Source organism: Vibrio penaeicida (assembly GCF_019977755.1).
GTDB lineage: Bacteria > Pseudomonadota > Gammaproteobacteria > Enterobacterales > Vibrionaceae > Vibrio > Vibrio penaeicida.
In genome coordinates, this window is the sequence record NZ_AP025145.1 from 576716 (window position 1) to 692058 (window position 115343).

General features: G+C 42.8%; 93 protein-coding genes (2 of these 93 running past the window's edge). 55 read left to right on the forward strand and 38 right to left on the reverse strand.

Going from position 1 to position 115343, the window contains the following annotated elements; translation table 11 throughout:
- A protein-coding gene (locus tag LDO37_RS20960; RefSeq protein ID WP_126606628.1) for a hypothetical protein crosses the window boundary here: on the reverse strand, positions 1–660 show its 5' portion. 30 nt of this gene lie to the left of the window's left edge; the window shows 660 of its 690 coding nt (coding positions 1–660); its start codon is at positions 658–660; its stop codon lies beyond the left edge, outside the window.
- 87 nt (positions 661–747) lie between these two features.
- Positions 748–3459, reverse strand: coding sequence for an HTH-type transcriptional regulator MalT (gene malT, locus LDO37_RS20965; RefSeq protein WP_126606629.1), 2712 nt, complete (start codon positions 3457–3459; stop codon positions 748–750).
- A gap of 723 nt (positions 3460–4182) precedes the next feature.
- Between malT and LDO37_RS20970 the strand changes: the two genes are divergently transcribed.
- From LDO37_RS20970 to glgB, 3 genes are all read left to right on the forward strand, one after another.
- Positions 4183–6660: a glycogen/starch/alpha-glucan phosphorylase gene (locus LDO37_RS20970; protein ID WP_126606630.1), complete on the forward strand. Its 2478-nt coding sequence runs from the start codon at positions 4183–4185 to the stop codon at positions 6658–6660.
- A gap of 141 nt (positions 6661–6801) precedes the next feature.
- Complete coding sequence (gene malQ / locus LDO37_RS20975) at positions 6802–8991, forward strand: 4-alpha-glucanotransferase (protein ID WP_126606631.1); 2190 nt, start codon at positions 6802–6804, stop codon at positions 8989–8991.
- Positions 8992–9179: 188 nt separating this feature from the next.
- Positions 9180–11354 carry a 1,4-alpha-glucan branching protein GlgB gene (glgB, locus tag LDO37_RS20980; protein ID WP_126606632.1) on the forward strand — a complete coding sequence of 725 codons (2175 nt, stop codon included), beginning with the start codon at positions 9180–9182 and terminating at the stop codon, positions 11352–11354.
- Between the two features lie 140 nt (positions 11355–11494).
- Here the strand turns inward: glgB and LDO37_RS20985 are convergent, their stop codons facing one another.
- Positions 11495–13333 carry a methyl-accepting chemotaxis protein gene (locus tag LDO37_RS20985; protein ID WP_224055802.1) on the reverse strand — a complete coding sequence of 613 codons (1839 nt, stop codon included), beginning with the start codon at positions 13331–13333 and terminating at the stop codon, positions 11495–11497.
- A gap of 801 nt (positions 13334–14134) precedes the next feature.
- Between LDO37_RS20985 and LDO37_RS20990 the strand changes: the two genes are divergently transcribed.
- Together LDO37_RS20990 and LDO37_RS20995 are read left to right on the forward strand one after the other, a co-directional pair.
- On the forward strand, positions 14135–15034 hold the full coding sequence (locus tag LDO37_RS20990) for an ABC transporter ATP-binding protein (protein ID WP_126607798.1): 900 nt from the start codon (positions 14135–14137) through the stop codon (positions 15032–15034).
- Complete coding sequence (locus LDO37_RS20995) at positions 15027–16034, forward strand: ABC transporter permease (protein WP_126607797.1); 1008 nt, start codon at positions 15027–15029, stop codon at positions 16032–16034. Before LDO37_RS20990 ends, LDO37_RS20995 begins: the two co-directional genes overlap by 8 nt.
- Positions 16035–16136: 102 nt before the next feature.
- On the opposite strand, the gene LDO37_RS21000 is transcribed toward LDO37_RS20995, so the two are convergent.
- Together LDO37_RS21000 and LDO37_RS21005 are read right to left on the reverse strand one after the other, a co-directional pair.
- Complete coding sequence (locus LDO37_RS21000) at positions 16137–17168, reverse strand: acyltransferase (RefSeq protein WP_126607796.1); 1032 nt, start codon at positions 17166–17168, stop codon at positions 16137–16139.
- A gap of 142 nt (positions 17169–17310) precedes the next feature.
- Entirely contained in the window at positions 17311–18258 is a 948-nt protein-coding gene (locus tag LDO37_RS21005; RefSeq protein ID WP_126607795.1) for an AEC family transporter, read from the reverse strand.
- A gap of 239 nt (positions 18259–18497) precedes the next feature.
- Here LDO37_RS21005 and LDO37_RS21010 point away from each other — a divergent pair, with 239 nt between their 5' ends.
- The 3 genes from LDO37_RS21010 (at position 18498) to ppnP (ending at position 20422) form a co-directional block, all read left to right on the forward strand.
- The gene (locus tag LDO37_RS21010; RefSeq protein ID WP_126607794.1) at positions 18498–19085 is read left to right on the forward strand and encodes a TetR/AcrR family transcriptional regulator; all 588 of its coding nucleotides are present in this window, start codon (positions 18498–18500) and stop codon (positions 19083–19085) included.
- A 141-nt stretch (positions 19086–19226) separates the two neighbouring features.
- Positions 19227–20075 carry an alpha/beta hydrolase gene (locus LDO37_RS21015; protein WP_126607793.1) on the forward strand — a complete coding sequence of 283 codons (849 nt, stop codon included), beginning with the start codon at positions 19227–19229 and terminating at the stop codon, positions 20073–20075.
- 65 nt (positions 20076–20140) lie between these two features.
- Positions 20141–20422, forward strand: coding sequence for a pyrimidine/purine nucleoside phosphorylase (gene ppnP / locus LDO37_RS21020; protein ID WP_126607792.1), 282 nt, complete (start codon positions 20141–20143; stop codon positions 20420–20422).
- A gap of 579 nt (positions 20423–21001) precedes the next feature.
- On the opposite strand, the gene LDO37_RS21025 is transcribed toward ppnP, so the two are convergent.
- From LDO37_RS21025 to LDO37_RS21045, 5 genes are all read right to left on the reverse strand, one after another.
- Positions 21002–21664, reverse strand: coding sequence for a YoaK family protein (locus LDO37_RS21025; protein WP_126607791.1), 663 nt, complete (start codon positions 21662–21664; stop codon positions 21002–21004).
- Positions 21665–21802: 138 nt separating this feature from the next.
- Entirely contained in the window at positions 21803–22672 is an 870-nt protein-coding gene (locus LDO37_RS21030; RefSeq protein ID WP_126607790.1) for a DMT family transporter, read from the reverse strand.
- 116 nt (positions 22673–22788) lie between these two features.
- The gene (locus LDO37_RS21035; protein ID WP_126607789.1) at positions 22789–23298 is read right to left on the reverse strand and encodes a YgjV family protein; all 510 of its coding nucleotides are present in this window, start codon (positions 23296–23298) and stop codon (positions 22789–22791) included.
- A gap of 640 nt (positions 23299–23938) precedes the next feature.
- Entirely contained in the window at positions 23939–25501 is a 1563-nt protein-coding gene (locus tag LDO37_RS21040; protein WP_101110047.1) for a diguanylate cyclase, read from the reverse strand.
- A gap of 158 nt (positions 25502–25659) precedes the next feature.
- Complete coding sequence (locus LDO37_RS21045) at positions 25660–26268, reverse strand: alpha-ketoglutarate-dependent dioxygenase AlkB family protein (protein WP_126608604.1); 609 nt, start codon at positions 26266–26268, stop codon at positions 25660–25662.
- Between the two features lie 66 nt (positions 26269–26334).
- Between LDO37_RS21045 and LDO37_RS21050 the strand changes: the two genes are divergently transcribed.
- A complete protein-coding gene (locus tag LDO37_RS21050) occupies positions 26335–26685 on the forward strand; it encodes a hypothetical protein (protein ID WP_126608605.1) in 351 nt (116 codons plus the stop codon).
- A gap of 121 nt (positions 26686–26806) precedes the next feature.
- A complete protein-coding gene (locus tag LDO37_RS21055) occupies positions 26807–26953 on the forward strand; it encodes a hypothetical protein (RefSeq protein ID WP_185829861.1) in 147 nt (48 codons plus the stop codon).
- 93 nt (positions 26954–27046) lie between these two features.
- Here the strand turns inward: LDO37_RS21055 and LDO37_RS21060 are convergent, their stop codons facing one another.
- The gene (locus LDO37_RS21060; protein WP_126608606.1) at positions 27047–27664 is read right to left on the reverse strand and encodes a glutaredoxin domain-containing protein; all 618 of its coding nucleotides are present in this window, start codon (positions 27662–27664) and stop codon (positions 27047–27049) included.
- Between the two features lie 576 nt (positions 27665–28240).
- On the opposite strand from LDO37_RS21060, the gene LDO37_RS21065 reads away from it, so the two are divergent.
- The 4 genes from LDO37_RS21065 (at position 28241) to LDO37_RS21080 (ending at position 32681) form a co-directional block, all read left to right on the forward strand.
- On the forward strand, positions 28241–29986 hold the full coding sequence (locus LDO37_RS21065) for a methyl-accepting chemotaxis protein (protein WP_126606599.1): 1746 nt from the start codon (positions 28241–28243) through the stop codon (positions 29984–29986).
- A gap of 636 nt (positions 29987–30622) precedes the next feature.
- On the forward strand, positions 30623–31126 hold the full coding sequence (locus LDO37_RS21070; protein ID WP_126606600.1) for a GNAT family N-acetyltransferase: 504 nt from the start codon (positions 30623–30625) through the stop codon (positions 31124–31126).
- Positions 31127–31332: 206 nt separating this feature from the next.
- Entirely contained in the window at positions 31333–32313 is a 981-nt protein-coding gene (gene trhO / locus LDO37_RS21075; protein ID WP_126608989.1) for an oxygen-dependent tRNA uridine(34) hydroxylase TrhO, read from the forward strand.
- A 149-nt stretch (positions 32314–32462) separates the two neighbouring features.
- Positions 32463–32681 (forward strand): hypothetical protein, encoded by a 219-nt coding sequence (locus LDO37_RS21080; protein WP_104402440.1) that lies wholly within the window; start codon positions 32463–32465, stop codon positions 32679–32681.
- Between the two features lie 94 nt (positions 32682–32775).
- On the opposite strand, the gene LDO37_RS21085 is transcribed toward LDO37_RS21080, so the two are convergent.
- The 3 genes from LDO37_RS21085 to LDO37_RS21095 all read right to left on the reverse strand — a co-directional run bounded on the left by LDO37_RS21085 (position 32776) and on the right by LDO37_RS21095 (position 34860).
- Positions 32776–33789, reverse strand: coding sequence for an AbrB family transcriptional regulator (locus tag LDO37_RS21085; RefSeq protein WP_185829890.1), 1014 nt, complete (start codon positions 33787–33789; stop codon positions 32776–32778).
- A gap of 54 nt (positions 33790–33843) precedes the next feature.
- Positions 33844–34194 carry a DUF3147 family protein gene (locus LDO37_RS21090; RefSeq protein WP_101110038.1) on the reverse strand — a complete coding sequence of 117 codons (351 nt, stop codon included), beginning with the start codon at positions 34192–34194 and terminating at the stop codon, positions 33844–33846.
- Positions 34195–34389: 195 nt separating this feature from the next.
- On the reverse strand, positions 34390–34860 hold the full coding sequence (locus LDO37_RS21095) for a GyrI-like domain-containing protein (RefSeq protein ID WP_126608987.1): 471 nt from the start codon (positions 34858–34860) through the stop codon (positions 34390–34392).
- A 467-nt stretch (positions 34861–35327) separates the two neighbouring features.
- On the opposite strand from LDO37_RS21095, the gene LDO37_RS21105 reads away from it, so the two are divergent.
- From LDO37_RS21105 to LDO37_RS21125, 5 genes are all read left to right on the forward strand, one after another.
- Positions 35328–36032 carry an aspartate/glutamate racemase family protein gene (locus LDO37_RS21105; RefSeq protein ID WP_126608986.1) on the forward strand — a complete coding sequence of 235 codons (705 nt, stop codon included), beginning with the start codon at positions 35328–35330 and terminating at the stop codon, positions 36030–36032.
- The gene (locus LDO37_RS21110) at positions 36032–36400 is read left to right on the forward strand and encodes a VOC family protein (RefSeq protein WP_126608985.1); all 369 of its coding nucleotides are present in this window, start codon (positions 36032–36034) and stop codon (positions 36398–36400) included. The genes LDO37_RS21105 and LDO37_RS21110 overlap by 1 nt, the downstream gene beginning before the upstream one ends.
- 9 nt (positions 36401–36409) lie before the next feature.
- A complete protein-coding gene (locus LDO37_RS21115) occupies positions 36410–37069 on the forward strand; it encodes a glutathione S-transferase family protein (RefSeq protein WP_221768566.1) in 660 nt (219 codons plus the stop codon).
- A gap of 235 nt (positions 37070–37304) precedes the next feature.
- Positions 37305–37634, forward strand: a complete 330-nt coding sequence (locus tag LDO37_RS21120) for an antibiotic biosynthesis monooxygenase family protein (RefSeq protein ID WP_126608984.1) — start codon at positions 37305–37307, stop codon at positions 37632–37634.
- A complete protein-coding gene (locus LDO37_RS21125; protein WP_126608983.1) occupies positions 37631–38095 on the forward strand; it encodes a GNAT family N-acetyltransferase in 465 nt (154 codons plus the stop codon). The genes LDO37_RS21120 and LDO37_RS21125 overlap by 4 nt, the downstream gene beginning before the upstream one ends.
- 68 nt (positions 38096–38163) lie before the next feature.
- Here the strand turns inward: LDO37_RS21125 and LDO37_RS21130 are convergent, their stop codons facing one another.
- Positions 38164–39294 carry an acyl-CoA desaturase gene (locus LDO37_RS21130; protein ID WP_126608982.1) on the reverse strand — a complete coding sequence of 377 codons (1131 nt, stop codon included), beginning with the start codon at positions 39292–39294 and terminating at the stop codon, positions 38164–38166.
- Between the two features lie 278 nt (positions 39295–39572).
- On the opposite strand from LDO37_RS21130, the gene LDO37_RS21135 reads away from it, so the two are divergent.
- Both LDO37_RS21135 and LDO37_RS21140 read left to right on the forward strand, forming a co-directional pair.
- Positions 39573–40913, forward strand: a complete 1341-nt coding sequence (locus tag LDO37_RS21135; RefSeq protein WP_126608981.1) for an alpha-amylase family protein — start codon at positions 39573–39575, stop codon at positions 40911–40913.
- A 293-nt stretch (positions 40914–41206) separates the two neighbouring features.
- On the forward strand, positions 41207–43519 hold the full coding sequence (locus LDO37_RS21140; protein ID WP_126609963.1) for a methyl-accepting chemotaxis protein: 2313 nt from the start codon (positions 41207–41209) through the stop codon (positions 43517–43519).
- A 275-nt stretch (positions 43520–43794) separates the two neighbouring features.
- Here the strand turns inward: LDO37_RS21140 and LDO37_RS21145 are convergent, their stop codons facing one another.
- Together LDO37_RS21145 and LDO37_RS21150 are read right to left on the reverse strand one after the other, a co-directional pair.
- On the reverse strand, positions 43795–44880 hold the full coding sequence (locus LDO37_RS21145) for a GGDEF domain-containing protein (RefSeq protein ID WP_126609964.1): 1086 nt from the start codon (positions 44878–44880) through the stop codon (positions 43795–43797).
- Between the two features lie 2 nt (positions 44881–44882).
- Positions 44883–45374 carry a molybdopterin-dependent oxidoreductase gene (locus LDO37_RS21150; protein ID WP_126609965.1) on the reverse strand — a complete coding sequence of 164 codons (492 nt, stop codon included), beginning with the start codon at positions 45372–45374 and terminating at the stop codon, positions 44883–44885.
- 563 nt (positions 45375–45937) lie between these two features.
- Between LDO37_RS21150 and LDO37_RS21155 the strand changes: the two genes are divergently transcribed.
- From LDO37_RS21155 to LDO37_RS21170, 4 genes are all read left to right on the forward strand, one after another.
- Entirely contained in the window at positions 45938–48097 is a 2160-nt protein-coding gene (locus LDO37_RS21155) for a transporter substrate-binding domain-containing diguanylate cyclase (protein ID WP_126607268.1), read from the forward strand.
- Positions 48094–49332 (forward strand): cytosine permease, encoded by a 1239-nt coding sequence (gene codB / locus LDO37_RS21160; protein ID WP_126607267.1) that lies wholly within the window; start codon positions 48094–48096, stop codon positions 49330–49332. Before LDO37_RS21155 ends, codB begins: the two co-directional genes overlap by 4 nt.
- Positions 49333–49373: 41 nt before the next feature.
- The gene (locus tag LDO37_RS21165; protein WP_126607266.1) at positions 49374–50714 is read left to right on the forward strand and encodes a sigma-54-dependent transcriptional regulator; all 1341 of its coding nucleotides are present in this window, start codon (positions 49374–49376) and stop codon (positions 50712–50714) included.
- Positions 50715–51399: 685 nt separating this feature from the next.
- Positions 51400–54531 carry a galactose-binding domain-containing protein gene (locus LDO37_RS21170; RefSeq protein WP_126607052.1) on the forward strand — a complete coding sequence of 1044 codons (3132 nt, stop codon included), beginning with the start codon at positions 51400–51402 and terminating at the stop codon, positions 54529–54531.
- A gap of 834 nt (positions 54532–55365) precedes the next feature.
- On the opposite strand, the gene LDO37_RS21175 is transcribed toward LDO37_RS21170, so the two are convergent.
- A complete protein-coding gene (locus LDO37_RS21175; RefSeq protein ID WP_185829747.1) occupies positions 55366–58197 on the reverse strand; it encodes a galactose-binding domain-containing protein in 2832 nt (943 codons plus the stop codon).
- An 851-nt stretch (positions 58198–59048) separates the two neighbouring features.
- On the opposite strand from LDO37_RS21175, the gene LDO37_RS21180 reads away from it, so the two are divergent.
- Both LDO37_RS21180 and LDO37_RS21185 read left to right on the forward strand, forming a co-directional pair.
- Entirely contained in the window at positions 59049–60065 is a 1017-nt protein-coding gene (locus LDO37_RS21180; RefSeq protein ID WP_126607911.1) for a TAXI family TRAP transporter solute-binding subunit, read from the forward strand.
- 91 nt (positions 60066–60156) lie between these two features.
- Positions 60157–62274 (forward strand): TRAP transporter permease, encoded by a 2118-nt coding sequence (locus LDO37_RS21185; RefSeq protein ID WP_126607912.1) that lies wholly within the window; start codon positions 60157–60159, stop codon positions 62272–62274.
- 53 nt (positions 62275–62327) lie between these two features.
- On the opposite strand, the gene LDO37_RS21190 is transcribed toward LDO37_RS21185, so the two are convergent.
- Entirely contained in the window at positions 62328–64496 is a 2169-nt protein-coding gene (locus tag LDO37_RS21190) for an ATP-binding protein (protein ID WP_126607913.1), read from the reverse strand.
- Between the two features lie 206 nt (positions 64497–64702).
- Here LDO37_RS21190 and lhgO point away from each other — a divergent pair, with 206 nt between their 5' ends.
- Entirely contained in the window at positions 64703–65905 is a 1203-nt protein-coding gene (lhgO, locus tag LDO37_RS21195; RefSeq protein ID WP_126607914.1) for an L-2-hydroxyglutarate oxidase, read from the forward strand.
- A 117-nt stretch (positions 65906–66022) separates the two neighbouring features.
- Here lhgO and LDO37_RS21200 read toward each other — a convergent pair whose 3' ends face one another.
- A complete protein-coding gene (locus tag LDO37_RS21200) occupies positions 66023–67894 on the reverse strand; it encodes a methyl-accepting chemotaxis protein (protein ID WP_126607915.1) in 1872 nt (623 codons plus the stop codon).
- Positions 67895–68413: 519 nt separating this feature from the next.
- A complete protein-coding gene (yjeH, locus tag LDO37_RS21205) occupies positions 68414–69670 on the reverse strand; it encodes an L-methionine/branched-chain amino acid transporter (RefSeq protein ID WP_126609084.1) in 1257 nt (418 codons plus the stop codon).
- Between the two features lie 194 nt (positions 69671–69864).
- Between yjeH and LDO37_RS21210 the strand changes: the two genes are divergently transcribed.
- On the forward strand, positions 69865–70302 hold the full coding sequence (locus tag LDO37_RS21210; protein ID WP_126609085.1) for an Lrp/AsnC family transcriptional regulator: 438 nt from the start codon (positions 69865–69867) through the stop codon (positions 70300–70302).
- A gap of 34 nt (positions 70303–70336) precedes the next feature.
- Here LDO37_RS21210 and LDO37_RS21215 read toward each other — a convergent pair whose 3' ends face one another.
- Complete coding sequence (locus LDO37_RS21215; RefSeq protein WP_126609086.1) at positions 70337–71758, reverse strand: aminotransferase-like domain-containing protein; 1422 nt, start codon at positions 71756–71758, stop codon at positions 70337–70339.
- Positions 71759–71854: 96 nt separating this feature from the next.
- Here LDO37_RS21215 and LDO37_RS21220 point away from each other — a divergent pair, with 96 nt between their 5' ends.
- The 3 genes from LDO37_RS21220 (at position 71855) to LDO37_RS21230 (ending at position 74498) form a co-directional block, all read left to right on the forward strand.
- Positions 71855–72814, forward strand: a complete 960-nt coding sequence (locus LDO37_RS21220) for a DMT family transporter (protein ID WP_126609087.1) — start codon at positions 71855–71857, stop codon at positions 72812–72814.
- 41 nt (positions 72815–72855) lie between these two features.
- Positions 72856–73470, forward strand: a complete 615-nt coding sequence (locus LDO37_RS21225; RefSeq protein ID WP_126609088.1) for a LysE family translocator — start codon at positions 72856–72858, stop codon at positions 73468–73470.
- Between the two features lie 488 nt (positions 73471–73958).
- Entirely contained in the window at positions 73959–74498 is a 540-nt protein-coding gene (locus LDO37_RS21230) for a GNAT family N-acetyltransferase (protein ID WP_180958293.1), read from the forward strand.
- A 72-nt stretch (positions 74499–74570) separates the two neighbouring features.
- On the opposite strand, the gene LDO37_RS21235 is transcribed toward LDO37_RS21230, so the two are convergent.
- From LDO37_RS21235 to xdhA, 5 genes are read right to left on the reverse strand one after another with little or no spacing between them, the layout of a single operon-like run.
- Positions 74571–75101 carry a GNAT family N-acetyltransferase gene (locus tag LDO37_RS21235; protein WP_126608018.1) on the reverse strand — a complete coding sequence of 177 codons (531 nt, stop codon included), beginning with the start codon at positions 75099–75101 and terminating at the stop codon, positions 74571–74573.
- Positions 75102–75114: 13 nt separating this feature from the next.
- Positions 75115–76431 (reverse strand): guanine deaminase, encoded by a 1317-nt coding sequence (guaD, locus tag LDO37_RS21240; protein ID WP_126608019.1) that lies wholly within the window; start codon positions 76429–76431, stop codon positions 75115–75117.
- 30 nt (positions 76432–76461) lie between these two features.
- Complete coding sequence (gene xdhC / locus LDO37_RS21245) at positions 76462–77313, reverse strand: xanthine dehydrogenase accessory protein XdhC (RefSeq protein WP_126608020.1); 852 nt, start codon at positions 77311–77313, stop codon at positions 76462–76464.
- Positions 77314–77341: 28 nt separating this feature from the next.
- Positions 77342–79741 carry a xanthine dehydrogenase molybdopterin binding subunit gene (gene xdhB / locus LDO37_RS21250; RefSeq protein WP_126608021.1) on the reverse strand — a complete coding sequence of 800 codons (2400 nt, stop codon included), beginning with the start codon at positions 79739–79741 and terminating at the stop codon, positions 77342–77344.
- Complete coding sequence (xdhA, locus tag LDO37_RS21255; protein ID WP_126608022.1) at positions 79734–81182, reverse strand: xanthine dehydrogenase small subunit; 1449 nt, start codon at positions 81180–81182, stop codon at positions 79734–79736. The genes xdhB and xdhA overlap by 8 nt, the downstream gene beginning before the upstream one ends.
- Positions 81183–81800: 618 nt before the next feature.
- Between xdhA and LDO37_RS21260 the strand changes: the two genes are divergently transcribed.
- Both LDO37_RS21260 and LDO37_RS21265 read left to right on the forward strand, forming a co-directional pair.
- Entirely contained in the window at positions 81801–82421 is a 621-nt protein-coding gene (locus tag LDO37_RS21260) for a heme-binding beta-barrel domain-containing protein (protein ID WP_126609715.1), read from the forward strand.
- Positions 82422–83311: 890 nt separating this feature from the next.
- Entirely contained in the window at positions 83312–84499 is a 1188-nt protein-coding gene (locus tag LDO37_RS21265) for a M12 family metallopeptidase (protein ID WP_185829932.1), read from the forward strand.
- A gap of 125 nt (positions 84500–84624) precedes the next feature.
- Here the strand turns inward: LDO37_RS21265 and LDO37_RS21270 are convergent, their stop codons facing one another.
- Together LDO37_RS21270 and LDO37_RS21275 are read right to left on the reverse strand one after the other, a co-directional pair.
- Positions 84625–85008, reverse strand: a complete 384-nt coding sequence (locus tag LDO37_RS21270; protein ID WP_101110007.1) for a hypothetical protein — start codon at positions 85006–85008, stop codon at positions 84625–84627.
- Positions 85009–85221: 213 nt separating this feature from the next.
- Positions 85222–86250: a nuclear transport factor 2 family protein gene (locus tag LDO37_RS21275; RefSeq protein ID WP_126609816.1), complete on the reverse strand. Its 1029-nt coding sequence runs from the start codon at positions 86248–86250 to the stop codon at positions 85222–85224.
- Between the two features lie 86 nt (positions 86251–86336).
- Between LDO37_RS21275 and LDO37_RS21280 the strand changes: the two genes are divergently transcribed.
- The 10 genes from LDO37_RS21280 (at position 86337) to pip (ending at position 93688) form a co-directional block, all read left to right on the forward strand.
- Positions 86337–87233, forward strand: coding sequence for a LysR family transcriptional regulator (locus tag LDO37_RS21280; RefSeq protein ID WP_101110005.1), 897 nt, complete (start codon positions 86337–86339; stop codon positions 87231–87233).
- Positions 87234–87370: 137 nt separating this feature from the next.
- Positions 87371–87928 (forward strand): hypothetical protein, encoded by a 558-nt coding sequence (locus tag LDO37_RS21285; protein WP_126609815.1) that lies wholly within the window; start codon positions 87371–87373, stop codon positions 87926–87928.
- A 112-nt stretch (positions 87929–88040) separates the two neighbouring features.
- Entirely contained in the window at positions 88041–88307 is a 267-nt protein-coding gene (locus LDO37_RS21290) for a TfoX/Sxy family DNA transformation protein (RefSeq protein WP_126609814.1), read from the forward strand.
- Between the two features lie 124 nt (positions 88308–88431).
- Entirely contained in the window at positions 88432–89139 is a 708-nt protein-coding gene (locus tag LDO37_RS21295) for a penicillin-insensitive murein endopeptidase (RefSeq protein WP_224055866.1), read from the forward strand.
- A 110-nt stretch (positions 89140–89249) separates the two neighbouring features.
- A complete protein-coding gene (locus LDO37_RS21300) occupies positions 89250–89732 on the forward strand; it encodes a hypothetical protein (RefSeq protein WP_224056079.1) in 483 nt (160 codons plus the stop codon).
- Positions 89672–90880 (forward strand): IS4-like element ISVsa5 family transposase, encoded by a 1209-nt coding sequence (locus LDO37_RS21305; RefSeq protein WP_006250222.1) that lies wholly within the window; start codon positions 89672–89674, stop codon positions 90878–90880. Before LDO37_RS21300 ends, LDO37_RS21305 begins: the two co-directional genes overlap by 61 nt.
- Positions 90855–91517 carry a hypothetical protein gene (locus LDO37_RS21310; RefSeq protein WP_148112112.1) on the forward strand — a complete coding sequence of 221 codons (663 nt, stop codon included), beginning with the start codon at positions 90855–90857 and terminating at the stop codon, positions 91515–91517. Before LDO37_RS21305 ends, LDO37_RS21310 begins: the two co-directional genes overlap by 26 nt.
- A gap of 61 nt (positions 91518–91578) precedes the next feature.
- A complete protein-coding gene (locus LDO37_RS21315; RefSeq protein ID WP_224056080.1) occupies positions 91579–91881 on the forward strand; it encodes a hypothetical protein in 303 nt (100 codons plus the stop codon).
- A 73-nt stretch (positions 91882–91954) separates the two neighbouring features.
- Positions 91955–92248, forward strand: a complete 294-nt coding sequence (locus tag LDO37_RS21320; RefSeq protein ID WP_126606592.1) for a hypothetical protein — start codon at positions 91955–91957, stop codon at positions 92246–92248.
- A gap of 489 nt (positions 92249–92737) precedes the next feature.
- Positions 92738–93688 (forward strand): prolyl aminopeptidase, encoded by a 951-nt coding sequence (gene pip, locus LDO37_RS21325; RefSeq protein WP_126606593.1) that lies wholly within the window; start codon positions 92738–92740, stop codon positions 93686–93688.
- A gap of 47 nt (positions 93689–93735) precedes the next feature.
- On the opposite strand, the gene LDO37_RS21330 is transcribed toward pip, so the two are convergent.
- The 3 genes from LDO37_RS21330 to LDO37_RS21340 all read right to left on the reverse strand — a co-directional run bounded on the left by LDO37_RS21330 (position 93736) and on the right by LDO37_RS21340 (position 96235).
- Complete coding sequence (locus tag LDO37_RS21330) at positions 93736–94191, reverse strand: ABA4-like family protein (protein WP_126606594.1); 456 nt, start codon at positions 94189–94191, stop codon at positions 93736–93738.
- Positions 94188–94664, reverse strand: a complete 477-nt coding sequence (locus LDO37_RS21335; RefSeq protein WP_126606595.1) for a hypothetical protein — start codon at positions 94662–94664, stop codon at positions 94188–94190. Before LDO37_RS21335 ends, LDO37_RS21330 begins: the two co-directional genes overlap by 4 nt.
- A 188-nt stretch (positions 94665–94852) precedes the next feature.
- On the reverse strand, positions 94853–96235 hold the full coding sequence (locus tag LDO37_RS21340) for an aminotransferase-like domain-containing protein (RefSeq protein WP_126606597.1): 1383 nt from the start codon (positions 96233–96235) through the stop codon (positions 94853–94855).
- A 95-nt stretch (positions 96236–96330) separates the two neighbouring features.
- Between LDO37_RS21340 and LDO37_RS21345 the strand changes: the two genes are divergently transcribed.
- A complete protein-coding gene (locus LDO37_RS21345) occupies positions 96331–97221 on the forward strand; it encodes an EamA family transporter (protein WP_126606596.1) in 891 nt (296 codons plus the stop codon).
- A 103-nt stretch (positions 97222–97324) separates the two neighbouring features.
- Here the strand turns inward: LDO37_RS21345 and LDO37_RS21350 are convergent, their stop codons facing one another.
- Positions 97325–98194 carry a patatin-like phospholipase family protein gene (locus LDO37_RS21350; protein ID WP_224055868.1) on the reverse strand — a complete coding sequence of 290 codons (870 nt, stop codon included), beginning with the start codon at positions 98192–98194 and terminating at the stop codon, positions 97325–97327.
- Between the two features lie 365 nt (positions 98195–98559).
- On the opposite strand from LDO37_RS21350, the gene LDO37_RS21355 reads away from it, so the two are divergent.
- Positions 98560–98697 (forward strand): hypothetical protein, encoded by a 138-nt coding sequence (locus LDO37_RS21355; protein ID WP_167404731.1) that lies wholly within the window; start codon positions 98560–98562, stop codon positions 98695–98697.
- A gap of 89 nt (positions 98698–98786) precedes the next feature.
- On the opposite strand, the gene LDO37_RS21360 is transcribed toward LDO37_RS21355, so the two are convergent.
- Positions 98787–100673, reverse strand: coding sequence for a lysozyme inhibitor LprI family protein (locus LDO37_RS21360; RefSeq protein WP_224055869.1), 1887 nt, complete (start codon positions 100671–100673; stop codon positions 98787–98789).
- Between the two features lie 450 nt (positions 100674–101123).
- Between LDO37_RS21360 and LDO37_RS21365 the strand changes: the two genes are divergently transcribed.
- From LDO37_RS21365 to LDO37_RS21380, 4 genes are all read left to right on the forward strand, one after another.
- On the forward strand, positions 101124–101618 hold the full coding sequence (locus LDO37_RS21365) for a hypothetical protein (protein WP_126608770.1): 495 nt from the start codon (positions 101124–101126) through the stop codon (positions 101616–101618).
- Positions 101619–102010: 392 nt separating this feature from the next.
- On the forward strand, positions 102011–103219 hold the full coding sequence (locus LDO37_RS21370; protein ID WP_224055870.1) for an NACHT domain-containing protein: 1209 nt from the start codon (positions 102011–102013) through the stop codon (positions 103217–103219).
- A 24-nt stretch (positions 103220–103243) separates the two neighbouring features.
- A protein-coding gene (locus tag LDO37_RS21375) for an IS3 family transposase (RefSeq protein WP_224056044.1) occupies positions 103244–104397 on the forward strand; the annotation gives its coding sequence in 2 pieces (ribosomal slippage) (positions 103244–103490 and positions 103490–104397; 1155 coding nt in all).
- A 77-nt stretch (positions 104398–104474) separates the two neighbouring features.
- Positions 104475–107540, forward strand: coding sequence for a hypothetical protein (locus tag LDO37_RS21380; RefSeq protein ID WP_126609101.1), 3066 nt, complete (start codon positions 104475–104477; stop codon positions 107538–107540).
- Between the two features lie 175 nt (positions 107541–107715).
- Here the strand turns inward: LDO37_RS21380 and LDO37_RS21385 are convergent, their stop codons facing one another.
- Entirely contained in the window at positions 107716–108411 is a 696-nt protein-coding gene (locus tag LDO37_RS21385) for a VC0807 family protein (protein ID WP_101109991.1), read from the reverse strand.
- Positions 108412–108723: 312 nt separating this feature from the next.
- Between LDO37_RS21385 and LDO37_RS21390 the strand changes: the two genes are divergently transcribed.
- Together LDO37_RS21390 and LDO37_RS21395 are read left to right on the forward strand one after the other, a co-directional pair.
- Positions 108724–109068 carry a hypothetical protein gene (locus LDO37_RS21390; RefSeq protein WP_126609102.1) on the forward strand — a complete coding sequence of 115 codons (345 nt, stop codon included), beginning with the start codon at positions 108724–108726 and terminating at the stop codon, positions 109066–109068.
- A gap of 353 nt (positions 109069–109421) precedes the next feature.
- Entirely contained in the window at positions 109422–110306 is an 885-nt protein-coding gene (locus LDO37_RS21395; protein WP_224055872.1) for an ecotin family protein, read from the forward strand.
- On the opposite strand, the gene LDO37_RS21400 is transcribed toward LDO37_RS21395, so the two are convergent.
- Both LDO37_RS21400 and aceB read right to left on the reverse strand, forming a co-directional pair.
- Positions 110307–111041 (reverse strand): GntR family transcriptional regulator, encoded by a 735-nt coding sequence (locus tag LDO37_RS21400; protein WP_126610278.1) that lies wholly within the window; start codon positions 111039–111041, stop codon positions 110307–110309.
- Positions 111042–111223: 182 nt separating this feature from the next.
- Positions 111224–112837: a malate synthase A gene (gene aceB, locus LDO37_RS21405; RefSeq protein ID WP_399482016.1), complete on the reverse strand. Its 1614-nt coding sequence runs from the start codon at positions 112835–112837 to the stop codon at positions 111224–111226.
- Positions 112838–113025: 188 nt separating this feature from the next.
- Between aceB and LDO37_RS21410 the strand changes: the two genes are divergently transcribed.
- Positions 113026–113637, forward strand: coding sequence for a TetR/AcrR family transcriptional regulator (locus tag LDO37_RS21410; protein WP_126608342.1), 612 nt, complete (start codon positions 113026–113028; stop codon positions 113635–113637).
- A gap of 26 nt (positions 113638–113663) precedes the next feature.
- On the opposite strand, the gene uraH is transcribed toward LDO37_RS21410, so the two are convergent.
- Positions 113664–114017 carry a hydroxyisourate hydrolase gene (gene uraH, locus LDO37_RS21415; protein WP_126608341.1) on the reverse strand — a complete coding sequence of 118 codons (354 nt, stop codon included), beginning with the start codon at positions 114015–114017 and terminating at the stop codon, positions 113664–113666.
- A gap of 266 nt (positions 114018–114283) precedes the next feature.
- Between uraH and puuE the strand changes: the two genes are divergently transcribed.
- Complete coding sequence (puuE, locus tag LDO37_RS21420; RefSeq protein ID WP_126608340.1) at positions 114284–115207, forward strand: allantoinase PuuE; 924 nt, start codon at positions 114284–114286, stop codon at positions 115205–115207.
- Between the two features lie 11 nt (positions 115208–115218).
- Positions 115219–115343: the beginning of a 2-oxo-4-hydroxy-4-carboxy-5-ureidoimidazoline decarboxylase gene (uraD, locus tag LDO37_RS21425; protein WP_126608339.1), read on the forward strand. The gene runs 391 nt beyond the window's last position; the window shows 125 of its 516 coding nt (coding positions 1–125); the start codon lies at positions 115219–115221; its stop codon lies off the right edge, out of view.

Here is a 115343-nt window from a genome sequence, read left to right on the forward strand (position 1 = left end):
GTTGTAAATAGCTTCTTTCGCGTCTCCTTTCTTCATTATACCTGTGCTCGACAATATGTGGTTTGCCGGCCAAGTTAGCACCTCTTGTACTGAGGCTCGCAATAAAGAGGTCTTGTTAATTTGTACTCTATCCCATATTGGTAAGCTCATCGCGTAAGATGCACCATTTAGAATTGCGTAGAGCCGCTGGCTTAAGGGCTGATGGGGCTGAGACATAACCAGTATATCCGGCAGTAATAGGGTGCGACTGATAGGGTCACAGAATAGAACTTTCCTAGGCTGGTCAGATCCAAGTATTGAAGCTTGAAAGACTTCTCCTTTTAGAAAAGGATGCGTTGATGAAGACAACGCATCGTCGAAGTTAAGATCGGAGCGCGTTTGAATGACGGTTGGGGTCGCTAGAAAATACGCATCTGAATACGCCAACCACCATTCCGAAAGAGCATAATGGTAGCTTGGTGATGATACTATTACCTGACCTACCATGCCGATCTCAGAAAGGGACAGTTGCAGCTGCGTGGTTAACTCTACAGGGTTGATGACTATCAACATCCCGTCACCTCTTTTTATAACAAACATTCTATGTATGTTGGTTATGCCGAAATGTCGGGTTTTGGTATCCCAGTACCATAGGCGATCAGAGTGCCATTCGATTAACATCAGACCTCCATGTCTGTTGTGTTAGCGACCATTCAAGCTATATATACCCAAGTATCGAGTACACCTATTGTCTTCTCGCCGTACGCTCTAGACGTAACCCATTAGGTGAAGAAGATTTTCGGCAGTTTCTACTGCTTCCTTTCTATTTGCAATAGCCAATTTTTGATACAAGTTTCGAATGTGTGTCTTGATGGTAGTACCTGCAACATCCAGCTCATGAGAAATTTGCTCGTTACTTAACCCTGCATATATTAACCCAAGAACCTGCCATTCCCTTTGGGTTAACGGGCTGGTTTTGACCAATTCGGGGACATCAGGGTGATTGACTAATTTCTCGATCAGTTGTTCATCAAAGTGAACTGAGCGATTACGATGTTTATTGCTTATCTCTTTAAGCAACTGCTGAATGCTATGCTTTTCAATATCCCCCACGCTGGTCTTAGCCAACAAGTTTGTTAGTGGGCTAAGCAGTCGCTCTCCATCAACTAAGTAATAACCTATAAAGCCTGTTTGTAAGGTCAATTTCATTGCTTTTTCGAGCGCATCTTCTGCGTTTTCTTGCTCATCCATTAAGATATGAATGTTGGCTTCCAATACGAGATTTCTATTTTGATCGGTGACCAAACAAGCACTTATGGCTTCATCTTGCAAAAATGCCATGGTTTCTTTAGCTTGTTCAACCATATTTAAACTGAGGTAAGCTCGGCAAATATTGCGCCATTGGAGCTGGCTGAAGTGATTTCGTGCGGCAGTAGGGCGTTGAACTGCACCTAACCAATGTTCAATTTCTGACGACATCCCCTTAGCTTGCCAATACAGCAACAGTGAAAGTGATGCGTTGGCACTCCAATCTATGTGATAGTCCGAATGTTGGATTAGGTGCTGAATTTGTTCAACATAGCGTGCCGCTTTATCCAATTCTCCGCGACCGATGGCAATTCGAGCCAACATAGAGTAGCCAAATAAATGGTTACTTTGATCGTGCTTTCCAAGAACATCCAGACCACGGAATGCACAATCTTCTGCTTCGTCTAACTTGTTCCATCCCCAAAGGACTTGAGCGCGAATTCGAAGCAGAAATTCATGGAGAGGAAGTTGGTTTAAATGCTGTTCTTGTACTAGGCGGAATGCTTTGTCTTGAACCTCATATGCTGATTGTACAAGCCCTTGTGCAATCAAAATCTCGCTTTGTTGCAATAGTGCCCACAATGCTTGAGGGACAATTTGGTATTGGCGCGCCAACTTTTCTGTTTGCTGCATCAAAGGCAGAGCACGATCCAAATGACCCAGAACATGGTTGACTTCTCCCATGACAGACGTCGCAACAATTCGGCTACGGTAAGTGGTGGGGTTGAGTTGGCTAAGCGCAAGTTCCGCTAATTTTTGTGCACGTTCAGGTTCATTTTGATTAATAGCAACCTGTGCCAATAAAGCGTTTACTTGCCCTTGGTCATTATTCGTTAGCTCTATTTCTTTGAGAGCGAGTTGCTTACCCGCCTCATCCAGCAATGCTCCTACTCTGTCGTATTGGTGCTGACTTTGAGCTATCCACGCTCGTAACAGTGCTAAGCTTGGCTGGCTGAATCGCTGGTCGAGAGGCAAAAACTCCAAAGCACGCTCCAATAATGCGAGCTCCCCTTTGTTGAACATTGACCACCCGTGCTCATTTAAAATATGAATCACGAGATCGCCGTCTTTCGATTTTAAGGCGTGATTAAGAGCTTGATCGGAATTCTGGTGATGCAGCCAAGCCTTTGCAGCTGCTTGATGAAGAGAGGTGTCTTGATTCGGTAAGTGAGTTTGCCTTTCATGCGCTAGGAATTCACCGAATAAATTGTGGAAGCGATACCAGTTTTGTTCACCTTCTAATGGATAGATGAACAAACCAAACCGGTTAAGGTTTTCTATCATACTCAACGAGTCTTCTCTGCCTGTTACTTGGACCGCGAGTGCGTCGTTAAACATATCGAATACCGAACATTGCATTAAAAAATGCCGTGTTTCTGAATCTAACAAGTCGAACACTTCTTCAACCAGATAATCCCAAAGATGACTATGATTGAAATCCGATATGGTTGCCGCGGATTGGCTTAGCGTTCTTTTTTGATGCTGTGCTTGTAAAGCAAAAAGTTGAAGGGCAGAAGGCCAACCTTCTACGTATTGGCAAAGCATGTCTGCGGTAGAATCATCAATACCGTCGGTGACTCTTAAATTAAAGAATCGGGTCGTTTCGTCTTTATCAAATGCCAGCGACTCGTTATCGACTTCAATCATTAAATCACGAACGCGCAAGTTGGCAGCGCCTAAAGGGGGAAGAGCACGGCTAGTGACAACTAAGGTGATGTTTTCCGGCAAATGTTTTAGGAAAAATCGTAACCCGTCGTGAATCTCTTCATTGACGATGCAGTGATAATCATCCAGCACCAAATAGCAGGTGTCGGTGGTTTGGCTTATTTCAGAAAAGAGTTCACTGAATAAAGATTTGAGCGAAGAAAACTGTCTTTTTTCAGCCAGAGCGAGAGACTTCTTACAGGCGTTGCCCGTCGCGTTATTGAGTGCTCGCAAAAAGTAGTTAACAAACCGGAAAGTTTCGTTATCCGTATCGTCAATACTGAACCACCCAACATTAGACTGCTCAGTCAGCCATTGTGCTGCCATGGTTGTCTTCCCATAGCCAGCAGGTGAGCGAAACAATATCAGTTTACAGAAGGGTGCTTGTTTGAGCAGCTCTAGCACTCTTGGTCTGAGAATAGCGTTGTGTAGGCGTTTAGGACGAGTAAGCTTAGAAGGGATCCACATGGTTATACTTCTAGTTATTGGTGAATTCTAGCTTGGATACTACGAGGAGCCGTTCTCACCTACATTGATCGATCTCTTAAATCCGGGTTTGTGGCGAATAACGGGGCGTCTACGCCCTAAAAATGTGATTCAAGTCCCATTGATTCATGGGTCAGAATAGAAAATAGGTTAAGAAAGCACGAATTTGGAGTGCGTATAAACAATTTGTCTTGCCCATTTGTAGTGCAGTAGTGAGCGTGATTAGGCTTAAAACCCGAATATCGTCATTGTATTTCCGGCCCGATTACTTGTGTTGCAAAAAAACATGAATTTGATCACCTTAGGCGTTTATGCTGTGCGTCATTTGAGTGATAGCTCACCACGTTGATGCATTTCTCAACCCTACGCCCTCTTTCCTCCTCCTTCTCATCCCCTAATCAGGATGATGTTTTCATCCCTAATTAAGCGGAACATAGCCATGCTACCCAAGCGGTTTTTGTTAGATGGCTGCACTTGTTTCGTTAGGTGCAGCTCAAAACGATGTTTGCTGTGAGTATTAACACCAGAATCGATACTACTGGCTTGTTTCTCAAAGCTTATTCACCGCTTGGTTATCGTCCCAAGTATGCTTTTTGTGCTGAGTTTTCGTCCGTTAATGGCTTGCCTAATAAGAGTCAACTGCGTTTGGTAGTCTATCGCATAAGGTTGTTTGGGGTTATGGAGAACCAACAATGAGAATTCCAAATGAAGCCTAATAAGCAATCAAATATAGAAAAACAAAAGAATTTTAATAAAGAAGAGTTCAAACAGTCCGTAAAAAAACATTTGGCAGCAACTTATGCAACAACCGTTGAAAACGCGTCTGAAAGAGCTTGGTACTTAGCAACAGGTCGTGCGTTGGCAGAGCTTACAACTTTCGACTTGCTTGAAACTGAAAACGATCCAAATATCAAAAACGCTCGGAGCGTCAACTACCTATCCCTTGAATTCCTTATTGGTCGATTAACGGGCAACAACCTAATTAGTATGGGGTTGTATGAAGCTGTCGATGAAGCTGTAAAAGAGTTAGGTCAGAACCTAACAGACATCCTCGAAGAAGAACGGGACCCAGCCTTAGGAAATGGTGGCTTGGGGCGTTTGGCTGCTTGCTTTATGGATTCTTGTGCCGCCCAACAGTACCCAACTGTTGGCTATGGTCTTCACTACGAATATGGATTATTTCGCCAATCATTTGAAGAATGCCACCAAAAAGAAGCGCCAGATGCGTGGGCAGGTGTTGAGGGATATCCGTGGGAAATTGCGAGACCAGAATTTGCTCAACAAGCGGGATTTTACGGGTTTGTCGAGACGTACCTCAATGATGCAGGTGTAGAAAAACGCCGCTGGAAACCGGGCATGTTTGTTCAAGGGATGCCGTGGGACATGCCAATTGTGGGTTATCAAAGTCGAACCGTTTACCCACTGAGACTGTGGGAATGCCGCGCCATTGCGCCATTTAGCTTGGCAAGCTTTAACAACGGTGACTATTTTGAAGCACAGCATGCTCTTATTGATGCCGGTAACGTAACAAAAGTACTGTACCCGAACGACAATCACGAAAAAGGAAAAACGCTGCGTCTGATGCAACAATACTTCCACGTACGTTGTTCCATGGCGGACATTTTACGTCGCCATACAGAAAATGGTCACGCGCTAGAGAAGCTCCCAGAATACGAAACCATTCAGTTAAACGACACGCACCCAACAGTCGCTATCCCAGAGCTGATGCGTATTCTAATCGATGAGCACAATTACGAATGGGATGCAGCGTGGCAGATATGTTCCAGTACCTTTGCGTACACCAACCATACCTTGCTACCGGAAGCGTTGGAAACATGGAGCGAAGCTTTGCTTCAGCGTTTACTTCCACGCCATATGGAAATCATTTACCAAATTAACCACTTATTCCTTCTTGAAGTGAAAGAGAAATGGCCCGGTGATGTCGACAAGATGCGTAAGCTTTCCATCATTGAAGAAGGGACTCACCGAATGGTGCGAATGGCGAATTTGTGCGTTGTTGGTGCCTATGCTGTCAACGGGGTAGCAGCGCTTCACTCTTCCCTAGTTAAGAAAGATCTGTTCCCGGAATTTCATGAAATGTTCCCTACGCGATTACAGAACGTAACCAATGGGGTAACACCAAGGCGTTGGTTGAAGTTTTGTAACCCTGAGCTTTCGAACCTTATCACCAGTAAAATAGGTGAGGATTGGATCGCCGACTTAGATGAACTAAGAAAAATTGAGTCGTTTGCGACAGATACCGAGTTCCAAGCTGATTTCATGCGTGTGAAACAAGAGAACAAGCAGCGCTTGGCGAACTGGGTCAAAGACAACATGGATATTGAGTTAGACACCAATGCCATATTCGATGTCCAGATCAAACGTCTGCATGAATATAAGCGTCAGCATCTAAACTTGCTGCACATTCTTTCTCTGTATCACAGGCTACTCAACGAGCCTTCGTTTGACATGGTGCCTCGTGTCGTTTTCTTTGCCGCCAAAGCCGCTCCTGGTTACCACTTGGCTAAGGAGATTATTTATGCCATCAACAAAGTGGCAGAGAAAATCAACAGTGATAATCGCGTTAATCACAAACTTAAAGTGGTGTTCATGCCTGATTATCGCGTCAGCATGGCGGAAATCATCATCCCGGCAGCGGATGTATCTGAGCAAATATCTACGGCAGGTAAAGAAGCATCCGGTACAGGTAACATGAAACTCGCGCTCAACGGTGCTCTGACTATTGGAACAATGGACGGTGCAAATGTCGAGATTCGAGAAGAAGTTGGAGACGACAACATTTACATTTTCGGTTTAGAAGTGGATGAAGTTACGGCTCTGCGTGAAAAAGGCTATAACCCGTATGATTATTACCATGCTGATCACCTTCTAAAAGCATCGCTTGATCTCCTTCTTGGCGAAGAATTTACGCCAGGGGAACCCGGTCGTTTGGCGGCTACTTACCACAGTCTGTTGGATGGGGGAGACCCATATCTGGTTCTCGCTGATTTCGCGTCCTACGTAAAAGCACATGAAGATATGGACGTTCAATATCGAGACCAACAAGGTTGGGCGAGAAAAGCGATTATCAATACCGCTTTGGTTGGGAAATTTAGCTCGGATAGAAGTATCCGTGACTACGTGAACAACATTTGGAAACTGAAAGCGGTTAAGCGTCAGTAATAGGTAAAACGCCCTTAGGTAAAGCTTAAGGGCTCAGTTGGCTAGTTCTGATAAGCAGAAGTGGGTGAATTTGGCTAAAGCATTCCCCCTTTTGCGTCAGAGATACAGGAAGGTAGGAAACGTCGACCTCCGGAGAGCGATATGAAAGAAGCAAATAAGACCACACCAGAAGCAATAAAACGCGTTGCTTCTATGGCAAATATTTCGGAACACTACATTAATGCTATGGGAGAAGAAACAGATGTCTCCGCGGCAACTGTCGAGTATTTACTGTCGTCCTTGGGCTACGACGTTTCGAATGATAAAGCACTGTTAAAATCGGCCGAGAAAAAGCACAAGAAGCCTGTTTTACAATCTATGTTGGTACTGACGGATGACGAAGATGTGCATGTAGACTTGCACCTTGGGGCGAGTGCGCGCGAGAGCGAATTCAGTTGGCGTTTAGAGACAGAAGAAGGTGATGTACTTGAAGGTTACCTGCAATCTCAGATAGTGAGTGATCGCCGCAAAGCAGGTGGACCTCTTACTTTTTCTTTGCCTAATAATCTTCCTTGGGGATACCACAAACTCACATTGACGCGTAAGCGCCGAAAAGCTCCTTATGAAATGACGTTAGTCATCGCCCCTAAAAGTTGCTACAAACAAGAACCCCTGCAGTGTGATGAGAAAATGTGGGGACCGAGCATTCAGCTATACACCTTACGCACATCTCATAACTGGGGCATGGGTGACTTTGGAGACTTAAAGCAACTTGTTGGAGAAGTCGCAGAAAGGGGAGGGGATTTCATTGGGCTCAATCCAATCCATTCCTTGTTTCCTGCGAACCCAGAAGGTGCAAGCCCTTATAGCCCATCGTCTCGACGTTGGTTAAACATACTGTATATCGATGTAAGTTCCGTCCCTGAATTTGCACTGAGTAAGGAAGCACAAGCCCGAGTGGGCAGTTCTGAGTTTCAACAGCGCTTGCATCAAGCACGAGAATCCCATTGGGTGAACTACAGTGAAGTGTCTGCTCTGAAAATGAGTGTGCTACCGACACTCTACCAAGAATTTAAGCGCCGGCATTTGGATAACAATACCGATAGAGCGTCAGAGTTCATGCGGTTCGTTGATAATGGCGGACAAAGCTTATTGCAACAAGCAACATTCGATGCACTGCATGCCCACTTACGCGAGCAATATGATGACATTTGGGGCTGGCCGGTATTCCCTGAAAAGTACCAAAAATATCATAGCCCATCAGTGCGCAAGTTTATTGTTGATGAGGAAGATTCCATCCAGCTACATCTGTATTTGCAGTGGATTGCGGACAGTCAGATCCAAGAAGCTCAGCTATTGGCCGAAGAAAAAGGCATGCAAATAGGGTTGTACAGAGACCTAGCGGTTGGGGTTTCCGATGCGGGTTCAGAAACGTGGGCGGATACTGGAGAGCTGTGTCAGGATGTGAGCATTGGCGCGCCGCCAGATATTCTAGGGCCACTTGGTCAAAATTGGGGGCTACCTCCGCTCAACCCGCAGGAGCTTCAAGCAAGGTCGTACAAGCCATTTATCGATTTGATTCGAGCAAATATGAATCACTGCGGAGCGTTGCGAATTGATCATGTTTTAGGGTTACTTCGCCTTTGGTGGGTACCAAAGGGTCAGAATGCGTCTGAAGGTGCTTATATTTACTATCCAGTAAAAGAGCTTCTTGCATTGCTGGCACTTGAAAGCCACCGCTACAAGTGCTCAGTCATTGGTGAAGACTTAGGTACGGTGCCGGATGAAATTGTCGAGTTACTTTCCGATGCGGGCATTCATTCTTATAAAGTGTTCTTTTTTGAAGTGGCTGAAGATGGTGGCTATTACTCTCCGGAGCATTATTCACAACAGTCTATGTCGGCACTTTGTACTCACGATATGCCGACCTTGAAAGGCTTTTGGCATTGTGATGATTTAAAGCTTGGACAGGAACTCGGGCTATACCCGGATGAAGCACAGTTAAATAAACTGTTTGACGATAGGCTAAGAAGCAAGCAAGAGATTCTTAACAGTGTCGCTTGGCACGGATATCTGCCAGAAGGCATCGGCCGGGATGCAGCAACCGTTCCAATGGATAGGCACTTAAGTGAAGCTCTTCAGTTGCATTTAGCCGCCGGTAACAGTGCGTTATTTAGCGTGCAATTAGAAGATTGGCTTGAGATGGATAACCCAGTCAATATTCCAGGTACCGTTGATGAGTATCCTAACTGGCGGCGTAAGCTTTCAGTTAATTTGGATAATATTTTTTCTAACGACAACATTCACAGTCTAGCCGAGCAATTAACGGCACTTAGGAAAAATCGAGCTTAATCCTTTTTATGCAAGTGATTTCATTTTTAAGTTGAGATGATAGACTGAATTGAAGATAGAAGTGTCTATATAAAACCTGCACTGGTTAAAAATGAACTGGTGCAGGGTTTGTACTCTGCTTATGCAGATCAAACATCAAATATTTCAAAAATATTATTTAGCTAACAACGTTCTTAGGGGACAAGGCATTGAATAAAAAAAGACAACCTAAACGCGCCTATGCCCAACTTTCTCAAGCTGCATTTTCCGATCCATTTTCTTTTCTAGGTCCATACAGTCAAGAAAGTGGTATCGCGTTAAGAATCTGGATTCCGGGTGCAGACAATGTTCAGTTGGTATTAGACGACAATACTCGCCTTGATCTCGAAAGAGAGGAAGCGAGCGGCTTTATTCTAAAAGGTGATCTAGATTTAACACACATTCATTATCGCTTGGCTGTCGATTGGTCGGGTACAGAGCAGATAGTTGATGACCCTTATCAATATCATGGGCTCTACGCCGAATACGATGATTTGCATACCCCCAAGCAAATGTACCAACAGATGGGAGCGCAATTCGTTACCATGAACCGTGGTAGTGAAAAAGTGAGTGGTACTCGGTTTTTAGTTTATGCCCCACATGCTTCAGCAGTCAGTATTATCGGTGCTTTTAACCATTGGGATGGGCGTAGAAACCCATTACAAAAGTTGGATTATGGAATTTGGGGGTTGTTTGTTCCCGATCTACCGGAAGGCACTCAATACAAATTTGAAATGAAAGGACCAGATGGGGAAGGTTTACCTCATAAAGCGGATCCATGGGGATTTCACTCAGAACAACACCCGTCGTTTGCTTCACTGACGTACAATCACCAGCGATACGAATGGGCAGACAGCGCATGGCAAGAGCGTCCAATCACAGAAAAACGTAAAGAAGCCCTTTCTTTTTATGAGCTCCATGCGGGTTCGTGGAAGCGCAATGAAAACGGTGATTTCCTCAATTACCGAGAATTAGCCGAGCAACTGATTCCTTACCTCAAAGACTTGGGATATACCCATGTCGAATTGATGCCCGTTTCAGAACACCCATTTTACGGTTCTTGGGGTTATCAACCTGTTGGTTTGTTTGCACCGACGAGTCGCTTTGGATCGCCAGATGATTTTAAGTACTTTGTTGATCAGTGCCATCAGGCGGAAATTGGTGTGATACTTGATTGGGTCCCTGCGCACTTCCCGTCGGATGACCATGGGTTGGCAAACTTTGACGGTACACCACTTTTCCACGACCCCGATCCACGCCGTGGCTGGCATCAGGATTGGAATTCATTTATCTATGATATGGGACAAGAGCACGTCCGCCGATTCTTGGTCTCGAATGCTCTTTATTGGTTTGAACAGTTCCACATCGATGGAATCCGAGTGGATGCCGTCGCTTCAATGATCTACTTAGATTACTCTCGCAGCCATGATCAATGGGTTCCTAACATCGATGGAGGAAACGAGAACTACGAAGCTATCGCGACGCTTAAATGGATGAATGAAGAGGTCTACCGACACTTCCCGAACGCGATGACCATCGCCGAAGAGTCAACGGCATTCCCTGGTGTATCTGCGCCAACCTTTATGGGAGGGCTTGGTTTTGGGTTTAAATGGAATATGGGTTGGATGCACGATAGCCTCTCTTACATAAAAGAAGATCCCGTCCATCGAAAATACCATCACGACACCATCACCTTCCCACTTGTGTACGCGCACAGTGAGAACTATGTGTTGTCGCTTTCTCATGATGAAGTGGTTTATGGCAAAGGTTCAATCCATAACAAGATGCCCGGTGATGAATGGCAGCAAACCGCTAACCTGCGAGCTTACATGGGGTACATGTATGCTCAACCGGGTAAGAAGTTGAACTTTATGGGCGCAGAGTTTGGTCAGACCGCGGAGTGGAATCACGATGATCAATTGCAGTGGTTCTTACTTGATTTTGAGCGGCACCAAGGTGTTCGAGATCTCACACGTGATTTAAATTTCCTGTATCGCAATGAAAAAGCATTACACGATCAAGACAGTCACCCGAATGGGTTTGAATGGCGCTTGCAAGATGCGAAAGAGGCGAGCGTATTAGCTCACGAGCGTATTGCTGAGAATGGTGATCGTATACTCATAATCAGTAATTTTACACCTGTGCCTCATGAACGTTTCCGATTAGGTGTGCCAAATTGCGGAACGTACACGTTGCTTTTGAATACGGATGATGTTGGTTACAGCGGCAGTGGCTTTAAAGTTTATGAGTCGGCAGAAACTGAACGTGTTGTTAGTGAAGGCTTAGATGACTCTTTATTGTTGAGCATTCCACCGTTATCGACGGTGTTTTATAAGCTTCAATAATTATACGTCCTAAAAACTAACATCGTAACCATAATCGAAATCAAAAAAAGAGCGAGCCGTGTAAACGGCCTCGCTCTTGTTTTTATACGAACACGGCTACTTTGTAGAGACTTCGATTATGGAGAACTGCTCGATTTCCATTACACTCGGAACTGACCGAGTAACTTACTCACTTGGTTACCGACTTGGTTCAAGCTTTCAGCAGACTCAGTAGTCTCAATAGATTGAGACATTGTTTTGTCTGAGATATCGGACATGGTATTCACGTTGATGGCAACTTCATCCGCTGCAGTTGCCTGTTGACCCGCTGCACTTGAAATCAATCCAATCGAGTCGTTGATTTGAGCAATAAATCCATCAATTGACGTTAACGCTTCTTCGGCTGACTGCACTTGTGCTGCGGTTTCTTCAGCGTTAGAACGACTCTTCGTCATTGCTTGGCTAGCGCTTTCTGAGCGTTGCTGCAAGCTAACGATGATATTTTGAATTTCTTCTGTTGATTCCTGAGTTCTCGATGCCAATGAACGAACTTCATCAGCTACGACCGCAAACCCACGCCCTTGTTCACCGGCACGTGCTGCCTCAATCGCCGCGTTCAATGCCAACAAGTTAGTTTGTTCTGCGATGCTTCGAATAACATCCAGTACCGTACCAATTTGTTCACTGTCAGAGCGAACTTGCTCTACCGTGTCACTGGCATCAGATATTTGCTGAGACAAGCTCTGCATGGCGGTTGCTGCGTTTACAACAACTTGAGTACCTTGTGTTGCCGCATCGGCTGTCGATTGAGACAATTCAGCAGCTTGAAGTGCACTGTTGCTGACTTCTTGTGCACTAGCAGACATTTGCGTCATTGCCGACGCCGCAAGTTGCGCCTGAGATTGCTGTTCGCGGACTTCTTGTTGAGTGCCGCTGGCTTTGACTGTTAATTCCTGTGCTGACGATAGCATGCTAGAAGACGCAGTATTTAATTGACCCACTGTCTTCTGAAGTTTCTCTGCGAAGGTATTGTAATTTGTCGCCAGCTTAGCAAGTTCATCGGTACCAGCAACTGGGATGCGAATGGTCAGGTCACCCTCTCCTTGGGCAATATCACTTAACACATCATTAGTAGACTGGATCTTACTCGTGATGGCTTTTGTGGCAAAGAAGGAAACGACGATACCAACGATAATCGCAACAGCCACAATCATAAACAGGAATGATGTAGAGGTTTCGGTATTGGCTTTCGCCTCATTGGCCGCTTCACGCATTGAACCACTGATTGATGCACGTAACTCCGCAATCGCTGTAGCGATTTTAGGCCCGACGGTATCCAGTGTTTTGATACCTTCATTACGGTCATAAATCATGGTGACAACACTGTTTGCAGCTGTGTTGTATTGGTCAAGCAGCTGTTTTGCTTCAGAGGTAAGTTGACGCCTTTCAGGGTTTTCTAACGTACCCAACAAGGTGTTAATTTCTTTCTCTGATGCATCAAACTCTTTGTTAAAGCGCTCAACCTGAGCGGGTTGATTCTCTACCAAAAATTTCGATACGTAAAGACGTGAAAGCAAAAGTGCACGTATCGCTCTACCGGCATGGTACGCAGCAACAACATCTCCATCGCGCTTTGCGGTATCCATAACTTTGGTAAGTTTACGCTCAATTTGAGGTCCATTTGCGTTTAACGTTCCATTTACTAATTCGTTCCGGCTATTCATGTTTGTCACAACCGTTCCAGTAAAGGTTGTCATGTATGTTGCCTTCATTGCCTCAATTTCTTTCAACATTTTCACTCGAGCAGGATTTTGAATTTCCTTATAAGAGCGTGTCATGTCTTCAGTCCAAAGAGCCGCTTGTTGATTGAATTTTTCAACAAACTCAGGTTTCCCTGTTTTTATAAAGTTCTTAACGGTTAAGCGCAGTCCGTACACACTATCAGTAACTTCTGCTGCTAGCTCAGTATCCGGTGCTAAATCAAAAGATATCTTATTCATATCTTGTGATAATCCATTTAGCAAATTCGAGCTCACTACTGCAACAGCGATTAAGATAGCGATCAGAACGGCTGGCGATATTGATAATTTTTTTGAAATGGAAATATTGTCCAAACCCATTGTCTTTTCTCCATAAAAGATAAAGCCGCATTTTTTATTTTTCTATTAACTAAAGTAGCAAAGAATGAAAGACTAAACAGAAAATAGATTAAATAAATATTTGATTATGGAATAAGTGTCTACATATCATTGGGTTATGATATTGCCTTTGTTCATTAATTCTCATTAGTTTGAAAAAAATCTCAAATAAGCTACACGTGGTTTAATTTCAAATAAAAGTACTTGCTTTGATAATATGAAAAAATATGAACAGAATTAAAGATTTTTTATTGAGAGTGTTTGTTAGAAATAGTATGCATAAAAGAGTCAATTAATATGAGTTTAGATGAATTTTCAATCATTTATTGATGATAATTATCATTAAGATTGATTCTAATGCACTTCTTTACTTTAAAGTTCATATATGGCTTATTTATAAAATTGTTATTAGTGATAGCGTGATGATTTAAATAACACAAGATAAAAAATAGATCTCATATTCAAATGATTCGAACTTGCTAAGGCTATTCTATAATCTTTTGTCGACCTTCAATTTAACCTCCAAGTATCTGAAATTGGTCGGTCATTTCGCTGCTCCTTTTCCTTGAACTATAACAAAAGATAGCGCTTTGAATCCTGCATCTTAGAGTGACTTGAGTATAATGGTGTGACTGGATAGAAGGATAAGAGCTGATAAAAGATATGGAATTTCAATTAGAAGCAGTATCACTGCATAAACGCTTTAAATCAGTTGTCGCTGTGGATGATGTGAGTTTTGGGGTAAAGGAAGGAACGTGCTTAGGGTTACTTGGACCAAATGGAGCCGGAAAAACCACAACGTTGGAGATGCTTGAAGGGATCATGGAACCGACAAGTGGGTGTATCCTATATAAAGGTCAACCCATAACAAAAGAAGTTTATCATCGGCTAGGAATACAGTTTCAAAATACTGCTCTGCAAGATTACCTTACTGCGAAAGAAACGCTCAAGATGTTCCAATCTTTTTATAGCCATTCTATGCCTTATGATGAATTGGTAACGCTGTGTCAGCTCGGTGATTTTTTAAATCAAGATCACCGAAAACTGTCAGGAGGTCAAAAACAGCGCCTATTGCTGGCGTTAGCGCTGATAAACGATCCCGAGTTAATTTTTCTCGATGAGCCTACAACAGGGTTAGATCCTCACAGTCGTCGACTTTTCTGGGATTTGGTTAATACCATCAAGGCAAATGGAAAAACCGTTTTATTGACGACACATTACATGGATGAAGCGGAATATTTGTGTGATGAAATAGCGATAATGAATAAAGGAAATATTATTGCTCAAAATACACCTACCCATTTGTTAGACGAACATTTTTCTGGGGCGTTAATTAGTTTGCCAGAATCTCAAACTAGCAATGCTCACCTCAATGGCGAAGTTGTGCATTACTCTGAGGGACGTTGTTTTATTCAATCTGAAAATGTTGAAAATACACTGACTAACTTAATGACTTCCAATATTTCCTTGGAAGGTCTGCAAGTTAAATCCGCAAATCTCGATGATCTATTTTTGAAGTTGACCGGGCATGCTTTGATAGAAGAGGAAAGTCAAAATGTATAGTCGATTCTTGGCTGTTTTAGTTGCGAGAAATTATGAATTCATGCGAGACAGAAGTGCATTGGGTTGGAATCTGGTGTTTCCAATCTTGATGGTGATTGGATTTGCGTTCGTTTTTTCTGATGACAATAAAGTCCTTTATAAGGTTGGTGTGATGAACACAAAACAAGAGGCGAGCCAACCGTTTCAGGATTTACGTCATCTTGAGTTTGTTGAGTATGCTGATATGAGCACAGCAGAGCTTAAGTTACAGCAACATAAGATTGATATTTTAGTCGACTTTAAAGCGAAATCTTATTGGGTCAATCAATCGTCTGCGAGCGGCTATATTGTTGAAAAGCTATTTCTAGGGCAGCAGCCTGACTTTGTAAAATTCACCATTGATGGAAAAGCGATACGTTATTTGGATTGGGTTGTGCCTGGAATCCTCGGTGTAAACATGATGTTTTCCTGCTTATTTGGTGTTGGTTATGTCATTGTACGCTATCGTAAAAACTCGGTATTAAAAAGGCTGAATGCCACACCGCTTAGAGCGATCGAGTTTCTATCAGCTCAAGTGTTGTCTCGTTTAGTGATTGTCATGATCATTAGTTCTGGGATCTTTGTCGCCTGCAACGTTGTGTTTGATTTTTATATGCTAGGCAATTATTTCACATTATTGCTAGTGGCGTTTCTAGGGACTTCTTCCATTATTTCTTTGGCGTTGTTGATCGCTTGCCGATCCGAGTCGGAAGAGTTTATCGGCGGTATGCTTAATCTGATTTCCTGGCCGATGATGATGTTATCTGGTGTTTGGTTTTCGCTGGAAGGTAGCCCAGAGTTTATTCAGCAACTGACTAAAGTATTTCCGCTAACTCATATGTTGGAGTCTGCACGAGCCGTAATGTTGGATGGCGCTGGGTTATCCGATATCTGGGGGCATTTAGTGACTCTTGCTTTAATGACCGTTGTTTTCTTACTGGCAGGTTCTTATTTCTTTAAGTGGCAAGGCGAAGCTCGATAGCGTTTTTGCGTGTTCGAAAAATAAATCTTTGCTCCGAGCAAACCGCTATTCGTTAAAAGAGCGCCGATACATTGTATGGCGCTCTTTTTATCATGAATAAAACTATCGAAATAGAAGGCGCTTCAGTGGGGTTTTCGACACTCCCCAAACAAACAGAACGCTTGAAATTATTGTCCCAGATAGCACAGCAATATCTCTTGAATATCCTTCTAGCCCATTAAATCTCACAACGTTGTCGACCAATATCTGCAAAGGCAAATGCGCCACATAGATACCTAAAACCAAGCCAGATAAATTGAAGCCCCAAGGCTTGTTTCCCCAGTTTGGTTTCGCTAATAGAAGAAATAGAATACCCGACGCCCAAATTGGTGTCGCGGCCAAAAAGTCATGGCTGTTAAAGGCAGTTCCATATTGCGCTAGGATTTCGGCTTCACCTAAATGCAAACTGAGCCCTATTAACGCCATAATGGTTGCATTCAACGTAGGAACTGAGAGCTTTAATCGACGTATTTCAAATCCTATTAGCACCATTAATGTGCTGAAGAAAGGACCGTTTCGAGTAAAGATAGGGGCTTCCCAATCGGTTAGAACGTTGTAGCTTCCCGCTAGTACTCCGTAGACATAAAGGCTCCCAGCGACAATGACCAAACCTTTAGACAGCTTAAAATGTACGCCTAGAGCAATAATAGCGACGGCACACAGTAAGCCAGGAATAAACCACAAATGTACTAAACCACCCTCAAATAAAGTGTTTAATGGGTTTTGTAGCAACCAATTCCAGTAACCGCTTCTTTCCGCAATGAAACCTTCCGTTAAAAACTGATACCAGTTAAACGGCATCAGTAGGCAAATAACACTCCAAACTAACCATATTTTTAGCAAAGGAATGCTGTAATTTTTGAGTGTGGAAAGCGGGTTGGAACAAAGCTTGGGCTGGATTAGATACCCAGATATTAAGAAAAACAAAGGTACTGCAAACCGTGTTAACTGGTTTAGAACGTACCCAACCCACTGCATCTCACTACTTAAAGAGGAATGAGTTAATACTTGGCTATGCAATAGCATAATAGCAAACATAGCGATAACGCGGCCGAGCTCTAAGCTGGCGATTTTATTGGTATGGTTAGAAGGCATGTAGGGCTCACAGAGAACAGAAATTCAAGAAGGCAGTTTATCTTTTAATTCAATATTTTATGTTGAGATGTGTCATGAATTTATAAGGGTAAGATTAAGAGTTTTTAATCTAATTTGGATTACCTTTTGATAAGAGGCTCACCTAGATAAGGTTAAAGCTAGACAGAAATGCTATTCCGAGTGAGCACGTTAACAGTGATACGACGGTAGTTAATGCAATAACGTTTGCTGCCAGTGTTGGATTTCCACCCATCGAACGAGCCATAACATAACTTACCGCTGCTGTAGGAGATGCCGTCATAGTGAACAGCAGCCCGAGTTCTAATCCTCTGTAGCCCATTAAAACACCGCCACCCACAATAACAAGAGGACAAAAAATGAGCTTTAGCGTTGTAGCAAACCAAGCACTGTTTTTTTCTTGTTTTAAGGAGCGAAGGTTCAGTGATGCACCTGTACATAAAAGAGCAAGGGGTAGCGTCATATCCGCGAAATACCCTCCTGCGTGAGTCACTATTTGCGGAATGGGGACGGATAACCCGTAGCAAACAAACCCGAGTGAGATTGCAATAATTAAAGGGTTCTTGGTGATCGTTTTACCGATCAAAGTCAATGCTTTTAAATGTGACGATTGCTGCTTAGGGCTTAACGCTATTACGGCAAGAATATTATAAAGCACCGTGGTTGCAGCAACGTAGAGAGCGGCACTTGCAACACCTTGTTCGCCATATAGGTTTGCAGTGTAGGCTAGCCCTATAATCGCGGTGTTTGCGCGAAACCCACCTTGAATAATAACGCCTTGATCGCTTGAAGATGGGAAAAACGTTTTGGTAGAAACCACCGAGATTATGAAGAAAGTCAAGTTGGCGGCAAGCCCATACATCACAAAAGGAAGGCTGCTTTTTAAATCATAGTCAGACTGAACAATGCTCAGAAACAGCAGGGCTGGTAATGTCACCTTAAACACCAGCTTTGACCCAGTATCTATAAAGCTTTCATTGAGCACATTCGTTCGTTTTAAAAAGACACCCAATACCAGCATCAAACAGATAGGTCCTGTAATACTAAAGGAAAACGCGAGCTGTTCTAGCATGTGGAAACCTGTGTCGTGAGTGGGAAGATACTGAACCTAGCACCTTGAGGTTACTTGGGTATATGGTGTCATGAAAATCAATTATGCCCAAGTGTACTCTACTCGAGTGATGTTTCTTATGGCACAAAATCAAAGATTGCAAAAAAGAACGACTGTGCTATTAATATAATGCGAGTTGCAGAGTTGATTAGATTCTATTTAAATAGCGGTCAGTGAATCTCAGTTAAACAGAGTGTTTAATGAACAAAGGCAAGGCAACAAAAGAGAACATTTTGAAAACGGCTTTTAATGTGGCAAGCCAAGATGGGCTCGAAAGCCTGACATTTGGTGTGTTAGCGCGGCATTGCGGTTTATCAAAAAGTGGACTTTACGCCCATTTTAACTCGAAGGAAAACCTTCAGGTTATGGTCGTTGAGTATGCCAACCTGAAATTCATTGAGCGAGTATTACAGCCAGCGCGTGATCAATTTTCTAATGATCTTGAATCCAAAATCAGGTCGCTATTAGAAAATTGGTTAAACTGGAACCACTCTTTTCAAGGCAGCTGTATGTTCCTTGATGCGTGGCGCAGTGATGCAGATGAAGACAATACTGTGCAGCAAAGCCTGATCAAAGGGAACAATAAGTGGATCCGTTATATGGAAATCCAGATAGAAAAAGCCAAACATACAGGGGTTTTTTCGGTAGAACTGGATACCAAACAAGCGGTTTACCAGATTTATGGTGTCTACTTAAGTAGTCAACTGTTCTATGCCATTGATGGTGAAGACGAAAGCCGAGAAAGGTTTTGGAAGAGCATTGATTTTTTGTTCCAGCATTGGCGCTAACAGTACATTGTGGCAGCCTTAAACAGTTAGGCTACCAAGAGAAGGTGAAACGGCATAATAAAAGCTGGTGAGTACGTATCATCAGCTCATTTTTTAAATACAAATAGCACGAGCGTTCTATTTTTAAAGAGAGTAACGACCATGAGCGAGAAGATTTACTTCAATGCATCAAACAAGTTCAGCTTAAAACGCAGTTTGGTGAATTGCACCACGCGTTTGCATCATACGCTAGCGCCTAATCATGCTGTGAAAACAGCGAGAAAACTATTGCTGACTCCTGCACGTCTAAAACCAAAAAATACGGCACCTAAAGAGTTGGTAAAAGGGTCTGTTCAAACCAGCCATGGTGCTCTTTCTACGTTCTCATTAGGTGAGGGCCCAGTATGGGTGCTCACTCATGGTTGGTCGGGGAGTTCAAACCAGTTTTACCCGTTAATGGAGCACATTGCTTCCAAAGGCTATCGCGCCTTGGCTTATGATCACCCAGCACATGGAGAAAGTGATGGAGATGTAGGGCATATTCCAGCATTTGTGGAGGGTTTAGATGCCGTTTTAGATAGTGTCGATGACTTAGCCGGTATTATTGGTCATAGCATGGGAACAGCGTCAGTATTAGAAAGCCGACATCAAAAAGCCGAATGCTGCCCGATCATCTTAATTGCTCCTGTGCTGAATTACATCGAAAACTTGTTTTCGAGTATTCGTCGCTCTGGGTATTCCATGAAACTATTTAAAGAAGTGGTAGGGGAAGTGGAACGCCAATATGAATTTCCACTGAAGTCGGTTGATCCATACCGCCGTCTGATGGAGCGGAAATCAAAGTGCATTATTGTTCATGATAAAGACGATAAATTTACGTCTTATTCGGTTTCTGAAGAAGCGGATAAAGAAGGTGACAATGTCGAGCTAATTACGACCGAAGGTCAAGGTCATGGTCGAGTGATGAAGTCGTCTGCTGTTATGGGGGCGTTCGACAAATTCTCATCATAATGAGGCTTGCACATTTTTACAGAACGGGGTAAAAACAAAAGGTAATTCAATCACAAGGAAGAAAAATGATTACCGAAAATACCTATTTCGAAGGTGGGGTTAAGTCTCTAGCGTTCGTTCAGTCAGAACAAGAAGTGAGCGTAGGCGTTATGGCTGTAGGTGAATACACATTTGGTACCAATGCACCCGAAAAAATGACTGTCGTAAAAGGCGACTTAACTGTTAGGCTCAAAGGTGCAGAAGAGTGGGTGACTTACGCCCCTGGTGAGTCGTTTAATGTTCCTGGTAATTCACATTTCGACGTAAAAGTGGAGCAAATTACTGCTTACTTGTGTGAATACTTGTAGTTATACCTGAGATTGCTAAACCCGATATAGTTGTACCCAAGTATATTGAGACCATTTGGGTATATTTAAAAAAATGCCACAAAGACAAGTGGGATACATTAACGAGTCCATGTGGCAAAAACAAATAAAGATCGAAACCTGATACGCTCGCAATGGCGAAATGGATCAGGTTTTTTTTATTGTCGGCGATACTAATGAAATTAGGGTCTGTTGATCTTTCGCGGTTAAATTTTGTTCGACTTCTATGCACTTTAATCGCGGCGCAAGGTGTGTAGCCTATTTTTTTAAGAACAAAGCATTTCTAAGCAAATACCTTGCAACAAAGAGTAAAGTGCATAGAGCATAGAGCATAGAGCATAGAGCATAGAGCATAGAGCATAGAGCATAGAGCATAGAGCATAGAGCATAGAGCATAGAGCATAGAGCGGGGACGCCTAGTCGAACCCTTCGGGCAGCATTTGTGGCCTATTTCTACTGCGTTATCGCCTATTGATGTAGAGCGACTACACCGAATAAGCTCTGCCTTGTATAAATCACCCACAAATTGCTGCAAAAATCATCTCGAAAGATCAACAGACCCTATACTCTATTTTTTAACGCCAGCGTCATTGAATACGCTAGTGCTGCGAAAAACGCCAATAGTGCGGGTATTAACAGTGCCTTGAATTGCCACACGCGGAAGAGGTAAGCCCCAGCGAATCCTCCTAACACAAAGCCTGCTACGACAGCTAAGAGTAAACTCACTTTTCTTTTGTCGGCGCGCTCTCCTCGCAAATAGGCTCCGATCATGATTCCTAAATCTGTGATGATCCCTGTCATGTGAGTTGTCCTTACGACTGCGCCGCTGTATGTCGTTACCATTGCATTTTGCAATCCGCATGCAGCTGAAGCCAAATAATGTCCGGAAATCGAACCTCGGGTTAACGTAATTCCTGCCGCTGTTAACAATACGCTTTCGAGAATCAAAGCGGTACCGTAATGCCGACCAAGTTTTAGCGCTGTACTTTGGATGATATAACCGCTAATGGCGGAACCAACCATAAAGCTAAGAAGAATAAAGATGATATGAATCAGCTGAGAATCAGGAGAAAGTAAGCCAGCGCCAAGCAGTGTGATGGTTCCAGAAAGATGAGAAACAGACTGGTGCTGAAATCCTAGTAAACCTATTGCGTTAACGATCCCTGCAATTCCTGCAAGGCAAAATGCACCATATTCAACCCAGCGAGGGAGCTTAGTAAGCATACTGGAACCAAAACAAGGAGAGAATGAGGCGATATTCTATTCCTTGTTTCTGAATTGATCATCTGCAAACGCATCTCTTATTGATCTCTAGCAAAAGCAAACGTTTCGCCATACTTTAGCGGAACTCGGTTTAAGGTGTTATCCACCTTCAGTAACTTCAGAAGGGCGGGAGGTTTTTCTCTGAGCGTTCAGGTTAATGATATTTCCTGTGAGCATCAGAATCCCGCCGAGCAGTACCCACCAATCTAACGCTTCGTTGTATAGCCACATACCAACCACGGCGATAATGGGCAAGCGGAAAAAGTCGAGCGACACGACTACACCAGCATCTGCGTAGAGCATAGCTCTTGCAATACAAAAGTGAGCAGTCAACCCACATACCCCTACCACGAATAAATAAAACCACTCTATACCTGTTGGTACTTGCCAATCTTGATAAGAAAAAGCGAACCCGATGGGTAATTGAATTAAGCACATTAGGAAAATAATGACTAAAGGCGGCTCGGTTTCTGCCAAATATTTTGTACATACATAGGCGGTTGAAAAACTGATTGCCGCTAAGATGACGACAAAAGAAGCAGGGTCGAATATATCGGCACCAGGTTTTACGATGACAAGAACGGCAATGAATCCAAGGAATAAAGAAATTACTTTTGTTTTAGTGAATGCTTCGTTTAGAAACCAACAGGCGATGAGAAGTGTCCATAATGGCACAGTAAATTCGAGCGCAAATACATTGGCCAAAGGCAGAAGTGAAATCCCTAAAAACCAAGAATACTGACCAACAAAGTTAATAAGGTTTCTCCCCACATGTATATGCATTTTCGGGGATTTAACTAAGTGAAACTGACCAAAATAAGCCAATAATATAGAGACAAGCACCAGTCCAACTACGCTGCGAGTAAACACCAATTGAAAAGGCGTGTAGTTATCACCCAATTCTCTTGCTGTGATCGCCATAAACGTAAACGAGGCGAGTGTTCCCATCATCCATAAAACGGCTTTCATTCACTTTCCTTGTGAGAGTTCAAAGAGTTGTACAGACCATCGCAATATTGCAATGATGTCTACCGAGGATTTATTGACCATATAGTAAATTGGTAATCAAATCACTTATACAAAGGTCATAACGTCGCATGTTGGCTGCGATATAGCCTGAAAATAGTGATGGCGTTAATGATCGCAAAGGTACTTTCCATTAGTACGCCCCCAATAGAGCCCAGCACAATGTTATGCAGTAACCAACAAAGTGTATTGAGAAGAACGGTTGCGCGCATGGCAAGCCCTTCTAATTTGTACATACCCCATGTTGCGACCGATGTGCTGAATAAAGTAAGGAATTGATGGGGTTCAGATGCGTTAGGCAACCCTAAAACCCATATTAATGTGATAAAAAACCACATTAGGTAGGAAGATTGCGTTTTAGTAGAGAAATAGATCCTTAATACACTTACTGCACATATGGTTGCAGCCGTTATTGCCCCCATCAAAACAAAATGTAGAACGAGTAATATTTGGAATAAAGAAAGGTGAATACGCATCCGATAGCTGCATTTATGAGCAAAAGCCGCAGAGCCAAAAAGAAACGCAAGCAAGCCTACTAGCTGAGGAATATCATTAAAAACAGACAACATGATTATTTTTGTGAGCCAACGCAATATGACGTAACGGGCATGATAATAAAAATCGGAAACTTGATGTAAGAAATCTCTCACAAATACTGTAGGAAATCATGATACTTTTCGATACGTTATTATATTAGTCATGCCTTATCTTATTGAATGTGATACAAAAAATTGGTTGTTATTTTATGGTTATCAAAAGGTTTTTTAAAAAATATAGTCAAAAAGCCGTTATCTAGAACTAATATTATCCATGTCGACAGGATACGACGCTACCCTAAGGAAAGGGTGGTAAGGATTTATAAGCAAAGGCACTGCTTAACAAGGACAATGCTTCGAAGGATTGAAGCGCAAAGGAATAGTGTAAAGGACGCGCATGGACGGATTGGATAACACCTAAGGATTAGGTTTTTCCTCTACTAGGACTGAGGAAAGGAGGGATTCGTAAGGACACCGCTTCGGAAGGCGCGTAAAGGACAGGCAGCAGGAAGTTGCAACATTTATGGATTATCAACGTAGGATGCGTTAAGTAGCTGGAACGCTGCCAGAAAAATGATTTACCCCAACACATTTGTGTTGGGGTTTTCTTTTTTGGGTATAACGATATTGGCTTCAGTACGAGCAGATATTTGATACGGAAATAAGGCGCCAATTACAGTTCTGAGCATATGTAGAATTGATTTTTACCATTGCGTTTCGCCATGTACATTGCGTTATCTGCTTGGTTAAGTGTCTGCTCAAATTCGTTAATTTTTCCCTTAGTCATAACCACCCCAATGCTTGCTGAAACGGGATGCTCTTCGCATCTGTGCTCGCCACATGAACACGCATGTTCAATTTTAATCAGTAAATCCTGCAGAATTCCACCAACCTGACTCATTGAATCTAACTCAGTCAACATAAACACAAACTCATCCCCACCAAGGCGGGATGTTATGCCGATACCATCAAAGTGCTCGCTGATGACGCCAGCTATTTGCTTGAGGAATTTGTCCCCTTGCTGATGCCCAAATTGGTCATTGATGTGTTTGAAGTTGTCAAGGTCAAGAAGGCAGAGTGCGGTGAGCTGATCATCCGATAGGTTTAAGCTTGCGACTTGCTGTTGCAGACTTAGGCGATTGACTAAGCCTGTTAAAGGATCTTTCATGGCTAAATCTTGGAGCACTTCTTTTTGTCGTCGGAGTTGCTCGTTGGTATCGGAAATAACGGATGTTTTATAGAAGCTATAAACCATGGCACTGAGAATAACAAAAGTGAGAGCGGAAAACGCAAAGAGAACCAAGTAAGGGATCCAAAGAATTGGCATCGTTTGGGTAAAATGAATATCAAGTTGCCAAGTTCTTCCCGGCAAAGTGAGTGGGAAACTATACGAAAGGTGTCCGTCAGGGTCTGCTAGATACTGAGGGAAGATACGGAGATGATTTTCTCTCGTAACATCGCTAAGAATAAAGTGAATATGCTCTCGGTTCGCCAAATTACTCAGTAGTAATCTTTCTGGCTTAAGAAGCATGATCACATAGCCTTTAAGGTCATCTGGCGGAAAGTACTTCTCGTTAATGGCGTTATGCCTTTCGTGATCATCAAATACAGGAAAATAAATCGCCGTTGCGAGTGGTCCATCAGGGTCTTGCACGGTAGAAAATGGGCTGGTGGCGTGAACTCGCTTATCAAGAGCGGATTTTCTAATTGCCTGTTGATTGAATGGTCTTTGAGTTAATTCTAAACCAATGGCATCTTTGTTCGGTTGTAGAGGTTCCGTAAACATAATAGGAAAATAAACGGGGTTTTTAGGAACCGAAAGTGTTTTTGATGCCTCTGAATTAGTAGTGAAAAAACCCGTCGGGGCATAGCCTTCTTGTTTTAAGTGATACTCGACCAATGTACGTTCAGTTTGGTGGATCTTTGGCGCCCACTGTATGGCGAGTATGTTGTACTGCGAGCGGAGCATCACATCAGAAAAACTTGCAAACTCATCACGAGAAACCTGTTCTGAAGCAGAAAACAACGCACCATACGACTCTAGTAAACCCGATACGTCATCAAGTAAATACTGCGCTTTTAATGCTTGTGTATAGGCGATTTCATAAAGGCTTGTTTCAACATTTTGCTTTTCTACAGTCGCGGCGATGCTATAGGCAAACCAAGAGCCTAGACTTCCTAAACAAGTTGTAAAAATAACAAGCAAAGCCTGTATGCGAGTAAGTCTAACCAACATGAAAATTGCAACACCGATTGGAGATAATAAACCTATATTTGCATATGCTAATTTATTTAATAAGTGGCTCAGTTAAATTATTGTGAATTCTTGACGCAGTATCACCGAGTTCCGTACTTTTTTCATAATGAGTGTTTACATTGGTTAGATAAAAAGACTTATTTTTCAATAACATGTCTAAATGTAAGGTTAATTCGAGTGTTTACAGCTTTTTTCGTTTTTGGAATGGCGTGATACCAGTATTGCTGTGTTTCTCCTGCCATAATAAGCAGGGCGCCGTGCCCAAGTATAAATTCTTGTTTTTCATTAGAATCTTTATGTTTTAGGACGAAGCGCCTAGGTTCGCCAAGCGATAGAGATGCAATAATGGGGTGAGGTCCGAGTTCCGGTTCACTATCTTGATGCCACCCCATAGAGTCATTACCGTCGCGGTACATGTTTGCGAGAACGGAATTGAAGCGTTGACCGGATATTTCCGCACATCTTTTCTCTAAAGCTCGAAGTTCCTCTGTCCAAGGGTGCGGATGCATCGTTAACCCTGAATAAGTATAGGAAGCGTTGCCATGCCATGCTTGCAGGCGAGGTTGCAGTACTTTTCTTCCAAACATATTGATAGATTCTTGTTGCCAAGGAAGAGTATCGGTGAGCTTTTGAAATAAACTATTGGCATATGACTCAGTAAGAAAGTTTGCGTCCCAGTAAATTAAGCTATTTTGGAAGGTTAGCCATTTTCCTGTTTCTTCTTCAAACAAATCGTAATTCTGCACTTAATGATTCCTCGAATCGCCACATGGGTATAAAATACGCCCTTTCCCATACAAGGTAAAAGAAGAATGCAACAACAAGAGTTTGAAGCCCTAGTAAAATCCCTATGCACGCAAGAATCGCTTCCAAAAGCGCTGGAATTGTTGAAAATCTCTGAAGAAAAAGAAGTTGCAGATGCTGCTGAATCTCTCTCTGGTCAGTTTGCGCTAGCAGAAGTGGAAGGTGAATCTCGAATTTATCACGTTACACTTCAAGAAAATGAGCAAGGCGAAGAACAAGAGTTTGTAGAGCACGTGATGAATGAAGGAGATGACATAATAAAATTTGTCGCTTGGTTCTTCTTTAGTATGTTTGAAATTAAAGAGCGAGATACATATCAAGCAGCAGGGAAGACTTATCAGCAACCTAAGCGAGGCTAGGTATATTCGTCCTTTATGATCATCGATTTACTTTTGTTGCAATGAAAATGTGATCTATGTATTGCTTCTAATCTGGTTAAGAGTAAACTGTGACTCAGTTCACGTTATAGGAGTGCTCAAAATGGGATTAGATTTAGGATCGGTATACGTTGCCAACCAAATGGCTAAGAAGATGGTGGAAGAGAAGCTCTATGGGCAGCCATCTTCAAAAATCGAAAGACCTTCTTTATTTCGCCGACTGGCTTCGAAGGTTAAAAAAACAGAGTAAGGGAAGTTATGATGATCGAAGGAACGAATCAAATGCCCAATCATAAAATTGGGCTTTTTCTTTTTACATCCAAGCTACTTGGGTATAAATGAGTTAACTTGCGTTTTTCGATTCCATCTCTACCACATTGTCCGGAACTGGGCGCAATCCATTTGTTCCAATATGCTCTTCAAGTTTATCAAACCCCCCCACATAATTGCCGTCTAGCCAAATTTGAGGCACGGTGACTGGCGTTTTTTCGCCAATGATGGCTTTCACTTCTGGAATCATCCGATAAAGAGTAGAACTGTCTTTGACGACATCGTGGTACTCATAGTTTATACCTAATTCATCTAACAAGCGCTTTGCTTTAACACAGTATGGGCAGGTTGCTTTCCCGTACACAATGTTTCCCACGAGTTTGCTACGTTTAGCCCACTGTTGAATAACCGACTGTACTAACACCCCTCGGTTTAATGCTTCACCTTGGCTAACGACTTTACCTTCAACTACCAGAATAGGCGCGTGAAAAGCGCCGTATTTTAGCGGCTCCCACCAATGCGATAACCAATCTTTTATTTCTAAATCAATGGGAATGCCATCCAATTCGTTTTCAAAGGTGTCCTGAAGAATATCTTTAGTTAGTGTGCATTCTCCACAAGGAATGTTCACCTTGAATGGACCCCAACTACCACCCCAGCGGTATAATGTGATCTTGATCGGATTTGCCATTGATGTTTCCTCATAAAGTGTATTGATTTAATAGATCCGGATAACGAAAAAAATCTTTCATCCATTAAAAATATTTTTATCTAGCGTGTGAGAGTGTGGTCGTAAACAAGGTTAGATGGAATCTTAAAATTATAGCAAACAGGGAAAAATCAAGGTTTTCATTGAAGGCTCAAATTGTTTGCTGGAAGGCTCGTCTTTTAGCTTCATTTTTTTTAAAAAAAATTAAGCCTTAATTAAATTCGTATATGCTCACATAAATGTGAGCGATTCAATAAAGAACTTGATCAAAATTGTGACCCTTTATGATTTGAATAAAAAAAGTCTATTAGAAAAGTATTCCATTATATATGTCTTGCTTTCACTAGAATCAGTAAAGAAAGTGCTCTTTATAATAAAATTTAAAAGACAGTTAATATGTAATTCGTTTGAATATTTATTGAGCTGTGAGCGATAGCACATTTATTGTCTTTCTTTGTGTTAATGTAACCAAAATTATTAATATTTTTGTATATATGAAACCGGTTTATATTACTCCTTGGTTTCATTTTTGGGTGAATATATTAGGGACTATATATTATGGGCAGGCTAAGCTTTAAATTAAAAGTGATAATTCTGATTTCTCTTTCAGTATTAATCACTATTGTTACTTCTTATTTTAGTGTTAATTACTATATCAGCGAGTATATTTATAAGTCGGATGTCCAAAAAATTGAGCATAATACAAAGTTGCTCAATGAGCGTATTGCCGATGAAATGAAGAATGTCGTTTCGTTAGCTGTCAGTTCCAATATGATGATAGACACGCCTGAAGAAGTAAAAGAGTCCACCATGTTTGTTAAGGTAGTAAAAGTGGTTTCTGGTGTTATAGCTGTTGGTGACACGGGGCGGTTAGAAGGCGAAGAGAGAGACAAGTACATTAACTTAGCTCGCGCAATGGAATCGCGTATTGTGGATGTGAGCAAAGCTGAATTGATAGATGGAAAATTATACTCAACTATTTCTGTAAATAGAGATGGAGGTTCAGCTGACTTTTATACTGTCGATTTAGCGATATTTTCTGAAATTATTAAAAAATATTCTGTGAATGGAAGTTATATTGAACTAATTTCATCCTCAAATCAGACAATATATTCAGACAAGATTAACGGTGACTTGAAAACCTTAAGCTCGACCATTGAAATGGATGGGATAAATTGGTCTCTGAACAGCTATGTCGACCTTCAAAGCATAAGGGATAATACTGCTACTCTTAATAATGAGATAACTATAGTTCTGGTGCTAATTGGTCTCATTGTTATCGCATTTAGTACCTTAATGCTTCACCAAGCATTTAGACCATTACTGTCATTGAAGAATATGGTGGCAGAATTATCTAACGGGACCGGAGATTTAACTCAACGCCTTACGGTGAAGTCTAAAGATGAAATTGGCAACATATCTTCTTCAATCAATATGTTTATTGAAAAGTTACAAGAGAACTTTATCGACGTTTCCACGTCCACAAAAAACATAGATAAAGCGATTGAAAAACTCAGCCATCAATCTCAATCGAACTTGAGTACGCTTGACGGACACACGCAAGAAACTGAGCAAGCGATCAGTGCAATAAGTGAAATGAGCGCGACGGCAGATGCAATTACAGACAGTGCAGTAAAAGCCGCAGAACTTACCGATATCACCAATATGAATGCCAATACATCGAAGAAAACGGTACAGCAAGCCGTAGAAAATGTATCTGCGTTAATCAATGAAGTCGGCTCAATGTCGACGTCCATTAGTACAATGAGCCATGATACAGACCAAATTAATTCAGTTCTTCAGGTGATTGGAGACATAGCTGAGCAAACGAATTTATTAGCGCTTAATGCCGCTATTGAGGCAGCACGAGCGGGCGAGCAGGGTCGTGGCTTTGCTGTTGTAGCGGATGAAGTCCGTGCACTAGCGGCCAGAACACAAGAGAGCACATCGCAAATTAATGAAATGTTAGGCAAGCTTCGAAGTGCGACTGATAATGTTGTTACCGCTATGGAATCGACCCGTTCAAGTTGTGAAGAAACTGCGCAAAGTACTAATGAAGTAATGGAATCCTTGAATCTTGTTACGGATTCCGTTGTGGAAATTAATGAAATTAATGCACTCGTAGCAACGGCAGCGAAAGAACAAAGCCAAGTTACGGACGAGGTTAGCAAGAACATGGTCGCGATACAGGATATTGTTCATCAACTAAATGACAACGCATCCGATACACTTACCATCAATGAAGAGTTGAGTGGGACGTCTAACAGTCTAGGAGATGTTGTTGGCCGATTTAAAGTGAGTTGATTTGTCAGAACATCTGTGGAAACAGGGCGCCTTGGCGTCCTTTTTCTTTGTATATTAGTAGGTTAATCAATATGTGGAACTCTGAATATTTTCTTTCATCAACGCTCTTTTTCCGGAGCGATATTAACCTTTCATTTAGCTCGAATATATGCGTGATTTCTCATAAAACTTATGTATAATCCCCCCGCTCACAGCATAAATGGAATGCGATCCTGTAATTTTTTCGTAAAATGAAGCTTCGCAATTGAAAACTGGTAAGTAATCAAGGAAGAGCCATTGTTAACAACTGAGGTGATTCAGACGTATGATTACGTTATTTTCATTACTGAAATGGGTGGTGCTTTTTGCTTTGGTTAAGGCGGGGATCATTGAAAAGTCGACAGTAGAAAAGATAGCCAAAGGAACGTTTAGGTTATTCAAAAATGTTTTTTTGATCGCAATATCTACTCTCTTTCTCTTTGAAAACCAACCTCTTGTTCACCATCAAGTATATTTCGAGAGAAAATTCAAAGAGTTTTCTCGATAGCCAGTTGAAGATCGAAGCGTGTAATGACTGAGCTTTGCTATAGTTTTAATTGCAACGATGTAATGTTGCCTCTCACCACTTCGCACTCATGCTTATCTAAAGGAAATCTTATGGTAGAAACGGAACACCTTATCCTTGTGCCAACATCACACAGTGATTTGGATATCTATAAAGAACTGCTTTCCAGTGCCATAGTGACGCGCTATTTACCATCTGGTAAACCTTACACAGATAACCAAATTCAAACGAACATAAAAAATCGCGAAGCACATTGGCTAAAACATGGCTTTGGCACTTTTACCGTTTGTCAAAAATCGGATCGCAGCAAGAAGTTAGGTTATGTTGGAGTGGAAGAATCTCCTGAACCTAACGTATTTGAGGTTCGGTATGCCATTGTTCCAGAAGCTCAAGGCCACGGTGTGGCTCAAGAAGCGGCGCGTGCATGTTTAGATTTTACCTTTCAAACCAGTAAGTTGAGCAAGATTTATGGTGTTGCTGTTAACGAAAACTATCCCTCTATAAAAGTAATAGAAAAGCTCGGGATGCAACCAGAGCCTGACGCGCATTTCTATGACTTTAATGAACTTCTATATTATTCCATTTCGCGCCACTGATTTTCGAGTTATTGAGCGAACAAATATTATTTATAAAAATATCCATATAACTTGTCCGTGTTTGTGAAAAGCGCTCTCAGCTATACTCCTGCGTCTCGAATCGCTCTCTTTGGATTGTCACTACGCTAAAAGAGGTAATGCGATTTTGAATCATACAGTAATCAACAGCTCTGGATTTACGATCCAGCTCGCTAGAAGGAAAAAAAATGTCTGAGTACGTAGTATGCGCTCTGTATAAATTTGTGCGTCTAGAAAATTATGTAGAACTCCGAGACCCTTTAAAAGCTTTGATGGAAAAGCACGAAGTTCGCGGAACGTTATTGCTGGCAGAAGAAGGCATCAACGGCACAGTTGCTTCTAAGAGAGAAGGCATCGATGCACTCCTTGCATGGTTTAAACAAGACCCTCGTTTAGCTGAGATTGTCTACAAAGAATCTTTCGATGCAGTCCAGCCTTTCAATCGCACAAAAGTAAAACTCAAAAAAGAGATTGTGACACTTGGTGTTGAAGGTATCGATCCTCGTCATGTTGTTGGCACCTATGTTAAGCCTCAAGACTGGAACGATCTTATTGCTGATCCTGAAGTTTTTGTTGTTGATACCCGCAACGATTATGAAATTGAAATCGGCACATTCCAAAACGCTGTGAACCCTAAAACAGATACTTTCCGTGAATTCCCTGAGTATGTTGCTCAAAACATGGACCCAGAGAAACACAAGAAAGTGGCTATGTTTTGTACCGGTGGTATTCGATGTGAAAAGTCGACCGCTTATATGAAAGAGCAAGGCTTTGATGAGGTTTATCACCTAGAAGGTGGCATTCTAAAATACCTTGAAGAAGTACCTGAAGAAGAAAGTATGTGGGAAGGCGACTGCTATGTTTTTGATGGGCGAGTTGCGGTAAATCATCAGCTTGAAAAAAGCGGCTATGAGATGTGTAACGCATGTCGTTTACCTATCACAGAGCAAGATATGGCATCTGATGCGTTCGAAAAAGGGGTAAGCTGCCCTAAATGTATCGACAAACATTCAGAAGAGCAAAAAGCCCGTTTTCGCGAGCGTGAAAAACAAGTTCAACTTGCCATTGAGCGTGGAGAAACTCACGTAGGTGGTGAAGCCGACAAAGTGATAGCTCAGCGTCGACAAGAAAAAATCTCACGCAAAGAGCAGCAACGTCAGCAAAAGTAAGCTGACCAATATTTTTGAAAGCCCTTAGACACCTTGTGTTTGAGGGCTTTTTAATGCCTTTTTGGTGATAATGCATCTTGCTCACTATTGACTAATTTAAGATTACCTCATAACATGTATTTAAAATGCATGTTATGAGGTAATCAGGTATGGATTTTAAGAGAGTCAGCGAAATTGGTGGTACGGTCATGGTCGTTTCTTTGTTGGTGATGACTACTACGTTGCTAATCAGTTTTCCCTTAGCGGACCGATTCAGCATTATTCAGCAGGCAATTGCTCATATCGGAACTATTGTGTTTGCCGGTGTATTCAAAGTGGGTTATGTCGCCTTTATTGTTGGGCGATACGAAAGAAACCTGTCGTTTTAAAGGATGGTTATTATGAATTTTGCGTATTTTTACTATTTAGGACTTGCTGCGTTTCTTGGGCTAGTTGCCCCATTTCTCGTTTTGTATTTGGCGGTTATGAATTGAGCTTTTTGAGTAAAACGTAAACAGCAGGAGCCAGTTGAAGCACACTCAAGCGTATGACGTGGTGCAGTATTATAAACATCACGTCAAAGCCATTAGCTAGCGCAACAACGACAACGCTTTCCAGTGCTCCCGGTGCATAGGCGAGCGCAACGGATGTTATTGGAACATCAAATATTGACACCGATAAAACCGTAAAGAGGGCGGTGATTGCAAGGACGAGTACAAAGCAGATACATCCCGCTCTCGTGTATTTTAATGCATCACTTCCAGTTATCCCGCCAAAACGTGATCCTATTAAAAGACCAAGAACAACAATCGCGGCGTCCATAAGCCAATTCGGTACCGTGAGTCTTTCGATTGGAAGAACTGGCGAGAAAATAAGGCAAGAAAGCATTGATGTTAATAGATAAGGTGCAGGTACGTTCCATTTTTCAAGCCAACGACCGGAAATCATCGAAATAACCGCAAGAAGTATAAATGTGCTAATAGATTCAAAAGAATAGTGCAGTTGTTCCTCTTCTAAAGAATCATATCCATCTGGAATAAAGAAGCTAGCAAAGACAGTCAGCAATACCAGTCTAAATAAATGGACAAATATGACGCTGGCTGACGCGTTGTTTTTGTCTATCACATCCAATACAGCTGCCATTGCCCCCGGATATGCAGCAAGTATACTGTCCAATTTTGACCACTTTTCGTGTTTACGGAGCCACCAAAAGCCCACCCCGACTTGAACGATTAGACAAGCCAAAAGAACCAAAAGGCTAGGGAGTAGGTTTAAAAATTGCGTTAGTGAATACTCGACCAGTTGAAATCCTGCCGAAAACCCTAGCACCAACTGAAGGAACACACTGTCCTTTTTACTTGTCTTTGCGTTAGGTATAAATCGAACGGAGATGGCAGCGCCTAATAAAGTCCCTAAAAGCAATCCGTGTGGAATGGCGAGTTGCTGAAATATAATCCCGACAGCCAAGGAGAAAATGAGTAATTTAACGTATTGCACAGACTCTCCTTTTAACATGGATACTCCAATTTACTTTGCTTGCAGGAACGAAATCTAAAGTAAATCTACACCGAAAGTGCGTGCTATCCAGACAATAATGCCAAACGATACCATGGTGATGACAATGCCGATTCCAAGTGATACAAAAAAGTGAAATCGCTGCATGAGCATAGGGAAGGCGAGAAACATCGGCAGTGTGGCCACAACATACCAAAATGTGTAAAACGCATGATTGGCGAGCTTCTCTTTCGGTTGCCCTTCAAAATGAAGCCAAATCAATGCTAATACTGTCACTAAGGGAAGAGACGCCAAAAGCGCACCAAGTTTATCGCTACGCTTTGCGAGCTCAGAGACTAAAACAATAATGGTCGCGGTGATGAAAAACTTGGTGACAATCCATGCCATAAAAAATTCCAATTGATTGAGCAGAGGATAGCGTTCCGAAATCCTGCTCCTTGAGGTGGTTTGAGTATAACATAGCATAATTGTCATACCGCGCCTTGACTTAGGGAGATAGCGGGCATGCACCAACGTCATATTTTTAAGGAAAACACAGAGGTTGGTGCAGTGTTAGAAAATCAGAGTATAAAGAATGGGGGCTTATGTTGTTGGGGTAACGCCAATGTAAATTTCAACTTCATCCTCGCTTTTGTATTTTTCAAAATCCGTACAGTACGCTCGTTCATACTCACAACCTTCGGCAGAAAAGAATGCCCAAATTTGCTGCCAAAGCTCCACGACCATACTCGGCATGCTTCCCCTGTTACTAAAAACTAAGTACTCGCCAGATTCGACTAGAGATACTTCTAGCGTGCTTTGATCACTTAGCTTATTTTGAACCTGTAAATGAGTGGCTCCCGCCGTTACATCAAATTCACCAAGATGATCCGACTCGTACTGGTGATAGATTCCAAAGACTTCAGATTCAGTTTGAAGGTTTGGGGCAATATTAACGTAGAAATCTTGCCAAAGAGCTCCAATTTTTAAGCCGGATGTTTTCATTTCATCATGATTGTTTGTACGGATAGTTAATCCGTGAACTGCAAATTGTTCGATTTTTTCCATGCGCATATTCGAGCTCCTGTCGCTAAACTGACGTGTGTAGCCTTTAGCTTAAAGAGCGCGAATGACAGATTGTGTCAGGAGGGCAATTTAAGGTGTCTTCATGTATTTGTTGTTTAAAAGTTTCTATACCCAATCAACTTGAAGATGCTGGCTTGAAATCCTGAAAATTATCATCTATCCAAAACGTAACTGAACCACGTTTACGGAGAGCTTTGTTGTATTCTGCCCTGTTAGTTATCTTCTTTTTTGCTTTACCTATGCCACTACAAACACACTTCAAGTTAGCCATGAAAGCTTTCTGTTTCTTGTCTGAATCACCTCGAAAGGTCAGCTACCTCGAAAAGACGTATATAGTTTGTATGTAGAAGTATTCGCAGTAACTTAAAAATTTATCAATAAGATGCATATTTATATCGAAGTTTTGTTGGGTCTTTGTTAATTTGTAAAGGAAATTTAAATATGAGGTTGGTGTAATGAAAGTAATAGGGATGATTGGCGGCATGAGCTGGGAATCGACAACCAGTTACTACCAAGCTCTAAATACACTGACCAACCAGCGATTAGGCGGGTTTCATTCTGCTAAAATTTGCTTGTACAGTGTTGATTTTGCTGAAATTGAAGCACTTCAGCGTGCAGGTGAATGGACTAAAATGGCAGCTATCCTTTCTAATGCAGCGAAATCTCTACAAGCTGCTGGGGCTGACTGCATTCTGATTTGCACAAACACAATGCACAAAGTAGCACCAGAAGTTCAATCTTCTGTTTCCATACCTCTTCTTCATATTGCTGACCCAACGGGAAATGCTCTGGTTTCAAATGGAGTTACAAAGGTAGGGCTTCTTGGAACACGTTTCACAATGGAACAAGCTTTTTATCGTGAACGTATAGAAACGAATTTTGGTATTTCCGTTGTTGTGCCTAACGAAAAACAGCAAGCGGAAGTACACCGGATCATTTATGAAGAATTGTGCCATGGGCAGATTTTAGATTCGTCCAAAGCGACGTATCTAGATGTCATTGGTTCGTTAGCAGAGCAGGGTGCACAAGCCATAATTTTAGGTTGCACTGAAATAGCATTACTGATTAAGCCTTCCGATACCGTTACTCCTCTTTACGACACGACACACTTACATGCGCAACACGCCGTTGAATTTGCTTTGGTTAGGATTAAAAAATAATGACACATAATCTTAACACTGTAGATATTAAGGTTTTTATCCCTGCAGTAAATTATGAATTGTGTAAAGCCTTTTATATCGACTTAGGGTTTGAGTTAAAAAACGACATGGGTGATCTTGCGTTCTTTTCGCTTGGGCATACCAATTTTCTACTTCAGGACCTCGCAGAAGCAAAGCACACCAGCGAGTTGATGATGCACCTCCAAGTAGAGGATGCTAAAGCATGGCACCACGCAGTGACTGAAGGTCAAATTAAAGAAAAATATGACGTAAATGTTTCTCCTTTAATTGAACAACCTTGGGGAATGCTAGATTTCACTGTGACAGATCCAAGTGGCGTCCTGTGGCGTATTGCTCAAAATATTTAAGTGGTCACCATGATTAAGTTATACGGACGTAAAACCTCTTTTAATGTACAGAAAGTACTTTGGTTTTTGGAAGAGCTTAGTCTCGATTTTTCATTGGTTGAGCTAGGCGGGCGATTTGGTGGTTTGGATGACCCTGAGTTTTCTAAGTTGAATCCGATGAAGAAAGTCCCCGTATTAGTGGATGGTGATAAAGTAATTTGGGAGTCGCACTCTATATTGCGGTATCTAGCGAGCGAATACGGTGAACTGCAAACGCCTTATCAACGTTCTGAATATGAAAGATGGATGGATTGGTCTCAAGTGATTTTTCAACCCGCGTTTATGGGAACGTTTTGGGGTTTCTACCGCATGCCTGAAAGCAAACGGGATATACGCCAAATAGATAGAGATTTAAGCACATGCGTGGGCGCACTAAATTTGGTTGAATCGACGCTGCAGCGCTCACCTTTGGAAAGTTCAAACCGAGAATATCCAGTTTTGGTTGGCACTAAACTTTCTCTTGCCGACGTGTGTGTAGGGGCGATCCTCTATCGATTAACCGAGCAAGGGCTTGATATCAAGCTACCTCCAAGAGTAAATGAATGGTATCAAGCGTTAAAGCAGCGAGTAGGATACCAAAAATGGATCATGAGCGATTTCACTGAACTTAAAGCAAGAGAAGATTATTAAAAGCGATGATGTTATCGCTTATACCCAAGCATCTTGCGGTCACTTGGGTATAACAGTTAGGGGAAAGGAACGATGGGGTCTAGGGTTATCAGGCCTTAGACGCCAACAAACCCCAATATCTAAGCCAATACTCAATAAATAGGGTAAGAGCTTAATAAAATTTGTATCCAGCTTTGTACGTTTATATCCAAGCATCTGGGTATAGTTAATGGATACTTTGTGAAGGAGTATATAGATGTCGTTAATTTCAAACACACCAGAGCCTCCGTATTACGCGGTGATCTTTAGCTCAGTAAAAGGTCCACATGATGAAGGTTATGGCGATACAGCGAACCGAATGCTGGAGCTAGCAGAGCAGCAATCGGGTTATTTGGGTGCAGAATCCGCACGGGAAGAACTGGGCATTACGGTATCTTATTGGCGAGATTTGGACTCAATCAAACAATGGAAATCCAATGCTGAACATCTTGAGGCGCAAAAGCTCGGTAGAAAGCAATGGTACCAGTCTTACAAAACACGAATTGCAAAAGTAGAGCGTGATTATAGTTTTGAGGAGGACATATGATTCTGATCCGACACTATACCGAGCAAGATGCTAGAGCGACTTGGAAGTTGTTTTTCCACACTGTACGCAAAGTGAATTTAGGCGACTACAGCGAAGATGATGTAAAAGCATGGGCACCTGAACGTTTCGAACTGGCACGATGGCAAAAGCGAATGAACAGCATAGAGCCATACATTGCAGAACTGAATGGTAAAGTTGTCGGCTATGCTGATTTACAAAAAGACGGCTTAATCGATCACTTCTTTTGCCACCACCTATACCAAGGGAAAGGCGTTGGAGCGGCATTGATGAACCATATTTTCTCTGTCGGCAAAGCGAAAGGCATAAATCGATTTTATTCAGAAGTGAGTATTACGGCAAAGCCGTTTTATGAACATTTTGGGTTTGAAGTTGTACAGCGACAAGAAATAGAGCTTCGGGGCAGAACATTAACCAACTTCTTGATGGAAAAACACGCTTAGATTGATGACCTTACCTTGAAAAAAACTCACCAGCTGGTGAGTTTTTTGGTTTTAGTTCGTTTGAAAGCTTACGCGTATTGTGCGACCAATCTGTCCCAACTTTTTTGCTTGGTTTTCAGTGTCGCACGCACTTGTTGGTAGCGAACCTTGAGCAGCGACGCCTCATACTTACGAGTCAGGTCGGTTTTTTTCGCTTCCATAAGCTGCTTTTTGACTTCGTAATACTCCTGCATTTGTTTCCACAAAGCATCATATTCAGATTGTAGAGAGTCGATTACGGTTGCACCTTGGGGTTTGTTTTGAATATTTTCCTTTGCTTTACGGAGCTGCATTTGTATCCGAGCACGTTCAATCCTAATGGCAGGGCATCGCGTCAGTTTGCTGGCCAAGCCAACCAAGGAAAATAACCGAATCATCCATTTGGTTGGATCGTACTGCCACCAATGAATGCCATTACGGTAGTCATTTTCAAAGATATGGTGATAGTTGTGGTAGCCTTCGCCAAACGTTAGAAATGCTAAAAATCCGTTGTCCCTTGCCGTATTCTTGTCCGTGTAAGGCTGGGAACCCCAAATGTGAGCCAATGAATTGATAAAGAAAGTCGTATGATGGTTTAGCACTAACCTAACGGCTCCAGTGACCAGCAACATTCCCCAAATATCCCCATGTAAAAGACCTAGTAGTACTGGTACGCCAACATTCATAACGATAGCAAGCAGTAGGTAGTGCTTATGCTGCCACATGACGATGGAGTCTTTTTGAAGATCTCGGCAGTTTGAATAATCGGAATAAGTGGTCTTGTTGTAATGCCTTAGCATCCAGCCAATGTGTGAAAACCAAAAGCCCTTCTTAGCTGAGTAAGGGTCTTTGTCGTTAACATCAACGTGTCTATGGTGAACTCGGTGATCAGACGACCAATGCAGCGCACTGTTTTGAAGAGCGAAAGCCCCACCCAAAGCGTAAACAACCCGAATGATGGGGTGTGCTTCATAGGCCTTGTGTGCCCAAAGACGATGGTAACCAGCAGTAATAGAAAGGTTGCAAAAACTGAATGTGACGACCAGCCAAATCAGGTGTTCCACTCCATACCCAAATTGATATCCGTACCAGGGGGCAACCAACACCGCCAAAAGCATACTGATAGAAAATACCCCAATATTAAGCCAGATGAGGGGGGGCTTTTTTTCGGTGTCGACCATTTTTTGTTCATTCCATTTTTCAGCTTACACATGTTCACTCAAAGATATTCAGCGAACATGTGTAAGTCAATAGTTAAGTTGTAATAATGTTGTTGATATCCAATCATCTTGAGCTCTCTGGGTATAAATTAATCCTAGCAGTGCTCGGGGGGAAGGGGAGGCATTTTAATACGGGTAGACTTAACGGGCTGAATCTTTGAGGGAATGGTTGCATTTGAATCGTCTTGCTTATTAAGATATTGACTGAACCATCTGGGGAATGTGGAGCCATTTAAAGAATGTTACAAAATCAAGGGCGTTCAAATGTGATACTGCATGCGTTCGACTGGAAGTACAGCGAAATTGCTGAGCACGCAACCAAGATAAGCCGACTAGGCTATCGTTCGGTATTGGTATCGCCCCCATTAAAATCATTGAAAGAAGGCAAGGGTCAATTTTGGTGGCAGCGATATCAGCCACAAGATTACAGGATCATCGATAACCCTTTAGGTAACACCAACGATTTTAAACACATGATGCAAGCACTTATGGCGCATGACATTTGGGTATATGTCGACGTCGTTTTTAATCATATGGCCAACGAATCGGATGTAAGATCCGATCTACAATTTCCTGCACAATCCGATTTGGACACCTACGAATCGAGCACTGAATATTATAATGAACTGAAATTGTTCGGCGACCTTTCGCAACCATTGTTTGAGAAGGAAGACTTTGTCGAGCCGTTTGGCATTGTTGATTGGCGTAACAAGTGGGAAGTACAAAATGGTCGAATCAGCAGTGGTCCAGCAGACCCAGGTTTACCCACCCTTAAAGACAACGAGCATGTGGTTGAACAACAAAGACATTACTTGAAGGCATTAAAGCAATTGGGAGTGCGTGGGTTTCGGATCGACGCAGCCAAGCATATGAGCTTGCAGCACCTAGAAAAAGTGTGGGGTCCGGATATTACGGAAGGTATGCATATCTTTGGTGAAATCATTACGGATGGCGGGGCAACTAAGCAAGAATACGAACTCTTTCTTAAACCTTATTTAGAAAAAACAGAACTCGCGGCATACGACTTTCCGCTGTTCAATACCTTGTTTAAAGCCATGAAACCGGAAGGAACACTGGAATCATTAGTCGACCCTTATGCTTTAGGTATGGCTCTATCCAACCCTAGAGCCGTCACATTCGCCATTACTCATGACATTCCCAACAATGCCGTATTCAACGATTTAGTAATGGATGAAGCCAGTGAATGGCTAGCCTATGCTTATTTATTGGGGCGAGATGGCGGGGTGCCACTCATTTATGCAGAACCACCCGCTAGAGCAATGGCGCACCAACCCAACATCAACCGTTGGGGATACAGTTGGCAAAGTGAAAAATTAAAAGCACTGTTGGAATTCCACAATAAAATGTACGGTGAAAAAATGATATTTCATTTTATAAGTAAAGACGTCATTTTATTTTCACGTGGAACGAAAGGAATTATGGGTATCAATAAAGGAAAATACACACAACCTATTTCTTCACTGTACCCAAACCTTCAAAATATGGAAAATAGCTCAAACTGGAATATCGAACATCTTGAAATAAAACCAAATGACTATTTAATCCATTGTTTTAATTAACCTAATCCGTCCTGTTTTCTTTAGCTCAAACTCTAAGTGTATATCCTTTAATTCTATGTGGTTATATTTAATGACTATAAAATATAACCACTCTATACAAAGGGTTATTGGTGGAGTTTACTAACCTACTGCATTTTTATTATGTAACCCATTACATTCTGTACCAAACTTAAAGCTGATAGAGCAATAAAAAATTAAAACATATAAAAGTCAGCAGGCTGTCGCTAATTTCTATTTATGTGGAATTTACCGCCGATAGAAATACACAATAAGAAAGCTGATAAGGTTATAAAATGAAGATCGCAACTAAAATTATTCTCGCTTGTTCTTCTCTCTGCGCGATTGGGGTTATCGTCAGCGGAAACTTCGTAGCCTGGAGAGCGTCGGATTTATCCGAGCAAGCAATTTACGATAGAGCCATTAGTCAATTAATTTCAGTCCGAGAGATAAAAAAACGGGAAATCGAAAGATACTTTGAACAGATTCAGTTTCAGTTAGAAACGTTAGCAGATGATATTTCGACCCAAGCGGCACTAAGAGATTTCTCTTCAACATTCAACGAGTACCCAAAAGAAAAGGTGAGCTCTGCGGATGTGAATGCACTTAAAAGTTATTACAGCGACGGATTTGGGCAAACGTACCGAGACAGCAATGGTAACAAGTCGGGTAATGAGTTAAGCCGTTTGAGCCAGATAAGTGATGTAGGTACTGCACTCCAAGCGCGTTACATTGGCGTTAATCCGAATGTGCTTGGTGAGAAGCACCTCTTGAAGTCTGATACATTGAATACTCCGTATGATAAAGCGCACAAGCTGTACCATCCTCCCATCAAACACTTCCTTGAATCGTTTGGGTATTACGATATTTTCTTGGTAGACAATCAAGGAAACATCGTCTATTCCGTCTTCAAAGAATTGGACTATGCAACCAACCTTCTTTCTGGCCCTTACAAAAACAGTGGCCTAGCGGAAGCGTTTAATGGCGCAAAATCTAAAGCCAAAAACGACTTTTTCTTGGTTGATTTCAAGCCATACTACCCATCCTATGAAGCAGCGGCTTCATTTATGGCGGCGCCAGTATTCGAAGATGGTAAAAGACTCGGGGTGTTGATTTTCCAAATGCCAGTTGATGCCATCAATAGCATCATGACCTACGATGGAAAATGGGCAGATGCAGGGCTTGGTACAAGTGGAGAGACTTATTTAGTCGGTCAAGATAGCTTACTCAGAAGCCAGTCTCGTTTCTTACTTGAAGATAAGCAAGGTTATATGCAAGCGCTGACATCCGCTGGAATTTCTGCCCGTGTGGTTTCTGAAATTGGCGACAAAGACAGTGCAATTGGTCGTCAACCAGTAGATACCAAAGGCAGTAAAGCAGCGCTTAGTGGTCAAGTGGGTAGCGAAATCATTTTAGATTACCGTAATGTTCCTGTGCTATCCGCATACTCGCCGATTACAGTGGCAGGGTTGAAGTGGGCGATTCTCAGCGAAATAGACGAAGCAGAAGCTTTGGCAGATGTTGGACGCTTAAACAGTGCTGTGTTTGCAACAGTAGGTATTAGTACTGTTGTGTTACTCGTGTTATCTGCGATAGGAGCATCGGTAGTCGGAGGGGGAATCGCTCGACCTATTAAAGCCGCTGCACAGCAAATATCTCATATTAGCAGTTCTAAGGATCTTACTGCGAGGCTCGATAACAAAGGTAAAGACGAGATGTCTGATCTCGCCACAGCCCTGAATGATTTATTTAAACAGTTACAAGGCATAATTAAAGAGTTTAGTAGCGCGACAAATGAGTTGACTGAAAATAGCCAAACAATGTCAACGGCTATGGGTGATACACGCAATGCTGTGAGTGAACAGCACAACAAGTCGGATTCTGTTGCGGCAGCTGTAAACGAATTGAGTGCGTCAGTATCGGAAGTGGCGCAGTTTGCCAGCCGAGCCGCTGAGTTCGTGAAAAATGCGAATGACACAGGGCAACGCAGTGCCACCATAGGACGCGCGCTTGGTAACGAGATGGGGCAGTTGACCGATCAAATGAAACAAGCCAATCAAGCAATTGAAAGGCTGTTAAAAGAAAGCAATTCAATTGGTGAAGTGCTCGATGTTATTCAGTCGATTGCCGAGCAAACGAACCTCTTGGCTTTGAATGCTGCGATTGAAGCTGCGCGAGCAGGAGAGCAAGGTAGAGGCTTTGCCGTCGTAGCGGACGAAGTTCGCTCACTCGCAAGCCGGACTCAAGCTTCAACTGAAGAAATTCGTGGCAAAATTGAGGCGTTGCAAGGAGAAACCCAAGCAGTTGCTGACGGCATCACTAACGCGAATTCGTCCGTAGAGCGAGGAACGGAAAGTTGCCGACAAAATACGGATATGCTTGATCAAATCACAAACATGCTGACTGAATTGAACGACATGAATTTGCAGATAGCAACGGCTGCCAATGAGCAGTCTTCCGTTACGGATGAGATCAGTAGTAGCATTACGTCCATTGCCGATGCATCGATGCAGGTATCAAATCAGACCAATGAAATAGATAACGTTGTCTCTGGATTGTCTGGTCAAGCGACAGAATTGAACAAGAAAGTTGGGCAGTTCCGTTACTAAACTCCACAGATACAAACGAAAAAAGCAGTGCTGATAGCCCAGCACTGCTTTTTTGTTTCTCAGATATCACATTCAACTTACGTAAACCGATAAAATACTCGCCTAATCGTTCGTTTATTAGCAAGAAAGCTTTTAGTCAGAGAGCTTTTAGCAATAGAGCTTTAGGGGAGCTGCATACTCCACCAGTTGGCATCTATCGAATAGAAAGCCCTAATTTGAATCAGGAATAGGGTTATGAGTACATAATGGCTTGTCAGCTTCGCTAATATTGAGTGTTAAGCGGCATCATCAAAGAAGTCATAACAATTACCGCCATTGGATTTTGCGTGATACATGGCAATATCTGCCGATTTTAGAATATCGACCCAAGATGCTTGGTATTCACTGTCTAAACAAATACCTATACTGACTCCAACCTTACAGTCTATTGAGCCAACACGTATAGGTTTCGATAATGTTTCAATAATGCTTTCTGGCAACAATTGAGGCTCTGTCTGGCTTTGTTTTACAATGGCAAACTCGTCGCCACCTAAACGTGCGATAAACTCTGTGTCATTGCAGGTTTCTTTGAGACGGGCGCTGATTTTTTTCAACAAATGATCACCAACATCGTGACCATAAGTGTCATTGACGAGTTTGAACCCGTCGAGATCCAATAACAAGACGGTAAACTGTGCTTGATTCTGGTGTTTTAAGTCTTTGAGTTTGTTTTGTAAAGCGGCTCGGTTTGCTAGTCCTGTTAAAGAATCGTGGTAGGCTAAGTGGCTTATCTTTTGGCGATCTTTCAGCGTCACGTACAATAGAAAGCCTCCACATAGGGCTAGTCCTGCGTAGCTGTACCCCATAATACTGTTTAAACGAACCAGTTCGTAATCACGCAGGTAATTATTTTCTGCTACACGTTGGAATTCTTGATTCATCAACGCGTTAATTGTTTCGGCCGTTTGTTGCCCTTTCGCCAAATATTGTGAGAAATGAATGGCATTAAATGAATCAGAGGTTGGATCCAGTGTTTTAAATGATTCAAAAGTACCAACAATAATCTCTAATCGACCTTGCTTTTCCATCAGGTTAGCCGATTCCGACCCAATTAGTAGAATTTCAAAAGCGGACCATGTTAAATCATAGCTGGTAATTAGGTCGTCAATATTGGTTGTTCCTCTGAAATAATCTTTAGCAGCCGTCAGATATTCTTGATGCAGCAACATGAGTTGCACTAAAGCTCTTCCTGTTGAGTGTTCGTTTACCGCTAATAGATCCAAACTTTTCACTATTTGGGTAACGCTGACCATCGCACATAACAAAAAAAGAACCGCTACAACTATCAATACTGGGGTTTGAAAACGGCTGGGTAGGGGCATTATCAAGGCTCCTTCGAAAACACTTCGACATTAATCAGTTGCCACACCATATAGTCGTTAAATATTTGAGGTTGGAGTTCTTCATGGTGATCTTTCGGTAAAATAAGCCACAATGGGCCTTTTCCACGAACCGACATTTTTTTACCGTTGTCTTCCCAAGCTAATATCGGGGCAAATTGACGAATGTGTTCGAAATCAAGCGTTACTTCGTACTTGTCGAGTGCTTTCAAAGTCAGCCACGTACCTTTTGCTTTGGCATCGTTTAGGATGTCTTCTAGTTTAGGTCCTTTATAGGTATGGGCTTCATTCGTCCATGGCGTGTTGGTGGTAATTAATAATTGAGGAAATGATTTTATGTTTTCTAAAGTATAACTGGCAGGGTTTTCAACGTCACCAGTAACAGTTAACACTTTATTTTTACCTTGCGCGGAGGTAAGTCCCGAAAAAACAAGTAAAAATATAAGGACATAGAAATTTTTAAGTCTTACGCGCATATTCCCTCCATGAGAATTTTAAAACCAAAAGTACTAAACAACTTATTATTTTAAGGTCAAATTCCGTTTTATTGTATGAATTTTGAGATTTGTCTTGTAATCAAGAATAGCATGCGGTTCACCAATTATCCTGAACTATACAGTTATTTAGTGATCTTTAGTCTTGTTTGGAAAACTTGAAAATCGGTGGGGAAGTTCTGGCTTTTAACAATTAGCTCAATAATTGTTTTTGCAACAATGAGTTCGATCCAAAAGAAAATATGTCTAACGCGGAAAATAGGTTTTTTATTATGGGGATGAGAACGAAAATTAATATATATGCATATTATTTAATGTGAATTCCTACGATATTCACTAAGTTAAACTATATTAAAAGGTTAGAAATATAATTTTTAGTAATTACTTTTGAAGTTGATCACACATGAGTAGCAAGTATTAACGAATTGGAATCAATATCACCGGTGACTGAGTTAAAATTAGCCCCCGTTATATTGTGACACTCAATCCATATCATTTTTGGATTTTCACTTTCAGCTCAAATTGAAGAGGATACTCTCCCTTAGATGTATAAGTTTTCACATATTCTACGTTGGATTCTTCCATTAGTAGTGACGTTGATATTAGTGGCTAGAGCTCAGGGAGAGGAAGCACTAACAGCCAAAGAGAAACTGTTCCTAGAACGGCATTCAGTATGGAAGGTACATTCGGAAGATTATTGGCCTCCATTCAATTATCGAGAATTTGGCGAGAGGAAAGGCTATTCAACGGAATTGGTTCTTTTGCTTGCTCAACAAGTCGGTACAAAAGTGGAATTTGTCGATGTGGCAGACTGGGCTGAGGCGTTAGATAAACTCAAGGCAAAAGAGCTTGATATCATTTCTAACATGACGCCTACCCAAGAAGGTCAGCAATTTGCCAAGTTCGCCGATTCAAGAACCATTGCTGTCACTAATGCTCTTGTATCGAGTGATGCCATCAACTCGATAACCAAACTTTCTGATTTGATAGGAAAGTCACTTGCGGTTGTGCAAGGGGCGGCAGAAATTCCCGTTATCCGAGAAAACTACCCTGAAATTCGTTTGGTAGAAACCCAAGATACGCTTCATTCCATTGAAAAAGTGGTGAGCGGGAGAGTTACTGCAGCATTCGATAGCGAGCATGTATTACGTTTTTATCTCGAAAATTATATCGATTCTCCCCTTCGTGTTACTTCTCTCGCTGAGAACGTTAACCTAGGAGTCTATTATCAAACCCTGGCAGTTCGAAAAGATCGTCCAGAACTTGCCTCTATTCTTGATAAAGCCTATTTGTCTTTGTCGCCTGAAACCATTCAATCGCTTAAGCGTAAATGGCTGACTAATAACCAAACAAACAAAGTCAATGTGCTCAACCTAAACCGAGATGAGCGCATGTATCTGAATGAAAAACAAGTCATTCGATATTGTACTCACCCAGACTTCTTACCTGTGGAGGGTACTTTGGATGGAAAAGCACAGGGAATGACAGGTGAGTATGTTCAGTATTTTGAGAAAAGCCTCGCCATAAAATTCGAACACGTGTTAAGTGCAAGTTGGAAAGAATCGCTTCAAAATATAGAAGCGGGCAAATGTGATGTTCTCACTCTAAGCCGCCCAAACAAATCTCGCCTAGATTACATGACCTATACCCAACCCTATCTCTCTTTGCCTGTTGCTGTCGCTATTCATCAGAATACGCCTTATGCCGCTGAAATCAGTGCGTTGGTGGGGAGATATGTTGGCTTTAACCGAAATCATGGTCTTGCGGATGAATTTCGCGAGCGTTATCCCGATGTTAACTTTGTTCCTGTAGATTCGGCATTTACGGGTCTTCAAATGGTTGAGAACAAAGAACTCTTTGGGTTTATCGGCGCGCTTCCAGTTGTGACTTATCACCTGCAAAACTATTTCCCTAATCTTATGGTGGGAAGTCGGATGAATCAGTCGTTTCCTCTGAGTGTTGGTGTGAATAAAGCCGAAGAAAAATTAGCTAACATCCTCAATAAAGCCATCGAGAAAATGGACATTCGTTTGCATTCTTCCATCCTAAACTCATGGACACCTGTAAACTACAAACCTGTTAGCGATAACCGACTGGTTTGGGCGGTGTTGACCATTGGTTTCATCGTGGTGTGTGCGATAGGGTACAGCTACTATGTGTTGCAGATGAAGTATCGCAAACTTGAAGAACTCTCCACAAAAGATCAGCTTACAGGGTTGTATAACCGCTATACCATCGATACCGTTTTGGCAGAGCAAGTCGCGCAATTTGGTTTTAGTCGCAAACCCTTCAGCGTGATTCTCGGAGATATTGATCACTTTAAAATATTGAACGATCGCTACGGTCACCTAATCGGAGATCAAGCTCTGATAACCATGTCCCGAGTGTTTGAAGAAAACATATCAGATTCTGATCTAGTGGGTCGATGGGGCGGAGAAGAACTGATCGTTATCTGCCCGGGTAAAACCGAAGAACAAGCGGAGTACTTAGCTGAAACGTTGAGGCTTGCCATTAATGCAGAATATTTTGATGAAGTGGGTACTATGAGTTGCAGTTTTGGTGTTGCTCAATACTTCGCAAAGCATTCCATAACCGATTTAATGCAAAGAGCAGATAGAGCCCTTTATCACTCCAAACGTATGGGGCGAAATACCGTCACCAGTTACACCGACTTTCACCTTCAATATAAAGGTGATGCGACATGATTTTTGATGAAAACTTTAGCCTCCGCCCTGTTCCTTATTACGCAAGAAAGCGAACGTTGGCTTTGGGTCTCGTGCTGGTTGGTCTTACGTTCTTCTCTGCTAGTATGCAAGCGGGTGGTGTGGTTTGGGGGGGATTATCAACGTCAGACTTTATCTGGGTAGTATTGGCGGGCAACGTAATGCTGGCTTTGTACGCAGGCTTACTCGGTTATATCGGCTCAACAACAGGGCTATCAACTCATCTTCTGACCCACTTTTCGTTTGGGCACAAAGGTTCTTGGCTTCCCTCTTTGATATTGGGTGGTACGCAAGTTGGTTGGTTTGGTGTTGGGGTTGCCATGTTTGCCATTCCCGTGAGTAAAGTTATTGGGGTGGATGTGCGCATTCTGATTGGAGTAAGTGGCTTGCTAATGGTGAGCACCGCCTATTTTGGTATGTCGGCCCTCATATTTCTCTCTGCTATCGCGGTTCCAGCCATCTTATTATTTGGTGGTTATTCCGTTATGTGTGCACTAGAAACATTTACCGTGGGTGCGCTATACGGTGAATTGAGTTCTATTCCAAACAAGCTAAGTACAACAGAGGCCTTAACCTTAGTGGTGGGGACTTTTATTAGTGCCGCCACCTTAACTGCTGACTTTGCGAGATTTGCCAAAAACCACAAAAAAGCCTTGTTCATTACGGTATTGGCTTTCTTAATTGGCAACTCGGTAATGTTTGTGTTTGGCGCATTGAGCAGCTCGAGTATTGGGTATGCGGACTTGTTTGATGCCATGCTGGCACAGGGGCTTTTGATTCCTGCCATTGTTGTTTTAGGTTTGAATATATGGACAACCAACGACAATGCTTTGTATGTGTCTGGACTGGCATTTTCGAACATCACGCGCTTACCTAGTCATCGTTTGTCGGTGCTTAACGGGTTGCTTGGCACCTTATTTGCGCTTTGGCTTTACGATCACTTTATTGAATGGCTACACTTTCTTTCTCTCGCCATTCCTCCCGTTGGTGGTGTGATCATTGCTGACTTTTTAATGCGTCGTCATCAATATCAAGATTACGCCAGCGTTGAATTTCAAGAAGTGAATTGGTTGGGCATTTATGCGTTTGTGATTGGTATCATCGGAGGCGCTATTCTACCCGGAGTTGTCCCCGTGAATGCCGTAATCATAGCTATGTTGTCCTACTGGGTGTTACATTTAAAGCCTGTGAAAGCGGCAATATGCAGAGCGTCGTAATCACAGGACCTAACTCCAGACATTAAAAGGCAGTATTCAGAATGGATTCTCAAGTCGTACTGATTGAAGATGATGATATCGTTCGCCAAGCAACCAGCCAATGGCTACAACTCGCAGGGTTTTCCGTTACCGAATATGCCGATGGTACGTCGGCATTGGAAGGGATTTCGCCTTCATTTACAGGTGTTATTGTCAGCGATGTAAGACTGCCTGATTACGATGGCTTGGCATTAATGAATGCTTTGCTGAATCGAATTCCTACGGTGCCTATTGTATTGGTTACTGGGCACGGTGATGTAGACATGGCAGTAAAAGCCCTTCGTGATGGCGCGTTCGACTTTCTTGAGAAGCCGTTTGATCCTGATCGCCTTGTTGATACTGTGAGCAATGCGTTCTCTTCATTACAAGCCAATCAAGAAAGCCAGCAAAGGCTCGAATACTTGGATCAGTTAGACGGGTTAGAGCAAGTTCTGATTGGGCAAAGTGACGTGATGGTGAATTTGCGTCAACAATTGGCGAAAATAGCGATGATGGACACAAATGTCATCATTTATGGTGAAACAGGGTGTGGGAAAGAATTGGTGGCGAATTGCCTCCATAACCTCAGTACACGAACTGGTCACCGATTTGTGCCCATTAACTGTTCGGCGATTCCTGAGAATTTGTTTGAAAGTGAGCTATTTGGTCATGAAGCTGGCGCATTTACTGGTGCCGGTAAACAACGAATCGGTAAGTTAGAGTATGCCGACAAAGGGACTCTGTTTCTGGATGAAATTGAAAGTATGCCTTTGTCTATGCAAGTGAAAGTACTCAGAACGTTACAGGAACATACCGTCGAAAGGGTAGGTGCAAATAACCCGATTCAAATCAATCTGCGAGTTGTTGCGGCGGCGAAAGACAATCTATTTGGCCACTCCAATTTCCGTCAGGATCTCTATTATCGGCTTAATGTTGCACAACTTTCGCTTCCCCCTCTTAGGGAGCGCGATAAAGACGTCGTCATTTTGTTCGAACATTACACCCGTCAGGCGAATCCAGAATGTCGCCCAGCGACGCTCAGTGATAAACAGACACTATTGAGTTACCGTTGGCCGGGCAACGTTCGAGAGTTACGAAATGTGGCGACGCGTTTTGCTCATGATGACCTTTCGGTCGCTGATATTCTGTCGGAGTCGGCATCGTTATCATCAGAACCTGTTATAAACACCTTATCTTTAGCAACCCAAGTGCATAACTTTGAACGTAAAGTGATTGATAAATCGTTACGTGAGCACAAGGGGAACATCACCCAAGTAATGGCTGAATTGGATCTTCCAAGGCGAACACTTAATCAGAAAATGCAAAAATACGGTTTAAGCCGGCAGGGCTACCTTTCTAAATAACCGATTTAAAAAGCTTTATACCCTATCTGAGATGAGCGAAATTTCCTGATAGCTCAGTGGAGTTTCGCTCAAAGGTCAGATAACTCATCTCAAGTCATATTTCATTAGCCTGTTGTTATTTTCGACAGTGAAGATCATTGACGTCTCCGATTGCCTATTGAGATCAATATTGCATTGTGCATGAAATTATATGTAACGAAGTGGTTTTTTACTCATTTTGAAGTCTGATTTTTTGATGACAACGCATAAGTGTATGAAGAATCAACCAATGTTAAGTTGATGGAAACATCATAAGACTTGGTATTTAAATAACCTCCCGAAATCAAATATATCAATAAATATATTTAAACTCATCACGTTAATGTGGGTTTTACTCAATGTAGATACCTTTCATCCTGTCATTAATACGTGCATTTTTGCGCATGAGTTAAAGCTTGTACTTACGTGATATGCATCATTATTGCAAATATAAAATTAAATTTTATATTTGCATTCTTGGAGTCCCGCCCATACTTAAATTCGTGGGAATCATTCTCACTATTGTCCATAAATGATGACAGCGGGATTGAAAGGGCTTCCGTGAATTTCCTTTCTTTTGCGTCAAAATGGACAGAAAAAGGCGCATATTTTGCGCGAAAAATTGAATAAGGTTTAGTCACAACAAACTCAAGGAAGAGGTATTTTCGTGAAGCTGAATTATTTACCGTTACTTTTGTCTGCTTTGGTCTCGCAGAACATTCTGGCCGCCGAGCCGGAAGATGTTCTTCCAGTGCCATCAGAGAGACAACTATCGTATCTTGATAATGAGATGAATGCATTTTTTCATTTCAGCCTTAATGGGTACTACAACCGCGAATGGGGAAATGGAACAGAAGATCCTGAAATATTCAACCCTCACCAGTTCAATGCAGACGAGTGGGTACAAGCTGCAAAAGATATGGGTGCGAAAAATATCATTTTGGTTGCCAAGCACCACAGTGGTTTCCATCTATTCGATAGCCCTTATTCTGACTATGACGTGGCAAATACACCTTGGGGAAGAACTCAGACGCCACCGCGAGATATGATGAAAGAGGTCAGAGACGCTGCGATTGACAAGGGCATTAAATTTTCTGTCTACTTGTCCCCGTGGGATCGTCACCATCCGAACTACGTTGTTTATAGAGACGACTACTCTCGTGAAGATGACTACGATCAAGCGATGAAGATTTATGACGATTTTTTCTCCAACAGTTTGCAGTATGTCCTTGATAATTATGGTCCGATCCATGAAATGTGGTTTGATGGTGCCGGCACGGGGCCTCAATTTGGTCGGACCGGCTTGGATTTCGAGCGCTTTATCCAAACGATCAGGAATAGGTCACCTGAAACAAACATAGCAATCGTTGGACCAGACATTAGATGGGTTGGCAATGAACACGGAACAGCACCGGAAAATGCTTGGAGCATCCACCCGCTTTCTGACCGTGACGACAGATACAACGAAACTGGTGTGGTATTAGATGGTCGCTTCAGAGGAATGTCCTCTTCGGAGCGTTTGAACTTTTATCCTAATGAGTGTGACACGCCTATCCTAGAAGACGATCACGGGCATATTAAGTGGTTCTGGTGGGATTCTCATCGGGTAAGGAGTCAGGATACACTGTTTAATACTGTTTATTTTGACTGCGTTGGTCATAACAGTAGCTTGCTGCTCAATTTGTCTCCAGATACCGAAGGTAAAATTCCTCAAAATCAGTCGGTTGCTGCAAAAGCCCTGGGTGATTCCATTCGCATGACATTTTCTAACAACCTTCTTTCCGGTGCGTCAGTTAGTGCGAGCAGTATCTATGAATCGACGTACAATCCGAGTAAGGTCCTTGACGGTAATAAGAACACCTACTGGGCGGCGCAAGATAAAAGTGGATGGCACCATACACCTAGCGTCTCTATTCAGGAAGAATCGTTAACATTTACAATGGACACTCCGATCAGCTTTGATGTGTTTTCAATTTCTGAACCCATTTTTAAGGGGCAACGTATTACTCACTTTTCAGTGCAGTCCCGTTTAAATGAAGGAGAATGGAAAACCATCGTTGATAAAGGGCTTATTGGAACCAAGCGCTTAGTCAAACTCCCTAGCCAAGTGATTGCAGACGAGCTCAAGGTGGTAATTGATGGATCGCGAGATGTGCCGCTCATATCAGAAGTGGGTGTTTATAAACACGAGCAAAGTAAAGTGGACGTTACATTTAGCCCATCTGAGACACTTCAGCCGCAACCATTTGAAGTGACGCTTACCTCCCCAATAGATAATGATACAATCTACTATACAACGGATGGTTCAGAGCCTACGTACAACTCACCGGTTTATACAAACCCAATTTCCATTTCTCAGCCAACGACTATTAAAATACTCAGCCGTTCAGCGGGAATCAAAAGCAGCAAGCAATATTTCTTGGGTACAGCTAAAAACCTGGCGATAGACTCTCGTGCAGTGGTGTACCAATCTAGCGTTCATGCTTCTGGTGCAGGTCCAGAGCGGGCTGTTGATGGTAATGTCAGTGGTCATTGGGGGCATCGTTCTGTTACCCATACAGGAGAAGCCGCAGGAGAAGCTCAAGACCCGTGGTGGGAAATAGATTTAGGGCGAGAAGTCTTTGTTAGTAACATTGTTTTGCATAACCGAACCGATTGTTGTTCTGAACGATTGGACAACGTGACGGTTCTTGCTCATTTTGAGCCGTTAAATAGCAAGGTGCCACTTCAGGTCAAAAATCATCAAGGTGTGTTTGTAGGTAACACGGGCGAAAATGTCGGTAGCAGTGTATCGATTCCGGTAAATAGGCAGTCTCGTTTTATACGAGTTCAGGCGGAAGGCAGTGACCGCTACTTATCACTTGCAGAAGTACAAATAATGGGAATAGAGAGCAGCGATATTGTTCATAACGTCGCCAAGAATATGTATACGGTACAAAGCTCAAATCTTGGCGGCGAAGATACATCGAATAAAGCTGTTGATGGTAATACAAATGGCAATTTTAGAAATGGATCAGTGAGTCATACCAGTGAGAACGGAAGTGTAGGTGATACATGGTGGCGTGTGGATCTAGGTGAATCTAAACCCATTTCCCAAATCCGGATCTTTAACAGGACGGATTGCTGTTCAGATCGTCTAGCGAATTTCGATGTGTTGGTATCAAACAACCCGAATATTGGAAGCAATGTGGCTTGGAGTCATTACCAAGGGCAACCTGTTGGTGACTCATTGAACTTAAATCTCAACAACGTACAAGGTCGTTATGTAACGTTAAAAAAACGCGACAACACTATTCTTTCGCTTGCTGAAGTTGAAGTCATGTCAACTGAACGGAGTCTTGGTTTGAACGTATCAACCTTTAAGCAGGCTTCACAAAGTTCGGAACATAGTTCTGGAGCGGCTGCTTCACGGGCAGTGGATGGTATCGATAGTGGTATTTGGGGGCATGGTAGCGTTTCCCACACAGGAGATAATGACACAAATGCATGGTGGCAGGTCGATTTAGGTGACAAGCGCACTATAGGATTGGTAAAACTCTTAAACCGTACCGATTGTTGTGGAGATAGGCTGGAAAACCTTCGTGTTCATATAAGTGATAGCTCGTTTGGTAATGCGACGAATGAGGATATTATGGCACGTGATGATGTGGTGACGGTTAACTACAGTGGTCCAACTAAAGCAGAAATGGATATTGTAGCGGGTTACTCAGGTCGTTATCTGCGTATCAGTCGAGATGGTGTGACCGAACCTTTGCACATAGCTGAAGTAGTGGTTATTGAACCCATCGTTGGAGATTGAACCAACACTTGAAGGTAAGGAGGAGGCTAACTAAGCCTCCTTTTTTTATCTGAAAATAAAAAAGCCTGACTTAGGTATCGGGCAAAAAGTGATATCTGGTCGTGCGTTGTGAAGTTCTACTCACTTTCAGCATGTTGGTGTGCAATATAGTGAAGTATTTATACCGCAAGGCTCGTTGAGTTGGTTGTCCCGACCAAAATGCGTACTAGCGCACTGGAAATCATGTTCAGATAAATAGACAGACTGCGATAGTCAATATCGACTAAAAACTAACCAAGCGACCTGAACAAGGGCTTCTACGACTTTTGCTCATGTTTCCTGCCATCTAATTGGTGGTTAGATCTCGTGCATTCTTCAGCTCGGATGCAGGTATCCAAAGTCGTCATCATTACATATTGGAAAGGGCTTGGTATTAAACTGCGTTCTTTCTCGGGTACTGAAACAGAAATGAGCCTCTGAATCCTGCATCTTGACGTCACCTAGGCATATACAAATATGAATAAGTATTTGATCAGTATCGCTGATTTCCTTGTCACATCTACGATGTTAGTTGTTTATTGAGTAGAACAACTGCACACCCAGCCTCTGCCTTGTTCAAATAACCCACAACTAGTTGTAAAAACAGAGACGAGAAAGTCTTCAAGCGAGTTCATAGCAAGGCATACTTTGCCTGCGCAAACTTAGAACGGCTATAGATCTTAATTATTATTACTCTAGTGGGAGGTGAAAGCGCTGGGTTTTTGGGTTTGTGGGATATATCGGTAGAAAAGCCAGTGATGTAAAATCACTGGCTTTGATTTGGTTAGGTATTTTTACTTTTATATCTGAAAGTTATTACTCAATCTCAACTTCCGCGAAGCTTAGTACGCCAGTATTTTCTTTTCGAATTAAGACGTGCCTTGCTGAAACGGTTGGAATAAGTACTTCGGCTACATCGCTGATTACATTGACCTTAATAACATGCTTTGATGCATTAATGTTTTGGCTTAATGAAGCCGTTGTATCAGGAAGGTCATCATACAACATGATGTATACATCATTGGTTCTTGTTAAACAGCAATCAGTTCGCGAATGAATTGTGATTTTGTTGATAGCCTGAGTATTGCCTAGATCCACGCTCCACCATGGTTCAGCCTCACTTTGAGTATGTGTAATTGTCCCTGTGCCGAAGTATTTACCAACAACGCCATCAACTGCTTTTTCAGCATATCCACCTACGAGTGTTGAGCTTTGTGAAGCATTTTGGTTGAGCGCCAAGTTATTTGAGACATCAGGGGCTTTCAATACGATAACTTCTGCGAGAGAGAGAATACCTTGACCCTCAATCTGCACGCGGATATAACGACCATTCAGAATTGAGGAAATGTTCCAAGACTTCCCTACAGCATCACGACTGTATTGAGTAATATTTGGATCATTTTTAAGCTGTTCAAGTGTTTTCCCCTGCATTGAGGTATCGGACACAAACACATAGACATCTTGAAGCCTGCGGAAACAGCAGTCAGTGCGATTAAGCAACGTAATATTGGTAAACGCTTCCTGCGCACCAAGGTCAATTTCCCACCAAGGGTTGAGCTCGTTCGCTGTGTGTGTCACGGATCCATTGTGGTAGTTACCATCAACGTTTTGGTCAATGGCGCGCTGGGCGCTGCCGCCATATTGGGTAGAGCTCTGGGTCGCTGTGCCATTTACGGTAAGGTTTCGTGAGTATTGGAGTACCTCTATTTCTGCAGTATTCAGTACCCCATAATCTGCACTTTGAACTTTTACGTAGCGTGCATTGCCATTGACTCTCGAAGAGAGCACACGTCCAGATTCACTTTTATCCAGCAACGCAATGTTTTCAATTGCCTGTAGATTACCTGTTGAATCCCAGAGCGAATAATCAATCGGGGAATCACTCCAGTGAACTGCAATTTTATTCAGTCGATCAGTGCAACAATCTGTGCGGTTCCACACGCGAATTTCATCGACATGATGAGTGCTTTCCAAATCAACAGACCACCAAGGTTGATCCTCTGTCTGCGTGTGTTGGAGCGAACCCCTTGAAACGTATTCTTGGTTAACCAAGTACTGGTTTTCACCTGAATAGTCGCCATCGACGGCTTTATTACTGACAAGACCACCAAAGGTTGAACTTTGAGAAGTGGTTTTCCCAAACGCGATATTGTTACCGGGAATTTTCTGATTTATAAATACCAATTCATCTTTGATTTCATTGATATCTTTCATGTGTTCTCTGATAAATTCTGGCATGGTTCCAGCTTGTACAATAGGAAGGTTCAGCAGGAATGTGCCATTGGGTGTAAGCGTTGTTTCGTAGAGAATTTTTGCAAGAAAATAAGGATCTTTTGGACCCCCTGAAGCATTAAACGAGAACCAGTTACCCGCAGAAATGCCAGAGTACATAGTGTTGAACCCTTTGACATGAATAAATTCGGGATCCAGTCCATCAGCTAATGTTTCTAGTGACGTTAAGTCTGCAGTGTCGTTCGAGTATTCCTTATCATTATTCACAATTATTGTTGATGGTGATATGTGACGGATAAAGTCACGCAGATCTTGATAAGGGACATAGTCATAAGATGCAATCTGTCCCCATGCGTCAAACCACAGTAAAGGTACCTCGCCATATTCCGTCAACAGCTCGCGCAACTGATTTTTAATAAATAATGGATCTTGCGTCCGCTTCGTCCAGTTAATTACTGTCAGCCCATTGCTGGTATCAACACCTTCCGGTCTTGGAGCTGTCGATGTCGTGTTTATCTTTGGATCGCGTCTGTCCCATATAGAAAAATATATCGCGGGTGTTACGCCCACTTCCCTAAAAGACTCCATGTACTCGGCAACAACATCACAATCACAAGGTGAGTTTAGAGAATTATGATCGGTGTATTTCGTATCCCAAAGAGAAAAGCCATCATGGTGCTTTGCAGTAAGCACGGCATAGGTCATGCCAGCTTCTTTTACGATATTCGCCCACTGGCGAGTGTCTAGATTTGTCGGGGAAAAGTTTGATACTGGAACGAAAGGATCTGCCCACTGCCTGTAATCATAGGTGGACATATTGTAGTGCAGGAATGCACCATATCGGTGTTCATCAAGGAACTCTTTTACAGGGAGGGGCGGAAGGGTCTCGTCACCGAATATTTCTACTTCAGCAAGTGATAGATAGCCGTTATCCGGCTTTTTAACCATCACGTACTGATAATTTTCAGACACTGCTTGTGAAACGATATCGTTTGTGTTGTCAGAATAAGAAATTGACCGTACACCATTGTGATTGTTCAACTCAGTAACAGTCATCTCTGACATATCAAAGTTGGAGAGATAAACATTAAAATTGCTATTCCGCTCTTCGCAGCAATCATTGCGAAAATAGATCTTTATCTCTTTAAGGTTCTTGCTAGTTCTGAGGTCAACTTGCCACCAGGGTTCGATCTCATTATTGGTATGTGTAACTGAATCAAAATTGTAGTTTTGGTCAGTGCGCCCGTCTATAGCCCTTTCAGCAGTTCGACTAGCATAATCTGAGCTTTGCGTTGCTATACCCGCGAGTGCGTAATTTCGTTTATCTCCTGTATTTGCTGGTGATGCAATTGCACCTCCAGCAAACAATAGCATTGCGCCGGATAGCAAGATTGGTTTTAAGAATGCCAAATCCATTTGGGTACTCCTTTGAGTAAGCTTTTTCATTGATCAACGATGTTGTCCGTTAGTTCTATAACCTTTAAGCCCATAAGACACAACTAGTACAAACCAAACTTAATGTAGTATGCTGTAGTTTTGTGTGTTTTGTTTGAGCTTCATGCGGCTATTTGGCATGTTATGTTCGTTTTTTAGGCTATCTTATAGTTGTATTCATTGCAAATAAAATAGATTGTTTCATATATGAAATTATCCGGTGATCGGGTAGGTAGATTTGTATAAATGGATTAGCTATACCCAAGTAATCTCAAGATGCTCGATTCAGCGAGAATTAACTGGCTTTCAGGTAAGGCACCGATTTGAAGAGCGAGTGGCTCTAAATCAATAATCGGCAACACAGTATGAAAACCAGTGAGGCTCCCCCTCGAGAGCACATATTCTGTCCCATTTTCTTCGTCAAATAACATGGAAAGGAGTCGTCATTTCTCTGCGTTTTTTCTTGAACTGAAACAGAATATGAGGGTATGAACGTGCCAACTGAGGTTACTTAGTCAATCTGTAATGAGCGAAATTTTGCCGATAGCTTGGTGGAATTGTGTTCAAAGGTCAGATAATTCATCTCAAGCCATATTTAACAAAGAATTTACATAAAACGCGATGAGCAAGATTTTGCTCATCGAATTTAACTCGTATAAGCGGAATTTTGCTCATTTAGATAGGGTGTTGAGTTTAATTCTATATAAAACAATAAGTTAAGTTTTGGCGCGTATGTTGCTATAGGGAATGGAAACAACAAACGCTCACAGGATTCAATTAAGCGATCGCGCTTGAAAGAAAAGGTGAGCCAATAACCCTACATGGAGCGTAACATGTTAAAAAACAAAATCGTAAAATCTCTTCTACTCGCCACCACACTTGCGGCTTCGGTTTCTGGTGTCGCATCAGCAGCAGAAAATCGCAGTTACATTTTAGCAACAGCATCGACGGGCGGTACTTACTACCCAGTTGGGGTTGCATTGGCAACACTAAGTAAAATTAAGCTGGAGCCTAAGCATAAATTCGCCCTATCTGCCATCAGTTCAGCAGGGTCGGGTGAAAACGTAAAACTGCTTAGAGAAAACGAGGCACAGTTTGCCATTCTTCAGGGCTTATACGGTGCTTGGGCATGGAATGGCGAAGGCAAAGTGAAACAATCTGGTCCTCAGAAAAATTTACGCTCTGTCACCATGCTTTGGCAAAACGTTGAGCATTTTGTTGTTCGTTCTAAGTTTGCAAAAACGGGAACAGTGAGCGATTTGGCGCAGATGAACGACAAGAAATTCTCTATTGGTAAAAAAAATTCGGGTACGGAAGGATCCGGTCGTCAGATTATGTCTGGCTTAAACGTTGACCCAGATAAATTTAACCTCGCCTATCTGGGCTATGGCGCCAGTGCCGATGCGCTACAAAATGGCGCAATTGATGGTATGAATACCCCTGCTGGTGTACCGGTTAGTGCAGTTACTCGTGCTTATGCCGCGCTTGGTAACCAGATTCAAGTATTGAACTTTACTGACGCTCAAATCAAAGAAGCCAACAATGGATACGAATTGTGGACTCGCTTCGTGATCCCTGCAAACACTTACCCTGGTCAAGACAAAGACATCAATACAATTGCGCAGCCTAACTTCTTAGCGGTTCGTGACGACATTAGCGATGATGATGTTTACATGCTGACTAAAACCATTTACGAGAACCTAACTTTCCTAAATGGTATTCACAAAGCAACCAAAGCGATGGCGATTGAAAAAGCAATTTCTGGTTTACCTGTGCCATTACACCCAGGTGCGGCTCGTTACTACAAAGAGCAAGGTATTACTATTCCATCACATCTTGTTGTTCAGTAACCGATAGCCCAATAACCCTCACTGCACCCGAGCCGAATTCCCCCCGGCTCGGCTCGGGTACAGTTTTTCTGCCGTACCTGAGGAAAATATCATGGAAGAAAAACAAGACGTCGATTTGGCGCAATTTGAGCTGCCTATAAGAACGGATTTTCCGTGGCTAACGACGTTTATCACGGCTGTAGGCATTGTTCTGGCTGGGTTACATATTTGGTTTAATACGTTAGCGACACTGCCGGAACTGTGGGTTTCAGCCACTCACTTTGCCGGGTTTTCCTTAGTGTGCGCTCTGCTTTACCCTGCAAGAAAAAGTTGGAAGAAGAGTCGATTTGCTCTCGCCATTGATATGATTATTGCCGCTGCTGCGGTGTCCTGTTTGATATATATCCCTCTCGCAGAAGACGCTTTGTATGATCGTGGCGTGAAATTCGTTACGTTGGATTGGGTGTTTTCGCTGATGAGCATTGTCATTGTGCTAGAGGTGATTCGACGCACGATCGGCTGGTTCATCCCAGTGCTTATTATCATCTCACTGACTTACGTGGTTTGGTGGGGGCAATGGGTTCCCGGTGTTTTTCACTTTCCAGGGTTGAGTGCAGAAACCTTACTTTATCGCAGTTTTTACAGTTCAGAGGGCATGTTCGGGACGATCTCCAGAATCAGCTGGAGTTACGTATTCATGTTCATTCTCTTTGGCGCATTTCTAGTCCGGTCTGGGGCGGGTGATTTCATTATTGATGTTTCCCGTGCGGTCGCAAACAAAGTGATTGGCGGTCCTGGGTTTGTGGCGGTTATGGGTTCTGGCTTAATGGGATCTGTCTCAGGTTCCAGTGTGGCCAATACAGTTTCAACGGGTGTTATTACCATCCCGCTTATGCAGCGAGCTGGTTTTCCTTCAAGGTTTGCTGCAGGTGTCGAAGCTGCCGCTTCAACGGGTGGGCAGTTGATGCCGCCAGTAATGGGAGCCGGCGCTTTTATCATGGCATCTTACACACAGATTCCTTATGTCGATATCGTGGCAGTGTCCATTGTTCCTGCCATGATCTACTTTCTCTCTGTCGCGTTCTTTGTTCGGATTGAAGCAAAAAGAAGTGGCGTGCACCAAGTAGAAGCGAACAGTGTGCCAGTGCTTAAAGTATTGGCTTCGGGTTGGCACTACCTTATCCCTCTCGTTGTGCTGGTTTACTTACTCGTTTCTGGCTTTACACCAACGTATGCAGCGGGTATCTCTATCATATCGGTCGTTGTATCCTCTTGGCTGTCGCCGAATAAAATGGGCGTTAAGGCTATTTTTGAAGCATTGGCTCAAGGGTCGAGAAACATGGCAACCACTGCTGTGCTTTTAACGGGTATCGGGCTTGTGATTAACGTGATCAGCACAACGGGTGTAGGTAACACGTTCTCGCTAATGATCAATGAATGGGCGAGTGGTTCCCTGATGATTATGTTAGTGCTCATTGCCTTAGCATCATTGATTCTGGGAATGGGTTTACCTGTTACCGCGGCGTATATTGTACTCGGTACCCTGTCGGCTCCTGCTCTTTATAACTTGATCGCTCAAGACCAACTGCTAGAAATGCTGACGTTAGGGCAACTACCAGAGCAAGCAAAAGCTATATTTATGCTGGCAGCGCCTGATCAACTTGCGTTGTTGAATGCACCGATGGCTGTAGAGAAAGCGCAAAGCTTGATTGCATTGGTTCCGGCGGAGTTTTTACCCACGTTACTTGAGCAAGCGATAGGGATAGAGAAAGTGGGCCTAGCCTTACTTGCGGCGCACTTGATTATCTTTTGGTTATCGCAAGACAGCAATGTCACGCCGCCAGTTTGCTTAACCGCGTTTGCAGCCGCAACCATTGCACGAACCCCTCCGATGCGAACGGGTCTTACCGCATGGAAAATTGCAAAAGGGCTGTATATCGTGCCTGTTTTGATGGCCTATACCGCGTTGGTGAGCTGGGATCTTATTTCGGTGATATCGATTGGTGTGTTTTCTGTATTCGGAGTTTATGCACTTATCGCTGCTCTAGAGGGGTATTTGGAATCTCCTTTGAGCTGGTGGTTAAGAGCTGTTGTGGCGGTTCTTGGTGTTGTGATGATGTGGCCAGATGTTCCATTAGTAATACGTGTTGCCGCTGTCGCTGTGTTTATCGGCTTGTTTTATTACAGCTACCAAAATAACAAAGATATAGGGGAGATCGAGACCAGCTAAGTGTGGCTTCATATTTTTTTGGGGCGGAGAGCTATAGCCCTTTCGAGATGAACCTATCTGGCTTTCTTCAAGCTTAATGTAAACGTCATCCCTGATTCGAATACGGGGGTGGCGTTTTTTATTGGTTTTATTGGGCTACTGTTGTTATTTGCCCATACCTTTCCTTGCATTTCCTTCATGCTGTTTGCGGAGATTGCCAAGCCTAGTCCTAGCCCTTGTCCTACCTTTTTACTGGTATAAAAAGGTTCGAATAGGTGCTGTAATGCTTCGTCTGTGGAGCCCGTACCGTTGTCTCGAATGTGTAGCTCTATGGTGTCCTCTAAAACCGTACTCTCTATCTTCAGCATTGGCGCTGCCGATTGGTTCATTGCGTCAACCGCGTTTGAAATAAGATTCCCAATAACCAAAGCAAGGCGGTGTGGTTCCCCTAATGCATCTGGCATAGGGCTCGGCCAACTCACGGTGACTTGAACGGATTTTAGTGTGTCGGCATGCAACCTAAGAACTTCTTCTGTGATAGCCGAAATGGAAAGCGGAACAAGCTCTTGTGAGCGGCTGTAGGAGAACGTTTTAAGTTCACTGGTCATCGTCGCCATTCGGTCAATTAAGCTGTCTACTAATTTCATGTTTGCCTTGAGCAAGTCGGTTTGCTGGCGTTCTATCAGCACACCGCTGCTCGAAAGTAAGGTTCTAATCCCCGTTAAAGGTTGATTGAGCTCGTGTGTAATGGCACTCGACATTCGACCTAGTGCCGCCATTTTGCTGTTTTGAACCAGTTCATCTTGCGCCGCTTCGAGCGCTAAGGTTCTGGCTTTTACGCGTTCTTCCAATTCTAGATTTGCCTTTTGAAGGGCATTTTCAGCCTTCTTACGCTTGCTGATATCAATAAGGGTGGCGAGGTAACCAGATTGCGTACCAAACGTCATGTAAGTCAGTGAGAATAGGGTGGGGAAGCGAGAACCGTCACTACGCTGAGCCATCACTTCGACCGCGCTGAGTTCGGTTATGTCTTTATTTTTTTGCTTCTGAAAACCAGCGTGCTTTGAATGATCCGTGTTCTTTGAAGTATCAATGCGAGTCGATAAATTCTTAAGCATCGACATTACCGTGGTATTGCCCATCATGGTTTCAAATAACTGCCACGCTTCCATATTGGTAGCCAACGGTTCAGACAAACCAAAATACCGTAACGCCATAGGGTTGATATAGGCAACGCGACCTTGTTCTGTCAGCATCATCAAGCCAACATCGGTCTTCGATATTATGGTGCGTAGTTGCCTTTCTGAATCGGAGATCGCTTGTTGCAGCGCCTCTCTTGAGCGGATTTTTTGTCGTCTTTCAATCGTTAACAAGATCACGACCAGTACCAAGAGCATTAAAATCGCCGCTATCAGCATGACGGTGTTGACCGTGTCATCAAGTTCTTTAATTGGGGTCAGATAATGAATATTCCACTTGAGGTCATCTAAGCTTACGCTTTGAACCAAATAAGGTTGGTTTTCAATAGAAACGAGGCTAACTTCTGTCCCGTCGGGCAGTAAAAACGGGGTTAACGGCGGCATTGTGTCTTTGCCTATTTGGCGGTTCAAATCAGATTGAGAGCTCGTGAGGAAAAAGCGTTTTTGGCGATCACTGATCAACACAAACTCATTATTAGCCAACCAAGATTCGGATAATGTTTGAAGGTTTATTCTAGCGACTGCGATCCCAATTAATCCTTGATACCCGTATATAGGAGCGGCGCGGTAGTAGCGCGCTTGCCCTTGAGAAAGGTAGCTCAGAGTAACAACCTCCCCCCCTAATTGCTGCATTAAAGACGTAATTGCCGCGCCGTCGGAGTCTCGCCATTTATAAACTGGGCTGCTACTGGCAACGAAATCGCCATTCGAGTTGAGCAAGTACCATCCGCGGGTTTGAGACGCTTTATCCAATTGAGCGAGGTAGGTTTCAACGGCTTCTCTTTGTGAGAAATCGCCTTCCAATAGTGATCGGCTGGGTTGGTGCTCTGCAATTAAATAGGGCAAAAAATCGTACCGAGCTAGGGTACGGCGGATATCGCCAACATAGATGAGTAATCGGTCTTGACCACTTAGATGTGTGTTGTCTAACAGCCAGCCTTTCGTGGTGTCTCGGATAAACAGTAAAGTTAGGCTCATTGCCAGAATAATTAGAAGAATAACAGGCAGTTTTCGAAACGGATAAGACGGTTTTCTATTCTCCATTACTTTTTGTTCTCCGTCACTTTATGCTCTCAACCATTTTATCTTGTTAGCCACATTATTTACCTAAAAAGTCATCGCACTAAGGCGCATTTTGCCCTTAGTCACTAATTGACATTGAGTTTAGCAAAAGAACTGTCTATGGCGGTCCGTATGTAACAAAATTGTGAGTTATAGCTTTGAGTATCAAGTCTTGGAAGGGGTTTTCTGTGCAATATGATTACGTTGTATTAGGTGGGGGAATTGTGGGGGTGTCAACAGCTTGGCAGCTTCAGCAAAATGAACCTAACGCGCGAATTTTGCTTATCGAAAAGGAAAAGCAACTCGCCATGCACCAGACTGGACACAATAGCGGTGTTATTCATGCTGGGGTGTATTACGCACCGGGCAGTTTAAAGGCTCAGTTTTGTCGCGAGGGTGTGGATGCAACCAAGGCTTTTTGCCTGAAACATGAAATTCCTGTCGAAAACTGCGGCAAACTATTAGTCGCGACAAACTCGGTTGAAGTTAAACGAATGGAAGCGTTGTTCGAGCGATGCCAAGATAACGGTATTGATGTCGAGATGTTATCTCAAGAGCAGCTAAAAGAACGCGAGCCGAACATTACTGGGTTAGGGGCAATCTATGTGTCGACCACCAGTATCGTCAACTACACCAAAGTTTGCATGGCTATGGCGGCTGAGTTTACCGAAATGGGTGGAGAGATCCGATTTAATGCCAACGTTACGCGATTAATTGAGAATACTGAAAGCGTTGAGGTCTGGATGGATGGCGGCGCAGTAGAAGCTCAATTTCTCGTCGCCTGCTGTGGCTTAATGGCGGATCGCGTCGCGAAGCTTATGGGTTTACCTACCGATTTCCAGATTGTCCCGTTTCGCGGCGAGTATTATCGATTAGCAGAAAAACATAACGACGTTGTTAACCACCTAATCTACCCCATCCCTGATCCGGATCTTCCATTTCTCGGTGTACATTTGACTCGGATGATTGATGGCTCTGTCACAGTGGGGCCTAATGCGGTTCAAGGTTGGAAACGGGAAGGGTATGGAGTGCTCAATTTTAGCTTGAAAGACACCGCTGAAATGGTGCGTTTTGAAGGGTTTTGGAAAGTATTGGCAAAGCACTTGAAGACAGGGTTAGAAGAAACCAAAAACTCATGGTGGAAGCCGGGGTACTTGAAGCTGGTTAACAAATACTGCCCTACAATCGAGCTTAATGATTTAGAACCTTATCCGGCTGGCATCCGTGCTCAAGCGGTAATGAAAGACGGGACATTAGTTCATGACTTTTTGTTTGTGGAATCCAAGCGCAGTCTTCATGTCTGCAATGCTCCTTCTCCCGCAGCCACATCTGCTATCCCTATAGGGAACTACATTTGTGAAAAAGTGGCGGAGCTGAAAGCCGAGAAATAAGAGTCAAAAAGCTAATTCGCTAATTAACCAGGAAGCTAAGAAGCTAGGAAGCCAAGAAATTAAGGACAAAAAAATGCCTGACTGTTGAGTCAGGCATTTTTATTTATCAGCGGTGTGTTAGACGATGAATTTGCTCATGACTTCGTCTTGGTCGCGAACGTGTTGAGTTTGCAACGCCATCGCCTCGTTTGCGCCTTCAGCAGCAACCGCTACTTGCGAAGACAAATCACGAATATTGATGGTGTTATTATTGATTTCCTCAGCAACTAAACTTTGCTCTTCTGCCGCAGACGCGATCTGAATGTTCATATCACTGATACGTTGAATGGCACTTCGAATGCGATCAAGCGATTCGTTCGCCTCTTGCGCCTTGGTTACTGTGTCATCAGCCGTTTCTTTACTCTGTCCCATTGCACTTGCTACGGCTGTCGCACCTGATTGAAGTTGTTCAATCATGTTACGAATTTCAGTCGTTGATTCTTGAGTACGTTGAGCCAGTGTTCGAACTTCGTCTGCAACAACGGCAAAACCACGACCGGATTCGCCAGCACGCGCCGCTTCAATTGCAGCATTAAGTGCCAGCAAATTGGTTTGGTCAGCAATGTCGTTTATCACTTCCAAAATGGTTTCGATGTTTGCAGTGGCAGATTCAAGCTGTTTAACTTGTTCAACCGCTTCATCGATTCGGGATGACAAATTACTGATGGCTTGTGTGGTGTATCCGACCACTTTCGTCCCATCTTCTGTCGCGCCGTCTGCATCTTTCGCAGCAGAAGCCGCACCTTGTGCGTTGTTTGCTACATCGGAAGACGTTGTCGCCATTTCATTCATTGCGGTTGCCAGCTGTTCTAGCTCTTGCATCTGAGTCGCCATAGCAGAAGCCGATTCTTGCGCACCAGTCGCTGTTGTCTCTGTCACGTTACGGATCTCGACACTCAACGCTTTCGTTCGCTGGATTCTCTGCTGAAGTGTTTCTGCGAATGTATTAAACCCTGAAGCCAATGCCGCAAATTCTGAATCTGTGTTGGTATCAAGGCGTTTAGTAAGGTCACCCTGACCAGATGCCATGTCTTGAATGGCATCGTTCAAAGAATCGAGCGGACGCATTAACACTTTAATCAAGAATAGTAGGGCAAAAATACTGATGATAAGCGCGATAGCAGTGTAGATGATTGAGCGGTTTTTCAGCTCAGTCACCGCAGAATACGCAATGCTCTCGTCTACCATAACGCCCACATACCAGTTTTCACCAGGGATCTTTGAAAAGTCTGTCGCGTATAGCTGACCGTCTAATTCAATTTCTTGAGTTTGCTCTTGAATAGAAACGTTAGGTAAGAAAGTGTTCATCTGCTTACCGTTTTTATCTACATCTGGGTGTGCGATAATCGTGCCGTCATCCGCAACGATGAAAAGAAAACCTGCGTTAAAAAGCTCTACTTTGTTGACGACATCTGCAAGACCCGCAAGGCTCACGTCATAGAATATTGCACCGGCAAATCGCCCATTTTCTTTCACTGGTACGGCAATGGAAACTAGGATTTCTCCGGTTGCAGAATCGGCATAAGGAGCCGTGATGATCAGTTTTCCGGAATTTTTCGCGTCAATATACCAAGGACGACGTCTTGGATCCCACTCTGAACCTGGGTTCCAGCCTGGATCATTATTCACGTTTGAACCGTCAGCCTCATAACCTAAACCGGCAAGAAGAAAGTTTTGTTTGATACTGGATTGGCTGATGACACTTTGTACGTAGTCTCGATTTTGTAAATCAGTTTGTAGCATATCGGTTGCATACTGCGACAGTTCTTTTTTGCCCTTAATGTCTGCTGCAACCGTATTTCTTACCCCGTCTACGATCTCACTAACACTTTGAGTTACCTGATGTTCAAGCTCAGACTTCATTGAGAAGTACTGTTGAATCGTCAGCAAACTTAAAATGATTAACAGCAATATCGACGAAGCAGCGACGACTTTATGGCTAAATTTCATAGTTTTCCCTCTACAACACCTAAACAACCAAAGATTATTCCCTTGAGTTTAGCTAAAGTGTTTTTATTTTCCGTACTCCCCAGAGATAGCGGAAAGAATATTATTATTAGTGAAGGCGACTGAATTACATTTATATCAGCAGCAATTAGAGTATGACGTAAAAATGTAAAGATTTCTTACATAAAATTGACTTTATTTTGTGATTTTAAGTCGATTAATTGATTAATTCGCGAGTCGAAAATTCATTATTTCCTTTTCAGCTCTCTGAGTTAAGCCTGGAGTTCACTGAATCTCTTGATTTTTGGGGACTTTTGAAATTTTTCATGTCAAGTGTATTCGGAGTTTTGTATCGTATGATTTCAATTTACTGTGAAATTAAATGCTATGAGATCATGAAAAAATATGAGTGTTAATAAGTTCTAAGTAGAGCATTATTGATGAAATAATGCTCTGTAGGTTAGCGGTATTCATTAAAGGTCGGCGGGTTACAAATAATACTTATTTGGGCTATGCAAGCGCTTAACTAAATACTGGCGGCTCTTTGCGTTTTCTTGCATTTGGTATTTGTAGCAAAGTAAAAATTATAATGGCGTAAAGCATTGCCCACCCTAAGCAAGCAAATACCAACACACATAACACCAAAGATAGCCACGCCAAACCTTTCGACAAACCAGAGAGCAACTTCACGGCCGATAGCATTGCAAGAAGATAGATTAGGACAAATATGCCATTAGCCAGTTTAACAAACATCTCTAAATCCAGACCAACAACTCGACCAAAAAGCAGCGATAGAAGCAAGGTAACACTGATAACGTACGTTGCATTTGCAGGTACACCTCTGGCAGAAACTTTGGCTAGTTTTCCTTCTGGCTTGTACTGGCGAGCTTGACTCCAAAGCATGCGCGATAGGCTTTGAAGGTAAAGGTTAACGCTGGCAAAACAAGCTAGAAACGCCACGATGCTAATAACAATACGGCTGCTTTCACCAAACAAGTGGGCTGTAATCCACGGTATTGCACCTGTTTCCATTTCTACTGTGCCATAGGCTTGGAATTTCAACACAACAACGGAACACGCCCAATAGGTTAGCCCTGCGACAAAGCATCCTAAAATGATGGCGATAGGAAAATCTCTCTCAGGGTTCTTAAACTCTTCTCCCATGTGTGCAAAAGCTTCAATACCCACAAAACACCAAAACATAACAGCGAGTGCAGAGCCAACAGAAACCCATTCAACGGAAGAGAAAGAAGGCATGGTGAGGTCGGAAGGTTGAACCTCACCTTGCCAAAAAAACAGGATGATCAAAGTGAACAGGCAAAGCGCAATCAGTGTTTGAAGCTGAGAAGAAGATTTGCTGCCCAATAGGTTTACACCTAACAAGAGTGCGACGGTGAAGCACTCTGCGACAAATTGAGAATCTCCTATCTCTGGCAGCCAAGGTTTTGCAAAACTGGCAGCGAGAGCGACGGCTGCGGGAACACCAACCGGGATGACCGACAAAAATAACCAAGCGACACTTCGCTCTAGTTTGGCGTTGAAAGCCAGCTTAACAAAGTGCGCGGTTCCGCCAGCATTTGGGTAACGGCGACCCAGCATGGCAAAAGTTAAAGCGATAGGGCAGATAGCCGCAAATAATATAACCCAAGACCAAAGAGATGACTTTTCAGCAATGCCTGCCGTAATGGCTGGGATCATAAACAGACCAGTACCAAGCAATGTGGTGGAGAGCTGTCCTATGCCCGAGATAAGGGTGATTTCTTTTTTGAGTTCTTGCACTGTTTCGTCCATGAAAATGAATTGGTATAGAGTGTCTAAACTTGACTTAATTCCAGACTATATTTTTTAAGCTCAATATACATCTGGCAAAATGACGAAACACTCCGTTAAAATGACACTTTTAACAGACACTTTGTATCGGTAGCTCAATTCCTAACCGTTTAAAGCAATCAAATAATAATAAAGGGAAGCAATTGGATAAATTTGATAAGGAAATCCTGTCGATTTTGGCGCAAGACGGTAGGCGCTCAGTCAGTGATATTGCGCGTGAGGTGAACCTGTCTCGTAGTGCTGTTACGTCCAGAATGAAGAAGTTAGAAGACGATGGTGTCATCTTAGGATACCAAGTAAAAGTCGCCGCGCCGGATGCGTCGCTGAACGCGTATATTGCACTTTACTTCGATACATCTAGAGCAGAGCACAGTTGCGATACATATGGCGCGAAAGTGGCGGATATTCCGGAAGTTAAATGGGCACACGCCATCAGCGGTGAAACCGACATGATGGTGTTTATTGAAGCGCCAAGCATGAAACGTTTGAATGAAATTCGTGACGAACTTCAGGCGTTACCTCACTTGAAGCATCTCATTACGCATACCGTATTAACGGAATTTTTCAACCGCCGCTTTTAATACGATGTGTATTTCCTACAGCGGCGTGGAATAGCTAGGTTTTTAGCAGGCTTGCAGTCAAATTGGCGAACTCAGCTAATCCATCTTGCCAGCTTTTATTGGGTTTAAATCTTGCAAAACTTAGCCTAACGCAATGGTCATATTGTTTCGTCGTCGTAAACAGTGAACCGGGAAATAGGCTTATTTTTCGTTCTAAGCGTGTTTGATAGAGCAAGTCGCAATCCAATGCCTTTGGGAATTCAATCCACACAATATAACTGCCATTAGACACGCTCATTGAATACTGATTTTTAAGGCAATCATGAGAGTCCAGTGCTTGCGTTAACCAAGGAATAAATAGCTTTTGTTTTTTGGCGTAATGCCGACGAATTTTCATCAGGTGCTGGCGGTATTTTCCTGTCGATAAAAACTCACCAATGGCTGCCTGCATTAAATTCAACGATCCCATGTTATCACTGAGTAAACGCTTTTCGATAACGGCTCTGTGTTTACCTGCGACAATCCAGCCTAGCCTCAAACGTGAATCCAACGTCTTAGATAAAGAACTGCAATATACGACCCGATCTTTGGTATCCAGTGCCATAAGGGATGGCAAGTGCGTGTCGAAGTACAATTCGCCAAAGACATCATCTTCAACGATAGGAAGCTCCCCTGTGACGTCAAGAAGCCGCTTTCTTGCTTCCAAAGGCATCACTGAGTTGGTGGGGTTGTTAAAGCTTGGCGTGACGAGCAGTGTTTTTATGTCCCACTCCTTTTGAGCGGTGATCACCGCATCAATATCAATCCCTGTTACTGGGTGGCTTGGGATCTCGATGACTTTTAAGCCCAGCGATTCCATTAAAAGTAAATTACCAAAATAACAGGGAGACTCAACGGCGACGATATCCCCTTTGGAAGTTAAGGCTTGCAAGCATAAGCTAATGGCTTGCTGCGCCCCATGAGTCACTAAGATATCCGTTTGCGAGCAATTGATTTCGTTGTCTAAACAAAGCTTCCTTAGCTGATCAACGAGCTTGTCATTGCCTGGGGGGAGTTGGTAGTGACAAGGAATATGAGCTTGATAGCGGCTTTGACGACCTATCTCCGCGTAAAGTGAGCGAATGGCAGGGAAGTCAATATCAGGGTGTGCACAGCCCGCTGGCATTAAGTGATCACCAAGTGGCGTTTTTAAAATGGACTTGGTTTTAGACAGCAAGTCGACGTAACCGGGTGCTTCAATATGGGCATTTAATGAGGGCTCTAATTCTCCACGAACTCGGTATCCAGAGCGCGCTTCGGCATACAAAGTTCTGGCTGCCTCTAGTTCTTGGTATGCACGAATTACGGTATTTCGTGATACCGAGAGCTCCATACTGAGCGTTCGAATAGACGGGACTTTTTCCCCTGTTATCCATCGATTTTTAGCGATCTGAGTATGCACATACTCAATAACGTCTTGATACTTTTTACTGCCCATTTATCGCCTTACTCAATCTGTACCCATTAAGTTAGGTTTAACTGTACCTTTTTTGAATATCTGTATCCAATAAAGTAAGAATAAAAGGAGAAAGTCATGCCATTAAGTCTTATACCGTGGATATTTGTTGTGTTGTGGGCATCAGGTTTTGTTGGTTCTAAATTGGGATTACAGTTTACTGACCCAGCCACTTTGTTAACCATTAGAACGGCATTGAACGTTTTAGTGTTAGGTGTACTAGTGGTCGTGCTTAAGCGGAAAACGCTTAGCCCAAGAAAGACATTCCACGCTTGTATTTCAGGGCTCATGATTCATGGCATGTACCTTGGTGGCACCTATTCGGCTATTAAGCTAGGAATGCCAGCCAGCTTGAGCGCATTATTAGTAGGGCTACAACCCATCCTTACAGCGGTCACTTTGGTTGCGGTCGGAACTACCTATTTACGCTGGCGTCAGTGGCTTGGCTTAGCGTTAGGCTTAGTTGGTATCTTTTTGGTATTGCATGGAAAAATGGAATGGGAAGATACGGCCAACAAAGGGTGGGCGTTTCTCTCTATTTCCATCGCTTTGGTTGGAATAACTTTTGGAACGCTTTATCAAAAGAAATTTTGTAACGGGACAGACTTAGTGACCTGCGTGACTTGGCAATATCTTGCGGCGCTGGTTGTGTTCGCTATTGCTGCTTATGCCTTTGAACCGCTGGTTATTCACTGGACTCCAACATTTATCGCCACCCTTGCGTGGTTAGTTATTGTACTTTCTGTATTGGCGGTATTGTTGCTGCTCTATATGGTGGAGCATGGTGAGTCAGAAAAAGTGGCGTCCGTATTCTATTTAGTTCCCCCTGTCACTGCTGTGCAGGCTTGGCTTTTGTTTGACGAGCGTTTTGATTTCATCGGTGCTCTCGGGTTTGGCTTCGCTGCGTTGGCTGTTTACTTGGTGGGCTTGAAAAAACCGACTCGTTTAAGCAAATCGATCAGCTTAAGAAGAAAGTCGAATGATCACAAAAACGTATCAACTCAACAAGAAGACTTGCAAGTGAACAGCGCTAAGTGAGAGAGTGACGCTGTAATTCAGATAACACAAAAGGATGAACAATGACATTAAGCGTTTGGCTCTCTTTATTCGCTATTTGTTTACTGGGTGCTATGTCTCCTGGACCAAGTTTGGTCACGGTGTCTAAGCATACATTAGCGGGTGGACGTAAGAATGGTCTTGCGGCGGCGTGGGCTCACGCGTTTGGTATTGGGATCTATGCGCTTGTCACGATCATTGGGCTGGCGGTTGTTTTACAGCAGTCTCCTATCTTATTCAAAACCATCAGTTATTTAGGGGCGGCGTATCTCGCTTACCTCGGGTTTAATGCTTTGCGTTCTAAAGGTGGGGTCGCAGCTCGTTTGGAAGCTGGCGAGCGTGTTTCTGTTTTCTCTTCCGCACGGGAAGGTTTTTTGATTTCGATTCTTAGCCCCAAAATAGCCCTTTTCTTTATCGCTCTGTTTAGCCAGTTTGTTGCGTTAGGGAACGAGTTGATGAATCAAGTGGTGATTGTAGCAACTCCGCTTATTGTGGACGGGTTATGGTATACACTTATTACCTTGTTGCTTTCCATGCCGCTTGTTATTGATAAAATTCGCGAGAAAGCGGTACTCATCGATCGTATATCTGGCGTTATATTGATTGGACTAGCTATACGCGTTGTGTGGGTCGTTTAGGCTCACACTTTTGTTTCTACTCACTGGCAGATTATTCTTTCAATTGCGTTAAAATCCCCCTCTTAATCTTCTCAAATCTCGGCACTATCGAGCTTTCAGCCGTATGCCAAAATTTAACCACTTTCTCCTGATTTGGTCATATAACCTTAGTTTTATATATCTTTTAGCCTATCAAACTAGACATATATGATTTTAATTTCTGTAAATGTAGTCATTTTGGGTAAAAAAAGTGAATAATTTGGTTTGTTTTGCTTTACTGTAGTAGAAACTAAAAAAGCAGTAGAAAACTGCGCTGTATTTAAAGTTAATTGAGCTCTCTGCCCAAGAGAGCGCAAATGGAATTAACTGATATTACATTGACGTATTTTTAGACCGTGGTTGTTGTAAAAAGCGAAGACGTTAACAAGTAAGTTGTCGTTCACGCGTTTTGACCCAAGTTATGAATACCGTTGGTGTAGCATGGAGTAATGGCACTCAAGGAGGAAAGAGTGGAATTAAGGCAAGCGAATTACCAAGATTTCGAGCGAATTGCGCAGTTACATGCAAAAAGCTGGCAACAACATTATCGTGGTCTGGTTACCGATGCTTATCTAGAGCAATACGCAGAAGACGACAGAGTTATTGTTTGGCAAACACGCTTGACCAACCCGTCGTTTAATCAAAATGTCCTCGTTCTAGAAAATGAAGGCGAACTTTGTGGGTTCATTTGTATTTATGGCAACCACAATTTCGAATACGGAACAATTATCGACAACCTGCACGTCGACTCTGCCTATCAAGGGCATGGTCTTGGCACCAAGCTAATGTTAGAAGCGGCTAAGTGGGCGGAAAAATACTTCCCAGATTCAGGTGTGTATTTGGAAGTACTTGAACAAAACGTTGCAGCGAAACATTTCTATTTGGCACTTGGAGCGACTCAATCTCATCTAAGTGATTGGAGTGCACCTTGTGGCAGCAAAGTGAAAGAAGCCGTGTTTACTTGGTCTTCACCTTCTGTGCTACTAAAAAAAGCCGAAACGTTTGTATAACGCTTTTCTGAGCCTGCATTAAAATAGGTGCCCTCAGAGCGTTTTGGTTTGAGGTGTTTTAAGTTTGTTGAATTAGCCCGCTAGCGAATCGATATCGAACCGATAAAAGTCTGTATCATCCGAATTAGACTTGGTTCGATAAAACCCTAGCGTTAGGAGAAGAGAAGACGACGCAACGTTGTTTTTCTCGACCCCGCCAATTAAAGCCCGCACCTGCTTGTTTTGTTTGCACCAAGTGAGTAATCCTCCCAGCATTTCTTTTGCCAAGCCCTTGCCTTGGTGCGTCTCTCCTAGAAGATACCCTAAATGAAGTTCATCGTTGTCGGACTGATATAAAAATATGAAACCGCATAAAGTATGTTCCGGTGTCAGGTAGACCGCGAGTGTTTGACCGTCTTCGGTGATTTTCTTTACCCACGACTCAGCCTTTTCGGCGTCATCGATTCCTTGAAAATAGGGGGGAAGTGAAACCGTTACGTTTGGTGTAAGTATGCCGATTACATCACGAATGAATTTGCTATCGTGCCTAAGTGAAGTCACGACAGTTTTAGTCACAAGATGCTGGGTAGAAAATACAGAGCTATCGTGGGTATGTGCTGGCATGAGGCTCTCGATTTTATTTGGGTGTATTTGAAGAATAAACGCTTTCACCCAGAATGTATGTCTCACATACGGTTCTGTCGTCGCCTAGGCTCATCAATACAAACAACTTCTCTTCCAGCGTTTTGGTTTGGTTCATGCGAAATTTCATCAGCTGCGTAGCATACAGATCCAACACGACAAAATCCGCTTCTTTGCCGACTTCTAGGTTTCCGATTTTGTCTTCTAGGTGCAAGGCTTTTGCACCACCAAGTGTGGCTAAATAAAGTGATTTTATAGGGTGGAGCTTTTCCTGCTGTAATTGCATGACTTTGTAGGCTTCACTCATGGTTTGCAGAATAGAAAAGCTTGTTCCTGCGCCCACATCGGTCCCCATGCCAACCCGAATACCAAATTGCTCAAGTTTAGGAAGTCGAAACAACCCCGACCCAAGAAACAGGTTGGATGTGGGGCAAAAGGCAATGGCTGATTCGGTGTCTGCCAACCGTTGGCATTCACAATCCGACAAATGAATACCGTGGGCAAACACGGAACGTTTGTGCAGTAACCCATAATGATCGTAGACATCTAGGTAACTTTCTCTTTCAGGGAAAAGCTCCAATACCCAGTCGATTTCCTTCTTGTTTTCGGAAAGGTGAGTGTGCATATACACGTCTGGGTACTCTTTCAGGAGCCGACCAACGGTGGCGAGTTGTTCGGCAGTGCTGGTGGGGGCAAACCTTGGCGTAACAGCGTAGTGCAAGCGAGAGCGCTTATGCCATTTTTCGATTAGGGCTTTGGAATCGGTGTAGCCTGATTCTGGTGTGTCTGTTAGCGAATCGGGCGCGTTTCTGTCCATCAACACCTTACCCGCGATCATTCTAAGGTTGCGTTGCTCTGCCTCTTCAAAGAAGACATCGACCGACTGTTTGTGCACCGTGCCGAATACCAAAGCCGTGGTTGTGCCGTTGCTTGCCAGCTCATCCAAGAACAATTTGGCAACTTGCCGTGCGTATTCTGGATCTTTGAACCTCAGTTCCTCTGGGAAGGTGTAGTTTTCTAGCCAATCCAAAAGCTGCTCACCGTAGGAGGCAATCATCCCTGTTTGTGGATAGTGAATATGGGTATCAATAAACCCTGATGTGATCAGCTTGTCTTCAAACCGCGTGATTTTTATTGAAGGTGACAATGTAGGTAAGATGGTTTTCGCATCGCCGATTTGATCGATAATGCCATCTTTAACGACGATTATACCGTCTTCAAAATACTGATATGAATTTTCCAAACCCACTTCCTGTGGATCTGCCACACTGTGCAGCACGGCGCTACGAAAAGCGTGCGTTGTGGTCGTCATGTTGCTTCCTTTAGGTCTTGCCCAGCGGCTTTATGCCTGTTTTGGCTGTGTAATATGTTGGAGGTCGTCATCTTGTGCGCGACTCTCCTTGGTTTTTGTTTCGGCTAATTCTGCTTGGTGGTAATGGGCGATCAACTCTCCTGCAACCGATATGGCGATTTCCTCAGGTCGTTTCCCTGGAATATCACTGATGCCAATTGGGCTGGTCATACTGGCGAGCTGATTATCGCTGTAACCACGTTGTCTTAGCCGCATATCAAACTTTTTACGCTTGGTCGATGAACCTATCACGCCTAAATAAGCGCTGTCTCCTCTGTCAAGGATAGCCTTTGTGAGGTCAAAATCGAGTTGATGATTATGGGTCATCACCAGAAAGTAGCTGTTTTCACGAGCAAAGTTGACTTCTCCCACTGGGTCGTCGCTTATGAGTTGCTCTACGCTAATAGGCAATTGGGAAGGGAATTCATTCTCTCGTTGATCAATCCATGTGATCTCAAAGTCTAGCGTGGCGATCACGTGAACTAGGGCTTTAGCAACGTGACCAGCACCGAACAAGTAGAGATGGCGTTTACGAGTACCTATCGGTTCAAAGCATAAGGTAGCCATACCGCCGCAGCATTGCCCCAAGCGAGCGCCAAGGTTGAACGTATCGATTTTGACTTCAGTGGCTTTCTCTTCAAGCATTGTTCTGCTTACTTGAGTAGCAATGTGCTCAAGATGTCCACCGCCGATAGTGGCAATCAACCGATCGGCGGTGATCAGCATTTTTGTTCCTGCTCCTCTAGGCACCGATCCACGCTCATTTAGCACGGTTACCATCACACAAGGTTCATTTGCGCTTTCGAGTTTCGCCAGTTCCTGAATCCAGTTGTCGCTGTACATGACTTCCTCTCTCTTTGTAACGCGTTGACTATGCCGTTTTTTTACTTGAGGTTTTCGCGCTTTCACGCACCTTTTCGATTGCCATGAGGACACGTTCGGGAGTGGCTGGCGTATCTAAGTGAGGACGAACATTTTCGCTTACGTCATTTTCTACAATCACATATCGAATGGCATCTTTCAGTGCGCTCCATACCGACATAGCAAGCATAAACGGCGGTTCGCCCACGGCTTTAGAGTGGAAAACGGTGTCTTCTGGGTTTTGTCTGTTTTGCAGTAAATGCGTTCTAAAATCGATGGGCATATCCGCCACCGCTGGAATCTTATAGCTAGCAGGACCGTTCGTCGTCAGCCTACCTTCATCATTCCAAACCAGTTCTTCTGTTGTAAGCCAGCCCGCGCCCTGAACAAATGCACCTTCAACTTGGCCAATATCGATCGCCGGGTTCAACGAAGCGCCGACATCATGTAAAAGGTCGGCGCGCAAAATCTTGTATTCACCTGTCAGTGTATCGACGATGACTTCGGAGCAAGACGCACCATAAGCGAAGTAATAAAACGGTCTGCCTTTGGCTTTTTCGTGATCGTAGTAAATTTTGGGGGTTCGGTAGAAACCTGTACTAGAAAGCGACACTTGGTTGAAGTATGCCAGTTGAATGAACTCGTCAAATTCGATAAGGGTTTTGCCCGCCTGAATGATGCCGTTCTTGAATTGGACGTCTTCCGGCGCAACCTTGAAGTGCTCGCTGGCGAAGTTCACCAAACGTACTTTGATGTGTCGCGCTGCGTTTTGTGCTGCTTTGCCGTTCAAATCGGTGCCCGAAGACGCTGCCGTTGGTGATGTGTTTGGGACTTTTTCAGTATTGGTGGCGGTGATCTGAATACGGCTGATATCAACCTGAAATTCCTCGGCGACAATTTGCGCCACTTTGGTATTCAAACCTTGTCCCATTTCCGTGCCACCGTGATTTAGGTGAATACTGCCATCGGTGTAGATGTGGATAAGCGCCCCAGCTTGATTCAAAAAAGAAGCGGTGAAGGAGATTCCAAACTTAACCGGTGTGATGGCTAAGCCTTTCTTTAGAATAGGGCTTTGTTTGTTGAATTCGTTGATCTCCTCGCGACGCTGGTAGTAGTCGCTAGTGTCAATCAACTGTTCAGTGATCTCTGGCATAAAATCACTGTCTTCAACTGTTTGGAAATAATGAGTAACGTTACGCTCTCTTTTTCCGTAGTAATTCGCTTGACGTACTTCCAAAGCGTCTTTGTTCAGATAAGCCGCTATGTCGTCCATGATGTGCTCAATGGTCATCATGCCTTGCGGCCCGCCAAACCCACGAAATGCGGTGTTGGATGCGGTGTTGGTTTTGCAGCGATAACCCGTAACCGTCGCCTCACCCAAGTAGTAAGCGTTGTCTGAGTGGAACATGGCGCGATCGACTATCGAGCTTGATAAATCGGGTGAATAACCACAGTTACCTGCCACGTCTATCTCGATACCCGTTATCGTTCCTTGATCGTCAAACCCTACTTTGTACTGGTTGTAGAACGGGTGACGTTTCCCCGTCATCATCATATCTTCGGTTCGGAACAAACGCATTTTGGTGGGGCGATTGGTTAGTTTAGCAATCACCGACGCCATGCATGCTGGATAGGACGATTGAGTTTCTTTGCCACCAAATCCACCGCCCATGCGGCGTACATCGATGAGCACTTTGTGCATGGGAATACCCAATACGCCAGCAACCAGTTTTTGAATTTCGGTTGGGTTTTGGGTGGAAGAATGGACGATCATGCCACCGTCTTCTGTGGGCATCACGGTGGCGATTTGAGTTTCTAGATAGAAATGTTCTTGTCCGCCCACATGCAAGCTGCCTTCAAGCACATGTTTTGAATGAGCAATGGCTGTTTTAGAATCCCCTCGCTTTTGCTGGTGGGTATCGGTGACAAACAGTTTTTTCTCTAACGCTTCTTCTACGTCTAAAACGGCGGGCAGTATTTCATACTCGATAACTGCTGCATGTGCCGCTTTTCTTGCAACTTCAAGATCGTTGGCTGCAACGGCAATGACAGGTTGGCCAACATACTCAACTTTTCCATCAGCGAGTAGAGGATCCCCCGGCAGTATTGCGCCAATATCTAAGTTACCAGGAATGTCTTGGCTGGTAATTGCGATGGCAACACCTTCAAATTCGTAGCATGGTGAAAGGTCGATACTAAGAATGTTGGCGTGCGCGTGGGGGCTGAGTAACGCGTAGGTGTGCAGCTGATTTGGGAATTCTAGTTTATCGTCGATGTATTTGGCTTCGCCTGTGACTTGCAGGGCAGCGCTGTCGTGTTTCACGCTTTTGCCTACGCCTGTTTTTAGATCTTGTTTGAATAACGCCACCATTTCTTCGTGGCTCATGGTTGCTTTAGGCGAATTAGACATAAGACGTAACCCTAGTTTCGATCGTGTTATTTTGGTGAACAGATTCTATATAAAAGCGTCGGAGTAGGTTTGCTGCACTCAAAGCACGGTATTCCTTGGTCGCACGGAAATCGCTCAACGGCTCAAAGTCGTCCACAATGGTTTTCATCGCAGCGAGTATCGTTTCTTCTGTCCAAGCTTTATCCACTAGTACCTGTTCGCAGTGCGTTGCACGTTTAGGAGTTGCTGCCATACCACCAAATGCAATTCGCGCTTGTTTTACTACGCCATTTTCTACGGTTAAGTTAAACGCACCGCAGACTGCCGAGATGTCATCGTCTAAGCGTTTTGAAATTTTGTATGCCTTAAATGTTTGCTCTGCCGCTAGAAGCGGAATATGGATAGATTCAATAAACTCACTGGGTTGCTGCGCTGTGACTTTGTAACTCACAAAATAATCTTCTAACAACATAAGTCGAGAGGATTCCCCTCGGCGTAGTGACAGTTGAGTACCTAAAGCGATGAGTAAAGGGGGCGTATCGCCAATTGGAGATGCATTAGCGATGTTGCCACCTATGGTGCCTTGATTGCGAACTTGAAGTGATGCAAATCGATAAAGAAGCTCACCGAAATCTGGAAAGTGCTGGGCGAGTGTCTGGTATGCATCATTCAGCGTGACGTTAGCCCCTAATATCAATTGGTTGTCTTTAATTTTGCAGCGCTTCATGTCAGCAACTGCGGCGACGCTAATTAGGGTTTCAATAGGGCGTCTAAACTGAGTCACTTCTAGAGCGAGATCGGTTCCCCCCGCAACTAACTTGGCACTGGGGTGACGCATGTACAGTTCAGCCAATTCGTCTGTGTTTGTTGGGAGGAAAGCATGGTGATCACCACATTGCAATTCTCCTTTTTTGATGGAGAGAGCGGTGAGTTTGGCGATGGTTTCTTCTTCCAATATTGAAAATTGGTCTTTGAGTTGTTGATTGTTGCTGAGTGACAGCGCCGCATCAATGATAGGTCGATAGCCTGTACATCGACATAAGTTGCCTGCAAGTGCTTCCAATACATCGTGCTTGGTTGCTGTCGTTTTGTTCTTGATGAGGGCAAACATAGACATGATAAAGCCAGGTGTACAGAAGCCGCATTGTGAGCCGTGAAAGTCCATCATTGCCTGTTGCACCGGATGCAAGCACCCATCTGGATTTTTTAGATCTTCAACGGTGATTAGCTGCTTTCCGTGTAAAGATGAAACGAAAGTCAGGCACGAGTTGATAGATTGGTACACCAGTTTTCCATCGACCACTTCACCTAATACAACGTTACACGCTCCGCAGTCACCAGAACCGCATCCTTCTTTTGTTCCGGTTTTATTCAGTTGTGTTCGCACGTATTGCAAGATAGTTGTGTTTGGTGACACGTCTTTAATGTGTATCACGGATTGGTTAAGCAAAAACGAAATCACGGTTTCTCCTAGCATTGTATCGATCAATAAAAGCTGACCTATGGGTCAAGTTTTGAATAAACTGACCTGAAGGTCAACAGTTTGTTAACGTTTTTGATACATTTGTGCTCAAGTAACCTACGGATGCTTGTCTTTGTACAGCGAATGGGTATGGCGACAATTAAAAAATATTAGTTAAGAGTAGAAATTTTTGTTAATTATTTACGTGATCATAATGTTTGTTTGGGGATGGTGTAAAAAGGTCATGTTATAAAGTTAGGTAACTCAATATAAATTGAATTTAATAATTGGTTTATTTTTTAAGTTATCATCAACCTTAAGAGTTTAAGGCTGGAGTTTTTATGTTTATTATCATTTAAGTTATTGTTATTTAAAGATTTATGTTAAAGTCTTGAGTTCTTTGGAATTAGCATTAATAAATATAATAGAGCTTTGTTTATTTACCTTTTTAATATGTTTTCTTGTTTATTTTCTCAAGTCTATTCATGTGGATAATAGGTACATACAATGTAACATTTATTTTATTTTTATTGAGTGTTAAAGTGTTTTTCCATATATATTTAAATTTAAGGTTAGTGAATAATATCGACCAAATAAACAACAATTTGGAAGCAAAACATGAAGAAGTATCTTGCAGCAGCAATGGCGGCAGCTTTATCTCTACCAGCCGTAGCTAACCATACCGAAATTGATGGGATGGATTTTGGTCCTTTGGCATCACTAGTGGGTACATGGAAATCGGTTGAAGCAGGTGGGGTAGATATTGCACCTGCACAAAAGGGCACACCACAAGGTGAAGGTGCTCCAGCAGTTACCCCATTTTATGAAGTGATAACGTTTGAAGTTGCAGCGGACGCAGTTAATGCGAGCTCGCAAAGTCTTGTTGCTCTGTACTATAAGCAAGAAGTTTTCAGAAAAGCGGACGACACGAAGTTTCACGACCAGCGCGGATATTTTATCTACGATGCTGATAACCAAATTGTTTACAACTCCTTCTGTGTTCCTCGCACAACGTGTGTAACCGCAGAAGGGCAAGCGGGTAAACAGATGACGCTTACTGCGTCTAAGCGTGGGATTGCAGAGTCAAATTTCATGACAGATAACGCAACGACTACGGGGTTCTCCATGACTATCTCAATTGAAGACGAAAAGCTGACTTATTCGCAAAATACCGTTTTGAATATTTATGGGAATGCAATGGCACATACAGATGCGAGTACTTTGTACAAAGTGAAGTAAAAGCCAGTCTAAATTTTGAGTAAATCATAAAAAGCATCCATTGGGTGCTTTTTACATTTGAGGCTTACCGGAATATGAAGAACTGGGTTAATTGCTAAGGTAATGTTAGAAGTCATAAAATTTGAATCGCTGTTTAATTTTCATTATTAAAATTTACAGTATAAAAGGTTGTAAAGTTTACTGTTAGCTTGATAGTAAATAAAAATATAATTGCTTAACTATAAGTTAAGCTGGTTGTAATTGGATTGTATACTTGTTTTGCAGCTAGTTTAAATACTGTGTGAGCTTTTCTAAATATACCATCAATTTTATTGTGATTTCTTATTTGTTACTGTATAACAAACACATTCGGTTTTTAACTTATTTTGTTTTTTTATTATCTGTTTGTTTTTTAATTTCAACTTATTGAATGTAAAGGTTATAATAATTCTTTTAAATTTAAAACTAAAAATAAATTAGTATTGCCTTATGTTTGTTTTTTTTGGTTAATAATCTAACTTATTGTTTTTTATGGTTCTTTAATTTATGTGATATTCATTTAGGTTGAGTTTAACTAATGATTAATTATACTCAAAATTAAGAATTTATTATTCAAATAGATGTTGTTTGTGATTTCTATCTCGATATTGATCTTTGTTAGATTATGGCTAAATTAGATGGTGGCTATTATTTGCATTTGTAAATATCATAAACCATATTATTGTAGCCACTTCATTTTATGTTTTAGATAAAGTATGCGTGTCTGTATTATTTGGTAAATTGCTCTTATGTTATTTGTAGGATAGGTCTGTTCCATTTTTAAGGGGTTTTAGTATCTATAACCCTAAGGCAACCTTATATACAATCACGTTAAAAATGGAAGTGGAATCTGACAACATATGGAGGTAGTTATGAAGCTTAACATAGTAATTTCAATATCTGCATTTTCTATGACTCCGCTCTTTGCATTTAGTGCAAATGAAACAGATGTAAATGCAGAAGTACCCGCTATTGATACTCAGCAGACTCATATTATAGGGACGAATGACATTATATCCTATGATGTGAAAGAGTTGGTTGGTGGTAAAGCCGCGGTATTCCAAGGTGATATAGTGCTAGGTTCCGCGAGCAATGTTCAAGAATATGGTGTTCAACCAATGCGTTTCTTCGATGAAGGAGAAATGACGGGGTATGCAGCATGGAGTGGGTATGCGAAGTGGCCAAACGGTGTCGTCCCTTATACTATTTCAGCCAATATTCCGGCTTATGATGTTGCTTCTATAAAAGAAGGGATGAGTTGGATCGAAAACGTGTCGAATGTTCGTTTTGTTGAGCGAAGTAATCAAGCTGGATACATTACTATCATTCGTGATCGTGGTTGCTACTCTCAAGTTGGTTATACTGGTAGAGCTCAAAACCTGTCTATTGGTCAGGGCTGTGGTACGCCGGGTATTGCTGCTCATGAATTCCTTCATGCACTTGGCTTTTGGCACGAGCAATCACGCGCTGATCGCGATCAATATGTGAATATTCATTGGAATAACATTGAACAGGGCAAAGAGCATAATTTCGAGAAGAAAGGGGAAGTGACAACGTCCGTTGGTCCATACGATGTGCATTCTATCATGCATTATTCCTATCGTGCGTTTAGTATTAATGGTCAGCCAACGATTACGTCCAAAGATCCTTCTGTACCCAACGATCAGTTAGGTCAACGCCAGCGTTTAAGTGATTATGATATTGCAGCATTGCAAGAAACATATGGAGGAGGGGGCACAACGCCACCTCCTACACCCGACCCTATCAGTGCAACTATTACAGATGTGAGTGTTGCAAGCGGTGAATGGCAGTACTTTGTTTTGGATTTACCTAGCGGTTACAGGAATCTGACAATCACAACGTATGGCGGGAGAGGCGATGTGGATCTATATGTAAGGAAAGACGCTCGACCTACCTTTGATTATTACAATTGTGCTTCTTGGCGTGATGGTAATTCTGAAATATGTGATATTAATTCCCCCGAAGCTGGGGAGTGGTATATTGGCGTAAATGGTTACTTTGCAAGTTCAGGCGTTACGATCACCGCCGAAGCGGATTGAATATTTCGTTAAACACATGTAAAAAGCTAGCTTCTTATTAGAGAAGCTGGCTTTCTTTATTCATGATACTGACTTTTGAGCTGGAAAGCTGATTTGAACCAGCAAGCTAAATACGCAAGCGACGCTTAAATCTTAGATACGTTGTATCCAGACTCGCGCAGTAAATCTCTTTCTTGCTTTATCAGCTGTGCTCTATCTTCGATGAGCTCATGAAGTGCTTGAGAAGGCTTAGAAGCCAATTCTTTAAATTGATCGAAAGAAGAGGCGTGTTCAACGCTTTTAAGCATTTCGCTTACAGCGTTACGCGCTTCACATGGATCTGTTTCTGTTTTGAAATAGTCGACGCTGTGTACGGCTTCTTTCATTTCGGCAAGCAGCTCGGCAGGGCTATTTTCTAAAGCAATTAACATGTAGTTATCGAGAACACGTTTAGCAAACAATAGCTCTTTCAATGGAATATCGCGCCCGCTTACAATTAGGGACTGGCTCAGAATGGGACTAGAACTCATGGTTTTTCCTTAAACGAAAACAAAGGTTGGGCTAGGCAAAGGAAGCAAAAGTGAATAGATTTGTGCTTCATTTCAATATTTATACAGTGTTTGAGTCGATGTCAAAGGAAATGAACGGAAAAAGAAAATTTTTCTGGTTGAAGGGCGGGGGTATCCTTTCCCCCTAGGGACGTTACCTCACCATTAAGGTATAGGCTAACGAGTTTTCAGCGATTACCAGCGGTATGGGTAAGCAAAGATTTCGTTAATATTGTAGCGCTCATCGACAGGTTTCACTTTTTGTTCCACGCTCCACTGTTCAACAATTTTCCCTTGATTGTTGAAACGGAAAATGTCGATGTAACCTGTGCCTAGATCGTTTTCGACATCACGATCCACTTGTTTGGAGTGGACAAGCACCATATCACCCATCGCAATGGTTTGAGCTGGTGTACGGACAAAACGCTTCCCATTTTGTGCCATACCTTGAAGGTGGTTGATAAAAGCTCCTTTACCATTTTGCGCTTCAGGTGTGTGCCCAACGAAGTTAGCATCGACAAAACGTCTCACATCATTGAGATCGCTGAGGTCGTTGTAGGTATTGATAACTCGAAGCGCTTTTGTGCGATTGAGATCTGGGTTCTGTCTTGCGTACATATCAACCTCAGGCCCTGAAAGCTCTGTGCTAGACTCTACGCCTTGATAGTGATCCCAGTGCTCAACCAATTTACCATCTTCGACACGCCAGATATCAACATAAACATCTGTACTGCCGTTGTTTGTCCATGCTGAGTGAATGGCAACGTAATCTTTTTCTGCAATCGTTCGTAAAATGTCTACTTCAATGTTTGGGTTATCGTCTAGATACTTCAATAACTCGACACGCAGTGGTTCAGCACCATCAGGGTAATCAGGTGCATGCTGAACGTAAACTTCGCCAATGTAGTCGTAGTAAGTGTTGTAATCTCTGTTGATCAATGTGTCTGTATAGAAACCTTCAGCAACATGTACCGACTCCATTGTTTGGAAGAATTCCTGACGAGCTTTAGATTGTTGATAGCTACCCTTATAAGATTGATTTGCATAAGAACGGCTCGGGAAAACGATGGCATTTTTTTGTGCTTGAGAATGTTGAGGAAATTGAATCGAACGTTGTTGTTCATTAGATTCACCTGGGAAAACGATCGCTTGTGAATTTTGAGCAACAGCAGCACCAGAAAGGGATGCCATAATTAGGCTTGATAGTATGAGTTTTTTAGACATTTTGTCTTCCTTTTTATCTTCTTGGGAGAAAACACATCCTATTGACTGTCTGAATGGCGAACAATATGACCATATGAATAGGTAATATGCACAAAACCGATTATTTAGCGATAGATGGCAAGTTGCTGACGCAATTTCTCGCCATTTACGATTTTCAGTCTGTATCGCGGGCTGCCCAGCATTTGAACATTAACCAATCTTCAGCCAGTCATGCATTGGAAAGGCTTAGGAAAATTCTGGATGATCCATTGTTTGTTCGAAGTGGGAGAGGGCTTATTCCTACAGAAAGGGCAGATACAGTGGCGCTGGATGCAAGGTTAGTCCTTGCCAAGTTAGAAGCCATGTCGACCGATATGACTTACGATCCTTCTACTGATAAGGGGGAATTCACGATCATGGCGAATGATTATGAAATCGAACATATTCTGAAGCCTGTATTTCCTCTTTTTCAGCAGCAAGCACCTGAACTGACGATTCGAATCATTCATGCGATTTCTGGTTTGGATATTCCAACCGCATTAAGGGAAGGAGTGGCAGATCTAGCAATAAACCCAGATATTGATATCGATGCCACTGATATACGTCAAAAACGATTGATTTCAGATTTTGATGTTGTTTATTACGATCCAAGCCAGCGCAGTGCACCAAGCAGCGTAGAGGAATATTGCAATGCAAGACACGGCATCATTGTGTTGGGAGACATTAAAAAGACCGAAGCCGACAACCAGTTAGTGGCTCGTGGTAAGGAACGGAAAATTGCAATCAAAACCAGTTCTTTCAATGTATTAGCCAGCCTAGTTCGTGGCACTGATATCATTACCACCATGCCTTCTCGGCTCTCAGAATCCATCTTTAATGGTTTGGCGCAATGCCCTTCTCCTATTGACCTTGCTCCGTATTCCATTGTTCAGCTTTGGCATCAGCAGAATAGCCACTCCGCTCGACATAAATGGGTGCGTGAAACCATACAATCTCCCTTTTAGCCAGCACCTTAGAGTACGCTTTGTGAAAGGAAAAAGAACGGAATGTGAGCATCACGATATTCACTTATTTAGATGGGTGACATCAATTTCATACTATGTACACTTTGCTGCTTACCGACAAATCAAAGGATTGTTAAATGAAAGTAGCCATTGCGGGTGCCTCTATTCTTATGCTGGCTGGGTGTGTGAATCAGCAGAACGTTGAAAAAGCATCGCTCACTCCCGTTAACTGTGAAGGAAGTGTTGAGCTGCCAGCACATCTCGCGGATCACTTTGAAGCCGCAGAAGATGCTGCCTTATTAGAAAACGCGTTGGGCGCACCAGAAGAAGGTAAATTGTGCCAAGGTAAAGTGTACGTGAGCAAGGATGCCTCAAACGTTACGCTCTTCCGAGCGTGGAATAGTACGAATCCATACAGCCAATTTGGTCAATGGTGGGCACATGAAGTTCCTGCAGGAAATGTCGCTAAATACCGAGAAAATTATGAAATTTGTTACCAATGGTCGCCACTAGATAAACTGGTGACGTGTCATTTAAAACCGGGAACAAAAGTAGTTATAGGAACAGGTCAGAGTGCGAAGTGCTCTGAATATCTCACCTACGATGTTTCTGCTTCTCAGCAGGTTTATATTGAAAACAGTGCAGATGTCGTTGCAAACTGCAGTGTGAAAGATGGCGTATTTGAATGGAAATAAACCATGTTCCTGCGCTTTAGTGGAGTCACTGACAGAATCTGACACAGCGATGTGATATACCTTCTCAATTCCAGTGACCACCAAAAGTAAAATAGCAAGCAGGAACATTTACATGGAAAGGTTGAGAGATCTAAAAGGGTTCGGACCAAAGAGTGAAGAAATCCTAGCGCAAGTCGATGTTCATTCGGTCGAAGATTTTCTTAATACCGACAGCTACGAGCTTTACGCACGTCTTAAAACCAAAGTGAAAGGAACGGGCTTAAACTCCATTTATGCCATTATGGGCGCTAAAGAAAACGTTGATTGGCGTGCAATTGCTAAATCTAGAAAAACGGAAATTTTGATGCGGCTAGATGAAATGGGATTGGCCCCCAAATAAAGGTAACAATCCTCTAAAAAAAGCACTTAAACGGTGCTTTTTTTGTGCCTGGTCACAATGTACTTCTTTTCACGGAAATTCATTTTGTTCTAACGTCTCGACTCCGGCAAAGTTGGAGGATAAGTTGAATTTTCAATACGGTAAAGTAGTGAAACAAACCATCTTAGGGCTTTTACTTGCGACCATCGCTTTTCCTTCAATGAGTAAGCCGAGTACATGCTACGGAACCACGTCGAATGGGTATTTGGAGAACGGGGTAAAATTGCCATTGTATGGTGAAAATTTTGAATCCTACAGCCTACTCGCGAGCGCAGCAGGTAGAACGTATGTACACTCCGCAGTGAGTGAAATCATGCTCTCTGCATACCAAAACTTATTGAAATCCCACCCAGATAAAATCTTCAAATATGCTGAAACGGGTTTTGAAGAAGGCGGGGAATTCAGCCCGCATAAGACTCATCGTAATGGGTTATCTGTTGACTTCATGACACCCATGATCAATCAAGATGGAGAATCCGAGCATTTACCAACGAACCCACTGAATAGGCTGGGGTACGACATCGAGTTGGATGCGAAAGGACGATATGACGACTTAGAGATAGACTTCACCGCGCTAGCTGCCCATTTAGTCGAACTCCACAAAGAGTCGAAAAAACGAGGTCATGATTTATGGCGTGTTATTTTCGATCCCAAACTTCAATCAGGGTTATTCAAAACCACCTATGGCTCATACATCAAGGAAAACATTAAGCTTTCCAAAAGACGTTCGTGGGTAAGGCACGACGAACATTATCACGTTGATTTCATCATTCCATGTAATCGCAAAAAGTAACAGCATATTTATCTGAATAGGATCCAAAATTTCATTTGTATTCATTGGTTTGATGAATCGATATGTTAGTGTTTTCTACTTCATAAATACTAAAAACTAGGTTCAAAAAGATGATAAAGGCAAAATGCATTTTGTTGCTAACGGTAATATTGTCGTTCAGCTCCTGGGCTGCGCAAGAGCGAGTTCAGATTCCAGGTACGTCTGCCAGTATGGAGCAGCCTAACGGTTTTAAATTATCGGACTCCTTTGCTGGCTTTATTAACGCAAAAAACAACTCCAGTGTTGTCGTTATGGAGCTTCCGTTAGAAGCCTTTGACCAACTTTCAGTATTGTTCAGTGATCTCGATATGGCTAAACAGGGTTTCGGTAAGCAAGGTCTCTCTGTACTTGAACTGAGCTCCGTTGAATTAGATGGATACAAAGCCCTGATGAATCCCCTAATGATTTTGGTAAAAATCATTAAGTTAAGGTGGATACACATCTTGTCATATGATCAAATGGTTTCGCGAAAAATCAATAATCAGACAACAAGATGTGCGAACTCGATATTTTACACGACTCTCTTTACCAATTCTGCCCCGAATTACACTTAAAACGACTCAACAGCTTAACGTTGGCTTGCCACGCATTACTTGACTGTAAAACTCTCACTCTTACCGAACTTGGCCGTAACCTGCCAACCAAAGCGAGAACAAAACATAACATCAAACGAATCGACCGATTGTTAGGTAATCGTCACCTCCACAAAGAGAGACTCGCTGTATACCGTTGGCATGCTAGCTTTATCTGTTCGGGCAATACGATGCCCATTGTACTTGTTGACTGGTCTGATATTCGTGAGCAAAAACGGCTTATGGTATTGCGAGCTTCAGTCGCACTACACGGTCGTTCTGTTACTCTTTATGAGAAAGCGTTCCCGCTTTCAGAGCAATGTTCAAAGAAAGCTCATGACCAATTTCTAGCCGACCTTGCGAGCATTCTACCGAGTAACACCACACCGCTCATTGTCAGTGATGCTGGCTTTAAAGTGCCATGGTATAAATCCGTTGAGAAGCTGGGTTGGTACTGGTTAAGTCGAGTAAGAGGAAAAGTACAATATGCAGACCTAGGAGCGGAAAACTGGAAACCTATCAGCAACTTACATGATATGTCATCTAGTCACTCAAAGACTTTAGGCTATAAGAGGCTGACTAAAAGCAATCCAATCTCATGCCAAATTCTATTGTATAAATCTCGCTCTAAAGGCCGAAAAAATCAGCGCTCGACACGGACTCATTGTCACCACCCGTCACCTAAAATCTACTCAGCGTCGGCAAAGGAGCCATGGATTCTAGCAACTAACTTACCTGTTGAAATTCGAACACCCAAACAACTTGTTAATATCTATTCGAAGCGAATGCAGATTGAAGAAACCTTCCGAGACTTGAAAAGTCCTGCCTACGGACTAGGCCTACGCCATAGCCGAACGAGCAGCTCAGAGCGTTTTGATATCATGCTGCTAATCGCCCTGATGCTTCAACTAACATGTTGGCTTGCGGGCGTTCATGCTCAGAAACAAGGTTGGGACAAGCACTTCCAGGCTAACACAGTCAGAAATCGAAACGTACTCTCAACAGTTCGCTTAGGCATGGAAGTTTTGCGGCATTCTGGCTACACAATAACAAGGGAAGACTTACTCGTGGCTGCAACCCTACTAGCTCAAAATTTATTCACACATGGTTACGCTTTGGGGAAATTATGAGGGGATCTCTCAGTACAAAGCCCCGATTGTCATCGGTACACAGGCGATATCTGGTGTGACTGTGGGGAAATATATCGCCCTTTTCAAAGGTCAGAAAACGGTGATGGTTACCTACAACATTATGGGCAAAGATGCGCTGAACAAAGCGGCGGTAATGAACTCAATCAAGAATATTCAAATAGGAAATGCCGCTAGCCTTTCTGAGAAAATAGCCTTACTTCCTTTCACATTTGAGCCAGAAACCCCTTTCAAAGTAGCGGACGTAATGGGGAATTCCACCGTTTCACTGACCACATTTGATGGTATGGATAAATCGGGTGAGAAACCGCTTTTGATCATCGCAAGTTCAATATCTCAAAGTCGAATTCCAGACCAATCCAAACACGCCAAAACACTTTTAAAGTCAATCAAAGGGTTTGAAGACCACAAAATCATATCTGAAGATAAGGTCAGTTTTGTCGGCAAAGATGGTTACCGAACGGTAGCAAAAACAAGCAATCAAGCTGTTATTCAATACATAGGTACGCTAGATAACGGCTATTACATCCGCCTGATCTCCATGGGAAGCCCAGAAGAGATCGAGAAAGTGACGAAAACGGTCGATACCATTGCGAAATCGGTCACGCCGAAGAAGTAAAGCAAACTTTCTAACCTCACCAATAATGATTCCCCAGCTTTTTGATAGATAGAGACTAAAGATGAAAAAACTGATTTTTCTTATGAGCTTATTTACCGGATCTTCATTTGCCGGTATCCATTGTACAGAATCGATTAGCGCAGCGATCTTACACAAAAATGGAAACGTCTACTTTACATCAAGTAAGACGTGTAAAAGTTGGTGTCAGATAAGGTGGACGAGTGAAACCGACAAAGATCGTGCCTTCAGTATGTTGCTGGCTGCCAGAACAGCAAAGACTCCCGTAACGTTTTATTGGGGTAACTTAAATTCTTGCACTGAGAAAAATCCAACTTATCAGTCACCAGATTATATTGTGTACTAGCCACATCGTACTCAATTTAATAAGGAGCTCTATGCAGGGCTCTTCTTTTATATAAACGTTTACGGATATACCTATGAAAAAGTTACTCATGCTTTTAGCCATAATGGTGTCAGAGCCGATATTGGCGGGACAAATTAAAACCAATTTGGATGTTGATAATGTCAGAGTTAGAAAAACGGTGGCGTATGTTAAATTTTCTGGCTGTTCCTATTACTCCATAATTTATCTCAATAGCGAATATGAAAAAGTGATGTATTCAAGTTTACTAGCTGCCGGGATGGGAGGTAAGAAAGTAACGGCTGAATTCAACGGGGTGGATTGTTCGGCGAAAGAGCTAGAGCTCATATACGTAGATGTCGGATTTTAGCCATTCGAATTTTTAGCTCGCATCACACCATTGCTCACAAAAGAAAAAAGCCAGTCGCAATATAGAGTGCGGCTGGCTATACAATTGTGAACAAATCTATTCACTAACAACGTCAGTTGGCTAGGTGACCCCGGCTTAAAAGGGTCACACTTACTAATACAATTCACGTGCCAATTTTAAACCCTTGAAAATAGACTGACGAAAACGTTTGCTCACCACTTTGTTGCATATTTGCATTTTCAAAACGCAAAGTATTTGCAAAATGCAGTAGGTGCTTTGGTTTCTTGTTTAACCAACCCATCCATCAAACTCCCAAACCGTATTCAATACCATCGATTGGTTTCTGAGTTACCTCGCAAAATACTATAAAAAGTCAAAGTCTTTGCAATCAAGAACGAGTGAAATGGCTATATGTGAGTATGATGTCCGCCCCATTTTTAAAGCTCACACAACTCTGTGAGCTGCGTAAGCGAAAAACAGGATTTGAAGATGAAAGAGCGTTACCCAGCTATTGAGCCATTTAATTCAGGAATGATCGAAGTCGGTGATGGGCATCGCTTATATTGGGAAGAAGTCGGAAACCCAGCTGGAATACCTGCGCTTTATCTTCATGGAGGACCGGGAGGCGGTTGTGGAGCAGGCTCAAGGCGCAATTTCGATCCAAAAGCCTATCGAGCAGTATTATTTGACCAACGTGGTTGCGGGCGTAGCCGCCCCTTAGCATCGGAGCCAAATATTGACTTAAGCACAAACACCACGGATCACCTCATTGCCGATATAGAAGCCTTACGTGAACACCTCAATATCGATCGCTGGGTTGTGGTGGGCAGTTCTTGGGGTGTGACGTTAGGTCTGGTGTACGCCCAACGTTATCCAAACCGCGTACAAGCCATGGTGTTGGGGGCGATAACATCGGGCACTCGACAAGAAATAGAGTGGATAACTCGAGATATGGGCAGGGTGTTTCCCCATGAATGGGAACGTTTTTGTTCGCACGTACCAGAAGCGGAAAGAAACGGTGATTTGTCTGCCGCATACGCTCGCATGTTGTCTAACCCAGATCCAGCTATTCACAGAAAAGCAGCGCTTGAATGGTGTTTGTGGGAGGATACCCACGTTTCCTTAACGCCAGGGTGGGCACCTTCACCACGCTACCAAGAGCCTGGATTCAGCTTGATTTTTTCTCGCCTTGTGACTCACTACTGGAGCAACGGATGCTTTCTAAGAGATGATGAAATAATGGCTGGAATGCACCTTATAGCAGACATACCCGCTACCTTAATTCACGGTAGGTGGGATATTTCTGGTCCATTGGATACCGCCTTAGCCTTGCACCGAGCGTGGCCAAATAGCGAGCTGATTGTTTTAGAAGAAGCAGGTCACGGTGGTGTTGGCTTCCCCGAAGCAATGACGGCTGCGTTAAATAAATATCGAGATTAGGAGTGTGGGCGACCAATCCAGTGGACGCCCACAGGCAGAATGAGTCTTTAATTGGCTACTAAAGCGTACTTTTCACGTTCATCAAACAATCGAAATGCGAAGAACACGATTAAGCCAGTGGGACCATACAAAAATGTCAGTGGTAAGCAGGGAATTAATCGCCATTTGGGTAGGTTAGCGCGTGTAACCTCATCAATCATCCAGCGACCAACAAACAAGTCGAAAATAAGGAAGTGAAGCCAACCAGTGGCTAAATTTCCTTCTGATTCAAACAGCTTACTCACCCCGATTAGGCTAGAAAAATTCCCTTCTGGTGAACTGCCCCAAAACCGAAATACTAAAAACAAGTAAAGTCCTGATAAGACAAGAGGAATAATTCGCCCGCCGAAAAGTAGTACCCCATAACGAATCCGAGTTGATGAAACGAAGATCCCCAACACTAAAAATAGCCAACCTAACAGCGCAATACCGCTGCCTATTTCAAAGGTTAAATGTGCCATCATTGAACCTCTCCGTGAGCGTTTCTTGGTATCATTACCGCTTGTTCGCCATATTTAAACACCTCACCACCATGTTGATCGGCATAAGATTGAGCTTCTTGTTCCGATGAAAACCAGAGATTCAAAGTCGAAAGGACTTTCTTATCAAAGTCAGGTGTGTAAGAGGTGCCATCCTTTTGTGCCATCAGTACGGGTTTATACGCTTCCCAGCTTTGATAGCCCGCTTCAATGGCTAACAACCGTAAAAAGTGTTTACGCTGCAAGGTGTGGCGTTCGTTATATAAAGAAGAGATGGATTGACCAAAACACACGCCCGTTTTTTTGACTCTACGGACAATGGGCATGGCTTCTGAAACACTGCCAGATTTAGCGACACGGTGTAACCTTCGAGCATCACGCAGCAAGGATTCGACAGCAGTATTGGTTTTTGAAGATTTCAGTGATTTGGCATCACTAGAGGATTTTTGATTACGCATACAAACTCCATCGAGTGGCTGGTCTGTCTCGTTTAGGACCATAGATAAGAGTCAGTAATTAAATTGTCTTATTACACAGGTGAGTGAACTTTCACGAGCTGGGCGTCCTGCAAACCCGCGAGAAGAATAGCAACACATGGCATGAGTTGTAAATGGGTTTGTGTGAAAGCGTTCTGTTTGTACGTTTATCAACAAGCCTGCTTTACTGCATCAATCAATACGTCCAATTCTTCCTTTACTTCTTTTGTTAGTTCAAAGCCAAAGTTAATCCTTAAACAGTTGCTATAGATAGACAAGGTACTGAACAGGTGACCTAAACGGATATCAATGTTCTTTTCTTCCACAAGTTCGGCGAACTTGGAGGCATTAAGGGTAGGGACTTGCAGCCACAACACCATTCCGCCTTGAGGGTGGCTGATGTTAACGTTTTCTGGAAGGTGTTCAGTCAAATAGCTGAGATACGTTTGCCTCAAATTAAGTAGAGTATTGCGTCGACGTTTGAGTTGTTTTGTGTAATGACCCGACTCAATGAAATCTGCCATGGCAAGCTGCATAGGAAGGGAGATACCAAAGCAGGATGCTGCATGCTTTTGGCGATAACGATCCGTGTAACGCCCGGGCATACACCAACCTAAGCGGTAGCTCGGCGACAAACTTTTGGAGACAGAGCCACACCAAAGAATATAGCCACCTTGATCATAATATTTAGCGGGTAAGGGTGTGTGGTCGGAATAAGAGAGTTCTAGATACACATCATCTTCAATGATCGGAACCTGGAAAACGTTAGCCAGTTCAGCCAATCTTTGTTTTTGCTCTACAGACATGGTTATCCCTTGTGGGTTCATGTGCGAGGTACAAAATACCCCCGCTTTAACCACACCTTTCTGCAAATGCGCTTCAAGTTGAGACAAATCAATTCCGTCATCTAAAGAGGGGATCTCGACAATCTTTCTTCCCATTTGCCCAAGCAAATCTAAAATGCCACTAAAGCAAGGCGAGCTGATAGCAATGGCATCGCCCACCTGAGTGCAAGATTCCAGCGCAGCTTTAATGGCAGGCATACAACCCGATGTAATCACGAGTTCATTGGGGTTTATGTGCAGTCCAAGTTTCGTGAAATGGTCGCTCAGTGCATTACGCAGTAGGGGATCACCTTGTGGATTCGGGTATTGATTGAGGCGATTGCCGATTCGCTTACTGGCGCGTCGAAAACTGCGCTCTAACTCGTTTTGTGAAACCTCGTCTATAACGGTACTGGACACGCCTAGCGGGCCATTATGTAGAGAATGAATTGCGAAGTTTTGAGTTACCGAAGACACCTTGCTCTCAAAGCGCGCCCATTCTGGTGTGTTATGTTTACTCCGTTGCGGAGAAACGTAATACCCCGCTTGAGGACGAGCATGTATCCAGCCTTGCGATTCCAGCTCTTGATAACAGCTCACCGCCGTCGACATGCTCACCGCTTGCTGCTTTGAGAGCTGCCTAAGTGAAGGCATTCGGCTGCCTTCAGGAAGCTTACCCACCTCAATCTCTCGGATAAATCGGCTGGCTAACGTTCTGTACATACTCATAGACATAACTGTACTGCTTTTTGTGAGAATAATTGTATCTGTACCGATAACTGTACTCGAGTAATACTCTTTTTCAAGAGAAAAGGAGGACAATTATGAAAAGAAACGATCTATTGTTGGCAGTCTTTGTTATGGCAATTTGGGGCTTCAACTTCTCAATGATCAAGATGGGCATTACCGATGTTCACCCATTACTGGCAACCGCTGCCCGTTTTACTTTGGCAGTGATACCAGCCATCTTTTTTATTCGCAGACCCAACGTAAAATGGCGTTACTTGGCTAGTTATGGCGTCGTTTTTGGTGTTGGGGTGTGGGGAATGGCATCTTGGTCTATCACTGCGGGGCTTTCATCCGGTATGTCTTCGGTACTGCTTTCATCGAACGCGCTAATCAGCATGGCAGTTGGCGTGTTTATTCAAAAAGATATCGCTTCAAAACGCAAAGTCATTGGTGCTGTCGCTGCATTGGTCGCCTTGTTGGTATTGATCTCGGCAACCAATGGTAACCTTACGGCGGAAGGTGTGTTTCTTATTATGATCGCCGCTGCCAGCTGGACAGTGATGGGTTTGATAGTAAAAGCGTCGAAAACCACTCAAGCATTTGCTTTCAATGTATGGGGGATGCTCTTTGCACCTATTCCACTGGTGTTGTTCGCGGTGAGCATTTATGGTCCCAATATTGTGGTGCACGCCTTTGAAGTTTGGGATATGAATACGACCATAGCGGTTGCATTCCAAGCTTACCCAACTACATTATTTGGTTACTGGGTTTGGAGCAATCTGTTGATTCGCTACCCGCTTAGCACCACCGCGCCTTTAACCTTGTTAGTCCCAGTATTTGCACTAATTTCCGGCTATTTTATGTATAACGAGATGCTCAGTACCGCACAAATGATTGCTTGTGTGCTGTTCCTAGTCGGTATTGGTTTAATAGTGAAACCAGCGACAAGCAAAAGCATGTTAGAACCTAAGCCAGTAGTGAATTGAAATATCCGCAACGTGGCGAGCGGATTTGAGGGATGAATTAACCTTTATAAATCCGAACTTAAAAAGGGAAGGGGACTAACGAAATGTATCCCCTTTTTATTCATTATTTCGCGAGTAGCGCCTTAATTTGTGGCATTACTTCTTTTGCGGCAAGGTAACCTGCTTCAATGGATTTCGCTCTATCATTAAACGACACATCACTGCTTGGTTCGTAGTTTGGTGTAATGAGTACATCTGCGCTGGCCATCTCTTGTTGCGATAGTCTACAGCTCTGCATTCTGAACGTCGCCAGCAACACTTTACTTACAGTCAATTCCGGTGCGGGTTGATTGTGGCAAAAAATATCGACCGCGATGACCTTTTTAGCACCGAGATCTTTTGCGGTATAAACCGGCACAACACTGAATACGCTGCCATCAATTAAGATATCACCTTGGTTTTCAACGGGAACAAAAGTACCTGGCACGGTGGAAGAGGTTTGTACTGCATGCCCAGGGTTGCCAGAACGGATAACCACAGTCTTACGCGTCGTCATATTGGTGGCAGTCACCGCTACAGGAATGGGCATGTCTGCCAGATCGTTATACCCGACATGCGCGTTGATCCAGTCGGATAAGCGTTTACCATTTACGAACCCTTTGGACGAAAGCACAATGTCCGCGACGTCAGATACTCCGAGCTTTTCAATGGCGGCTTCCATATCTTTAAAACTCATTCCAGAGGCATAAAGCGTCGCCGCAATTGAACCTGCAGACGCTCCACTGACCACATCCGGCTGTATCCCTTCTTCTTCCAACGCTTTTAACACGCCTAAGTGCATAAAGCCCCGAACACCGCCACCCCCAAATGCCACCCCTAATTTGTGTTCCCCTGAGACAATGGGCTCTGACACATTCAAATCGTTGTAGACATTTGGCGAGGAGCACGCCATCAGCAATAGTGATAAAGAGGTAGGGATCAATGTTTTCAACATGGGAGGCTCGGTTTGTTTGGACAGATCAAAGCGTTACAGAATCCGGTTTCAGCGTGTATTTTCAAGTGATTTATCCCAAAGCATGATGGATATCGCGATCTCACGCGCACTTTGATTTAATTTTGTTTTAGTAATCGGGGAGGCAGGAGCTTTCAAGAGCTGAAAAAAGAAACTGTGAACAAGGTGCCCCAAAACATTCTGGTTAGATTGACAAATATAGTCCTGATAAATATATTCAACCGATTGATAGGTCATTCGTCGTTTAGAGTTGGTTCTAACCATCAGAACTGCATGACAAAAACGACATGTTTAGACCTTAAATTTTTTGAACGCCCACAAGATTACAACTAACGCGGAGATAGATAATGAGTCATTGGACAGATTTTTTCCCTTATGTAGCTATGGCGATCAAGGTCATCGCGTTAGCCGTGGCTGGATACTTCGCTATCAAATGGCATTTCGACCAAGATAGGAAGTTGAAAAAAGAAGCCGAGGAAAAATAAACTCGGGATTAAACGCCTATCTATTGAGTCCATTTGGGGCAATCCTACCTTTTTGTTAAAGGTGCTTGTCCCACCAATCGGCTTAACGCTTATTTTCTAGGGTGCAACGAATTGTTAAGAGCCGAACGTATATAGTCTAAATACCTAATCCGAGCCCTCGTCGTTCTTGCTAGGCAAGCATTGAGTTGTCCATCTGTCGAGTAGGTTTTACACTCAGAACGCCTTCTCTTTAACCATGCAATTTGGCTTGCTTTTAAATCAATGGTCAATTGATTACTGGCAATTAGATCTTTATAACCCTTATTCAGCTCACGATCATAAATAGAAAGACCTTTACTGCTGCATATCGCTTTTTCCAAACGATTAAGCTTCTCGTCACACGAAAAACTCGGTTTAACATCGGTTATTTTTGAGTGCTTTTCTAGCAACATATCAAATCCAGATTCTTTTTCTTCCGCTGAAAACCTCGGATTTAATTTTAGATAGTAGTCGAGGTTATTTCCTTGGCTATCTTTGATTTTGGTATCCGCCCCTGCGTCAACCAAAAGCTTTATGACTTCAATAGATGCATTTTCTGTTGCGTAAGTCAGTGCACTCCTATTAAGACGTTTAAGGCGTGCCAAATCTGGCTGGCAAGACATTGGCTCATAATTAGTTACCTGATCGATGGGCCAACCAGCTTCAAGAAAATATTTTACTGAATCGAAGTTATTCATATGGGCAGCAAACATTAATAGATCTTTCTGATAAAAAGACTTAATTAAGTTTTTATCTACCGCGGACGGAAGTCTATTATAGGCTTGAGGAGTATCAACTATTAACGATAGTGCCACCAAAGGAATACTGCTACGCTTGAATTTTAAGTCCTGATTAATGTTTTTCCAGTTGTTGTATGTTCCATCCAAGATTTTTTCAAAAACTGAAAAGTCTTTTTCGTAGTGATAATACGAGCCTAGAGAATAGTATCGACTGGGCATCGCTTGAATAACCTTAGATGCGTGGTTGTAAGCTTCTTTTTCTAAATAGGAATAGTTGGAAACGTAGTGGTTCTTAAGCTCTGTAATGGCATCAAACATCAGGTTTTCATTCGATTTTTGCTCTCTATAGCTCCATATATCTTGAAACTTCCAGTCTTCAAAATGCTTTTGTTGAAGTTCAGCCCATTGTTGTTCCCAGTTCCCCATCGTGAATTTCCATTTCGGCTCAATTGCCCAAGGCCTGATTACTGCCATTGAAGAATAAAACCGACCGCTCCATTTTGGTATTACTTCTGGGTTGGAAGTACCACAATGTCCACTAGATAACAGCATTTTTTCGATGGAATATTTATATGCTGTAAGTAATGGAAGAGACTTCTTTATATCACTATCATCAACATTCTGAAAAATCTTTATGGTGCAAACTTTTTCTGACTTTCCGTCTTTTTTTAAATGATATATCTTACGTTGTGAATTTTGACTGTGAAAGTCTCCGAACTCATACAAAATGTACCATTTACTCTTAAATTTAAATGGTACGTTTTTCCACCATGAAAAATTAGAGTTACTTTTTGAGCCAATTGGATAAAAAGGTGGAAAAACCTCTGTTTTTTGTTCTTTTAACTCGCTTACTAGCACATCAACTTCGTTAGGATTAATAATATAGCCGTTGTAAACGTCACCGTGAATTCCGAAAGGTCGATCATGAAAAACGAACAGCTTTTGTGACCCATAAAAATTAACAGTAGCTAAATCTAGCCCTCCTTCAATACTGGGATATCGTCGAAATTTGAACTCAGGAATCGATATTGTTTCAGATTGGCTGAACCCCTTCGTTTTAATATCTTCCGACTCGAATATTTTGCTGTAGTGATTAAGCGCTAGACTACATATGTCATCTTCACTTGATTCGATTATGTAAGGTTTAAAATTCTCCCCCTTTACAGCAAAGCTGAGGAAAATCAGAGATAAGAAAGTGAAGATAAAACATTTCTGCATTGAGCTCTCCATACGCACAGAACTATCCTTAAGCATTTAACGCCAAGTGATTAGCGCAATGGGTTAACACGTCTACTAGAGGTATGAAGTATCTTGTCCCCATAAAATGAGCTCTATCTTAACCACCAAAACTCTTGGTAACTAGCCCCCAAAATTCGAAGCCTCGATACAGTGGGAGAACGTTAGTAGGCTGAGCTTGAAAAGGGGATGTTGTAAGGGTGAAAAAGCTTTAAATTACAGAATATTAAGACTCAAAAGGAAAAGCTATCTTACCTATTTTTACTTTTAAGACTTACCCTTAATAATTTTCTTCAACCAAGTTGATTTTATGATGAAGGCAGCAAAGTAAATTCAAAAAGGAGCCGTTCATCACAAATATAGCCGTTTAAGTATTTGGTCTTGGCGCGCACGTGTTAATGCTTCATTTTTCGACTTTACATAGGGGCTAGGATGAAGCTGAAAAAAGCCGTATTGCTTGCTTCGAGTATTTTGTGTTCCTGTGGTTTAGCTACCGCAAAAGAAGCACTCAAACCAGCACATTATCTGACAAGTGCAAACCAAGTGCTTTCGGGCAAAGTGGTATCAGAAAATAACACCGATATTGTTTACGCGGATATCACTAAGGCAGATCTTAAAGAAGAAAACCTAAAGGCTTATAGCCCGTGGGATGAGCTTTATCAATGCACGGAAGCAGGCAGTTTAAAAAATGAAGCGATCATTGTGTCTGTCGGAGATAAATTTCATGTGATGCAGGCGTGCGATGCGTTAGGCTTCGACCTAGATATAGAGCTGTCGGTTGTTGATGCAGCCATATTGAATGGTGAAGCGTCAGATTTGGCGAAATCGGCTAGCCAAATAATTCTCGTCCCGACGCCTTCTTCAGACGAAACCTACCTTTATTGGAATGGAAACAAATTCAAACTGTTCGTTCCAATGCCTTTCTAAGATGCCCAAATATGAAAATCAAGAGCCCCAAGCGTGGATTTTTGGGGCTCCTTCACCTTGTTTCAGGTTTTTATGAATCATTACGTATGGTGAGATTTGTTAAGAAAGAGGAGCGATTTTACTAACGTTCCTGACTCATTTTTGCTCAAAACTATTAGATGAAGCTATCTCTATCCTAAAGCTGGATAATGGGTTTGATATATGCAGTCAATTTAAACAGCTTCTTTCGAAAAAGCCAAACAAGCTGTTGGACGAGCACTATTCAGCCTAATCTCTGAGTTGAGCTGAAATTGCTGAGGCAACTTAATTAGCATTCGTAGTGATATTATGAGATCTAGACTAGTTGGGTAAGTTAAGTGTAACTAGTAGAATATAGGAAGTTTTTATGCCACGTGGAACCAAATGTAGCTATGCGGAAATACATCGCCCTAGATAGACAGTTTTCTCCTGTAATAGAAAATCATAAGGACTCTGAAGAGCTAGATATTTCTCTTAGTTTGGGGATAAAAAAAGCACACAATTGGAAGTCTCTATTAAGCGAATACCGCACTGTAATTCTAGCCGAAGCTGGTGCTGGTAAGACGGTAGAATTAAAGGAAATGGCAAGTAAGCTCTCAATCGAAGGGAAGTTGTCATTTTTTATTCGAATTGAAGATATTGACCGTAACTTTGATGACGCTTTTGAAATAGGTGATGAAGGTGAATTTGAAGACTGGCTTAACTCAAATGATGAGGCTTGGTTTTTCTTAGACTCGGTTGATGAAGCAAAACTAGCTCATCCTAGAGCTTTTGAAAAAGCTATCAAACGTTTTGCTAAAGGAATTGGGAAAGGGGCTAAACGAGCTCATATTTACATTTCTAGCCGCCCCTATAGCTGGCGTGCCAAGTCAGACAAAGCTTTAGTTGATGCTCATCTATTCTACCCATTTACTGGTAATCAAGAAGAAGTTGACGGCAAAGATAAGCATCCCAAAAGTGCATTAAATGTTTACGGCTTACGACCAATAGACCGAAGCATGATTCAAACCTATTGTTCCGAAAGTGGTGTTAAAAATGTTGGCGACCTTCTTGATGAAGTTGAGCGGTTAGGTCTTTGGAATCTAGCAGAAAGACCTTTTGATTTGGATATCATCATCACGAAGTGGTTGGATGATCAATCACTTGATGGGAGACTAAACCTGCTACAACACAGTATTGATGTTCGTCTCAGTGAGAGGCATAACGATGCTCGAAAGCCTCTTAACTTAGACAAGGCACGTGAAGGTGCTCAAAGGTTGGCTGCTGCCGTTATATTAACGGGAAATGTCGGGATCAATGTGCCTGATGCCGAAAAGGTAAAGCAAGGGATTGAGGCCGATATCATTCTGTATGATTGGGATCGAGAAGACGTTAAATCGTTGCTTGAGTGTGGTTTATTTAACGACATTATTTATGGTGCAGTAAGATTTAGGCATAGGGATATTCGTGAGCTTTTAGCCGCGCAGTTTTTTAGTAGTCTATTGAAAGAAGAAGGCTTGCGTTCCCAAATCGAGTCTTACTTTGTTAGGGAAGTGTTCGGCGAAATGATCCGCCCCAGCAGTTTTGGACACCAAGTTAAGTGAGTACAATCACTAACGAGGTGAACAATGACAACTAACAAAAAAACTAGAATTAAACATTCCCCTGAATTTAAGGCAGAAGCTTTGAAGCTATCAGAGAAAGTGGGAGTTGCTGCGGCAGCGAGGCAGCTCGGGTTGCATGAATCCCAGATCTACGGTTGGCGTAAGGCAATTAAAAAAGACACCAGTACCAGTCAGCGTGAAAGAGATCTCGCTGCCGAAGTCGCCAAGCTCAAAAGGCAATTGGCTGAGCAAGCTGAAGAGCTAGATATCGTAAAAAAGGCCGCCACCTACTTCGCGAAAAATCTAAAGTAGATTGCTATGAATTTATGCTAGAACACCTTCTGTGTTTCAATGTGGTCCGCATGGCTAAGGTGTTCGAAGTTTCACGAAGTGGGTTCTATTACTGGATTAAGCATCGCCACAAGTACATCCAGCGTGAGGCAATACGCCAAAAGCTTGATGAAAAAGTCAAAAAAGCTTTTGACAATAGTAAGGGGCGTGATGGCTCAAGGCGCATCCAGAAAGAGCTAGCTGAGAATGGGGATAGCCGTAATGTTAAAACCATTGCCGCCAGTATGAAGCGTCAGGATTTAACGCCGAAAGCGGCACGCAAGTTTAAATGTACGACGGATAGCAAGCATAAGATGCCCGTAGCGCCGAACTTGCTAGCTCAAGACTTTAACGCAACGGCTCCGAATCAAAAATGGGCGGGAGATATCACGTATCTTGCCACGAGCGAAGGCTGGTTGTATCTGGCTGTCATCATCGACCTTTACTCACGACAAGTGATCGGTTGGTCAATGGATACGAGGATGACGGCAACTCTGGTCTGCGATGCATTATCAATGGCTCTGTTCCGTCGAGGGTTCCCTGAGCATGTTACTGTCCATAGTGATCGAGGTAGCCAGTATTGCTCAAAAGACTATAGGGACATAATAAGTGCTTATAACCTAAAACAAAGTATGAGTAGAAAAGGAAACTGTTGGGATAATGCGTGTGTTGAGAGCTTCTTCCATTCTATGAAAGTCGAGGCGATCCAATACGAACCGATCATGACAAGAAATGAGATGCGCCAAACGGTCTTCGAGTACATTGAGGTTGATTATAATCGGATGAGAAGGCACAGTGCTCTTGGGTATCTAAGCCCAGTTAACTTTGAACAGCAAAATGTCGCTTAATGAAGTGTCCAGTCTTGCTGGAGCAGATCAAAACCATCATTACCCCTTTATTTCGTCCTATTTTGCCATGGTTGATTTTGTTTGATGCTCGTCTTCGAGTACAGATCTTGGGTATAAAGCCTGAAATAGCTTTAGAGGATGGCGATCCCTCCCAGTTACCGCTGTTAGTCAGAAAGCGAATTCTTTCAGATGTTGTAGCTCAAATTGCCGATGATACTGATGATCGCTCTGCTCGAGACAACGCTGCCATTGCCCGAATCGCACTGCCAGATCTAATAGAGGATGTGCTCAATCTCATTCATAAATATGCAGACAATGATGATGCAATTTTTTTCCTTGGTCGTATAGTCTGGCAAGGAAAGATGGACGATTGTACCGAAGTACTTACAGAAATCGCGATATCTTGTGAGCGAGATAAGTATGCCAGAATTGCAGCAGTGCGCGCAGTGCTAACTTGTGGGTATGAAGAGCAAAAAGACTTCGTCTGGCGAGAGGTTATTAGAAGAGGGAATATTCCTAAGGAACTGCTGATTGAGTTGGTTGACAATACTCTGCCCAGTGATGGTTCTGTCAAATACCTAGTCGAGTCAATTCGTCATTTAGTTGAGCCGAAAAGATTTAAATCATCGATGTTGGATAGAGCGCTGCATGATTTTATTGAGAGAGCAGAAATCACACTCATTCCGGAATTACTAAAAGAGCTCAGTAGTTATCTTAATGTTGCTCCATTTGTAGAGCGAAGAGATTGCAGGGTATCTGAACAATATGCGTGGTTGTTTAGCTCTGCTATCAAGTGTTTGGAAAAGTTAGTAGTCAATAAGGATCCATTTACTTTGTCAGAGGTTTCGCTGTCCATTCTAGCAAATGCAGGAGCTTTGCAATTTTGGAGAGGAGGTAATTTGGATGATGTTGAACATGACCTTGGCAACCTAGTACCTGAATGGCTAGAGCTTAATGATGCGTTGTATTGGTATAGCATAGAGAAAGCTAGAAAATATCTGAGCGATCAAGATAAGCCCTTGATTGATGATTGGAGCATCTCATATTTAAAACATTTTTGGGCTTTCAAAGGTGATGACTTCTCAAGGTTAGTATCATTTGTCAGTACTCGCCTTGAACAAGATAACCGATTAGTCGCACTGAATGCTGCATTCAGGCTCTATCAACAGTCAGGCTCACCTGAAAAGATGTTAGAAGAGCTTCGTATTGCAGTGCATGGAGAAGAGGTTTTAGTTTCTCGATTAGAAAATTTGTTAAATCCAATAACTCCCGAATCAACACTAAGGTACGAGGCTGAAGAAGCTGAGTATTACCGACAAGCAGAAAAAGAACGGAAGGAGCAAGAAAGTAATCGAATAGAATGGATACAATCACTACAAGAAAATCCGTCTCTGATTACTGCTCCAAAGGTGAAGCCTGGAGAAATCACTAACAACCATGTCTGGCTGTTAAGTGAGTTAGAAAAAGATAGTTCAGCTACAAGTCGACGTAGTATAAGCCAATGGGAAAGGCTAATTCCTGAATTAGGCTTGGAAGTGGCAAATGCATATAAAGAGTTTTGTATAGGCCACTGGTGCAACTTCCGTCCACAGTTGCATTCGGAAGGGGAAATTAACAATTCTATCCCGTATGCTTTGTTACTTGGCTTAGCAGGGCTAGAAATTCAAGCAAAGGAAGACTCTAACTTTCCTAAGTCTTTGAGTGGTGAAGACCTTGGAACTCTATTGCGCTATATAACATGGGATATAAATGGATTCCCAAGTTGGTTAGAGGTAGTACAACGAGATTATCCAGAGAAAACAAATAACGCCATTCTTCGAGAGGTGTTTTGGGAGCTAGAGAATAATAGTAAAGCCAAAGAGGTTTCAAGCCACATTCTACACGACTTGGTGTATCACGCACCTTGGCTCAAGCAACATCTCGCTGGCGCTGTATTTGAGTACCTAATTAGCTCAGCCAATCTAATCCGAGCCAATAAAGAGTACTGCTTACGACTCTTGATTGAAGGTGGTATTGGCGCACAGCAACTGTCTTTGTTAGCCCAAAAATACATATCAGCAAGTCAAGGCGATGTTCATGATATGGCGTGGTGGTATGCACTGTTAGTCGATAGTGAGCCTGACAAAGGAATTCCAGAGTTAAAGGAGTGGCTAGCAATGCTTGACCTTGAAGAAGCAACGAACGCTGCCGAAATATTTCTGGAAGCGCTGTTAGGCGGGAGGAGCTCACATCGTTCTCTTTATAATGTAGGACAATTTAAAGTGGTTTCTCACCTGAAAGCTTTGTACGTCCTGATGCATAAATATATCAGTGTTAGTGAGGACATTAATCGAGCGGGCACAGGGACCTATAGCCCAACAACAAGAGATAATGCTCAAGAAGCTAGAGAGATGTTGTTCAACTATTTGGTAGAGCTTCCCTCTAAGGAGAGCTACTGCGCATTGACAGCGCTGATAGAAGAGCACCCTGATGAGTCACATCGACCGTGGATGAGAAAGAGTGCATACAAAATGGCTGAAGCTTATGGAGATGTTCCTTTATGGTCGGATAATCAGTTTAAGGAGTTCCATAAGACTAAGCAGATCTCCCCTGAGTCGCATAGGCAGTTATTTGAACTGGGTGTCCAACAAATTCTTTCGATTAAGGATTGGGTAGAAAATGGTAATGATAGCCCATGGATGACGTGGCAAAGAGCGGCCAAAGAAAATGAGGTTAGAACGCTAATTGCGGCTGAGCTAAGAAAAAGTGCCAACGGACATTACACGGTTGCAGAAGAGCCTGAGCTAGCTAATGAACAACGAATGGATATCTGGCTTGCTAACCCGAAGGTGACCTCCCCAGTACCGATTGAGTTAAAGTTACTTGATAAGGGCTGGAGTGGTACTGATTTGTGCGAGCGGCTTCGAAACCAGCTTGTAGGTGATTATCTCAGAGAGGGTAATGCTAGTTGTGGTGTATTTCTTTTAGTATCACAGAACTCAACTAAAAACTGGGTGATAGACGCTAAGAGAGTGGGTATTGATAAGCTCGCTTCAGCACTCAAAGATTATTGGAAGTCAATTGCACATGGCTATTTAGGTATCGATGAGATAGACGTGATAGTCATTGATATGAATAAAAGAGCTTTAGTCTCTGATTTGTGATTTCGCCACCACGGTAAATCAAGAGAGTGCATGTCATAGTTTAGGTCTTTCATTTTGCTATCTAGGTTAGCTATGTATTCCTTAGAACAATAAATCGCCCTCAACAACCAACGTTGAGGGCGATTTTAATTTATCTCATTTAGATAACCTAATTTAACGGTTTAACATTCCAACATCACTTCGCGTGAAAAATCTGCTCGGTTTCCAAATCGGTCATTGCACGGATTTGGCGCCATACGTAGTAGAAAATACCAAACATCATCAGCATGCTTGGCACTGCAATGGCAGGGTAGCTGTAAAGCGTGAGTTTACCCAGCTCTTCATTAAATTCCGCCGTGCCGGCTGGGCTTGTGACAATCCAAGTCGCTAGGAAATAGTTCATGGCGGAAGAAAAGGCAAAGGTGCTGGCGAACAGGTAATTCGACGATACCAAGCAACGCTCGAATGCTTCTGACTTGCCTTTCTCTTTTAAACGTTCATGAATCAAAGAAAGGTTAAACAAGCTGTCGTTTAGAATCATCTTCTGCATAAATGGGTAACGCGTAAAGGTGGAGCCCAAAACGCCTAAGCCAATCAAGCCCGGAATCAAGGCTTCCTTAAACGCTAACCAGCGCGTATCGAGCTCTAATAAGCCAATACCGCCCGTCAACAAAATACTGACAAAGCCAAGTGCCGATATGAAGTTGAATTTCTTGTTGCGGATAAGATCCATACCACCGTAAACGATAGGAAACATCAACGCGACGACAAGCGCCATGGCTGTTCCTAGGTGCTCATCGCCACTAAACTTCATCAAAATGAAGGAAGGAATGATAACGTTAAAGAGGATCTCGAATAGGGGGTTCGACTTTTTCGGTGCCGTGTTACTCATAATCTCTTACTGACTCTACTGTATCGGGTACTATTAACTTCGAAGGGCAGTGTTCTACGCTTGGCATCAGATGTAAAGGGTTAAATCGCGAGTTCTGTAACGACTTATGAAATAGATCGACCTCTTTTGAGTTTTTGAACAAAATTTAGTCTTAAAAGATAACTAGCATGAACACTATTAGTTAGTACCCCAAATCACACTTAGTAACATCAAACCCAACATATCTTAACTTCAATAGTCTGCCCTTGAATCCTATTCTGTTATCATCGGCTCGGTCTTAATTCAGTTAGAAGTATCAAAAGGAACAACAGAATGGATCTGAAAGGTCTTGAAAAATATCTGGCGCTAAATCATATCGACTTTAAACCTCTAGACAAAGAGAGTGTGCTGATCAATCTGGGTTTCTTAGTTGGAAGAGTGCAAGTGAAGTACGTACCCGAGACCCAGCATTTCGATTTTAATGATAAGCCTCGTTGGGTCATTCAGGTTCTATTGATGGCGATGATGCTGTATTTTTTGGCGACAAACTTTCATGTGTATTCGCCACTTCAACTGAATATGTGTGTGGGTGTCACCGTCGTGATGTTAGGCATTTTTGGCTACAAAGAAAGCCGCATCATGCAGTTGAAAAAGGCGGTGAGTAACCAAGAAAGCTAATGCTTCGATATGTTGTAAGGTTCTGATTTGAACTACATCGTCAAAGGAATCGTGGCAGTACAATTTGAATCATTAAGCCTGTTTTGTCTTTTTAATTTAAATGATATGTGTTGCTATAAGTTAATATTTTATGCGCTTGATTTAATATGTGATTGATATTCTAAGATGGTATTAAGCGCTTTGTAGTATATAAATGATATGCATTTGCTTCCGTTAAAAGAGTTTTAAGTATTACTCTCTATGCTATTTGATTTGAATTGATACTATATTTTTTCCGTTTTACATGTTCGGATGACTCAGTTATTTGAGATGTCTTTAGAAATAATTTTAATAACTAGTAATTAGGAAATAAAATGAAAAAAACAATATTAGCAGTTGCACTCTCTATTAGTGCTTTTTCTGCTTTTGCCCAAAGTAATGAAAACATATTTGTTCAGCATAAATGGATTGACTTACAAACCAATTTAACTGACTTGGCACAAGTGCAAGCTGCCTGCCAGGCTCACGGCACCAATTATCACGTGCCGACTTCAGCTCAACTATCTACTTTTAGAACCGAATATCGCGATCGAACTCAGCGTCGTGCCTTACGCAGTTTTTTGGTTAACGCGCTATCTGGTGAAAAAGAACGCAATCGACTTACCGTTACTACACCTAACTTTTTAGTAGATTTTGGTGGTGAAGCATCTCAAGCAAGTATAAAAGCAACAGGTATTCGAGGCACTGTGAATTATCAACCTGTGTTGGGGGATGGCAGTATCGAAAGTTCTAACAATTCAGATGACTTATTCAGTTCGTTACTGACATCTTTCATCAGCTCTGAACAAAGTAATCAACCAATTCTTAATGTCTGTGTTCAGGTTGGAGAAGTTCAGGAAGTGGTTGATGAATATGCGGGGCTCAAGCGCCATGAATTTACATTACCACCTTTAGAAAATGAGTCTGAAAAATTAATAGACTTCGTTATAAATAAATGGATGACTGAGACTTGTAATTCAGTGGGCTTAGATGGGTCTATTATTAAAAAGCCAGCTAATGGGAGTGAAAGCACTCATTATGTTCTTCCTAGTTACGGTATTACTCAAACTCTTAAAGCCTGTACTCCCACTTCGGAAAATAAGGAACTGTTAAGAGTAGAAAATAACAATGTATTTTCTTACGATAGCTCTGAGCCTTTGGTTATTTATGCACCTGAAGATCTCGAAGTGAAATACTCAGTAAAAAATATTGTGCGGTAATTAATTTTTCTTTTTAATTACATCAGAAAACACAACATGTAAATCGTTCGACTTAGCTTGCCCATCCAGATTGAGTTTTGAACGGATATGATGAAGGTGCTCTTCCATAAGCTTGAGCGCCTCCTTTTGGTCCTTTTTCTCTATAGCATCCAACAGGCACATGTGTTCGTCTTGAGAGCAATTAGAATGGTTATTGCTCTCGAATTGGGCAATCAGCAGTGACGATTGCGAAACCAAGCTTCGTTGAAACGCCAGCATGGGTGAGTTGTCTGCCATTTCCGCCAGCTTGATGTGAAACTCGCCAGAAAGGCGCAAGCCTCGACCGTAATCCCCATTTTTAAACGCTTCGTTTTCTTGCTCAACCAGCGCTCGGCATTCTTCAATTTGCGCTTTGGTGGCATAGTCTACCGCTAATTCAGTAATGGCGATTTCCAATACTTCTCGCGCTTTTATGATTTGCTTGGCTTCTTCTTTACTTGGCGCGGCTACCATAGCACCACGGTTAGGGCGAATGTCCACGACTTGTTCTATCGATAATCGATGAAGTGCTCGGCGTATGATGGTGCGGCTGACGCCAAAAATATCGGCGAGCGCTTCTTCACTTAATTTGGTGGAAGGGGGCAATCGTTGCTCTAGGATGGCATCAAAAATATGGCCGTATACCACGTCGTCCTGAGTCAGGCCGGGTACTTTGGTTTTAATTGGATCGGAATTGCTGCTTTTCAAACTCGCCATGATGTCCTATCGGAGTGTAACAACTCTTTGTATTTTTTATTGTATACCCAAATTGGCTTAGGGTGCTATACCCAAGTCATCTCAGAATCCTGCACCTTGAGGTCACTTGGGTATAGGTGTTTCGGATAAGACAACGAGCAAGAAGGTGCTGTGAGTTTCACAGCACCGTTGCATTGCACAGGTTACAGTAAATGGTAGCTTGGTAAGGTTAAGAATGTAGCAAACTGCTTGTCAGTCGAGAGCCGATAAAAGAGCTCTGCGGTTTCTGGGAAGCGGCGTTGCTGGTATGTGTCGCTGCCAATTTCACTTTCGATAGTCGCAAGTTCTTGCTGTAGCCAATCTTTGAAAATGGCAGCGGTAAATGCACTGCCATCATCAAGCGTAATACCATGATGAATCCACTGCCAAATACTGGCTCGGGAGATTTCTGCTGTCGCGGCATCTTCCATCAAACCGTAAATAGGTACACAGCCTTCACCACGGATCCACGCTTCCATGTAGTACAGCGCAATGCGAATGTTTTTACGCACCCCTTCTTCGTTTCTAGGGCCTTCACAAGGTTCAAGTAATGTTGCTTCGCTAATATGGCTAACGTCAGGCATAAAATCGAGCTGGTTCGTCGCCCCTTTTAAATGTTCGTTAAACACATTAAGAGCGATGTCCACTAAAGCGGGGTGGGCGACCCAAGTACCATCGTGCCCGTTTTGGGCTTCACGGCTTTTATCTGCGATAACTTTGCTCGCCACTTGTTCCATTTCAGTTGGGTCTTTACTTGGGATAAATGCCGACATCCCTCCCATGGCTAGTGCACCGCGTTGGTGGCAAGTGTGTATAAGCTGCTTGCTGTATGCTTCAAGAAACGGTTTATCCATGCCCACGCTGTGCCTGTCGGGTAAAATACGGTCTTGGTGATTTTTTAAGGTTTTAATGTAGCTGAAAATGTAATCCCATCTTCCGCAGTTCATTGCCACAATATGGTCACGCATGGCGTAGAGTATTTCATCCATTTGGAAAACCGCAGGCAATGTCTCCACAAGAATCGTTGCTTTAATGGTGCCCGTTGGTACCCCTAAATACTGCTCGGTTTCGCTGAATACATCATCCCACCACTGCGCTTCTTCCATACTTTCAAGTTTGGGAATGTAATAGTAAACGCCTTCACCATTTGCGCGTCGCGATTCAAGGTTATGGAAACAGTACAAGGCAAAGTCCATTAAGCACCCACCAATAGGCTCACCATTGAGCTGAATGTTTCCCTCTGGTAAATGAATGCCTCGTGGTCTGGCAATGAGCAACGCGGGATCGCTATTTAATGTGTAATGTTTATTTTTACGAAGATCTTCAAACGCAATACTGCCATTGTTGGCGTCTCTCAAGTTGATTTGCCCTTGAACCATGTTGTCCCAAGTGGGGGACGAAGCATCTTCAAAGCAGCACATGAATACTTTTGCCCCAGAATTCAGCGCATTGATCACCATTTTTCGGTCAATAGGCCCCGTAATTTCAACACGTCTGTCTTGAAGGGATGGGGGAATGGGTGCTACTCGCCAGCTTTTATCTTCCCTGATTTGGCGAGTATCGTCGCGATACCCGGGGAGTGTGCCTGTATCGAATAGGGTTTGTTTTTGAGCTCGTTCATCCAGCAGTTGTTTGCGTCGGGCTTCAAACTTGGTGGCAAGGTTTTCTAACAAGTCCAAAGCCTCTTTAGAAAATATCTCCTGATACCCTGATTTTGTTAAATCACCCGTGACGGTGAGCTTCGCTTGCGAATTCCTTTCCATGACAAACTCCCTAATGTTTTATTGATTGTATACAATAATGTATTTTTTATATGGCATTTTGAATCAGGAAGCAAAGCGTTTTTGCACAAAATTACCGCAATTATGCGGTTGCGAGGCTGTGAATTGGGCTGTGAGCCGCTTATTTTTGGCCAAATTGCTGTGGTACAATCAAGCACTTACTTTTCTTTTTACTTAGCTTTTTCATGTCTAGAATTCGTAAAAAAAATCACGATCTTATTATCTCGGTGGCGGGTGCTTGTTTTGCTCAAAAAGGGTATGAAGCCACTAAAATTATCGATATTGCGAAAGCGGCAGAGGTGCCAAAAGCGAACGTGTTTTACTATTTTAGTAATAAAGAAAAGCTGTACGACGCCGTGCTGAACACCATTACCAAGCCTTTGTTGGACGCGTCTAAGCCGCTAGAAGAGCTGGATGATCCAGTTGAAGCGCTCACGCAATACATTCATACCAAGCTCAGTATTTCTCGGGATCACCCGAACGCTTCTAAAGTGTTTGCAAATGAAGTGATGAGTGGTGGAAGAATGCTGCCAAAAGAAGTCTCTGAGAAGTTATTGCAACAATCGCGAGATATGGTTGATAAGTTTTCTTCATGGAGCGAAAACGGGCTGATGGATGAGGTATCACCTCAACACTTGATGTTCATGTTGTGGGCGTCCACCCAAACTTATGCCGATTTCAGTTGGCAGATTTGTACTGTGATGGACAAGCCTGAATTAGAGGAGCAAGACTTCGAGCAGGCGGCTGCGTTTATCGCCCAAATGGTGATTAAAGGGTGTGGAATCCGTTCATCGTAATCCTAAAAAAACATCACCGAGAACAATTAACTTCCGCGATACGTAGAGTAGCCAAAAGGCGACACCAATAGCGGCACGTGGTAGTGGCTGTCTTCGTCGTTTAACCCAAATCGAATGACCACATCATCTAAAAAAGGGGTATCGCCAAGATCGATACCTTGATCTTGGTAATACTGAGCAACTTGAAAAACCAATTCGTATTTTCCGCTTTGAAAGGCTTCTCCATCTAACATGGGTAAGTCGGTTCTTCCATCACTATTGGTTTGGACAGATTTGATTAACTCAGATCCATTTTCCACTCTTCGGTATAGATCTATCTGAACGTGTTTTGCGGGCATCCCGTGTGTGGTGTCCAGAATATGCGTTGTTAATTTACCCATCTCCAATTTCCTTTTTGTACACAATGTAGCGCCTATTAAAGGCGAATTGATGCCAATCTTCAGCGAGGATTTTGTCATTTCGTGAACTCACGCAGATTGAGAAAGCTCAGAATTGCGGATAAATCCATCTAACCTCTTCAAATATAGCTGCTATTCTCAAAATAAGTGATGAAGAAATGTACTCTTTACTTTTTTATCAGTGAATTGTATACAATTATATAGCGATGATGTAAAAATCGAGAAATGTGGTAGGAGGCGAATCGCCAGTGAATGATGATGCTTACCCAAGGGATTTGATTGGCTATGGTGCGTGCCCTCCCGATCCGAAATGGCCCAACGGGGCGAAACTGGCTTTGTCCTTTGTCCTCAATTATGAAGAAGGAGGCGAACGTTGTGTGCTGCATGGGGATGGTGAATCGGAAGCGTTTCTTTCCGAAATCCCTGCTGCGCAGCCCATCGAAGGGCAACGTCACATCAGCATGGAATCCATCTACGAATACGGGAGCCGTGCTGGGGTTTGGCGTGTATTAAAGTTGTTTGAGCAGCACCAGATCCCACTCACGGTATTTGCAGTTGCGATGGCGCTAGAACGGCACCCTGATGTCGCAAGAGCATTTGTGGATGCAGGGCATGAAGTGTGCAGCCATGGCTATCGTTGGATCGATTACCAAAATATGGCACCCGAGCTAGAACAAGCAGATATGCTCAAAGCCATATCGATCATTAAAAACTTAACAGGCGAAAGACCACTGGGGTGGTATACGGGGCGAACAAGCCCAAATACGCGAAGGTTAGTGGTAGAAGAGGGCGGATTCTTATACGACTCCGATGCCTACGACGACGATTTGCCCTATTGGCACACCGAAGGGGACAAGCCGCAATTGGTGATTCCGTACACGTTAGATGTCAACGACATGCGGTTTGCTACCCCACAAGGATTCAATAGCGGTGAGCAGTTCTTCCAATATTTGAAGGACACGTTCGATACCTTGTATGAAGAAGGGGAAACCGCCCCCAAAATGATGTCGGTGGGGTTGCATTGCCGCCTTATTGGCAAACCTGGACGCATTGCTTCGCTGAAGCGTTTTCTTGAGTACGTTCAGCAACACTCGGATGTTTGGCTTTGCCGGCGAGTCGATATCGCCAAGCATTGGCATCAACAGCATCCTTTTGTGGAATCGCATAAATAACAGGACGTTTCATGGCGCTTTTTAAAACCTGTAAACCTTCTTTGCTTTCAAAGGACGGTTTCATACACGCTTTTGCCGATATTTATGAACATAGCCCTTGGGTGGCAGAGGAAACCTATAAGCAAGGCATTACCCT

What these genes read in the sequence shown, in the direction of transcription:
- LDO37_RS21145 (WP_126609964.1), bottom strand. Translation starts at nt 44,880, where the DNA reads ATGCCCCTACCCAGCCGTTTTCAAACCCCAGTATTGATAGTTGTAGCG.
- LDO37_RS21025 (WP_126607791.1), bottom strand. Translation starts at nt 21,664, where the DNA reads ATGCTTACTAAGCTCCCTCGCTGGGTTGAATATGGTGCATTTTGCCTT.
- LDO37_RS20995 (WP_126607797.1), top strand. Translation starts at nt 15,027, where the DNA reads ATGTATAGTCGATTCTTGGCTGTTTTAGTTGCGAGAAATTATGAATTC.
- LDO37_RS21190 (WP_126607913.1), bottom strand. Translation starts at nt 64,496, where the DNA reads ATGGAGAATAGAAAACCGTCTTATCCGTTTCGAAAACTGCCTGTTATT.
- LDO37_RS21300 (WP_224056079.1), top strand. Translation starts at nt 89,250, where the DNA reads ATGATAAAGGCAAAATGCATTTTGTTGCTAACGGTAATATTGTCGTTC.
- LDO37_RS21155 (WP_126607268.1), top strand. Translation starts at nt 45,938, where the DNA reads ATGTATAAGTTTTCACATATTCTACGTTGGATTCTTCCATTAGTAGTG.
- LDO37_RS21095 (WP_126608987.1), bottom strand. Translation starts at nt 34,860, where the DNA reads ATGCGCATGGAAAAAATCGAACAATTTGCAGTTCACGGATTAACTATC.
- LDO37_RS21035 (WP_126607789.1), bottom strand. Translation starts at nt 23,298, where the DNA reads ATGTTGTCTGTTTTTAATGATATTCCTCAGCTAGTAGGCTTGCTTGCG.
- LDO37_RS21200 (WP_126607915.1), bottom strand. Translation starts at nt 67,894, where the DNA reads ATGAAATTTAGCCATAAAGTCGTCGCTGCTTCGTCGATATTGCTGTTA.
- LDO37_RS21060 (WP_126608606.1), bottom strand. Translation starts at nt 27,664, where the DNA reads ATGGCAAATCCGATCAAGATCACATTATACCGCTGGGGTGGTAGTTGG.
- pip (WP_126606593.1), top strand. Translation starts at nt 92,738, where the DNA reads ATGAAAGAGCGTTACCCAGCTATTGAGCCATTTAATTCAGGAATGATC.
- LDO37_RS21090 (WP_101110038.1), bottom strand. Translation starts at nt 34,194, where the DNA reads ATGGCATGGATTGTCACCAAGTTTTTCATCACCGCGACCATTATTGTT.
- LDO37_RS21050 (WP_126608605.1), top strand. Translation starts at nt 26,335, where the DNA reads ATGCAACAACAAGAGTTTGAAGCCCTAGTAAAATCCCTATGCACGCAA.
- LDO37_RS21175 (WP_185829747.1), bottom strand. Translation starts at nt 58,197, where the DNA reads ATGGATTTGGCATTCTTAAAACCAATCTTGCTATCCGGCGCAATGCTA.
- LDO37_RS21000 (WP_126607796.1), bottom strand. Translation starts at nt 17,168, where the DNA reads ATGCCTTCTAACCATACCAATAAAATCGCCAGCTTAGAGCTCGGCCGC.
- LDO37_RS21270 (WP_101110007.1), bottom strand. Translation starts at nt 85,008, where the DNA reads ATGAGTTCTAGTCCCATTCTGAGCCAGTCCCTAATTGTAAGCGGGCGC.
- LDO37_RS21305 (WP_006250222.1), top strand. Translation starts at nt 89,672, where the DNA reads ATGTGCGAACTCGATATTTTACACGACTCTCTTTACCAATTCTGCCCC.
- LDO37_RS21150 (WP_126609965.1), bottom strand. Translation starts at nt 45,374, where the DNA reads ATGCGCGTAAGACTTAAAAATTTCTATGTCCTTATATTTTTACTTGTT.
- ppnP (WP_126607792.1), top strand. Translation starts at nt 20,141, where the DNA reads ATGATTACCGAAAATACCTATTTCGAAGGTGGGGTTAAGTCTCTAGCG.
- LDO37_RS21335 (WP_126606595.1), bottom strand. Translation starts at nt 94,664, where the DNA reads ATGCGTAATCAAAAATCCTCTAGTGATGCCAAATCACTGAAATCTTCA.
- LDO37_RS21115 (WP_221768566.1), top strand. Translation starts at nt 36,410, where the DNA reads ATGATTAAGTTATACGGACGTAAAACCTCTTTTAATGTACAGAAAGTA.
- LDO37_RS21225 (WP_126609088.1), top strand. Translation starts at nt 72,856, where the DNA reads ATGACATTAAGCGTTTGGCTCTCTTTATTCGCTATTTGTTTACTGGGT.
- LDO37_RS21280 (WP_101110005.1), top strand. Translation starts at nt 86,337, where the DNA reads ATGCACAAAACCGATTATTTAGCGATAGATGGCAAGTTGCTGACGCAA.
- LDO37_RS20990 (WP_126607798.1), top strand. Translation starts at nt 14,135, where the DNA reads ATGGAATTTCAATTAGAAGCAGTATCACTGCATAAACGCTTTAAATCA.
- LDO37_RS21140 (WP_126609963.1), top strand. Translation starts at nt 41,207, where the DNA reads ATGAAGATCGCAACTAAAATTATTCTCGCTTGTTCTTCTCTCTGCGCG.
- LDO37_RS21275 (WP_126609816.1), bottom strand. Translation starts at nt 86,250, where the DNA reads ATGTCTAAAAAACTCATACTATCAAGCCTAATTATGGCATCCCTTTCT.
- LDO37_RS21055 (WP_185829861.1), top strand. Translation starts at nt 26,807, where the DNA reads ATGGGATTAGATTTAGGATCGGTATACGTTGCCAACCAAATGGCTAAG.
- LDO37_RS21010 (WP_126607794.1), top strand. Translation starts at nt 18,498, where the DNA reads ATGAACAAAGGCAAGGCAACAAAAGAGAACATTTTGAAAACGGCTTTT.
- LDO37_RS21395 (WP_224055872.1), top strand. Translation starts at nt 109,422, where the DNA reads ATGAAAAAAACAATATTAGCAGTTGCACTCTCTATTAGTGCTTTTTCT.
- LDO37_RS21015 (WP_126607793.1), top strand. Translation starts at nt 19,227, where the DNA reads ATGAGCGAGAAGATTTACTTCAATGCATCAAACAAGTTCAGCTTAAAA.
- trhO (WP_126608989.1), top strand. Translation starts at nt 31,333, where the DNA reads ATGTCTGAGTACGTAGTATGCGCTCTGTATAAATTTGTGCGTCTAGAA.
- LDO37_RS21285 (WP_126609815.1), top strand. Translation starts at nt 87,371, where the DNA reads ATGAAAGTAGCCATTGCGGGTGCCTCTATTCTTATGCTGGCTGGGTGT.
- guaD (WP_126608019.1), bottom strand. Translation starts at nt 76,431, where the DNA reads ATGACGACCACAACGCACGCTTTTCGTAGCGCCGTGCTGCACAGTGTG.
- LDO37_RS21105 (WP_126608986.1), top strand. Translation starts at nt 35,328, where the DNA reads ATGAAAGTAATAGGGATGATTGGCGGCATGAGCTGGGAATCGACAACC.
- LDO37_RS21390 (WP_126609102.1), top strand. Translation starts at nt 108,724, where the DNA reads ATGGATCTGAAAGGTCTTGAAAAATATCTGGCGCTAAATCATATCGAC.
- LDO37_RS21215 (WP_126609086.1), bottom strand. Translation starts at nt 71,758, where the DNA reads ATGGGCAGTAAAAAGTATCAAGACGTTATTGAGTATGTGCATACTCAG.
- LDO37_RS21120 (WP_126608984.1), top strand. Translation starts at nt 37,305, where the DNA reads ATGTCGTTAATTTCAAACACACCAGAGCCTCCGTATTACGCGGTGATC.
- LDO37_RS21345 (WP_126606596.1), top strand. Translation starts at nt 96,331, where the DNA reads ATGAAAAGAAACGATCTATTGTTGGCAGTCTTTGTTATGGCAATTTGG.
- LDO37_RS21310 (WP_148112112.1), top strand. Translation starts at nt 90,855, where the DNA reads ATGGTTACGCTTTGGGGAAATTATGAGGGGATCTCTCAGTACAAAGCC.
- uraH (WP_126608341.1), bottom strand. Translation starts at nt 114,017, where the DNA reads ATGGGTAAATTAACAACGCATATTCTGGACACCACACACGGGATGCCC.
- LDO37_RS21320 (WP_126606592.1), top strand. Translation starts at nt 91,955, where the DNA reads ATGAAAAAGTTACTCATGCTTTTAGCCATAATGGTGTCAGAGCCGATA.
- LDO37_RS21135 (WP_126608981.1), top strand. Translation starts at nt 39,573, where the DNA reads ATGTTACAAAATCAAGGGCGTTCAAATGTGATACTGCATGCGTTCGAC.
- LDO37_RS21315 (WP_224056080.1), top strand. Translation starts at nt 91,579, where the DNA reads ATGAAAAAACTGATTTTTCTTATGAGCTTATTTACCGGATCTTCATTT.
- LDO37_RS21235 (WP_126608018.1), bottom strand. Translation starts at nt 75,101, where the DNA reads ATGCCAGCACATACCCACGATAGCTCTGTATTTTCTACCCAGCATCTT.
- LDO37_RS21330 (WP_126606594.1), bottom strand. Translation starts at nt 94,191, where the DNA reads ATGATGGCACATTTAACCTTTGAAATAGGCAGCGGTATTGCGCTGTTA.
- LDO37_RS21030 (WP_126607790.1), bottom strand. Translation starts at nt 22,672, where the DNA reads ATGAAAGCCGTTTTATGGATGATGGGAACACTCGCCTCGTTTACGTTT.
- LDO37_RS21220 (WP_126609087.1), top strand. Translation starts at nt 71,855, where the DNA reads ATGCCATTAAGTCTTATACCGTGGATATTTGTTGTGTTGTGGGCATCA.
- LDO37_RS20985 (WP_224055802.1), bottom strand. Translation starts at nt 13,333, where the DNA reads ATGAATAAGATATCTTTTGATTTAGCACCGGATACTGAGCTAGCAGCA.
- LDO37_RS21350 (WP_224055868.1), bottom strand. Translation starts at nt 98,194, where the DNA reads ATGTTGAAAACATTGATCCCTACCTCTTTATCACTATTGCTGATGGCG.
- LDO37_RS21125 (WP_126608983.1), top strand. Translation starts at nt 37,631, where the DNA reads ATGATTCTGATCCGACACTATACCGAGCAAGATGCTAGAGCGACTTGG.
- LDO37_RS21365 (WP_126608770.1), top strand. Translation starts at nt 101,124, where the DNA reads ATGAAGCTGAAAAAAGCCGTATTGCTTGCTTCGAGTATTTTGTGTTCC.
- LDO37_RS21180 (WP_126607911.1), top strand. Translation starts at nt 59,049, where the DNA reads ATGTTAAAAAACAAAATCGTAAAATCTCTTCTACTCGCCACCACACTT.
- LDO37_RS21360 (WP_224055869.1), bottom strand. Translation starts at nt 100,673, where the DNA reads ATGCAGAAATGTTTTATCTTCACTTTCTTATCTCTGATTTTCCTCAGC.
- LDO37_RS21340 (WP_126606597.1), bottom strand. Translation starts at nt 96,235, where the DNA reads ATGAGTATGTACAGAACGTTAGCCAGCCGATTTATCCGAGAGATTGAG.
- xdhC (WP_126608020.1), bottom strand. Translation starts at nt 77,313, where the DNA reads ATGTACAGCGACAACTGGATTCAGGAACTGGCGAAACTCGAAAGCGCA.
- LDO37_RS21065 (WP_126606599.1), top strand. Translation starts at nt 28,241, where the DNA reads ATGGGCAGGCTAAGCTTTAAATTAAAAGTGATAATTCTGATTTCTCTT.
- codB (WP_126607267.1), top strand. Translation starts at nt 48,094, where the DNA reads ATGATTTTTGATGAAAACTTTAGCCTCCGCCCTGTTCCTTATTACGCA.
- LDO37_RS21290 (WP_126609814.1), top strand. Translation starts at nt 88,041, where the DNA reads ATGGAAAGGTTGAGAGATCTAAAAGGGTTCGGACCAAAGAGTGAAGAA.
- LDO37_RS21165 (WP_126607266.1), top strand. Translation starts at nt 49,374, where the DNA reads ATGGATTCTCAAGTCGTACTGATTGAAGATGATGATATCGTTCGCCAA.
- LDO37_RS21185 (WP_126607912.1), top strand. Translation starts at nt 60,157, where the DNA reads ATGGAAGAAAAACAAGACGTCGATTTGGCGCAATTTGAGCTGCCTATA.
- LDO37_RS21260 (WP_126609715.1), top strand. Translation starts at nt 81,801, where the DNA reads ATGAAGAAGTATCTTGCAGCAGCAATGGCGGCAGCTTTATCTCTACCA.
- LDO37_RS21410 (WP_126608342.1), top strand. Translation starts at nt 113,026, where the DNA reads ATGTCTAGAATTCGTAAAAAAAATCACGATCTTATTATCTCGGTGGCG.
- LDO37_RS21070 (WP_126606600.1), top strand. Translation starts at nt 30,623, where the DNA reads ATGGTAGAAACGGAACACCTTATCCTTGTGCCAACATCACACAGTGAT.
- LDO37_RS21130 (WP_126608982.1), bottom strand. Translation starts at nt 39,294, where the DNA reads ATGGTCGACACCGAAAAAAAGCCCCCCCTCATCTGGCTTAATATTGGG.
- LDO37_RS21080 (WP_104402440.1), top strand. Translation starts at nt 32,463, where the DNA reads ATGGATTTTAAGAGAGTCAGCGAAATTGGTGGTACGGTCATGGTCGTT.
- LDO37_RS21265 (WP_185829932.1), top strand. Translation starts at nt 83,312, where the DNA reads ATGAAGCTTAACATAGTAATTTCAATATCTGCATTTTCTATGACTCCG.
- LDO37_RS21005 (WP_126607795.1), bottom strand. Translation starts at nt 18,258, where the DNA reads ATGCTAGAACAGCTCGCGTTTTCCTTTAGTATTACAGGACCTATCTGT.
- LDO37_RS20970 (WP_126606630.1), top strand. Translation starts at nt 4,183, where the DNA reads ATGAAGCCTAATAAGCAATCAAATATAGAAAAACAAAAGAATTTTAAT.
- LDO37_RS21400 (WP_126610278.1), bottom strand. Translation starts at nt 111,041, where the DNA reads ATGGCGAGTTTGAAAAGCAGCAATTCCGATCCAATTAAAACCAAAGTA.
- malT (WP_126606629.1), bottom strand. Translation starts at nt 3,459, where the DNA reads ATGTGGATCCCTTCTAAGCTTACTCGTCCTAAACGCCTACACAACGCT.
- LDO37_RS21385 (WP_101109991.1), bottom strand. Translation starts at nt 108,411, where the DNA reads ATGAGTAACACGGCACCGAAAAAGTCGAACCCCCTATTCGAGATCCTC.
- LDO37_RS21110 (WP_126608985.1), top strand. Translation starts at nt 36,032, where the DNA reads ATGACACATAATCTTAACACTGTAGATATTAAGGTTTTTATCCCTGCA.
- xdhB (WP_126608021.1), bottom strand. Translation starts at nt 79,741, where the DNA reads ATGTCTAATTCGCCTAAAGCAACCATGAGCCACGAAGAAATGGTGGCG.
- LDO37_RS21040 (WP_101110047.1), bottom strand. Translation starts at nt 25,501, where the DNA reads ATGTTGGTTAGACTTACTCGCATACAGGCTTTGCTTGTTATTTTTACA.
- LDO37_RS21355 (WP_167404731.1), top strand. Translation starts at nt 98,560, where the DNA reads ATGAGTCATTGGACAGATTTTTTCCCTTATGTAGCTATGGCGATCAAG.
- malQ (WP_126606631.1), top strand. Translation starts at nt 6,802, where the DNA reads ATGAAAGAAGCAAATAAGACCACACCAGAAGCAATAAAACGCGTTGCT.